The organism is Paenibacillus sp. NPDC058071, assembly GCF_042885235.1.
GTDB lineage: Bacteria > Bacillota > Bacilli > Paenibacillales > Paenibacillaceae > Pristimantibacillus.
In genome coordinates, this window is sequence record NZ_JBHVSK010000010.1 from 1 (window position 1) to 94,030 (window position 94,030).

Annotated in this window: 90 protein-coding genes, 1 rRNA gene and 4 pseudogenes; 76 read left to right on the forward strand and 19 right to left on the reverse strand. The window is 47.9% G+C overall.

What is annotated here, in order from left to right:
* Positions 1–146 precede the first annotated feature (146 nt).
* From rrf to ACFVTB_RS17045, 13 genes are all read left to right on the forward strand, one after another.
* A 5S ribosomal RNA gene (rrf, locus tag ACFVTB_RS16985) occupies positions 147–263 on the forward strand.
* Positions 264–1,112: 849 nt separating this feature from the next.
* The gene (locus ACFVTB_RS16990) at positions 1,113–1,760 is read left to right on the forward strand and encodes a GntR family transcriptional regulator (protein ID WP_387751457.1); all 648 of its coding nucleotides are present in this window, start codon (positions 1,113–1,115) and stop codon (positions 1,758–1,760) included.
* A 186-nt stretch (positions 1,761–1,946) separates the two neighbouring features.
* Complete coding sequence (locus ACFVTB_RS16995) at positions 1,947–2,972, forward strand: metallophosphoesterase family protein (RefSeq protein WP_387751460.1); 1,026 nt, start codon at positions 1,947–1,949, stop codon at positions 2,970–2,972.
* Positions 2,973–2,976: 4 nt separating this feature from the next.
* A complete protein-coding gene (locus ACFVTB_RS17000; protein ID WP_387751463.1) occupies positions 2,977–3,798 on the forward strand; it encodes a metallophosphoesterase family protein in 822 nt (273 codons plus the stop codon).
* Positions 3,799–3,879: 81 nt separating this feature from the next.
* Complete coding sequence (locus ACFVTB_RS17005; protein ID WP_387751466.1) at positions 3,880–5,211, forward strand: ABC transporter substrate-binding protein; 1,332 nt, start codon at positions 3,880–3,882, stop codon at positions 5,209–5,211.
* A 59-nt stretch (positions 5,212–5,270) separates the two neighbouring features.
* Entirely contained in the window at positions 5,271–6,236 is a 966-nt protein-coding gene (locus ACFVTB_RS17010; RefSeq protein ID WP_387751469.1) for a carbohydrate ABC transporter permease, read from the forward strand.
* Between the two features lie 17 nt (positions 6,237–6,253).
* Positions 6,254–7,087 carry a carbohydrate ABC transporter permease gene (locus ACFVTB_RS17015; RefSeq protein ID WP_387751472.1) on the forward strand — a complete coding sequence of 278 codons (834 nt, stop codon included), beginning with the start codon at positions 6,254–6,256 and terminating at the stop codon, positions 7,085–7,087.
* Entirely contained in the window at positions 7,087–7,824 is a 738-nt protein-coding gene (locus tag ACFVTB_RS17020) for a tyrosine-protein phosphatase (RefSeq protein ID WP_387751475.1), read from the forward strand. Before ACFVTB_RS17015 ends, ACFVTB_RS17020 begins: the two co-directional genes overlap by 1 nt.
* Before the next feature lie 202 nt (positions 7,825–8,026).
* Positions 8,027–9,604 carry an ArnT family glycosyltransferase gene (locus ACFVTB_RS17025; RefSeq protein ID WP_387751478.1) on the forward strand — a complete coding sequence of 526 codons (1,578 nt, stop codon included), beginning with the start codon at positions 8,027–8,029 and terminating at the stop codon, positions 9,602–9,604.
* Positions 9,605–9,818: 214 nt separating this feature from the next.
* Positions 9,819–11,060 carry an MFS transporter gene (locus ACFVTB_RS17030; protein ID WP_387751481.1) on the forward strand — a complete coding sequence of 414 codons (1,242 nt, stop codon included), beginning with the start codon at positions 9,819–9,821 and terminating at the stop codon, positions 11,058–11,060.
* A 190-nt stretch (positions 11,061–11,250) separates the two neighbouring features.
* The gene (locus ACFVTB_RS17035) at positions 11,251–11,910 is read left to right on the forward strand and encodes a cell wall hydrolase (protein WP_387751484.1); all 660 of its coding nucleotides are present in this window, start codon (positions 11,251–11,253) and stop codon (positions 11,908–11,910) included.
* Between the two features lie 201 nt (positions 11,911–12,111).
* Positions 12,112–13,386 (forward strand): MFS transporter, encoded by a 1,275-nt coding sequence (locus ACFVTB_RS17040; RefSeq protein ID WP_387752016.1) that lies wholly within the window; start codon positions 12,112–12,114, stop codon positions 13,384–13,386.
* A complete protein-coding gene (locus ACFVTB_RS17045; protein ID WP_387751487.1) occupies positions 13,383–14,168 on the forward strand; it encodes a uracil-DNA glycosylase family protein in 786 nt (261 codons plus the stop codon). Before ACFVTB_RS17040 ends, ACFVTB_RS17045 begins: the two co-directional genes overlap by 4 nt.
* Before the next feature lie 137 nt (positions 14,169–14,305).
* Here the strand turns inward: ACFVTB_RS17045 and ACFVTB_RS17050 are convergent, their stop codons facing one another.
* On the reverse strand, positions 14,306–14,497 hold the full coding sequence (locus ACFVTB_RS17050; RefSeq protein WP_387751489.1) for a hypothetical protein: 192 nt from the start codon (positions 14,495–14,497) through the stop codon (positions 14,306–14,308).
* Between the two features lie 199 nt (positions 14,498–14,696).
* Between ACFVTB_RS17050 and ACFVTB_RS17055 the strand changes: the two genes are divergently transcribed.
* Entirely contained in the window at positions 14,697–15,053 is a 357-nt protein-coding gene (locus ACFVTB_RS17055; protein ID WP_387751492.1) for a hypothetical protein, read from the forward strand.
* 82 nt (positions 15,054–15,135) lie between these two features.
* Entirely contained in the window at positions 15,136–16,260 is a 1,125-nt protein-coding gene (locus ACFVTB_RS17060; RefSeq protein ID WP_387751495.1) for a glycoside hydrolase family 88 protein, read from the forward strand.
* A 226-nt stretch (positions 16,261–16,486) separates the two neighbouring features.
* Here the strand turns inward: ACFVTB_RS17060 and ACFVTB_RS17065 are convergent, their stop codons facing one another.
* Both ACFVTB_RS17065 and ACFVTB_RS17070 read right to left on the reverse strand, forming a co-directional pair.
* Complete coding sequence (locus ACFVTB_RS17065; protein ID WP_387751498.1) at positions 16,487–16,873, reverse strand: ketopantoate reductase family protein; 387 nt, start codon at positions 16,871–16,873, stop codon at positions 16,487–16,489.
* Between the two features lie 118 nt (positions 16,874–16,991).
* Entirely contained in the window at positions 16,992–17,165 is a 174-nt protein-coding gene (locus ACFVTB_RS17070; protein WP_387751501.1) for a hypothetical protein, read from the reverse strand.
* Between the two features lie 252 nt (positions 17,166–17,417).
* Here ACFVTB_RS17070 and ACFVTB_RS17075 point away from each other — a divergent pair.
* The 4 genes and pseudogenes from ACFVTB_RS17075 to ACFVTB_RS17090 all read left to right on the forward strand — a co-directional run.
* A pseudogene (locus ACFVTB_RS17075) lies at positions 17,418–17,615 on the forward strand (RNA polymerase subunit sigma-70); the annotation flags it as partial.
* A 221-nt stretch (positions 17,616–17,836) separates the two neighbouring features.
* Positions 17,837–19,207 carry a hypothetical protein gene (locus tag ACFVTB_RS17080; protein WP_387751503.1) on the forward strand — a complete coding sequence of 457 codons (1,371 nt, stop codon included), beginning with the start codon at positions 17,837–17,839 and terminating at the stop codon, positions 19,205–19,207.
* A gap of 22 nt (positions 19,208–19,229) precedes the next feature.
* Complete coding sequence (locus ACFVTB_RS17085; protein WP_387751506.1) at positions 19,230–19,604, forward strand: hypothetical protein; 375 nt, start codon at positions 19,230–19,232, stop codon at positions 19,602–19,604.
* Positions 19,605–19,629: 25 nt separating this feature from the next.
* Positions 19,630–20,001, forward strand: coding sequence for a hypothetical protein (locus ACFVTB_RS17090; protein WP_387751509.1), 372 nt, complete (start codon positions 19,630–19,632; stop codon positions 19,999–20,001).
* Between the two features lie 1,529 nt (positions 20,002–21,530).
* Here the strand turns inward: ACFVTB_RS17090 and ACFVTB_RS17095 are convergent.
* Genes ACFVTB_RS17095 through ACFVTB_RS17105 form a run of 3 tightly spaced genes read right to left on the reverse strand, consistent with a single transcriptional unit; the run spans position 21,531 to position 22,638 of the window.
* Positions 21,531–21,785, reverse strand: coding sequence for a tyrosine-type recombinase/integrase (locus ACFVTB_RS17095; protein WP_387751511.1), 255 nt, complete (start codon positions 21,783–21,785; stop codon positions 21,531–21,533).
* A gap of 23 nt (positions 21,786–21,808) precedes the next feature.
* Positions 21,809–22,369, reverse strand: a complete 561-nt coding sequence (locus tag ACFVTB_RS17100) for a hypothetical protein (RefSeq protein ID WP_387751514.1) — start codon at positions 22,367–22,369, stop codon at positions 21,809–21,811.
* Complete coding sequence (locus ACFVTB_RS17105) at positions 22,366–22,638, reverse strand: tyrosine-type recombinase/integrase (RefSeq protein WP_387752019.1); 273 nt, start codon at positions 22,636–22,638, stop codon at positions 22,366–22,368. The genes ACFVTB_RS17100 and ACFVTB_RS17105 overlap by 4 nt, the downstream gene beginning before the upstream one ends.
* Before the next feature lie 182 nt (positions 22,639–22,820).
* Here ACFVTB_RS17105 and ACFVTB_RS17110 point away from each other — a divergent pair, with 182 nt between their 5' ends.
* The 8 genes and pseudogenes from ACFVTB_RS17110 (at position 22,821) to ACFVTB_RS17145 (ending at position 30,549) form a co-directional block, all read left to right on the forward strand.
* The gene (locus ACFVTB_RS17110) at positions 22,821–23,690 is read left to right on the forward strand and encodes a recombinase zinc ribbon domain-containing protein (protein WP_387751517.1); all 870 of its coding nucleotides are present in this window, start codon (positions 22,821–22,823) and stop codon (positions 23,688–23,690) included.
* A gap of 171 nt (positions 23,691–23,861) precedes the next feature.
* Positions 23,862–24,167 carry a hypothetical protein gene (locus tag ACFVTB_RS17115; RefSeq protein ID WP_387751520.1) on the forward strand — a complete coding sequence of 102 codons (306 nt, stop codon included), beginning with the start codon at positions 23,862–23,864 and terminating at the stop codon, positions 24,165–24,167.
* Between the two features lie 516 nt (positions 24,168–24,683).
* Positions 24,684–25,382 (forward strand): RNA polymerase sporulation sigma factor SigK, encoded by a 699-nt coding sequence (gene sigK, locus ACFVTB_RS17120; protein WP_387751523.1) that lies wholly within the window; start codon positions 24,684–24,686, stop codon positions 25,380–25,382.
* 1,117 nt (positions 25,383–26,499) lie between these two features.
* Positions 26,500–26,946 (forward strand): hypothetical protein, encoded by a 447-nt coding sequence (locus ACFVTB_RS17125; protein WP_387751525.1) that lies wholly within the window; start codon positions 26,500–26,502, stop codon positions 26,944–26,946.
* A gap of 86 nt (positions 26,947–27,032) precedes the next feature.
* Entirely contained in the window at positions 27,033–27,305 is a 273-nt protein-coding gene (locus tag ACFVTB_RS17130) for a DUF4259 domain-containing protein (RefSeq protein WP_387751528.1), read from the forward strand.
* A 427-nt stretch (positions 27,306–27,732) separates the two neighbouring features.
* Positions 27,733–27,852 (forward strand): annotated as a pseudogene (locus ACFVTB_RS17135) (sigma factor); the annotation flags it as partial.
* 119 nt (positions 27,853–27,971) lie between these two features.
* Entirely contained in the window at positions 27,972–28,895 is a 924-nt protein-coding gene (cysD, locus tag ACFVTB_RS17140; RefSeq protein WP_483875115.1) for a sulfate adenylyltransferase subunit CysD, read from the forward strand.
* A gap of 1 nt (position 28,896) precedes the next feature.
* Positions 28,897–30,549: a GTP-binding protein gene (locus ACFVTB_RS17145; protein ID WP_387751530.1), complete on the forward strand. Its 1,653-nt coding sequence runs from the start codon at positions 28,897–28,899 to the stop codon at positions 30,547–30,549.
* Positions 30,550–30,791: 242 nt separating this feature from the next.
* Here ACFVTB_RS17145 and ACFVTB_RS17150 read toward each other — a convergent pair whose 3' ends face one another.
* Positions 30,792–31,604, reverse strand: coding sequence for a class I SAM-dependent methyltransferase (locus tag ACFVTB_RS17150; RefSeq protein ID WP_387751533.1), 813 nt, complete (start codon positions 31,602–31,604; stop codon positions 30,792–30,794).
* Positions 31,605–32,644: 1,040 nt separating this feature from the next.
* Between ACFVTB_RS17150 and ACFVTB_RS17155 the strand changes: the two genes are divergently transcribed.
* The 3 genes and pseudogenes from ACFVTB_RS17155 to ACFVTB_RS17165 all read left to right on the forward strand — a co-directional run.
* Complete coding sequence (locus ACFVTB_RS17155) at positions 32,645–33,208, forward strand: hypothetical protein (RefSeq protein ID WP_387751535.1); 564 nt, start codon at positions 32,645–32,647, stop codon at positions 33,206–33,208.
* 39 nt (positions 33,209–33,247) lie between these two features.
* Entirely contained in the window at positions 33,248–34,081 is an 834-nt protein-coding gene (locus tag ACFVTB_RS17160) for a hypothetical protein (RefSeq protein ID WP_387751538.1), read from the forward strand.
* A gap of 30 nt (positions 34,082–34,111) precedes the next feature.
* Positions 34,112–34,297: pseudogene (locus ACFVTB_RS17165) on the forward strand (sigma factor-like helix-turn-helix DNA-binding protein); the annotation flags it as partial.
* A 111-nt stretch (positions 34,298–34,408) separates the two neighbouring features.
* Here the strand turns inward: ACFVTB_RS17165 and ACFVTB_RS17170 are convergent.
* Together ACFVTB_RS17170 and ACFVTB_RS17175 are read right to left on the reverse strand one after the other, a co-directional pair.
* Complete coding sequence (locus ACFVTB_RS17170; RefSeq protein ID WP_387751541.1) at positions 34,409–35,266, reverse strand: helix-turn-helix transcriptional regulator; 858 nt, start codon at positions 35,264–35,266, stop codon at positions 34,409–34,411.
* Between the two features lie 242 nt (positions 35,267–35,508).
* A complete protein-coding gene (locus ACFVTB_RS17175; protein ID WP_387751544.1) occupies positions 35,509–36,462 on the reverse strand; it encodes an aldo/keto reductase in 954 nt (317 codons plus the stop codon).
* Between the two features lie 285 nt (positions 36,463–36,747).
* Here ACFVTB_RS17175 and ACFVTB_RS17180 point away from each other — a divergent pair, with 285 nt between their 5' ends.
* The 20 genes and pseudogenes from ACFVTB_RS17180 (at position 36,748) to ACFVTB_RS17275 (ending at position 58,737) form a co-directional block, all read left to right on the forward strand.
* Complete coding sequence (locus ACFVTB_RS17180; protein WP_387752025.1) at positions 36,748–37,455, forward strand: SDR family oxidoreductase; 708 nt, start codon at positions 36,748–36,750, stop codon at positions 37,453–37,455.
* Positions 37,456–37,800: 345 nt separating this feature from the next.
* Positions 37,801–38,508, forward strand: a complete 708-nt coding sequence (locus ACFVTB_RS17185) for a response regulator transcription factor (RefSeq protein WP_387751547.1) — start codon at positions 37,801–37,803, stop codon at positions 38,506–38,508.
* On the forward strand, positions 38,509–39,900 hold the full coding sequence (locus tag ACFVTB_RS17190; RefSeq protein WP_387751550.1) for a sensor histidine kinase: 1,392 nt from the start codon (positions 38,509–38,511) through the stop codon (positions 39,898–39,900). It abuts the gene before it with no gap.
* 72 nt (positions 39,901–39,972) lie between these two features.
* Complete coding sequence (locus ACFVTB_RS17195; RefSeq protein ID WP_387751552.1) at positions 39,973–40,509, forward strand: FG-GAP repeat domain-containing protein; 537 nt, start codon at positions 39,973–39,975, stop codon at positions 40,507–40,509.
* 123 nt (positions 40,510–40,632) lie between these two features.
* On the forward strand, positions 40,633–41,778 hold the full coding sequence (locus ACFVTB_RS17200; protein ID WP_387751555.1) for an FtsW/RodA/SpoVE family cell cycle protein: 1,146 nt from the start codon (positions 40,633–40,635) through the stop codon (positions 41,776–41,778).
* Positions 41,775–42,794, forward strand: coding sequence for an LCP family protein (locus tag ACFVTB_RS17205; protein ID WP_387751558.1), 1,020 nt, complete (start codon positions 41,775–41,777; stop codon positions 42,792–42,794). The genes ACFVTB_RS17200 and ACFVTB_RS17205 overlap by 4 nt, the downstream gene beginning before the upstream one ends.
* Before the next feature lie 51 nt (positions 42,795–42,845).
* The gene (locus ACFVTB_RS17210; RefSeq protein WP_387752027.1) at positions 42,846–43,298 is read left to right on the forward strand and encodes an OsmC family protein; all 453 of its coding nucleotides are present in this window, start codon (positions 42,846–42,848) and stop codon (positions 43,296–43,298) included.
* A 128-nt stretch (positions 43,299–43,426) separates the two neighbouring features.
* A complete protein-coding gene (locus tag ACFVTB_RS17215; protein ID WP_387751560.1) occupies positions 43,427–45,052 on the forward strand; it encodes a helix-turn-helix domain-containing protein in 1,626 nt (541 codons plus the stop codon).
* Between the two features lie 125 nt (positions 45,053–45,177).
* Complete coding sequence (locus tag ACFVTB_RS17220; protein ID WP_387751563.1) at positions 45,178–46,155, forward strand: ABC transporter substrate-binding protein; 978 nt, start codon at positions 45,178–45,180, stop codon at positions 46,153–46,155.
* Positions 46,156–46,178: 23 nt separating this feature from the next.
* The gene (locus ACFVTB_RS17225) at positions 46,179–46,979 is read left to right on the forward strand and encodes a hypothetical protein (protein WP_387751565.1); all 801 of its coding nucleotides are present in this window, start codon (positions 46,179–46,181) and stop codon (positions 46,977–46,979) included.
* A gap of 134 nt (positions 46,980–47,113) precedes the next feature.
* Positions 47,114–47,554, forward strand: a complete 441-nt coding sequence (locus tag ACFVTB_RS17230; RefSeq protein ID WP_387751568.1) for a GNAT family N-acetyltransferase — start codon at positions 47,114–47,116, stop codon at positions 47,552–47,554.
* 76 nt (positions 47,555–47,630) lie between these two features.
* Positions 47,631–48,359: a response regulator transcription factor gene (locus ACFVTB_RS17235; protein ID WP_387752030.1), complete on the forward strand. Its 729-nt coding sequence runs from the start codon at positions 47,631–47,633 to the stop codon at positions 48,357–48,359.
* Positions 48,356–49,726, forward strand: coding sequence for a sensor histidine kinase (locus tag ACFVTB_RS17240; protein WP_387751571.1), 1,371 nt, complete (start codon positions 48,356–48,358; stop codon positions 49,724–49,726). The genes ACFVTB_RS17235 and ACFVTB_RS17240 overlap by 4 nt, the downstream gene beginning before the upstream one ends.
* A gap of 115 nt (positions 49,727–49,841) precedes the next feature.
* On the forward strand, positions 49,842–52,952 hold the full coding sequence (locus tag ACFVTB_RS17245; protein ID WP_387751574.1) for an efflux RND transporter permease subunit: 3,111 nt from the start codon (positions 49,842–49,844) through the stop codon (positions 52,950–52,952).
* A 19-nt stretch (positions 52,953–52,971) separates the two neighbouring features.
* Positions 52,972–54,183 (forward strand): efflux RND transporter periplasmic adaptor subunit, encoded by a 1,212-nt coding sequence (locus ACFVTB_RS17250; RefSeq protein WP_387751577.1) that lies wholly within the window; start codon positions 52,972–52,974, stop codon positions 54,181–54,183.
* Positions 54,184–54,302: 119 nt separating this feature from the next.
* Positions 54,303–54,932 (forward strand): RNA polymerase sigma factor, encoded by a 630-nt coding sequence (locus ACFVTB_RS17255; RefSeq protein ID WP_387751579.1) that lies wholly within the window; start codon positions 54,303–54,305, stop codon positions 54,930–54,932.
* A gap of 34 nt (positions 54,933–54,966) precedes the next feature.
* Positions 54,967–55,902 carry a serine hydrolase domain-containing protein gene (locus ACFVTB_RS17260; RefSeq protein ID WP_387752033.1) on the forward strand — a complete coding sequence of 312 codons (936 nt, stop codon included), beginning with the start codon at positions 54,967–54,969 and terminating at the stop codon, positions 55,900–55,902.
* A 597-nt stretch (positions 55,903–56,499) separates the two neighbouring features.
* A pseudogene (locus tag ACFVTB_RS17265) lies at positions 56,500–57,657 on the forward strand (family 8 glycosyl hydrolase); the annotation flags it as partial.
* Positions 57,634–58,359 carry a discoidin domain-containing protein gene (locus ACFVTB_RS17270; protein WP_387752036.1) on the forward strand — a complete coding sequence of 242 codons (726 nt, stop codon included), beginning with the start codon at positions 57,634–57,636 and terminating at the stop codon, positions 58,357–58,359. The pseudogene ACFVTB_RS17265 and the gene ACFVTB_RS17270, both read left to right, overlap by 24 nt.
* Before the next feature lie 180 nt (positions 58,360–58,539).
* Entirely contained in the window at positions 58,540–58,737 is a 198-nt protein-coding gene (locus ACFVTB_RS17275; protein WP_387751582.1) for a RidA family protein, read from the forward strand.
* 288 nt (positions 58,738–59,025) lie between these two features.
* Here ACFVTB_RS17275 and csaA read toward each other — a convergent pair whose 3' ends face one another.
* Positions 59,026–59,355, reverse strand: a complete 330-nt coding sequence (gene csaA / locus ACFVTB_RS17280; RefSeq protein ID WP_387751585.1) for a chaperone CsaA — start codon at positions 59,353–59,355, stop codon at positions 59,026–59,028.
* Positions 59,356–59,487: 132 nt separating this feature from the next.
* Positions 59,488–60,216, reverse strand: coding sequence for a helix-turn-helix domain-containing protein (locus ACFVTB_RS17285; RefSeq protein WP_387751587.1), 729 nt, complete (start codon positions 60,214–60,216; stop codon positions 59,488–59,490).
* Between the two features lie 488 nt (positions 60,217–60,704).
* Between ACFVTB_RS17285 and ACFVTB_RS17290 the strand changes: the two genes are divergently transcribed.
* Genes ACFVTB_RS17290 through thpR form a run of 3 tightly spaced genes read left to right on the forward strand, consistent with a single transcriptional unit; the run spans position 60,705 to position 62,575 of the window.
* The gene (locus ACFVTB_RS17290) at positions 60,705–61,319 is read left to right on the forward strand and encodes a DedA family protein (protein WP_387751590.1); all 615 of its coding nucleotides are present in this window, start codon (positions 60,705–60,707) and stop codon (positions 61,317–61,319) included.
* Positions 61,316–61,987, forward strand: a complete 672-nt coding sequence (locus ACFVTB_RS17295) for a phosphatase PAP2 family protein (RefSeq protein ID WP_387751592.1) — start codon at positions 61,316–61,318, stop codon at positions 61,985–61,987. Before ACFVTB_RS17290 ends, ACFVTB_RS17295 begins: the two co-directional genes overlap by 4 nt.
* 36 nt (positions 61,988–62,023) lie before the next feature.
* Positions 62,024–62,575, forward strand: a complete 552-nt coding sequence (thpR, locus tag ACFVTB_RS17300) for an RNA 2',3'-cyclic phosphodiesterase (protein WP_387752039.1) — start codon at positions 62,024–62,026, stop codon at positions 62,573–62,575.
* 109 nt (positions 62,576–62,684) lie between these two features.
* On the opposite strand, the gene ACFVTB_RS17305 is transcribed toward thpR, so the two are convergent.
* From ACFVTB_RS17305 to ACFVTB_RS17320, 4 genes are all read right to left on the reverse strand, one after another.
* Positions 62,685–63,764: a Gfo/Idh/MocA family protein gene (locus ACFVTB_RS17305; RefSeq protein ID WP_387751595.1), complete on the reverse strand. Its 1,080-nt coding sequence runs from the start codon at positions 63,762–63,764 to the stop codon at positions 62,685–62,687.
* Positions 63,748–64,698 (reverse strand): helix-turn-helix domain-containing protein, encoded by a 951-nt coding sequence (locus ACFVTB_RS17310; RefSeq protein ID WP_387751598.1) that lies wholly within the window; start codon positions 64,696–64,698, stop codon positions 63,748–63,750. The genes ACFVTB_RS17305 and ACFVTB_RS17310 overlap by 17 nt, the downstream gene beginning before the upstream one ends.
* Positions 64,699–64,735: 37 nt before the next feature.
* On the reverse strand, positions 64,736–65,731 hold the full coding sequence (locus tag ACFVTB_RS17315) for a Gfo/Idh/MocA family protein (protein WP_387751601.1): 996 nt from the start codon (positions 65,729–65,731) through the stop codon (positions 64,736–64,738).
* A gap of 285 nt (positions 65,732–66,016) precedes the next feature.
* The gene (locus tag ACFVTB_RS17320) at positions 66,017–66,361 is read right to left on the reverse strand and encodes a winged helix-turn-helix transcriptional regulator (protein ID WP_387751604.1); all 345 of its coding nucleotides are present in this window, start codon (positions 66,359–66,361) and stop codon (positions 66,017–66,019) included.
* Positions 66,362–66,853: 492 nt separating this feature from the next.
* On the opposite strand from ACFVTB_RS17320, the gene ACFVTB_RS17325 reads away from it, so the two are divergent.
* From ACFVTB_RS17325 to ACFVTB_RS17335, 3 genes are all read left to right on the forward strand, one after another.
* Positions 66,854–67,792 (forward strand): aldo/keto reductase family protein, encoded by a 939-nt coding sequence (locus ACFVTB_RS17325; RefSeq protein ID WP_387752041.1) that lies wholly within the window; start codon positions 66,854–66,856, stop codon positions 67,790–67,792.
* Positions 67,793–67,958: 166 nt separating this feature from the next.
* Positions 67,959–68,819, forward strand: coding sequence for an NAD-dependent epimerase/dehydratase family protein (locus tag ACFVTB_RS17330; RefSeq protein WP_387751607.1), 861 nt, complete (start codon positions 67,959–67,961; stop codon positions 68,817–68,819).
* A gap of 321 nt (positions 68,820–69,140) precedes the next feature.
* Positions 69,141–69,923: a polysaccharide deacetylase family protein gene (locus ACFVTB_RS17335; protein ID WP_387751610.1), complete on the forward strand. Its 783-nt coding sequence runs from the start codon at positions 69,141–69,143 to the stop codon at positions 69,921–69,923.
* A 352-nt stretch (positions 69,924–70,275) separates the two neighbouring features.
* On the opposite strand, the gene ACFVTB_RS17340 is transcribed toward ACFVTB_RS17335, so the two are convergent.
* Positions 70,276–72,102, reverse strand: a complete 1,827-nt coding sequence (locus ACFVTB_RS17340) for an adenine deaminase (protein ID WP_387751612.1) — start codon at positions 72,100–72,102, stop codon at positions 70,276–70,278.
* Between the two features lie 428 nt (positions 72,103–72,530).
* On the opposite strand from ACFVTB_RS17340, the gene spoVAC reads away from it, so the two are divergent.
* The 15 genes from spoVAC (at position 72,531) to ACFVTB_RS17415 (ending at position 85,464) form a co-directional block, all read left to right on the forward strand.
* On the forward strand, positions 72,531–73,028 hold the full coding sequence (spoVAC, locus tag ACFVTB_RS17345; protein WP_387751615.1) for a stage V sporulation protein AC: 498 nt from the start codon (positions 72,531–72,533) through the stop codon (positions 73,026–73,028).
* Position 73,029: 1 nt separating this feature from the next.
* Complete coding sequence (spoVAD, locus tag ACFVTB_RS17350; protein ID WP_387751618.1) at positions 73,030–74,040, forward strand: stage V sporulation protein AD; 1,011 nt, start codon at positions 73,030–73,032, stop codon at positions 74,038–74,040.
* A 7-nt stretch (positions 74,041–74,047) separates the two neighbouring features.
* A complete protein-coding gene (spoVAE, locus tag ACFVTB_RS17355) occupies positions 74,048–74,398 on the forward strand; it encodes a stage V sporulation protein AE (protein ID WP_387751621.1) in 351 nt (116 codons plus the stop codon).
* A gap of 189 nt (positions 74,399–74,587) precedes the next feature.
* Positions 74,588–75,544: an AAA family ATPase gene (locus ACFVTB_RS17360; RefSeq protein ID WP_387751623.1), complete on the forward strand. Its 957-nt coding sequence runs from the start codon at positions 74,588–74,590 to the stop codon at positions 75,542–75,544.
* A gap of 3 nt (positions 75,545–75,547) precedes the next feature.
* Complete coding sequence (locus tag ACFVTB_RS17365) at positions 75,548–76,795, forward strand: DUF58 domain-containing protein (protein ID WP_387751626.1); 1,248 nt, start codon at positions 75,548–75,550, stop codon at positions 76,793–76,795.
* Positions 76,792–79,044 (forward strand): DUF4129 domain-containing transglutaminase family protein, encoded by a 2,253-nt coding sequence (locus ACFVTB_RS17370; protein ID WP_387751629.1) that lies wholly within the window; start codon positions 76,792–76,794, stop codon positions 79,042–79,044. The genes ACFVTB_RS17365 and ACFVTB_RS17370 overlap by 4 nt, the downstream gene beginning before the upstream one ends.
* Before the next feature lie 178 nt (positions 79,045–79,222).
* Entirely contained in the window at positions 79,223–79,747 is a 525-nt protein-coding gene (locus ACFVTB_RS17375; RefSeq protein ID WP_387752044.1) for a YqeG family HAD IIIA-type phosphatase, read from the forward strand.
* A complete protein-coding gene (gene yqeH, locus ACFVTB_RS17380) occupies positions 79,748–80,872 on the forward strand; it encodes a ribosome biogenesis GTPase YqeH (protein WP_387751632.1) in 1,125 nt (374 codons plus the stop codon).
* An 85-nt stretch (positions 80,873–80,957) separates the two neighbouring features.
* A complete protein-coding gene (gene aroE / locus ACFVTB_RS17385) occupies positions 80,958–81,833 on the forward strand; it encodes a shikimate dehydrogenase (protein WP_387752046.1) in 876 nt (291 codons plus the stop codon).
* 35 nt (positions 81,834–81,868) lie between these two features.
* The gene (yhbY, locus tag ACFVTB_RS17390) at positions 81,869–82,165 is read left to right on the forward strand and encodes a ribosome assembly RNA-binding protein YhbY (protein ID WP_387751635.1); all 297 of its coding nucleotides are present in this window, start codon (positions 81,869–81,871) and stop codon (positions 82,163–82,165) included.
* 51 nt (positions 82,166–82,216) lie between these two features.
* A complete protein-coding gene (nadD, locus tag ACFVTB_RS17395) occupies positions 82,217–82,807 on the forward strand; it encodes a nicotinate-nucleotide adenylyltransferase (protein WP_387751638.1) in 591 nt (196 codons plus the stop codon).
* Complete coding sequence (gene yqeK / locus ACFVTB_RS17400; protein ID WP_387751641.1) at positions 82,797–83,369, forward strand: bis(5'-nucleosyl)-tetraphosphatase (symmetrical) YqeK; 573 nt, start codon at positions 82,797–82,799, stop codon at positions 83,367–83,369. The genes nadD and yqeK overlap by 11 nt, the downstream gene beginning before the upstream one ends.
* A complete protein-coding gene (gene rsfS, locus ACFVTB_RS17405) occupies positions 83,369–83,716 on the forward strand; it encodes a ribosome silencing factor (RefSeq protein WP_387751644.1) in 348 nt (115 codons plus the stop codon). Before yqeK ends, rsfS begins: the two co-directional genes overlap by 1 nt.
* The gene (locus tag ACFVTB_RS17410) at positions 83,713–84,675 is read left to right on the forward strand and encodes a CvfB family protein (RefSeq protein WP_387751647.1); all 963 of its coding nucleotides are present in this window, start codon (positions 83,713–83,715) and stop codon (positions 84,673–84,675) included. Before rsfS ends, ACFVTB_RS17410 begins: the two co-directional genes overlap by 4 nt.
* A gap of 6 nt (positions 84,676–84,681) precedes the next feature.
* Positions 84,682–85,464, forward strand: a complete 783-nt coding sequence (locus ACFVTB_RS17415; protein ID WP_387751649.1) for a class I SAM-dependent DNA methyltransferase — start codon at positions 84,682–84,684, stop codon at positions 85,462–85,464.
* Between the two features lie 244 nt (positions 85,465–85,708).
* On the opposite strand, the gene ACFVTB_RS17420 is transcribed toward ACFVTB_RS17415, so the two are convergent.
* Together ACFVTB_RS17420 and ACFVTB_RS17425 are read right to left on the reverse strand one after the other, a co-directional pair.
* Positions 85,709–86,317, reverse strand: coding sequence for a thymidine kinase (locus tag ACFVTB_RS17420; protein WP_387751652.1), 609 nt, complete (start codon positions 86,315–86,317; stop codon positions 85,709–85,711).
* 173 nt (positions 86,318–86,490) lie between these two features.
* Positions 86,491–86,712 (reverse strand): hypothetical protein, encoded by a 222-nt coding sequence (locus ACFVTB_RS17425; protein WP_387751655.1) that lies wholly within the window; start codon positions 86,710–86,712, stop codon positions 86,491–86,493.
* Between the two features lie 267 nt (positions 86,713–86,979).
* Here ACFVTB_RS17425 and nrdI point away from each other — a divergent pair, with 267 nt between their 5' ends.
* The 3 genes from nrdI (at position 86,980) to nrdF (ending at position 90,538) form a co-directional block, all read left to right on the forward strand.
* Positions 86,980–87,393, forward strand: a complete 414-nt coding sequence (gene nrdI, locus ACFVTB_RS17430) for a class Ib ribonucleoside-diphosphate reductase assembly flavoprotein NrdI (protein WP_387751657.1) — start codon at positions 86,980–86,982, stop codon at positions 87,391–87,393.
* Positions 87,326–89,410 (forward strand): class 1b ribonucleoside-diphosphate reductase subunit alpha, encoded by a 2,085-nt coding sequence (nrdE, locus tag ACFVTB_RS17435; protein WP_387751660.1) that lies wholly within the window; start codon positions 87,326–87,328, stop codon positions 89,408–89,410. Before nrdI ends, nrdE begins: the two co-directional genes overlap by 68 nt.
* Positions 89,411–89,581: 171 nt before the next feature.
* Positions 89,582–90,538 (forward strand): class 1b ribonucleoside-diphosphate reductase subunit beta, encoded by a 957-nt coding sequence (nrdF, locus tag ACFVTB_RS17440; RefSeq protein WP_387751663.1) that lies wholly within the window; start codon positions 89,582–89,584, stop codon positions 90,536–90,538.
* Positions 90,539–90,800: 262 nt separating this feature from the next.
* On the opposite strand, the gene ACFVTB_RS17445 is transcribed toward nrdF, so the two are convergent.
* On the reverse strand, positions 90,801–92,006 hold the full coding sequence (locus ACFVTB_RS17445) for an MFS transporter (RefSeq protein ID WP_387751666.1): 1,206 nt from the start codon (positions 92,004–92,006) through the stop codon (positions 90,801–90,803).
* A gap of 165 nt (positions 92,007–92,171) precedes the next feature.
* On the opposite strand from ACFVTB_RS17445, the gene ACFVTB_RS17450 reads away from it, so the two are divergent.
* Both ACFVTB_RS17450 and ACFVTB_RS17455 read left to right on the forward strand, forming a co-directional pair.
* Positions 92,172–92,426 (forward strand): DUF2164 domain-containing protein, encoded by a 255-nt coding sequence (locus ACFVTB_RS17450; RefSeq protein WP_387751668.1) that lies wholly within the window; start codon positions 92,172–92,174, stop codon positions 92,424–92,426.
* 96 nt (positions 92,427–92,522) lie between these two features.
* Positions 92,523–93,227 carry a YjjG family noncanonical pyrimidine nucleotidase gene (locus ACFVTB_RS17455; protein ID WP_387751670.1) on the forward strand — a complete coding sequence of 235 codons (705 nt, stop codon included), beginning with the start codon at positions 92,523–92,525 and terminating at the stop codon, positions 93,225–93,227.
* Positions 93,228–94,030 lie beyond the last annotated feature (803 nt).

The following is a 94,030-nucleotide window of genomic DNA, read 5'->3' on the forward strand; positions in this document are numbered from 1 at the left end:
GGCTGGGGGTGGAAGCACAGCAATGTGTGGAGCTGACCAGTACTAATCGGTCGAGGGCTTATCCAAATACTACCCGCTAACACGGGTGACGCTAAAAGAGATTCATAACTTTCGCATCCAGTTTTCAAGGCGCAACGCTTTGTCCGTTTGGTGGCGATGGCGGAGGTGAACCACGCGTTCCCATACCGAACACGACCGTTAAGCCCTCCAGCGCCGATGGTACTTGGACCGCAGGGTCCTGGGAGAGTAGGACGTCGCCAAGCACACGAAAGAACCTGTCGCAGTTAATGCGACAGGTTCTTTGTTTTGACTGAAAAAGTCGGACACATTTTAACGCAAACAATGTATTTTGATGATTGTTTGCAAAAAAATCGAACAAGTTGGATGCTCAACGGGACTAGCTGAATGCATTATATTCGAAAAATCATATATAATTTTGGGGAAAGTGGGATTTCAGTCGATTATATATGAAAATTCATACATATTGGGTGCTCTCTGCCCTAACTCAGCGAAATATATACTAAAAATCATACATAATCAACATTATTGCCCGAATCAGAAAAATTATATTCGAAATATCATATATAATGAACGCTCTCTTCCCACACAGCCCTAAAAAATCAGGCACGTTGGACGCAAATCCGCCCCTATTCAGCAAAACAAAATGTACCCTAACGATCATATGTTTGAAATACGGGAATCCCACTACACAAAGGCTGACTAATACTTTGCATACAGTCCGATTTTCCTGAAAATGAGTACAATAAGTTTTTGTTAAATCCGAAAGAAATGAGTGCTTCTTTATTTCAAATATAGGGTTGCCGTTCTTATTAATATTAGCTCCTGAGCTAAGGGAATTCTGGGTCAAAGCGAAATAAGCCGCAATCTGTATCGTATCATGCTATATCCATTCCGTAACAGCCTTTATATATCACAGGAAATCCACGCAGGAGGCAAGATCTCTGCGCATGATGCAATCCTATCGGTCAATCCCACTCTGCCAGCCGTTCGCGAATAACTCCCCACCTCTCCTTTACAATATCTTTACTTCCCAAACGGACGGTCCTTTGCTACGATGAGCCATAAATATAAATAGATAAAGGCAGGTTAGCATGCGAACGACTTCATTAGAATTAGAAGCCTACAATCAAATAAAGGAACGTATCGTACATGCGGAAGTTATGCCCGGCATGCTGCTTTCCGAGAACGAGCTGGCGACGCAGCTTGGCATGAGCCGAACGCCGGTCAGAGCGGCGATCTCCTTGCTTGAAAAGGAAGGGCTGGTCGAAAGCTTTAAAGGACGCGGCGTGCTCGTCAAAGAAATATCGTTCCGGCAGTTCAGCCAAATGCTCGAGGTGCTTGTATCGATGCAGCTATTTGTTCTCGATTCGGCCAAGCAGCGGAAGATTATCTTCGATCTCGATGCGCTGAAAAATTATTTGCAGCAGCAGGATGCGGCCCGTGAGAGCGGCGATTACCTCGGTTATTACAACAATTCGCTCATGTGTATTGAAACGATATTAAAAGCCAACGACAACGAATACATGCTGCAAGTGTTAGACAGCTATCGCGGTAAGTTTATTTGCCGTATGGTTACCTTCCGCAAGCAGTTTCCACAATTAAAGCCCCAGTGGGCGAATGTCATGAACGGCAAGATTTATCATGCGCTGCTGCGCAACGACTATGAGGGAGCTAAAGCAGCCATCGAGGAAAACTATAAGTATACAACTGGACAGTTAATGTTGAGCGGCGTTATTTAAACGCCCTTCGCAGCAATGTCAGCCAGGAGGTGTCGCGACAGCCGCGATGCCTTTTTTTTATTCACAAAACGAGGCAATCCTTTTACATATCATTTAGATCGCGATAACAATGCACTTACATACAACCTGCATACTGGTTTTGCAGAAGCGAAACATCCACTTGACGACTCGGGAGGAGAGAACATAATGACAATCGTTCAGACAAGCCGGAATGCAGCAGGTATATGGTATGACGAAGCCCTTTTTCAGACGGACAAGCGTCCTTGGATCGGTCAGCCGCGCCCGTCCGAGTGGGCTGCAGAGGATTTCTCGTTCGTTGTACTAGGCGACCGTTGCGGGATGGCGACCGCCGGCGTGTTCGAGAACGCGCTTGAGATTGTGAAGGACTTGAAGCCGGACTTTGTTTTGTCGGTAGGCGATTTGATCGAAGGCTACTGGCGTGAAGCACAAGACGCTATTGCGGAGTGGGAGTATATCGACGCGAAAATAGAAGCGGCTAATCTTCCTTTCTTCCATGTTGTCGGCAATCACGACTATGGCAACCAAATGATGAGAGACGTTTGGAGAGATAGAAAGGGCTTTGAATATTACGCGTTTAGAACGGGCGATATCCTGTTTCTCGTCTTGAATACGGAAGATCCGCCAAACGAGTTCTCCGATGATTTTATTGACATTATTAAAAAAGCGACGGCCAACGTTCAGAACGAACCGGAACGAATGAGCGAGCATATGCAGGCTTTCTATGATGATATTGTTAGCCGTATGTCGCCAGAGCAGTTGAAAGAAATGGGACGTATCGACCTAGCCTTCAGCGATGAGCAAATGGCTTTTGCAGAGCGCGTGCTTAAAGAGAACCGTGATGCGAAATGGACCTTCATCACTATGCACAAGCCGGGCTGGAAGAGTGAAGATGAACGATTCGAGCGGCTCATCCGCATGTTGGACGGACGTCCTCACACCGTTTTTGCCGGTCATCTGCACGCGATGGAATATTCGGTTGCCGGGAACGGTGAACGAATTCAGCTCGGAAGAACAGGCGGACATGCTCATGGCAATGGGCCGGAAAGCGACAACCTGATGCTGTGGGTCAATGTTCGAAACGGCCAGCCTTCGTACCGGGTTATACATTTGGACGGCGTAAGAGAAATTGGCGGCTACAAACCTCAATCCGAAACCGAACACGACAACCACCACCGTACCGAGGAGGCTTAAACCGATGGAACCGATCTTATTCGCTCATCTAACGGACACGCACATCAACGTAACGGGCAAAAACCCGCTTTTTCAAATGGATATGACAAAAAAGCTGCGTGAGCTGTTCGCCGAGCTTGGCAAGCTGAGCCGCAAGCCTGATTTTGTCGTTATTAGCGGAGATTTAACACAGGACGGCGACACGGAAGATTATCGTCATCTGCGCAGCGTACTGGACGAGGAGAAGTCGAAGCTTGGCGTGCCGGTATATGTAGCGCTCGGCAATCACGACACACGTTCGTATTTCCGCGAAGGTTACTTGCAGGAAGAACCAACCGAGGAATCTTATTATTACAGCGTAACAGAAAAAGGACTTCGACTCGTTGTCCTGAACACGCAAGTTCCTGGCCAACATGGCGGTCGGCTGGACGAAGAACAGCTGGAGTGGTTGCGAAAGGAACTGGCGACTCCTGCTACCGGCGGCACGATCATCGTGCATCATCATCCCGTCGTGCCTACGATAACGCCATTAATGGACAGTCACCTGCTGGACAACCCCCAAGATCTAGCGGCGGCTATTGAAGGTACGGACGTGATCGGTCTGCTTTCCGGTCATATCCATTGCAATAACATTAGCTTGTTTCACGGCGTGCCAAGCGCTGCGGCAACCGGGGTCGCATTCGGCATCGAGCCGACCAGCAACGATAGCATGAAGTTCGTCGACAATAGCGGCTACAATCTCGTTTTAGTAAAAGAAGGTCAAATGATCGTTCATCCGATGGCGATGGCAGGCAGCCAACAAGTTGTGTTCGAATGGAAAATGGATGCGGCGCAGGCGCATTCCTAGCTTCAAAGAAAGCCTAGCTTCAGAAAATACTTAACGTTTGAAGATAAAGAGCCCATAAGGGCAAGGGAGAGGGAGAAACGAATGGCTATTCGAAAGATCGGCGCAGCGGCTTTGCTGTCGTTGTCCATTGTAACGGCAGGCTGCGGCAGCGCGGCAAATACGGGAGCAAGCACAGGAACAAACGCGGGAGACGCGGGCAGCGGCGCTTCGAACGAGCAAGTTACGCTTAAGTTTTACAGCTACAATCTGGCGATTGCAAGTCAAGTCCCCGGTACGAAAAAGCTAATCAGCGAATTCGAAGCCGCTCATCCGAACATTAAAATCGACGCCATCCCGGTCGCCTCTACGGATATTAACGCCAAGGTTCAGGCGGATATCGTAGCCGGCTCGGCGCCGGATGTCGCGCAGCTGACGTTTGACGGCCTCGATTTTGCCGTAAACAATTTCAATGCTAAGCCGCTGGAGGATATAGTCCCAGCCGATGAGTTGAAGAGCAACTTCGAAGGATTCTCGCCGAATGGCATGAAGCTGGGTCAGTTGAATGGAAAAACGTACGGCCTGCCATTCACCTTTAGTACACCGGTGCTGTTCTACAACGCGAAGCTGTTTCAAGACGCCGGTCTCGATCCGACGCACCCTCCAGGCACATGGGCGGAGGTTAAGGAGCAAGCCTTGCAGATCGCGGAAAAGACAGGTTCGACTGGCATGCATGTCGGCGGGGCGGCTGGCGGAGACTGGATTATTCAAGCTTTGATCGGCAGTAACGGCGGTCAAGCGTTGTCCGAGGATCGCAAAACGATCAAATTCGGCGAGCCGGAAGCAGTCGGAGCGGTGCAAATGTGGCAGGACTTAATTAAGAGCGGAGCAAACGGCAAATTGAACGACGGCGAGGCGATCGAAGCGTTCAGCCAAGGGAAAATCGGCATGCTGCTGTTCACAAGTGCCTTGCAAAGCTCGTTCGTCGCGGCTTCGCAAGCGGGCGGATGGGAACTGAAAACGGCGAAAATGCCGGCATTCGGCGATAAACCGACCAAGCCGGTCAATTCCGGCAGCGCATTATTCATCTTAACCGACGATAAGGCGAAGCAAAAAGCGGCATGGGAGTTTTTGAAATTCGCGACCAGCGAGCGCGGCTATACAATCATTACATCCGAGATCGGCTACTTGCCTCTTCGCCCAGCCATCGTCGACGACCCGAACTACTTGAAGGACTGGGTGGAAGCCAATCCGCTTGTGAAGCCGAACCTGGAGCAGCTTGATTCACTGCAGCCTTGGGTATCGTATCCAGGCCCGAACTGGAAGCAGATCGAGACCATTCTGAATGACTCGGTATCGAAGGCGATCTTGAGCGGCGAAGACGCAGCGGCGATTATGCAGGATGCGCAAAAACGCGCGCAAGCGCTCGTTCAATAACGGCCTTTTCCCATCAGACATCATGAATTCAATAAACATACAAGGAAGGAATGTAAGCCATGAGCTATGAAGCGGTAGGATTGACCGGCCGCGCAACGGGAGCTAAGCCGCAAGCGAAGGAACGTAAAGCGTTCCTTCCGCGGCTTGGACGATTGAAGCCTTACTTATACCTGTTGCCTGCCTTAGCCTCCATTGGCTTCTGGGTATACAAACCGCTGCTACAAACGTTCCAGCTCAGCTTCTATCAGTGGAACCTGCTGCCGTCCTCGCCCAAGCAATTTGTAGGGTGGCAAAATTTCTCCAATCTCATTAGCTTGCCCGAAATGGGCATCGCGCTCTGGAACACGCTTATATATACGCTCGGCGTTATTCCATTCTCGCTTATTATTCCGCTTGCGATTGCAATCGCTACCGATAATATCAGCAGGAAGGCAAGCAACATCTATCGCGCGCTTATTTTCCTGCCGATGATTATGGCTCCTGTTGCTGTGTCGTCCGTTTGGCGATGGATCATGCACCCGACGAACGGCATATTAAACAAAACGCTGACCGATTGGTTTCATTTGTCCGAGCCGATCCGTTTTTTTACCGACGAGCATTGGGCGATCTGGTCCATTACGTTCATTACCGGATGGAAGCTTATCGGGTTCAGTACGCTTATCTTCTCAGCGGCAATGACCGGTATCAACAAGGAATATATCGAAGCGGCCCGCATCGATCGTGCCAACCGGCTTCAAATTATATGGCATATTATTTTGCCGCTGCTTTCACCAACGATTCTGTTTATGGCAATGATGAGTACGCTGTTTGCTTCGGAATGGAGCTTCTCGTATGTTAACGTGCTGACGCAGGGCGGACCGTTCAACTCCACGACAAACATCTACTATTTGCTCTGGACCTACGGCTTCCAATCGTTTAATATCGGCTCGAGCTCTGCTGCGGCAGTCGTCTTTTTCCTCGGGTTCGGCGTTCTCGCTTGGCTGTTTATGAAGTTGACTAAAAAACTATCGTTTTTCGATAACTAGAGGGAGATGACGTAATCATGGAGAAAGCAGGACGATCGTTCTTCTCCTTCGCAACCGTTACCGCGAAGCATGCGGCGCTTGTTGCGCTCGCGCTGCTGGCCGTATTTCCTCTCTATTGGATGATAGTGACCGCTATGAAGCCGGAGAGCGAGGTATTCACGTCGAGCCTGCTGCCGCTGCATGCGACGCTGGACAACTTTGTGCAGGCATGGAACGCCATTCCGATGGCACGTATGTTGGCTAATTCCGTAGTGGTCGCCGTCATACAGACAGTCATGCAGCTGGTGACGAGCATCCTGGCCGCCTATGCGTTCACGCGCTGGGAATTTCGCGGCAGCAATCTCATATACGGTTTAATTGCGCTCACATGGCTCGTTCCATTCCAAGTTATTATGATTCCGAACTATGTCGCCATTAGCGGCTTCGGATGGCGTGACCAGCTCGCCGGTCTAATCGTACCAAACATCGCATCGGCATTCGCTGTCCTTCAGCTGTATAATGCATTCAAATCGTATCCGAAGACGCTAATCGAAGCGGCCCGGCTTGACGGAGCATCGGATTTTGTATTGCTGTGGCGGACGATATTGCCGAATTTGAAAGCGTCGATCGCGTCGATTGGCATCCTATTGTTCATCACCTCGTGGAACGACTACTTCTGGCCTCTTCTCGTAACGACGAAGCTAGAAAACTCAACGGTGCAGAAAGGGCTGCAAATGTTTATTTCTTCCGATGGCAACATGTGGGGAGCGTTGATGGCGGCAACAACGATTGCCAGTCTTCCCGTTCTCCTGCTCTATTTATTGCTGCAAAGACAAATTATCGATTCTTTCGTAAAAGGCGGTTTGAAATAATGACAGTTAGGAATAAAAATGAAAGATTGCTGCAGCTGGAAGGCGCATTTAATGTGAGAGATATCGGCGGTTATCGTAATGCCGACGGCCTGACGGTGCAAAAAGGGAGATTTCTGCGTGCGGACGGCCTTCATGCACTGACGGATAGTGACCAGTCGATTATTCTTGGTACCGGGGTTCAGACGGTCATTGATCTTCGGCATGAGAAGGAGATTGAGGCTAAGCGCAATGTTTTTGCCGACTCCGGTCGTGTAGACTACTATAATATCAGCCTGATTAATCCGGCAAAACCATCGAATTTATCCATTCGCTGCTTGGGCGATATGTACGTCTATATGCTCAATGACAGCGGTTCGCTGTTGAAAGAAGTGTTCCAGCGGATGGCGTCGGCCGAAGACGACAGCGTATTGTTCCACTGTACGGCCGGAAAAGACCGAACCGGCGTCGTTGCGGCGCTTTTGCTCGATTTGGCCGGAGTGGAACGCTCGACAATCGTGGAAGATTATGCGGAGACGGCGGCGAATCTTGCGCCAATTATGGATGAGCTGAGAAAGGACCGCCCGGAGCAATTGCCTGCCGACATGTACGAGTTGTTCCTTGGCAGCGCTCCTTCCAATATGGAAATGATGCTTGATCATCTCTATGAAGCGTTCGGCGGAGCAGAGAGCTACATGACCTCAATTGGCATGGACGATTCGCAAATCGCCAGTCTGAAGCGTATGCTTCTTCAGCCTTAGTAGAATGAAAGATGACTCGATTCCGCATGGATGGATAATTTGATACATTAAAAAGCATTCTATTACTTAATATGTCTGAACCAAACCGTCTTCACCGGCGGTTTTTTTCATGTGCGCTTCACCGTTTCTATTTCTTTACTATTCTATTTTAATTATAATAGGATAGGTTGCTATCAATGGGAAGGAATGGGGTTTTCGAAGCGTGGGGTCGAAATTAAATAAATATATGAACGGGTTTTATCAGCGGGTACGCGAACAGCCGTTAGTCGCTGTTTTGTTTGTACTCGGCATATTGTTCCGCGTCGTCGCAATCGCTTCGCTGCCGCCGGGCTTGAACCAGGACGAGGCGTCCGTCGGCTATGACGCTTACTCTATTCTTCATTATGGAATCGATCGGAACGGCAGCTTCCTGCCGATTCATTTGATCGCCTGGGGAAGCGGACAGAACGCGCTGTATGCCTATCTTTCCATGCCTTTTATATTCATCTTCGGCTTGAATGAGTTTTCCGTCCGAATCGTCAGCGCGTTGGCTGGAGCAGTGACGATGTTCCTGTTCTACGCCATTGCCAAACGGTTTGTCAAAGACCCGAGAGCAGCGGCGTTAGCTGCCTTCGTGATCGTGATTTGCCCATGGCATCTGATGATGTCCAGGTGGGCGCTCGAATCGAATCTGTTTCCAACCGTCGTTCTGGCTGCCGTTTATTTCGCGATTAAGGCGCTGGACAATCCGAAACGACTTGCCGTCTTTACCGTTCTGATGGCCGTTTCACTTTACGCTTACGGGACGGCTTACTTCTTTGCTCCGTTATTTACCTTTGCAGTCTATACCGTATTTGCAGCCAAAAAAGCGGCAAGCGTCCGCCTTATCTTGCTGAACGGCGCAGGCTTTGCTATTCTGGCGCTGCCGATTTTGCTGTTTCTCATTATTAACCGTTATTCGCTCAACGCAATTGAAGCGATTGCTACCATTCCGAAGCTGACGGTGCCGAGGGTGGAGCAGGCGTCCAGTGTTTTTCAGTCCGGTTTTCTGTCCGGCGCATTCGATAATATGAAGCGGGTGCTGGACATTCTCGTCACGCAAAACGACGGTTTACCGTGGAATGCGCTCCCTGCCTTCGGTTATATGTATCCCATTGCCGTGCCGCTCATTTTGCTTGGTCTCATCACGACAATAGCTACTATGGCACGAAAAACAGACGGCGTCTCGCTCATTATTATGCTCTGGCTTGCCGTGGCGCTCGCTATGGGCTTTGCCGTGAGCGACGCCAATATCAACCGGATCAATATCGTTTTTTATCCGCTGCTATTGCTGGTTGTAGCCGGTCTTGCATGGCTATTCCGGAAAGAAAAATGGGCGGGAAGAGCGGCGATCGCCGTTCTGACTGTTTTCTTCGCGGCTTTCGCCAATACGTACGTGCGCACGTACCCCGAGCAGATCGGACCGCTGTTTTTCGAGTCGTTCGGCGAAGCAATCCGCTATGCCTCCGATGCAACGGATGGAAACGTCTATATTACCGACCGCGTCAATATGCCGTACATTTACGTACTGTTCTACGAGAAGGGCAATCCTCATCGCTTTATCCAGACGGTTCAATATCGCAATCCGGGAGGAGCCTTCCAAGTTGTCGACGCCTTCGACCGCTACCGATTTGGCTATCCCGAAATCCGCGAAGGCGAGAAGGCGGCTTACTTGTATGCGAACGAGGAGAGCATGCCTTCGGACGAATCGCGGTATACGTTCAAGCGATTCAAGCACTATACGGTCGTGTTGGAGAAATGAGAGTAGGCAATTGCCGGAATAGGCTGTAATCGAGACATATTCCCTTGTTTTATCCGAAAAACAAGGGCTGTGCAGGCTAAATGGTTCGATAATGAATCATTTGGCCTTTTTTCGCGCAACTAAGGGATGGGACCGCTTTCAGCCTGCCGCCTGCTTCATGTTAAAATGAACGGGACACAGTTATGTAACGGAACGGCTCGGGGGGAACAGACAGATGTTGGAGAGCGTGCGGTCTAAGCTTGTTTGGAAAGGGAGGGCGACGATACCTCCGGATAGGAAGCTGAGCAGAGACGCGATCGTCTCGATAGCCATACACGGCTTTTTTCAGTTCGGGGCTTCGATGTCTGGTTTGTTTCTCAATCTTTATTTATGGCGGCTGACGGAAAGCTTAGCGATTAACGGCTATTATAATTTGATCTTGTATGCGGTGACGCCAATGACGTTCGCCGTCGGAGGCTGGATTGCCAAGAAACGGGACAAAATGCTCACCTACCGAATAGGTATTGGCGCCATCGCAATCTTTTATTTGTTAGTCGTAATTGCCAAGGAGCAGGTCGCACACTACTACATCCCCTTTGCGATTATGAACGGCATAGCGTCTGGCCTCTATTGGACGGGCTATATTATATTGCAATACGACGTTTCTACCGACCGAAACCGCAGCCGGTACTTGGCGATCAATATGGTCGTGTTCAATACGGCCGGTCTGATCGGCCCGGCATTGGCCGGTTTTATTATCCAGCAGCGCGAGGGCTTGCAGGGGTATATTATTATTTTCATGCTGGCGTTCGTCATGTTTCTCATTGCGGCAATTATTAGCTTGCGGATTCCGTCGATGCGTTCTCATCATACAGCCTATTACTTGCATTACATGGGGCTGCTCATGAAGAAGAAGCCGTTATGGCTGAAAGCGCTGTTCGCCTTTCTCGTCCTGGGCTTGTTTCAGGGCATGATGCTCTTTTTGCCAAACATTATGCTCTATCAGACAGTGGGACGGGAAGATTGGGTCGGCTATCTCGGCGTATTCTTCTCAGCACTCACGGTAGCGACCGGGTACGTTATCTCGCGAAGCTCTGGCACTGAACGTGTACGCAGGCAGGTGCTGCTGTCCACGACAGGCGTTGCGATCGGAGCAGGATTGCTGCTGATCGAGGTGCATTTCTGGTCAGTGGCGTTGTTCATGATCGTGTTCTCGATCTGCAATCCGTTGATTCTCAATACGCTTAACTCCTATTACTATGGACTCATTGGCACGCTGCCGCTGAAAGGCCAGCTACGGGTGGAAGGGGTAGTGATGCGGGAGCTTTTTCTGAATATCGGCCGGGTCATCTCCATCGCGATGGTGATTTGGCTTGCCAAGGATACGGAATCGGCTTGGCTTGCCATCGTACTGTTTGCAGCTGCGTTGATGCAGTATGGACTGGTGTTATTCGTCAACAAACGAAACGAAGTATAAGAGTTTGCAGAACGGCTTTTACCTTTTCAGGTGAAAGCCTTTTTTCTATTTTAGACGATTATACAGAGTCTTGACTCTATTAGAATTTTCTATGAATCGAGTGTGCGGCATGCAAGTTATGGTAAGATCGAGAACGTTGCGGCAAACCGCTCCCATAGACAACCAGATCGACAGAATACGGAGGGAAACGATGAGCAAAAGCAAGTTCAAACAGAGGGCAGCGAGACGCCTTGCTACGCTGAGCCTGGCCATGACCATGCTGTTCACTGGCGCAGTCGGAGCCCAAGCGGCTTCGATGTCCGTCGGAAGCTCGGGCGAGCAGGTGAAGGATTTGCAAGAGAGACTTTATATGCTGGATTACTATAAGGGTCCTATTACGAGCCGGTTCTCGGCTTCGACGAAAACAGCGGTTTCCGCCTTTCAGCGCGGCGCCGGATTGGAACGTGACGGCATTGCCGGTCCGACGACCGTTAAAGCGCTCCATAAGGTGACGGTCAGCCGTTCCGATTTGTCTCGAGTGGCAAGAGTCGTCCATGGCGAAGCGCGCGGAGAAAGTTACAAAGGGAAGGTGGCAGTCGCCGCCGTCGTCATGAACCGCAGCCGTTCACCGCTGTTCCCGAACAGCATTCGCGACGTTATATTTGCTAAAAACGCATTCAGTGTCGTGAGTGACGGCCAGTTTTGGCTAACGCCCGACGCCGAGTCGCTGAAAGCGGCTAAGGACGCGGCTAAAAGGATTGATCCGACCAAAGGCGCTCTGTACTTTTACAATCCTGCGGCGTCGCAGTCGGAATGGTTTGAAAGCCGCAAGAAGACGGTTCAAATCGGCAGCCATCAATTTTTTAAATAGTTTCTTACATCCCGTCCGCATAATGCGCGGCGGGATTTTTTAATGCCGCTAGATCTATATATAGATTGCGTTGGCCTATAGGCAAGGGGCAGGCAGTAAGGAGTTGGTACCATCTTACATAGCGATTCAGGAAGAAAAGGAGTATGATTGTCTATTAAACGCATTTGCAGGTAATATGAAGGTGGTAGGCTAGTTTTGGGTATGAATTTGAAACAATCTTGGCAAAAATGGTTAGGCGGCTATCCGAAGGATGCGCTCGGCTTCATCGCGGCCAGCTTCGCGAACGCGATCGGAGGCTCGATTTTATGGCCGCTTACGACCTTATACGTGCATCAAGTGCTCGGAAGGTCTTATGGAGAAGCGGGTATGGTGCTGTTGTTCCAGGCGCTAGCCGGCGTTATTGGACAATTAGCGGGTGGGGCGCTGTATCATCGGCTTGGGCCCAAACGATTAATTGTTTCGTCCATGATCATTTCTGGCGGAATGATCGGACTTGTTGTTTTTACGCGCGAATATTGGATTTATGTCATTATGACCAGCCTGTATGGCTTGATGAATGGCGTCGCTGTCCCGGCTATTAATGCGTATATCGGCTTTCGATGGCCGGAGCATCGACGCAAGCTATACAATGCGATCTATGTCGGCAATAATGTCGGGCTGGCTATCGGCGCTTCGGTGGGCGGGCTGATCGCAGCCTTTTCGTTCTCGCTGACGTATGTGATAACCGCTGTATCGACACTCGCTTTCGGCCTTTTTCTGGTATTTTTCATGCAAGCCGAGAGGCGGCCGGCCATTCGGGCAGACGGCACGGGCAAGGTCAGCATAGCATCATCTGGGGAGGGCAGCGATACGTCCGGAGACGAACCGCTTTCGAAGAAGCTGCTGGCGTTCCGAATGTACTTGTTTTTGGGAATCGGCCAAATGCTGTTCTTCGTATCGATTATGATCTGGAACAGCGGTATTGCTCCCTACTTGACCGATGAGGGCTACTCTTTATCAATGTATAGCCTACTTTGGACGATAAACGGCATCGTTATTTTCGCTGGCCAGCCGATTACGAACGGGATCAAGCGGCTGCTTGGCGGTTCGCTGCGAATGGAAATTGTAGCGAGCTCCGTTCTATGTACGGTAGGTTATTTATTTATCGCCGTCTGGCATGATGTCTATTGGTGTCTTGTCATCGGCATGATCATATGCACGCTTGGCGAAATGCTGCTGCTGCCGGTTATTCCGACCTTCTTCTCGGAAAATGCGGGAAAAAGCGCTCCGTTCTACATGGGCATCGTAGGAGGCTTCGGCAGTGCAGGAAGAATGATTGCACCTACGATCTATGGCACCATGTACGATCATACAGGTATTGCTCCCGTGCTATACCTGGGAGCAGGAGCCTCGCTGTTGTCCTTTGGCATATTCGTTATCCATGCTTATTTGCATCGGCCCGCTATTTCGGCAGGCGGAAAGGAGAAGTGCGCGTGAACCGGGACGAAAGAATCGTCGATTCCGATTACAGTTTGAGAAATACGAACATCGAACGCTACAAGACTTACATCGGGACGCTGCCGGAAGGCAAGCTCACTAAGGAGCAACTGCTCGTTCTCGAGCTGCAGCTTGCGGAGCGAGACGGTTTGTCCGTATACTACATTCCATTCGAATACGTGAATGAACGCGCTAAAGTGATGGTCATCGGCATTACACCGGGCTTTACGCAAATGGAACTGGCGTACCGGGTCGCCCGTTCCGGTCTGCACGCTGGATTGACAGGCTGGGAAATTGCTCGGCAAGCCAAGGCGGCGGCCAGCTTCGCCGGAACGATGCGGCGTAATCTGTATGCCATGCTGGACGGTATCGGGCTGCCGGAATCGCTAGGCATCGACAGCGCGGAGGCGCTGTTCGAGGAGGAGCGGGAGCGGCTGCTGCATACGACATCGGCGATTCGTTTCCCGGTATTTCAGGCGGGGCGCAACTATACCGGCCATCAGCCGGAGCTGGCGCGTTCCACCTTTCTAATGTCTTTCGCTCGCTCTATCCTGCTGGATGAGCTGGCGTCGGTGCCAGGCGCGCTTCTTATTCCGCTCGGTAAATCGGTGGAGGACGTATTGCTTCAGTTTGCCGCAGAGGGGCTGCTCGATCCGTCCCGGTGCTTGTTCGATTTGCCGCATCCTTCGGGTGCGAACGGTCATCGGCATAAGCAATTCGAGGCACGCAAGGAACAGTTGGCGTTGAAGGTCAGTGCATGGTTTGCGGCATCCCCGCTGTAATAAGGAAGAAGCCCCGCCGCTACGGCGTCTACGGCCGTCGTTAAGACGGCCGTAGACGCCGGTTTTTTTTGTATTTAGGCCCGTCAGAATGAACCGACGGGCATTTTTTTGCTTTTTTCTATTGCAGCCGCTTGGATTTAGCGGCTTCCGGACTGAATGTTCTTTCCTTTTTTCCATGCGATTTGCCTGCCTTGGTTGGCATTGCTGCCGTTGCGATTGATTTGCCCGCCGCTTGTCGCTTTTTGAATGATATAGATGTTGTTATAAATCGTGATGTAGTTGATCGTAATGCTGGATTTTCTCTTTTTTGCTGCTCTGTCTATCCGCATATGAATTCACATCCTTTCTTTTTCTACTTAATCTATGAGAGCTTACTGCTGCTGGTATGAGCGGATGCTCTGGATTGAAATAATAGAGGCGAGTAAGAATGGAAGAGGAGCTCTTTCAAAATTGTACAAGCGCACACACGCAACTCTAGCAATTTACATACACTACTCTCGAATCTAGCAATAAGGAGATGATAGAGTAATGGCAAGCAGAGGAAACAGAAGCGGCGGAAGCAGAGGCAATCGTTCAGGCGGAAACCGCACGGGAGGTAACCGTACTGGCGGCAATCGTACAGGAGGCAACCGTACGGGAGGCAATCGTACAGGTGGCAACCGCACAGGAGGTAACCGTACAGGTGGTTCTGGAGGCAATCGTAACGTACAACGCATTTTGTCTCAAATCGGCGTAGGCACGCCGAATATCCGCATCCACTTTGACGGCACATTCCACACCGGTGTGTTTTTAGGCTTTAGCAACGGTTCGGTTGTTATTAATCAAGATGGTGTTCCGCGCTTTATTAAAGTAACTGCTGTTACAGCAGTCGATGTAGGCGTCTAAAAATACGACAACTAGCCCAAAGAAACTCCCTTGAAATAGGGAGTTTTTTTGCTGCATGCTAATGGGGACGGGAGGGATTCAGATGAATGGCAACATCGATACGATGCAGCAGCGAATGAAATTGCAGTGGACAAAAATCGAACGAAAAACGGAAAAAATTCTGGGGGAGATTGGCAGCCGGTCTCCTCATGTCGCTTCGTCCGGCCAATATGACGATATGCGGCTAGACTGGTGGACCTCGGGCTTTTGGCCGGGCTTGCTGTGGATATTGCATGACGTAACTGGGAAGGAAATATATCGGAGTGCCGCGTGGGATTGGGATTTCAAGCTGGAGCAGGCATTCGCGAGAAAAAACAATTTCCATCATGATGTCGGCTTTCAATTCTTACCAACGGCGGTTATGAAATATAAGCTGACCGGAGATGAAGAGGCGCGAAGAAGAGCATTATTTGCAGCTAACTTTTTGTCTGGACGATTTAATATGCAGGGGCGCTTCCTCCGAGCCTGGAATCAGGACAAGACCGGCTGGGCGATTATCGATTCCATGATGAACTTGCCGCTGCTCCTCTGGGCTGCCGAGGAAACGTCTGATCCCAGGTTCCGGCAAATCGCTTGCGCTCATGCCGACACGGTTCTTCGGCATTTTATCCGTGAGGACGGCTCCGTGTATCATATCGTCGCTTTCGATCCCGATACGGGAGAAGTTGATGAATATTTGGGTGGGCAGGGCTATGCACCCCAATCCTCGTGGAGCAGAGGGCAAGTATGGGCACTTTATGGAATGGCGGTTGCCTACCGGTTTACGGGAGACATTCGTTATTTAAGAGCGGCACAACGAGTCGCGCATTATTTTATTAGCTGCTTGCCTGCTGATCGCGTGCCGCATTGGGACTTCCGCACACCGAATCCAAGCAACGAACCGCGCGACACCTCCGCGGCAAGCTGCGCCGCATCGGGGTTATTAGAGCTTGCCGCGATGCTGCCAGCTGAGGAAGGCCGTATCTACCGAACGGTCGCTATCGACATCGCTTTTTCGCTCGGCGAGCGATATGCATTGCTAGACGACTTGGATCGTCATGGCTTGCTGCGCGAAGGGACGGGCAATAAGCCGGATGGACAGAATGTCAATGTCTCGTTGATCTACGGCGATTATTTTTATGTGGAGACGGTCGCGAAGCTGCTGGGATGGCAAGGAAAGGTGTTTTGAGGTGTTGTCGCAGCAGGTCGGTTAATAGAATGGTTTGATTTAGGCAAGAAACCAGCGGATAACCCGGTCACGTAGAGTTGATATTAATCCTGCAAATTTTTATTATATGGAATTTTCAATAGCTTTGGGTTGTTCATTGTTTTCAAATGCCACAGTAAGACGCGGTAAAGGTATACCTAACTTTTTTGCTTCTCTCACAACTTCAAGTACCGCAAAACCTGCTTTACTATATGTTGTATTCCATGAAAAGTCGTGGTAAGCTGCCCTTTGCAAAAATAACCTTGTTAAAAAGCGTGCCGAGAAGTGCTGGTGGAATCTTAGTTAACAGTAGAGAAATCGTATCAATCTTTGAACCTCTTGCTTTAAGTACAGGGATAATTTCCCTCATATTCTTACCAACATTTGCGAATGAGTCACTTTGATCCATGAGTGCTGGAAAACTTCCCAGTTTTAACACCTCGGTCTCTATAGCCGCATTCATGGCAAAGTGACCCCATAGCCAATTTTGCATATCCTTTATCCAACTAATTTTAAAATGGGCACTTTCAAATAGTTCTTTGACCTTGTTGTTAATATGTTCAGTGCCTACCCGTGGTTTTTCCAGAAATAGCATTTTCAAAAAGCCGCCTCTAAGCCTATTGTCCGCGATGCCGCCGCCTCCTCCTGGGAACCCAAAGACAACATTGTTCATAGACAACGGTGAGATCGATGATTTCAAATCTTGCCAAACGTTATTGAATATTATGTTTCCCTCTTCGTACGTCCCACATTTCAAGCTCTATGTTGCTTCCAAAGGTTTCTTTTCTCCCTTTTCTAAAGTAAAACTCAACTGTATGCCCTGCCTTTTCAAAAGTCCAAGCATATTGGGTCGATATTACACCTCTACCGAAGAATAAAACTCTCATATTGCCTCCTAAAAATATATATTAATCCTTTTGGCGGGTATCATTGGCGCATTCTTGACCCGCCCATGTGGAGTCGATTGTATTGATGGTTAGAAAATGAGGTTTTTCTGCAAGACGATCCCATTTTCCTCGTACATGCACTTCTAGGCTTCTGCCCTCATACAATGTAGAACCGACTTCATTGTGTGCTGGGGGAGACGCTGCGTATCAGCTTCGAGCCCCGGTAATCCGGCTCAGGGGGTGCTTTTGTAGATGGGATTGTTTGCCGCTATCGCCTTATTTATTAAGCAGCTGACGCTGCTCGTATCGTATGTGAAAAACAACGCTTTTCCGCAGCCGCTGCATGAGGATGACGAGATGAAGCATTTGCAGCTCATGGCAGAGGGCAATGCGCATTCGCGCAATTTGCTGATTGAGCATAACTTGAGGCTTGTCGCGCATATCGTCAAGATGTTGTAGTCAATATCCGATGTTAAATGTGCGTTATAAAGAGTGCAGCTATCAGAAAGCGTTGAGAAAGCGTAGGACAAGCTTATCATTCGAATGGCTTTTATGATTTTATTTTCACTGCGTATTATGCGCTCTACACCGAAATGGTTATTGTGACAAAGTGCGACTTATGGTACGATTTTCCTATTGGAAATGACGATATTAAAATAGGGTGAACCGACATGTTGATTAGACCGAGACTTAACGATTTTCATGACCTGCCATTTACGCAAGAAGAAGTTGATTTCGCAATTCCATTTCTTGATGAAGATATTCCGTTATATTTGGATCCGTTTTTATTGTGGAAATCACCGTCCATGCAAGACAATGCTCTACACGCCATCATTTCTAATTCATTTAATCATTTAGGTCATCTGATTAAGAAGAATAAAGAGAAAGAAGCGGCGGAGATTTTGATTCGAGCCTCGGAATGTACGGAAGTTGGATTAGGCACTTCGGCAAATAAAAATGGTATGAGAATCGGTGAGAAAACAGCAACTTCGATTTTATCACTCTTCGAGTCCGTTCCTCAGATTACAGAAGGCGGATTTACTCATTTTGAAGAAATTCAGCTTTATGTTGATCAGATTTCAAAAGATCGGGTGAGCGATATTTCTTGCAACTTTTTGAAGTCGTTTTTGATCGATTTCACAATCCAACAGTGCGACAAGCATAAAATACCGATGGAGAAGGCAAGAATCCAAGATTTGTACGATCATAAAAAAAATCAGCTTGTCGATGAGGATGCTTTCCTACCTGTCAATCCGGAAACTAAAAAGCCGGTACTGCTTGTTCCAAAACGATGGCTTCGCTTTATTCCGTGGATTAACTATGAAGATTACTTTGATGGTTATTTCGTAAAAGAGGTTTGGCAAGACAAAGATAAAGTACCTTCTAGAGTAGAAATATTGGAATATAACCGAAAAAACTATGATGTGGTTCAAAACTTTATCAAAATGAAAGAAAAATCATCTGAAGATTGCAAAAATGATCCTCTGTTTAAATCGATACCGATTACATCAGCTAAAAGAAAATTAAATGAAATTATTAAATTGCCATCCGGTAAAACGGATAATGCAGATAAAAAATATGAAGATCATGTTTGCCAGCTTATGGCGTCTGCGCTGTATCCTCACTTGGATTTTGCTCAAGCACAGAGCAGAACGGACTCCGGAGCTTTAATACGAGATTTGATTTTTTATAATAATCGTTCATTCGATTTCTTAAAAGATATATATGACGACTATAAAAGCAGACAAATCGTGATGGAATTAAAGAATGTCGCCAAGGTTGAAAGGGATCACGTCAACCAGCTCAATCGTTATCTTACGGATTCATTCGGCAGCTTTGGCATTCTAATCACAAGAAACCCTTTACCAAAGCCAATCTTTAAAAATACGATTGATCTCTGGTCTGGTCAACGAAAATGTATAATTGCATTGACCGACGAGGATTTAAAATTGATGGTTTCCGTGTACGAGAGTAAACAACGGCATCCGATAGAGGTTATCAAAAAGAAGTACTTAGAATTTAGACGAAGTTGTCCGTCTTAATAAATTAAAAGGAGGATAAATCATGAGCATTGATGTTAGCGCTTTTGAGAAAGTACAAGCTCAGCTTCAAGGACTGTTTGATGAAGTCGGCACCCTTTCGAAGAAGAAACCCGATGATGCCATTAATAAATTCAAATTGAAGATCATTAATCCAATACTGGCGGAAGCAAACAAACTGTTGACGGAAGAATATAAGCCATTTTCAGATTTTGAACAATTTGATGAGGACAGTCTTCCGACCAATAGTGATACTGTTATGGTTTTGTCTCAGTACCTTAACTGCTTAGAAAAGCTTAGAGCTGATAACATTATGTTATATGGTGCTGCCTGGTATTGGATGAAAAAAGGAATCAGATCTGATATTCGAACTGCGCCACCAAAGAAAATAACCTGGTAGCTTATGAAGGGAGTGTTAATTGACCGTGTCAAAAGCAAGAAATACAGACTTACCTACTGAAGCAATTGTTGCTAAATTTGAAATGCTGACTCCGATGTTAGATTCTGCACTATTAGAGATGCGTGAATTTTCGAAGAAGAAGCAAGATGGTGTTTTAAATCCATTAAAAGTAAAAGTGTTAAACCGATTATTATATGATCTCAAAGAAATTTTAAGTGCCGATCCAAGCACTGAATACTTAGATTTACTGGACGACGAGTCATTGCCACAGAACAGCGACGCTGTTCTTATTCTTGGACAATTTAGAGCAGCCATGGATCAATTTCGTATTAAATACTTCGGTTATTATAATGGAACACATCGATGGTTAACGGTAGAGAACCCTAAAACTTATTAATGTATGATTGTTCTGCATGAATGCAGTATTGCTTGGATTGATGAAATCATATGATAATTTTCAAGAAACGTGAGCACCGTTAACCTCCACCTTGTGTGGTAACGGTGCTTTTCTTCTTTTGAATGAAGAACGTACACTCGTATATAATCGCAATGAGAGCTGACTGGTAAGCTAGGGATGTGGAGTTAGAAAAAAGCTGCGTTTCTTAAACAACAATACAGTTGTACAGCCAGTGAATATTATTTGGAAAATCGATTATCCATTAATTCGGCTGCTTCCCACTTACCTTGCGCCGGTAAATTGGTTAGCTAATAACAAACACTGTCCGCACTTGTACTTACCTTGTTGTCCTTGGTAACGCCGTCTGGATAGTCCCTCTGTTATATGCGGTTACAGTTCTTGTACGTTTTTGCCTTCTATCCCGAGTTTGCCAAAAAAAAAGGTTTCCGAACGTCAACCTTGCCACTTACGGCTTTAATATACTCTGCATCTGGATCTTCTGCAGTTTGACCAACATATACAATCAGATTTCAATTGCTTTTACTATTACTTGAGTTAGCTTTCCATTTGTAAGTTTATATGGTAGCTGGGTACCTGGAACATCAATCCCCCCGATGCTACTTCCAATCACATCTAGAAACTGCCGACGATTCTAAAATGCGGCCGCGAAATGAACCACTTGATTGATGTCTAAGTATCTCGAATTCCTTCTACTGGATTATCAACCGTAACCCCAAAAAATGAATGTTATGTTTTTGAGAAAATTCAAAAGAACTTATAGCATAATTAATTTGATATTTGTATTTTAATTTGTATTGAGGTATGAAAAAATAAAAAACTCCAGACACATAGGGTTGTCTGGAGGAGAGGAAAAGGTTATGAAAAGCTCATTACTTAAGTAATTTCTTGATATCATTAGTAATTTGTTTTTCAAGTTTCCTAGCTGCCTTATTTATTTCGCTGTTAATCTTAGATTTAGACATGTTCGAGGTGAGTTTAATTTGAACTTTACCCATTCATTACACATCCTATCGCTTTGTTTTTGATTGAGCAAGAACAGAGCCAGCAAGAGACTTAGTTAGAGAGCTTGTACGACCATCATTTAATGCTTTAGAAGTTTTGGTTGACATTTTTGATGAAGAAGTTTTACGAGAACTTGGTTTTGGCATCTTAATCACCTCGATTCGTTTATGACATATCCCAATAATTTCATTGTAGAATAACACTACATATAGTGTCAAGTTAAATAAAAAAATCTACATCATGTGTTCGTATATGCGAACACATGATGTAGATTTCGAACAAAGAAGATAAGCTTATACACCGATTGCGTGCAGTATGTCTGAAGCGAAGAAAGTTGTACGAAGTGACGGTAGTTGATTTGTGGTTTCAGTGCAATTTTTTGTGCGAAATTGTTTCATATAAGCGAATAACTTGTCATACATAGGTATCTGTATTGTAGAGTTTCTGACATAATTATCTTCAATGTAGATCTTTGTGGAGTTGATTGTTAGATGATTGAGTAATTGTCATATAATATCGATGTCAGTCCCATTTTCATACATAACAGTTGCAAATGATCTCCTTGAATCATGAATTCTAGCTGGTGGAATCCCGGCTTTTTCGAGGTAAAAGCGCAGCATTTCATTTGCACGCTGTTGTGATATAGGCTTGAGCTTATTACGAATTATAGCAGTGAAAATATAATCATCTGAATTTATGTTGTTCCGTTGACAATAAACTTTAATTACGCGCGTTAAACCAATCTTTGTTACAACATACATGCTACGCTTATTTTTTGTTTTCTTTAAAAAAAGATATTATTCTCAGAATGAATATCTCTACGCTTTAAGCTAAGTACTTCATTAATTCTACAACCGGTAGAGAGTAAAGTAACGAATAAGAGGCAGTCCAATTCTACGTTGTCGCTATATTTAACAATACTCATTATTAGTTTTAAAATTTCCTGACGATTTAGAACACGCTTGATTTTAGGTTCTGGCTTGTGGTCCTCAAGTTTAAATTCAATCGCGGGTAACACATTCTCGAAGTTATTCGTTGTACTAAGATGTTTGAACAATGTACTAAGAGCTGACTTCATTGAAGCTAACCAAGAGTACCCTTTGAAAAGGTTTGCCTCAAAAAATTCATCTATGATTAAGGGATCAATCTGATCATAAATATTATTTTCATCATCATATGGCGTGTAGTAAACCATCGACAAATTAACGTTTTCAATGGGTTCATCAATTAATTTAGATAAGTATTCAGCGAATTCATATAATCGATTGCGATAATTTTGTTTGGTTCTTCTTGCGAGATTTGAAGAAAGGAGGAAGTTATCAATCTCAATTCCAAATGGACTCATGTTTCATCCATCCCAAATAGTTTGAATAACACTTTTTTAAGAGGAATCGGGTACTTCTGTACCTCTATTAAGAGATCTTCTTTAAGCATTTTAGTGTATATCATAGTTGTTTCAATATGCTTATGTCCTAGTAACCCCGCAATAAATTCGATTTTCATTCCTGCTTTAAGGCAGTTAACAGCAAATGTATGTCTAAAACAATGCGTGCTATATGCATGTGGGTGACCAATATCAATGAATAATTTTGTATCATTTTTTGAACTGATGATTTGGTTATTTGTTTTTCTTCTTTCTTATAAAGTGTTGTAAACAATGGTTGATCTGAGTTTTCTTGTACCTGGCGTAAATCAAGATAACTAAGCAATATCTTGCGCGGGAGAGGAAACAAAGTTACATACCGGGTTTTGTTAAGTATTATTATAACCGGCGGAGGTTTAAGAAGGTAAAGGGGATGAGAACGAAGGCTGGTAACTCGAAAAGAACATATGATTATCGAAAAGAGGATGAATGGCTCATGGTTCCCATCCCATCCATTGTTAAACCAGCTGTTTTTGAGTTGGCTAGAAAACAAAGAGAACTCAATCAAACCAGGCCCGGTAATAATCAATATAAGTGTCTCCTGACGGGGAAGATCAAATGTTCTATATGTGGCCGTAAGTGGAATGCGACAACGTATAGCGGCCGACAGGGCGTAAAGTATACGTGTTATCGATGCCCTAACCATGCCCCCAAACGTTATGGACCAGAGGTTAAACGTTGTCCTGCTAAAACGATTCGTGGAGATTTGTTGGACAATTACGTATGGAATCTGGTTATGGAGTTCTTATCTACACCAGAGGACTATATTGAGCAATTAAAGGAAACCTCTGAGCTGGTTTATGGTGAGTTAGGCAGTGCTTTAGCCGTTGTTGAAAAGGATATTAAGGATAAAGCTGCTGAGCTCGATCTAGTTAAAACGCTATGTAAGCACGGAGTAATTACTGAAGAGGAGATGCTTGCTGAATATCAAAAGTTAATGAAGATCATGAAGGGGCGTAATGAGAATCTAAAGAGCTACAACAATCAATTACAAGTCTCTAAGCAAGAACAGATCACAAGTCAAGCTATTACGGAGCTAACTGAAAAGGTACAAGAATTTATTGAGCAGAACGGGCAGCAGCTCGATTATAAAGAAAAGCGCTTCATTATCGACTCACTAATTGATGAGATCATGATTAGGTATGTTGAAGATGAAGTGCTTTTGACGGTAGTTGGCCACTTAGGAGCGCTCCAAAATAGTCTTGATCAGAAAGGTGTTATTCTTCAGAGGAGATTAAAATAATTGTCAGTGGTTATAGGAATACGAAAACAATTGTATCAATTGCTGATGAGACCGCCATATATCAAGCCGATAAGACCGACTGAGATTGTGATCAGTCGGTTTATTATTTATTTGGATGGGAATAATCATATAAATAAGAACATATGTTCCCAATGGGGTGACGAGCTAATAATGGCACTGCAAGTTAAGAAAGCATTGATTACTTCAGCCGGGATTGAGGTTGAAGGAGATACATACACATGCTCACTAGCAATAAAGGAACAGTGGTTTATGAAAGTAATGGATACTGGTTCTATAGAAGCTGATTTCTATATAGATCCAGGAAACCGAAATGAAGGTGTTTTATCGCTTAGTGTCGGGTATGAAGGCTGCTATCGTGTGGAGCATATTAAAGTTTCTGAAGATGAGCAGGCTAGATATTTTGAGCAGCTTGAAAAAATGAAAAGCTGGCTCTTTGATCGGAAAGGAAAAGGCTGAGCGGAGTGGAGGAGCTGATTAAAGAAATCGAAAACAATATAAGTGTAATAACTCTTAGAATAGAACAAATGCGGAGTGATGTAAAACTTAACTTTACTTCGGAAACTAGCCGATTTTTCAAACTAGCGGAACTATCTATGTCACTTGAACATTGGAATCAAGTACTTAGATCGCTGTTAAGGTATCAAAACGGTAGATGCAGGCCAATCGAAAAGAAAAGTGATGTTTTTATACGAATTATGGAGGTCGAGAGAAAAGGAATCCCCGGTTTTATCTCGGTGAAGACGAAGGAATCAATGATTGAATACATGAAGCAACTTGAGTGGAAAATCGATGAACTTAATGGGTCTTGGGGTTCGACATAACCAAGGCATTGGTTCCAACAGGATATGAAAATAAATAGCCGATACTGTACATGCACGCGTAGGCCTCTGCCCACATACAATTAAGAACTGACGTTAATTTCGTCGGGCTAATTTTGATCAATCTTTTCATTACAGCATGGGGGTGTACAGTATGGGGCTATTTACAGCTATAGCACTATTCATTAAGCAGTTAACACTGCTTGTATCTTATGTGAAAAACAATGCTTTTCCACAGCCACTGCATGAAGATGAAGAGATGAAACATCTGCAATTGATGGCAGAGGGGAATGCTCATTCGCGCAACTTACTTATTGAACATAACCTTCGCTTAGTAGCCCATATAGTAAAAAAATTCGATAATACAGGAGAAGATCTGGAGGATCTGATCTCGATCGGCACGATCGGATTGATTAAAGCGATCGAAAGCTTCCAGACGGGAAAAGGCACGAAGTTGGCGACGTTCGCAGCTAGATGTATTGAGAACGAAATACTTATGCATCTGCGTTCCTTGAAGAAAACGCGCAAGGACGTTTCGCTGCACGATCCAATCGGCACGGATAAAGAAGGCAATGAAATTACGCTCATTGACATTCTCGGCACTGAGGCAGACGATGTGGTGGAGCGGGTGCAGCTGAAGATCGAGAAAAGCAAAATATATCGAAATCTCGATATTTTAGATGACCGCGAGCAGGAAGTGATTCGGGGACGATTCGGTCTCGACCAAGGCGGAGAGGAACGCACGCAGCGAGAGATCGCGAAGGAGCTGGGGATTAGCAGAAGCTATGTGAGCCGGATCGAGAAGCGGGCGTTGATGAAGCTTTATCATGAGTTTTATAAGGCGAAGCGGTAGCGATAATTTTCTCTGGATAAAATAACATCAAATGTTTCGGGAGCTTACAATGTCGATAGCGACATTGTAAGCACTTTTTTAGTTTCCAAAAATTAGGGTGATGATATAATGAGAGTGTAATCTGGATGAATACATTAACACCCGTCCTATTGATACAGATACCTTGCCTGTGGACTCGATAGAGTAAATCCTGATCGGGGTAGTGGATACGGAAACGTTATCCGAGACCTCCGAAAGCAATAAATGCATGAATTGAGCAATACTAATACCACGAGAATATATAAAAATTGGTGAGGGAAATTAATGATCTTTAAAAAATTACGAATGACTATGTTCTGGTTACTAAGCTTTATTATTGCTCTGTACTCTTGCATCTCAAATTTAATAATGTTAGTAGATATTTATGATAGAATTCAATATCCCTTAAAATTAAAATTAATTGGAGGAGTTGGATTCAGTATATTAGGCTTTTTTTTTCACGTTGTAGTCTTTATTGTATTTTTAATTCTGATATTTATTTCAAAAAATTTTAAGCTAAGGTTCTGGATTTGGCTTCCCTCGAGAAGTAAGTGGTACATCCAAGGAGTTAGAGTTTTAGGATATTTCATGATGGCTCTAGTTATTTATAACTATATAGCTTTAATAGTTGAATATAAAATATTTTTGCTTTCGGGTGTGATACATAATTTCATTGCAATAACTACTATATTGATTTATATCATTTGGCTTTGTTCTTGGTTTTCAAGATATGAGAACATATAACAAGTCATTTACCAAAAGCATCGTATGAAGAACTTCAAGAAAATAGTATTATGAGATTCATCAAGGAGATACTAAACTTAGGAATCAAGCAATTTTTGTTAAGAAAGTTGATTGAAGCTTTAGCGCCTTAAACCAGTGAGGGTTTGTGAATACAAAGACGTTATGTGAAATCATTGCTTACATATTAATAACTGGAGTGATAAAAGTGCTAGATGCATTTACAAAAAAGAGAATAGAAAAAATACTTGATGCTTTTGGCTGAAGTAGCAGGTTCAGTGACAACTTGCTGCGTAAGTTCGTGAATGCATTATGCGAAACCTCTGTGAAGAAAACTTTTAAAGGCGGAAGTGACTCTATGAACACTATAGTTACTTGTAAGTGCATAGGAAATTACGTTCATGCAATCACAAAGGGGAAATCATATGAAGTCATCGAGAGCTCTGAAGACAAATTCAGAATCTCAGGTAATCACGGCAGAAGAGTTTGGATTTCTAAAGATTATTTTATTGAGGGAAACATTGAAATCCCTATATTAAATAATTGGAGGCTTGATGATGATATAAATGAATATAATTTAATTGAAGTGACCTTAATGTTTACTAACAAGAGTAGACGATGGTGTCTGATAACAACTCCAGACAAATTGAAGAACTATTTTAATGAAAGAGAACTAGAACCACCGGGAATCAATATTCAACATCTAATCATCGTAAAGACATTGACTGAAGATATTATAGAAAGAACATTATTATATTTGGATAACCAGGATGAATTATTTACAGCGAGTAAACCGTTAGAGTAAGTAGATCGAGGAAGAAGAAGGCGGTATTAGCGCTCTGAAGGAAGCGTTAGAGGCAGTGCCGGAGGAAGAAGAACCGGAGGCGGACATTGGGTTCCAACGCGCTTAGTGCTGCAGAGCTAGTGGCTGCGCTTCAGGGTCGTACAGGAGAAACGCTCCAGCAAGAGGTTGAAGGGGATGAAGAGCTGCAGGAATGGATTGCGAAACATAACGGCAAAGGGAAAAGATTAGTTCCCGCCGCGAGGAGAGCCGTAGCGAAAAGTAAAGCAAACTCCGAGCTTCAACAGCTGTGGGAAGAGTCGGAGTACTATGAGAAATGGCTTGAGGTTGTAGCTGAATTAGAGTCCAGCTTGGCGGAGTAGTTTGGAACCGAATAAGCAGTGCAGTGAGTGAGCCTTGAGGAGCATGTGATCCTCAAGGCTTTTTTCATGATGTACATCGCGAGATTAGCAGGAGCTATGTGTCAAGGAGAGAGAAACGGGCGCTCATGAAGCTTTATCAATACATCAATTCTAACAACAAGAGAAAGTAAAGACCCACCCGAAGGTTAGCGCCGAAGGTGGGTTCTTACTCCTATTCAACTTAGAGGGGATAAACCATCCAAGCCAGTTGTTAAGCCGAGTGTTAGCCGCACTCGGCTTCTTTAGAAATACGATAACACAATTGGAAAAAGAAGTGAATCATTTATTGCTCCACAGTTGAAGCCGCTTCATGGCTTAATGGTTGTAGTAAATTGTTTTCTTATTGTGAATTTAGAGTGGTTGATTATTGATCGAGAGTAACACATAAGACTTGGAGGACCTTATCTCCATCGGCACGATCGGACTGATTAAAGCGATTGAAAGCTTTCAGACCGGCAAAGGAACGAAGCTGGCGACGTTCGCCGCCAGTTGTATAGAGAACGAAATACCTCAAAAAATAATAGAAAATACTTTATTTCACTTTGCATTAAAGTAAAAATCTGATACGATAGATGATATAGAATATAGTCTATAGATTTAGTAAGGATTAAAGGGAGGCACTTTTTCATGGACAAATTGATGCTTGATTCCATAGATGCAGCAACACATCTGGATCAACTCGAGGCTGAAGCGATTTATATTATTCGAGAAGTAGCGGCGGAATGTGAAAATCCCGTGATGCTGTACTCGATCGGTAAGGATAGCTCCGTGATGCTGCATTTGGCGTTGAAAGCATTTTATCCGGAGAAGCCGCCGTTTCCTTTCCTTCATATTGATACGACGTGGAAGTTCAAAGAGATGATTGAATTCCGCGATCGCAAGGCGAAAGAATTCGGAATCAAAATGCTCGTTCACTCCAATCAGGAAGGGATTGAGCAAGGGATCAACCCATTCGATCATGGTTCCGCATATACAGATATTATGAAAACCCAAGCATTGAAGCAAGGGTTGGACAAATACGGATTTACAGCTGCTTTTGGCGGCGGAAGACGTGATGAGGAAAAGTCACGTGCGAAGGAACGGATTTTCTCATTCCGTAATAAGAATCATGCTTGGGATCCGAAAAATCAGCGGCCGGAAATGTGGAAGCTTTTCAACACCAGAATTAATAAGGGTGAAAGCATTCGCGTATTCCCGATTTCCAACTGGACGGAAAAAGATATCTGGCAATACATTCGCAGAGAGAACATTGATATTGTACCCCTCTACTTTGCGAAAGAAAGACCAGTCGTCAATCGCGATGGACAGATCATTATGGCGGATGATGAGCGTATGAGGCTCGAGCCAGGTGAGAAGATTGAAATGATGAAGATGCGGTTTCGCACATTAGGCTGCTATCCTCTGACTGGCGGCGCCCTGTCGGAGGCGGACACACTGGATGCTATCATCGAAGAAACACTTGGTGCGGTATCATCCGAACGAACAACAAGGGTTATCGACCAAGAAGAAGCGGGAAGCATGGAAAGACGTAAACGGGAGGGCTATTTCTAAGATGAAGAGTCTGCTTAAATTTATTACTTGTGGAAGTGTAGATGACGGCAAATCCACCTTGATTGGACATATGCTTTATGAGGCTAAGCTTCTGTTCGCCGATCAGGAGAGAGCGCTCGAGCTAGACAGCAGGTTGGGCAGCCGTGGCGGCAAAATTGACTACTCCTTGCTTCTTGACGGGCTGATTGCGGAACGTGAGCAGGGGATTACGATTGATGTGGCTTTTCGATATTTTACGACGGATCACCGTTCGTTCATTGTTGCGGACACCCCGGGGCACGAAGAATATACACGTAACATGGCCGTAGGCGCATCCTTTGCTGATCTTGCCGTTATTCTTGTGGACGCAACCAAAGGGATTATTACTCAAACGAAGCGCCATACCCGGATTTGCGCCCTCATGGGGATTAAGCATCTGGTTTTGGCGGTAAACAAAATGGATTTGGTGGATTTTGATACGGATAAATTTGCTGAAATCAAAGAAGAATTCTCTCGCATTACCACTGAATTCCGGTTTGAGAGCATTCAGGTGATCCCTGTCTCTGCAACAGAAGGGGATAACATTACGGCGAAATCGCCCAATACGCCTTGGTACAAGGGTCTTCCTTTGCTGCCGTATTTGGAGAGTGTTGATGTTCATACAAGTGACGACGTTAAGCCATTCATGATGCCTATTCAGCGGGTATGCCGACCGGATCACACATTCCGCGGATTCCAAGGACAGATTGAAGCCGGCAGAATCGCAGTTGGCGATGAACTGATAACTCTGCCTAGCCGTGAGAAGGCGAAGGTTAAAAGAATCTTAGTAACAGACCAAGATAGGAATTCGGCTCATGCCGGACAACCTGTGACTATTCAATTAGATCGGGAAGTCGACGTTTCACGAGGTTGTGTGTTTACGAAGAACAATCAGCTCAAAGAGGCTGACAGCTTTAGCGCTACGATTCTTTGGATGGATGATTCTGTCCTGACGCCGGGCAAAGATGTTTTGGTGAAGGTAGGTACGAAGGTTCTTCCAGGTACTGTGACAGCAATTAATTACAAAATCGATGTTAATACAGGCAATACGGTTACAGCTGATCATGTAGTTAAGAATGAATTGGCTAAATGTGAATTTTCATTAGCGGATGGTATTGTTTTTGACTCGTTTGAAAAAAATAAAAGCATCGGTGGATTTATTCTCATCGATCGCGTAACGAATATGACATCCGCTTGCGGCGTCATTGACGAAGCTCTTCAAAGCTCTGACAATGTCGTCCGGATCGATACGGAAGTCACCAGAGATGTTCGTGCCCAGCAAAAAGGACAGCAGCCATTAACGCTATGGCTTACGGGTTCCGTTCTGGACAATTTGGCTCTTGCTAAGGAAATCGAGAAACGGTTGGTAGCGAGAGGCTACCACACGATGCTGATCGATAATAGATCAGGAGAATCTGTGCAGCAAATCGCGGCCTATGCCACCTTGCTAAACGATGCAGGACTTATTGCATTGGTACCTGCCGGTTCTACGAACGACAATGACCAAGCCATTGCGCATGACATAATTGGTCAAGCCTTTTTGCCAATCGAAGTTGCTACTTCGATCGAGGAAGCAGCAAAAGATGTCGTGAAGCGTGTCGTGAAGGCTCTCATTCAAGATAGTTATTCCATTTAAAAATATTGAAGTCCTAAGGACTTAATAGACACTCTCAGAGCACTGTGTTAACGCAGTGCTCTTTTTTTATTTCTAAGATATACCCTTACTAACTCAGCAATCGCTTGTGTTCTATTCCGTTCTCCCAATTTCAGGAAAGTTACATCGGATCGTGTTCACAATGTCAAGAAATTCGACAACACCGGCGAAGACTTGGAGAACCTTATCTCCATCGGCACGATCGGACTGATTAAAGCGATTGATTACTTATGTCCAATCGAAAAATTGGGGTGATAGTACCAAAGAAAATCAAGCCAAGGTGGAGCAACATCAGTAAAATGTCCCCAACTCCCAGGTAGATCTCCTGGATAATTACTTTTAATCTCAGAGAAATACGCTAAAACAAACTTTTCGTTAATCAATCCATTCATTATTCTACTCAACGTTTGTGTATATTCTTTTATTATTGGAATTGCTTCAATTGATTTAGAACGATCATATACCCAATCTTGATCTGGATACGATGTCAGTGTCTCATCTTTATACGGATTTTTTATTACGTATCCCTCACCATTCCAGTCTTCGTGTGATAACCCTGCGAAGAACGGATTGGCACACATGAGATGATACATGCCGCCTGGTTTGATAGTTCGAGATACCTCACGAAATACAACTCGTGAATCTGGAACAAAAGTAAGTGAGTATGGATGCCAAACGATATCAAATGAATGATCTTCGAAACAAGATAAGTCGCGCATATCGCCATGAAAAGTATTAATTTCTACTTTGTAATGCTCAGCTGCCGCTTTATCTCGTTCTAATTGAGTTTGTGATATATCCAAAACCGAAACATTTGCTCCGAGTATAGCGAAAGCTGCTGATTGCTGCCCGCCTCCGCTCGCCAAACAAAGAACGTTCTTCCCTGTTATGTCAATCGTAATCCCCATACGATCCAGTCCTAAGTGTTCACGAGCGGATTCTTTATCAAAATCAAGATTTGGACGAGTGAAAACAGCATCTGCTTTCGTCAACGACTCCCATCTTGCTTGATTATATAAATACACTTCATCTTTCATTTTCTAACCCCCTATGTTTTTTCTATTATTGATTTAGGCATTCATTTTTAGTCAATGCTTCCGATAATGATTGAACCATATTCACCCAATATACATTCGGTAGAGATCGATTATACTCAACTTTTCTGCCCGTTAGCTTAATACGAAAGTCTAAATAAAATTATAATATAAACTTAATCCCAAACGCCTTTTGTCTTGTTATGCTTTCGCCATATTTTTCATTTGTGCCGTTAACTCTTCTACCGCCGATCGTAGCGATTCGACTTCGGAAACATTAGACGCGGGTTTGATACGTGTCAGGTGCTCGTCGTACTTCTCGCTGCGTTCTTGTGCGGTACGGGATTCCCGGATTTTATCGTAAGCATACAAGGATTTGCGTCGGGTACATTTCTACGCCCGAAAGAATATTGCGTTCAAGCGCTTCGGCTTTTTGTTGTCGCTATGCTTCTGCGGCTTCCAAATCTTTGTTACTTGTAGCGGCGAAACCATCACTAAACAATTTCAATAGTTCGCGCTGATTGTCGTCACGCGATTAGGGGAAAAACACAGGACAATGATTTCGAGCGGAAAACGCTCCGAGTTCGTCAAGGCAAGGGGCGAAATGATCGTTTTACCCTATTATCTGATGCAGCCATGGATATTGTTCAACCGTATTTACAACAGGAAAAGCCTGAGAAACGGATGTTCCCGAGCGAATCTCTTACGTTTCCCTATATCGGTATGACATTCCATTATGACATACGTTGCACCTGATGTAATTAGAACTCTGAAAGTAATTCGATAAATAATTAGGAAGACATTTCCTTATAAGGCGAAGCGGTAATGAATTACTATTGACCTACCTAAAAATGTTTTTGCAGAATACGGATAGTTAGCGCCGAAAGTATGAGGAGCTTGCAATGTCGATTGCGACAATGTGAGCTCTTTATGTTTTCCAAAATTAGGTTGATGTTATAATGAGAGAGTGGGTTTTTTTGAAAGAAAGGGAAGACATGAACACAACCAAGTTAGATGAATAAGGTGCAAAGAATGGAGGACTTATGAAGATAAAAATATCACTAATAATATTTCTTACATTATTGTTGCCTTACTTGGTAGGCGGTTTCCGCGTACTCGCTGACTGGTACGAACAAGGGAAGATGGAAAAAGAAATACGGGTAGCTTTAGAGAACTATTTAACTAGTAATTGTAACAGAAGCATTAGAGTTAATCAGGTGAGGATAGAGCATGTGCCAACAGGATTTATGACTATAGGTGAAGATGATCAAGAATGGGGAGCACAGTACATTGGAGAAGATGGGGAATTAATATCGTTGAGGGGAATTATTTTCAAACAAGTTGTATTTGATATGTCTCCTATTGAATGTAGTGAGATTAATGAAAGTAAAATGATATATAAGTTTGTAGAATTGGATCGGAATAAACACACTTTTGTAGAAGGATCAGGTACAAAAACAGGGTATATAGGAATACGAGAGATAGATATTATTTTAATAAAGGTTGTTGGAGTGGTTATTTTTACTGTGTTCTTAGTATCAGTCTCTATTGAATTATTAATTCGAATGATAATTTTATTAGTTAATAAATCCAAAAGGAAAATTTAATTCGTGAATACATAGATGTTAGATGAAAGGGATGCATATATGAGTGAAGTGACATTTCGAACAAGTGAATTTCTAAAGTTAATAGAAATTATAAAAAAGATATCAAAGAAAAATCAAACTATTGTCAGTTCTACAACTTCTTTAAGAACTTATTATGCGCAGTTGGTTTTTGAGAAATCTTTACTCAACGCTATTAGCATTTCGAAATTAATACCATCTAATAATGACGAGGATGGATATAAATATCTTGATGTAAGTTCAATTGCAAGTTTAACTAGAAACTTAATAGAGATTCATCACGTGCTTAATTATTTTTGTGAAAGGAATATTACAGATGAAGAATTCAACTTTCGAATGTATCTTGCTAGTTATCATAGTTCAATAACACAAGAAAGAATAATTGATCGACTTGGAATTCCTCCGAAAAATGGATTATTTGGTGCCGACTTTGCTCAGTCTATTATTGAATCTAATTTAGAAAATAACACTGTGTTTAGCAATCTTTCAGAGGTGCAGAAGAGAGAAATATTAAAAGGAAAACGTGCATTCCTATTTGAAAGAATTAGTAAAAGTATTACCCCAATAACTAAGAATCAAGAATCAGGTGTGTATAACCTATTGTCTAATTCTGTTCATTCGTATCCCTTCGGATTAAATAACTATTCTAACGTGTACGTAAGGGATCACTTTGATAATGTCGGATTAGCATTTGTTTCTATAGAAATTGGAATCTTGTTTCTATCTTCAATTGTAAAAGAATATCTTTTCTTAAGAAAGAAACTTGCAAGTGCATTAAGCAATGAAGAAAAAAGTGAAATCTTAGCAATAAGCGAAATGAATTTATTAGACAGTTGGATACAGAAAAAATTTTAATTTAATCAGAGTTGTTTCTTCGAAGGCATCCTCTTCATCTACGACGAACGCAAGCAGGAAGTGATCCGTGGACGATTCGCTCTCGACCAAGACGGAGAGGCACGCACGCAGCGGGAGATCGCGAAGGAACTGGGGATTAGCAGAAGCTATGTGAGCCTGATCGAGAAGCGGGCGCTGATGAAGCTGTATCATGAGTTTTATAAGTCGAAGAGATAAGAAGTCAATGTAAGAGCCGGCATGAGATGCCGGCTCTTTTACATACAGCAAATGTTTCAGACAGTAGTCGAATATGCACGTTGAATAAGATTTAACCCAGCCCCAAAGTGTTTACACGACAGCCGGCTCGCTTACCCTGCCCGCTTCCATCAGCTGCTTCAATTTCTCCTTTGTATCGGTACCGCTCATTGGAGTATTGATATACATCTTAAGGTTTGTATTATCCGATATCAGAAAGCTGGTAAGCTCAAAACTAAGTGGTCCAGCCTCGGGATGATGCAGCAAATTGTAACTATCTTGGTCTTTGGCGATCTGGTGCATCGGCCACCATTGATCAAAATCCTTGCTTATGGATCTAAGCTCATGCACAAATTCGGTAATCCACGGATCTTCGATGTATGGGCTGCAACCAGCTCGAAACTTGCCCAGCATCATCTGAGCATGAGTCTCCCAATCGGGAAACAGGCTGGCAAACTTTTTATCCGTAAACATGATTCTTATCATGTTGCGTTTGCTGCACTCCAACTGGCCGAAATCGTAGAATACGACGGCTGCCGTCCGATTCCAAGCAATAATGTTCCAAAAGTTGTCTACGATTATTGATGGAGAGTCTATAAGCGTATCCAATACATGTTGATGCATCGGATTAACTTCGTCATAGCTGGGGGAATAGGAAGGAGGAACATGCTGGGCAAGAGTGTACAAATGCACGATCTCCTGGCGATTCAGCATCAGCACCCGGGAGAGGCTCTCCAATATTTGCGTCGATACCTGAATCGGCCGCCCCTGTTCAAGCCAGGTGTACCAAGTTACGCCGATCCCCGCCAGTGTAGCGACCTCTTCCCGGCGCAATCCCGGCGTTCGGCGGCGCACTCCTGCGGGCAAACCCGCTTGCTCGGGGGAGATTTTGGCCCGGCGTGTTTTGAGAAAATCCCCAAGCTCATGATGCCGCTGCTTCGTATAATTCATTCAAATCTCACCAGCCTTTAGTACATAATAACTTTGGTGCCAGAACGCGTTCTTGAAACTGTTCTAGCTAAGATGGTAGTAGTATAAACGAATGTTTTTTCAAAAGCAAAAATAATAAATGGTGGGGTTTCCTCAGCCTAAGCAAGCTAGGGAAATGCTAAGCTTGTGAAAACAACAAAAAGGAGCTGTCTTATCGCATATCTAAATGCGATGAGACAGCTCCTTGAGTAATCCCCTAAACCTTAGTAGCGGGAACCGAAGACTGCGCCTTGCGGTGCGATCGCTTCGATCTGTGCGAGGTCATTTGGTGTCAATTCAACGTCCAGCGCACCGAGGTTCTCTTCAAGATAAATTGTGCGCTTCGTTCCTGGAATTGGAACAACATTCTCTCCTTGAGCGAGCAGCCAGGCCAAGGCTAGCTGGGACGGCTTACAGTTCTTCTCAGCCGCAAGCTCCTTGATTTTGGTCACGAGGTCGAGATTCTTCTGGAAGTTCTCTCCTTGGAATCTTGGAGAAGTACGGCGGTAATCGTCCTCAGCGAGATCCTCATAGCGCTGAATCTGTCCCGTCAGAAAACCGCGGCCGAGCGGGCTGTATGGTACGAAGCCGATGCCGAGTTCACGGCATGTCGGCAGAATGGAATCTTCAACATCGCGATCCCATAGCGAATATTCAGTCTGCAGTGCTGTGATCGGATAAACGGCATGTGCACGACGAATAAGGTCCGACGATGCTTCCGACAGCCCGATATAACGGATTTTTCCTTCCTTGACGAGGTCGGCCATCGCTCCTACCGTTTCTTCGATTGGCGTATCCGGATCGACGCGGTGCTGATAGTAGAGATCAATATGATCGACACCAAGACGTTTCAGACTGGCATCGAGTGCAGCTTTGACATATTCCGGACGGCCATTGATGCTGAAAGCGCCGTTCTCTCCGATTACTCCGCCGAACTTGGTTGCTAAGACAACCCCGTCTCGGCGGCCTTTCAATGCTCGCCCGAGCAGTTCTTCATTTTCGCCTAAACCATAAATATCTGCAGTATCGAGCAAAGTGACGCCAAGCTCCAATGCCCGGTGAATGGTATGGATGGATTGGGCTTCATCCCGCCCGGCGTAGAAGTCGGACATGCCCATACAACCAAGGCCTAGAGCGGATACCTCCAGTTTGCTGTTTCCAAGCGTTCTTTTTTTCAAAGCTTTCTCCACCTTTCTAAATGCGGGAACTCAATGGAGGCTCCCGTGCTGTTTGTGAAAATAATGAAGCTAAACACATCATACAGGGTACTGTGCGATGCTGACAGATGCTTGTTTATACGGGTATTAATACTACTAGGATATAGTGAGTGCGATTTTGAAAGTAGAGCAATCAGTAGTTACTATTCACATTTCTTCATGAATTACTCCGCCAGAGAAAAGTTTCATCTATAATAATAGATATGTTAGAATAGTACTGTTCTAAACATATCGGAATAGAAGGAGATCGCAAAAATGAATCTAACCAATCAGCGTGTTGTTATTATAGGAGGCAGTACTGGAATAGGGCTGGGCACAGCAAAGGAAGCCGTTAGCCAAGGGGCGCAGGTCGTGATTGCCGGTCGGTCGCTAGAAAAGCTAGAGCAGGCTCAATCCGCCATCAACAGTGATTTGTTGCAAATCTTACAGGTAGACAATAAAGATGAGGACTCACTTCAATCCTTTTTCCGTGAAGTTGGTCACTTTGATCATTTGTTTACTCCGGGAGCAGCCTATGTGCTTGGGCCGATTACTTCAGAGAAAGAGGTAGCGGAGAGCTGTTTTCAAAATAAATTTTGGCCCCAATACTATGCTGCAAAATACGCTGTCCCCTATATCTCCAAAGGCGGATCTATCGTTCTTATGTCCGGCGCAGCGAGTCAAAGACCTATAGTTGGCGCCGCCTCTTATGCTGCATGTAATGGAGCCATTGAAAGCTTGGGCAAAGCGCTTGCTGTCGAGTTGGCGCCATCGATTCGAGTCAATGTCGTGTCTCCTGGTACGATAAGAACGGAGAAGGACCGTAAAGAAGCCTACGAGGCGTATGAAGGTATGACGCTGTTAGAACGTGTTGGCGATGTGAGTGAAATTGCTCATTCGGTTATTTACCTAATGACCAACAGCTATACAACCGGCACGACTTTATTTACCGATGGCGGGTATGTACTGCAATAACATGTAGGTGTTTTAAACGATGGGATGTTCGCGTGAATCAATTATTCAAAGCTTCTACGGATGTAGGAGCTTTTTTATTTGGATAAAAGAGTACAAATTCAAAATCAGTGCTTGAAGTAAAAGGTGGAAAAGTGAGGAAAAGCGCAGGGGCAGAGGGATTCTGGAGAAACGATAGTGGTCGCAGGCGATCGGAAGAACCCTCTGACCCGCAGCGCTTCCCCTTACTTCAAGTCATGCACTGTTTTCCGTTCTGACTGCACTTTTGACAAGCACCTCTATTTAGATTAATATCCTCATGTAATTTCCCATTGATCTGATGGCAATTTGGATATAGAGGTGATATTCTTGGAGAATTCTAACCGTAATCATGTACTCATTGTAGAGGACGATGACAATATTAGACGGTTTATCACGATAAATTTAGAGAATAATGGTTTTTCAGTGAGTGAAGCTGCCGATGGAGAGCGAGCATTGCAAGCTTATGAGAGTAATCGTCCGGCTGTTATTGTTTTGGATATTATGTTGCCAAATGCCAGCGGCTTTGAGATTTGTCAGAAGATAAGAGAGAAAGATGCTAATGTCATCATCATTATGGTAACAGCAAGAGGTCAGGATTTAGATAAAATTAAAGGACTTGAGATTGGTGCGGATGACTATTTGGTCAAGCCTTTTAATCCGCTAGAGTTAGTAGCGCGTATTAAAGCCATTTTGCGCCGTACAGAAAAGGATATGCAGCCGCCTCAAACCGTTTTGCAATCGGGGGCCATTCGAATAGATTTAAATGCTAATCAGGTGTTCAAGGATCATCTTAGTGTCGAATTGACGCCAAAGGAATTTCAGCTCGTTAAAACGTTCCTTGAGCACCCTAATAAAGCACTTTCTAGAAATGAGTTGATGAATCTCGTATGGGGAGAAGACTATATTGGAGATCCTAAGACTGTTGATGTTCATGTTCGTAAGTTAAGAGAAAAGCTTGAGGATGATGATTCTAATCCGCGTTATATGGAGACAGTATGGGGGATCGGATATCGCTGGAGAAAGGAGGATGGGTAAATGGGAATTCAGAAGCGATTAGTAGGAAGTTATTTTGTCGTTATCGTTCTTACGGTTCTCATCCTTGAGGTTTTTCTTAATATTTCTGTTAGATATTATTATTATCATAATATAGAGCAAAATATGAAAAATCAGGCGGAGTTATCGGCTTCTTTTTTCCAACAATACTTTACGGAAGAGGATTTAGAGAAACAGGCAGCAGCATTGCTGAAAGGTTTCGCTAATCGATCAGAGGCACAGGTGCAGATTATTAGCGCAACAGGACAACTATTACAGGACTCAAGCGGACTGCAGCAACCTCCTATATCGATGTCTGATTATAAAGATGTGCAAGCTGCCATGAGGGGACAAATAGGTGTTTGGAGAGGAGAAAATCCGACAACAAAGGAACCGATCCTCGCTGTTGCTTCTCCATTAGAATCTAATCATAGCATGGTTGGACAAGTTCGATTTATTACCTCTCTAACCGAAACTATTCATACCATTAATCAAATTACATGGCTGCTTATTGGAGTAGGCCTCTTTGTCATTCTCATTGTTACGGTACTTGGGTTACTGCTTTCCTCAACGATAACAAAATCAATTAAAGATTTAAAACAGGCAGCAGATCAGATGACGTTGGGAGACTTCAATGTTCGCGTGAAAAAGCGTTATCGGGATGAGCTCGGCTCATTGGCTGATACTTTAAATATGATGGCAAGTCGAATTTCAACAAACGAGCAGCTTAAAAATGATTTTATCGCTTCTGTGTCGCATGAGCTTCGGACGCCTCTCACCTCCATAAAAGGCTGGGTGATCACTTTGAAAGCAAGTGGGGGAAATAATCAGCCTTTGCTGCATGACGGGCTTCAGATTATTGAATCAGAAGGCGATAGATTGACCAATATGGTGGATGAATTATTAGATTTCTCCAAGCTGGATAACGGACGAATTTCTTTGGAATTCGCAACAGTTAATCCAGCAGAGCTCTTGCAGCATGTTGGCAGGCAGCTAGCACCAAGAGCGACTAGACAAGGAATCCATCTTACATTAAAAATTGATGAGCCGCTGCCTCTTATTCAAGCTGACGAGAATCGTTTGAAGCAGGTTATGATTAATCTTATTGATAATGCGCTCAAGTTTACAAGTAAAGCTGGGCAAATTGCAATGACGGCCCACACCATTCCAGGAAAAATTGTCATTACAGTTGAAGATACTGGAGTAGGTATAGAAGAGCAAGAACTAGATTACGTACTGCAAAAATTTTATAAAGGGCAGAAACAGTCGTCCGGCAGCGGGCTAGGGTTGTCTATTTCGAATCAAATTGTTAATTTGCATCACGGGCAGTTGAAAATTACAAGTGAGGTAGGCAAAGGAACAAACGTTACAATTGAACTGCCCATTAAAATTTAACGATTTCATAACCCTTTCTAACGCTTTTACAGTTAAAATAACAAGTGGACAAGCAAGGAGCTGACCATGCACATGCGGAGCAACTTCATCAAAATAGGTATAACGCTGACAATAGTAGGGTTACTTGCAGGTTGCGGTGTGCCAGCTACGCCTTTAGATACAATAAAACCTCCTTTATCTGAACCGAATTTGCACAACGATACGGCCAGTCAAAAAATAATCGAATTACTTCCGCATAAAGTCCAACTAGTTGCCCCTATTATGGGAGAAGCAGAGGATGCTGTTTCCTTTGGGGATATGAATGGAGACGGCATTGATGAAGCGATCGTTGTCTTTGAGAATGATAAAAAAAGGGGTAATTCATTAAAAGCGATTTTGTTTCAAAAAGAAAATGAAGCGTGGAAAAAAATTACTGAAATCAACGGATTTGGTTATGGATTGAACTATACTGAATTTTCGGATATAGATAATGATGGTCACAATGAGCTGTTGCTTGGCTGGTCATTGGGTGAAGCGGGAAATGGATTAGATGTATATAAGCTAAAGGAAGATCAATTGCATTTGTTTTCTAAGAAGGTGTATTCAGAGCAATTTGATCTAGAAAAGTGATTTCTCAACATACAAACGATCTAATCCGTGGCCATAAGTCTTGTTTGTAACAAGGTGTATGACGCTTAACGGATTATTTGTGATGCCCATTTCTACATCAATAAACAAAATAGAGGTCATTAAATGATAGTCATCCGTCATTTTTCTAAAATAGATAAATCTATGATTTTTATCGTCCTATGTCTGGTTGCGATAGGCACTGTAGCTATCTATGAAGCAACAGCGGGTACAATATTAGACGGCATATACATGAATTATTTGAAGTTATTTGCTATATTTTGCATCCCAATGATAATCATCGCACTAATCGATTATCAGATTCTGTTAGGCGGCCTATCTTATATTTTATATGCATTGGGTATAGGTTTGTTGGTTTTAGTGAAGTTTTTTGGAGAAAATGTAAACGGCGCAGTTCGTTGGTTAAGTATAGGAAGTTTTCAACTTCAACCATCTGAGCTTGCTAAAATATGCACCGTCATACTTATCGCCCATATCCTTGGAAAACGCGAGGGCAGCGAACTTCGGTTTATACGGGATTTAGTTCCAGTCGGCATTATTTTCTTCATTCCCTTTTTCTTAATATTAGAACAACCAGATTTAGGATCTGCACTTGTATTTGTTGGTATTTTACTTAGCATGCTCTGGATGGGTAATATCCGTCTTCTATATATGCTTATTATTGTCGGAGGTGTAATTGTTTCGATAAGCGCTGTGCTTTGGTTGTATTATGCTAATTTCGAGCTGTTATCCAGTCTAATCAAGCCGCATCAATTATCACGAATAGAGGCATTTTTGGACCCAACCAGCGACCCGAATAAAACCTATCATGTCCAAAATGCAAAAATCGCAATAGGTTCAGGTGGATTAACAGGCGGTGAAGGGAATTTCATTAAAAATGGCTTTATTCCCTATGTATATTCTGATTCTATCTATGTAGTCATTGGAGAGAAGCATGGCTTTATCGGTTCTGCTGTGCTGCTGCTTCTATTTTTAACACTCGTATATCGTATGGTTAATATTGCTTATGACAGTAGAGATCGTGCGGGAGCATACATGGTAACGGGATTCATCGCCATGATTATTTTTCAAGTTTCCGTTAATATTGGGATGCACATCGGTCTGCTGCCTCTTACAGGCATCTCACTGCCTTTTATTAGCTATGGAGGAAGCTCATTACTAACGAATATGATTGCGATCGGAATCGTGCTTAGCATCAAAGTTCATAAAGATGAAGTTGTCGTTCATGAAACAGAGAGGAAGAGCTTATGAAAAAACGTAAAAAGACTAAAACCCGTAAAATCATGAATATCGCCTTGTTTGTCTTAGCTTCATTTACATTAGTTGTCGGTATTCATATCGGGTACTTATACAAGAAAGCGGAGAATGCATTGCATCAAATCTCCGTCAACTCCTCTGTTCAAGGTAATGAGTTTTTACAAGGAAATAAGGTGAACAACGTGGTGGATACCCCTATATTATTTCTTCTTGCAGGAGTAGACAGCAGAGAAGGCGGCGATGGGATGATGAATACGGATGTGCTTATGCTAGTCAGTTTCAATCCGAAGACAAAATCCGCTAGTTTTTTATCGATACCAAGGGATTTATTAATACAACCGGAATCGTTGCCTTCCCGCAAAGCCAATTATTATTACGCCCACCATTACATAAAAGACAAGGCAGAAGTGATTCCGAATACGAAGAAATTTTTTAGCGATGTATTTGGACTTCCCATTGATTACATGGTCGTGGTTAATTTTGAAATGTTAACCGAGTTAGTGGACCTGCTAGGCGGACTAGAAATTGATGTAGATATGGACATGAAATATAGGGATACATATGATGGGACTAATATTAATCTAAAACAAGGATTGCAAAGACTAGATGGCGGTCAAGTGCTTGATTTTGTAAGATACCGCAAATCCAATCAAGGAACAAAGGAGTCATCCGATTTCGAGCGCAACGATCGGCAGCAGCAAGTAATGAAGCAAATACTAGAGAAGTTAGGGGCTTATCAAGGTATTTCTCAATGGGGGAAAGTATTAGATATCATTGGGGAGAATGTAAAATCGGATATACCGGAAGATTATATTAAGCAATGGGTGTTTAACTTCCCTAAGATTAAACCCGAGCAAATGAACTCGTTAAAAGTGGAGTCTGTTTGGAAAAATCCATTTGTGTATTTTATGAAAGAGGAGTTAGAAGAAGCAATTAGCAGTATGCAAAGGGAGTTGGGGATTGCTTCTGGTCATTCGATTCGCGTGGATAGGGTTGGGGTTATAGAGTGAGTTTGAATTACTACAGACTTAAATCGGAGATTATTGAAAGGAATGATTAAGTTGAAACATCCTTTTCACCTGAAAGCAGTATGGAATGGTGGACGTAATAGTGAAGGGCATATCGATGCAGGCGGGTTAAAAACAAACATTTCGATTCCACAGGAGATGGGTGGTCCGGGAACTGGTACTAATCCTGACGAAATGCTTTTGGGGGCAGCGTCAACCTGTTATCTGATTACCTTAGCGGCAATGCTTGAACGAACAAATATTACACCACAGGAATTGACACTGGAGTCTGAAGCGATTGTAGATGTAACGAATAACGTATTTACATACGAACGGATCGTACACAAACCTCGGATTGTGCTCAAGAGTGATGCAACAGAGGCAGAATTGCGTAAAGCAGAGGTGCTAGTGTATAAGGCAGAAAAGTCCTGTATGATTTCAAGAGCTTTAGCAGGTAATGTCTCGGTAGAGACACAACCTGTTATTGAAACAATAAAAGCAATTTAAACCAACGGGGATAGTATTGAAACGAAATAGCATGAAGGGCTTATTCAAATAAAGAACCAATTCCAAATTGCGACGTCCTAGGTTCTACGCTACAATGCTTTTAGCTGGAAGAAGGACGGTGAGCTTGCTTGGATGATTCGTTGGAGAAGAAACAAAAGGATTATGCCGTGCTTGATGAACTGAGCTTTAAGCTTAAGGATATAGCGTACGTAAATAATCAACAAGATAAATGGAATCTACGATTGCAATTTCTCGAGTCCCATATTGTTCTTGTAGCTGCTAGCGGTCAAGGACAGCTAACGGTTGATGGAAGGTTTATCGAGCTTCGTCAAGGAAATGTGCACATCTGTACGCCTGGTCAGCTCGTTGAAGCAGCTGTACATGCATTGGACGAGCGGGGCTTTTATTATATGCGGTTTGATGTTATAGACAGTGAGAAGCCTGCAACGCATTCCTTAGGGAAAAGCAGATTTCCGGTAAAGGGAGAGGTTCCCGCGAAATCTCCGATCGCTATTATTTCTTTATGCCAACAGATACGCCAATGTCTTCAGAAGCAGGATCATTTAACTCGGTTTAGAGGTCAAATCTTGTTTCAGGAGCTATTATTTAATCTCATGCATGATGCTCTGTCTGCCCAAGACAATGATTCTGAATCAGCGCTTGAGCATGTAAAAAGCTATATTGAGCAGCACTATCAACAAGAGTTAACAATTGATCAGTTGGCTAAGGTGGCGGGGATTAGTACCCGTCATTTTATGCGATTATTTAAGAAAAAGTATGGCTGCAGTGCCATTGATTATTTGGCTGTCTTTCGAATTGAACAGGCTCAACGTCTAATGCGGTCAGGCGGGCCTAATCGGCTGAGGGATATTGCTCGTTATGTTGGTTATCAGGATGATCTTTATTTTCGGCGCAAATTCAAACAAATAGCGGGTGTACCGCCAGCGGAATTTATGAAAAATAGCAGAAGAAAAATTATTGCCTACGATTTTCCTAACATTGGACAGCTCATTGCGCTGCAAATCATCCCATATGCGGCTCCAGCCGATCACCCATGGACGAATTATTACAAGCGGAAGTATCAAATAGATGCTTTACTGCCCCTAAGCTCTAACCCTTTGATCAAAAGAGAAGAAATTCACTTAGCAGAGCCGGATTTTATTATCGGAATTGATTCGATGGTGCCGCTCGATGAGCAAAACAGACTCAATGAAATTGCCCCTTCCTTTTTCGTGCCGTGGTCGGATCATGATTGGCGCACACATCTACGCATGCTTGCGCAATTTCTAGACAAGACAGAGGCGGCTGAGACATGGCTTAAAAAGTACGCGCAAAAAGCTCTTTTTGTACGAGAACAGGTATGGCCTGCAATTAAGGATGATAGGTTTCTCCTTGTAAGAATAACGGCCGATCGTTTTTATGCTTTAGGCAATCGGAGCGTAGGTACGGTATTTTATGATGACTTGCAAATGCTGTCTGCACAAGACGTCACTCGGTTAAGCTTGGACGAGCAAATAACGGTCAATAAACTGGTGGATATGGATGCGGACCGTTTATTATTCATTGTAGATGAGGATTCACAAGTTCAATCAAGCTGGAGAACACTGCTCAAGGGCAAAGAGTGGGGTAGTCTTAAGGCTGTTCAAAACAATAAGGTGGATTTTCTTCCATCCTATCCTTGGATCGAGTATACAGCGTTTACTCATGACCTCATGTTGGATGAAGTTTTAAAGCTGTGGCTTGATCGTGCATAAAAAAATGTCGGTATTGTCAATATGTTAGGGATGCAAATTCATCTATACTCCTATTAACAGATAATGATAATCATTTTTAATTGAGGATTATCGCCTATCACTCACATTCAGGGGGATTATAGAATATGAAGCAGCACCGAAGTTTTTTTGCAGCGGTAATGATCGTACTAACCATGATAGTAAGCACAGCCTGTGGAGCATCAAATGCAGAAACGCCTAAAAATGATACAAGTGGGACAGACGAAAACTCCGTTCCAAAGCAACGTGTGCTGCAAACCTTGAAAGGTGACGTTAGCATCCCGGTAGATCCTAAAAGAGTCATAGGGTTATCGGTTGTTTATCCTGAATTTCTGTATGCGCTTGGTGTTACACCGGTTGCTGTCCAAAACTATCATGATGAGTTTCCTGCTTATTTGAAGGATGCCTTTAAAGATACATTAAAGATGGGGATTGCACAAACGCCTGATTTTGAGAGAATTCTGATTTCCGAGCCAGATCTCATTATTGCTCCTACTTGGTGGGCGGATAAGGATTATGATCAGCTTTCAAAAATCACATCAACGGTGTTATTGCCACAGCGTGACGATTGGAGAGATGAACTGAGGGATATAGCTGACGTGCTTGGCAAATCAGAGCAAGCTGAGAAAGTGATTGCAGAATTACAGGTGAAAGAAAAGGAAGCGAAAGAGAAGCTTCATTCCTTAGTTGGCGATGAGACGGTGTTGTACATGATGATCATGGCCAAAGAGATTGTCATTTATGGAGAAAATATTGATCGCGGCAGCTTTATTCATAAAACGTTAGGTCTTAAGCCAATCAAAGAATTCCCGCAGCATGAACGCAGTCTCTCGATTTCCTTGGAAAAGTTGCCAGCATACAATCCGGACCATATTATTTTGCAGCTCGATGATGATAGTGATGAAGTGAAAAACCGATACGAAGAAATGTTAAGCACTTCGCTTTGGAAAAACATGACCGCTGTTAAGAAAAATCAGGTTCATATGATGGGCGGAAAAGAATGGTTTAGCTTAGGGATGTCTCCACTAGCAGATTTGCATGCCATCGATGACGTTGTACGTGCTTTTGAACAAAATAAAAAATGAAAATAATGGGGGATACAGTGAGCATGGTGGATTTTCAACTGCTGGAAGAAAACTTTTATCTCACCTTGCATGCAAATGACAACACTGTGCTTACTATCCCCGCATTGGATTTATTAAAGCCTGATCGCATGGAAGAGCTGATCGATGCTTATGGTGCGCTTATTAAAGCAAGAGAGCGTTCAACAACGGCAGCTTTTTTTATGAGCTGGTATGCAGGTGTATGCGGTGCGATGCAGCACATGCTCTATCGTAACTATACTCAGCTTCTAGATTTGTCCTTGTCTAACCTAACCGTACAATTATGTACCGGTGAACACTACCCCTTTTTCTTATTTAAGATCGAAGAAGTGGCATTGATTAAGCCGTTGGACAAGGACCGTATGGAAGAGCGGAAGCAACTGCTAGACTGCTTTTATAGAGAACAGGTAACGCCAATCATCCAAACGTTATCTCAGGTAGCCAACATACATTTGATTCCATTATGGGGACAAATTATGAATGCTCTATATCCGCAATTGCAAGAGGAATTGTCTGAAGCGTCTGATGAAGCGGGTAGAACAAGGATTAACGAATGGTTTCAACTGCTTACATATGGTATGGAAGCTAGCGCATTTGGACTTCGTAAAAATCCATTTGCGATCAAGCGCACCTATATTGAGCATCTAATGATTCCAGAACAGAAGGTATTCATGAAAGCAGCGTGCTGCCTAGCGTACTGTTTGGATCATGAAATGGGCTATTGCTATGAGTGCCCTCGCTTAAAAGAAGAGGACCGGGCTGCAAGGAGAGAGAATGAGCGCAACCAACTGCAGAAAGAGACATAGGACAGCCACTAGGCTGTTTTTTGTTATCGTCAGAATCTTCCATTTGATAGTATAATAAAAGCCATGCTTCCAAAAAGGCTATTTAAACACGATGTGTTCGTATACTTAATACCATATTGAAAAGAGCTGAATTAATGAATATTAAAAGTTACTTGTTAGATGATTTCGAACGGTGCATTAGCTTGTTTATTGAGGTTTTTAATAGTGAGCCATGGAACGATAAGTGGTCCCGAGAAAAGGCTGAACGTTATTTGAATGATTATATTCATGCTCCAGGATTTAAAGGAATCGTTGCAGAGGAAGAAGGAACCATTAACGGATTTATATTTGGGATTAGTAAGCGGTGGTGGAGTGCAGATGAATTTTTTATTCATGAAATGTGTGTCAGATCGGCTACACAAAGGACAGGAATAGGAACAAGAATGTTTAACTACCTCGATCAGATGTTAAAGGAAGAAGCGATAGAAAATATTACGTTACTAACGGATCGGGGAGTTCCGGCAGAGGCGTTTTATATAAAGAATGGTTTTAAAGAAATAAAGAGAATTGTCTTTTTATCTAAGAGCATTAAATGAGAAGTAGATCAACTCGCCTCACAGCTATAATGAAAAAAGTAAATTGCGTCCCATTTGCATTCATCTTCGTATAGAGATGGGAAGTACAGGGAGTGCTCATGCGCTCAATAACCTAGGAGGAACACACGTGGTAAAAATACTAGTCGTAGACGATGACAAGGATATACGAGAATTAATCCATCTTTATCTGAAAGCGGAAGGCTACGCTGTAACGGAAGCCAATGACGGCTTGGAGGCCATGGAGATCATCTCGCAAACGCAGGCGGATCTGGTCATTCTCGACATCATGATGCCTCATATGAACGGCTGGCAGCTGTGCGAGCAGCTTCGTCAGCTTTATTCCGACCTGCCGATGCTAATGCTCTCCGCCAAAGGGGAGACGCAGGACAAGCTTCGCGCCTTCCGGCTCGGTACCGACGATTACATGGTCAAACCCTTCGATCCGCTGGAGTTGGTCGTGCGGGTGAAAGCGCTGCTCAAGCGCTATTTGATTCAGTCCTCGATGAAGGTGCAGCTTGGTCAAGTAGTGCTGGACAAACAGCGCTATTCGGTAGACTGGAACGGGAAAACAACCTCGCTTCCCCTCAAGGAGTTCGATTTGCTGTTCAAACTCGGGAGCGCTCCGGGTAAAATTTTTACCCGCAATCAGTTGATCGACCAGATTTGGGGGGCTGATTTTGACGGCAATGACCGAACGGTCGACGTACATATTAAACGGATTAGGGAACGGTTTCCCGATGAAGAAGCGCCTTTCGTGATCGTGACAAAGCGCGGGCTGGGCTACAAGCTGGAGATGAAGCCATGATCAAAACGCTTTACGTCAAGGTCATTCTGGCCTATTTGGCCGTAACCGCGTTGGCGCTTGTTACCTCCGCTTATGCGGTCGCGTTATCCTACCAGAAATATATTATTAACTCCGAGAATGAGAAGCTTATCCGCAACGGTCAGGATATTATCCGTATGTATAAGGAAAAAGGAGTGGAAGAAGTCAATTTCGTCATGCAAGGCATGCCCTACTTTCATACCCTTCTTTTGCATGTTTATGATCAAGCAGGCAATCACATTTACGAAGGGGGAAGGAAAGGCGGAGAGGAGCATGAGCTCGACAGCAGCGAATTTATAGATAGCATACTATCAGGGGGGATTTACCGCAGCAGCAAACAATTTCTGGTCGGGTTGCCTTTCGATATAGAAGACAGGTCTTTAGCCCTTGTTCTAGAATCACGCCCGGATGATGATCTCGGGTATTACGATCAGGTTTTGAACAGTATGATGTGGCTTGCACTTGTCATCGGTACGCTGTTGATGGGCATTGCAGCCCGCTACCTGGTCAAGCCATTGCTGCAAATGAAACGTGCGACGGAGTCCATTGCCAAAGGGAACTTTAATATATCCTTGAAGCTTGGCAACCGCAAGGATGAGCTTGGCGAGCTTGCCCAAAGCTTTCTCTATATGACGCAGGAAATCAAAACGTTGGAGAACATGCGTCAAGAATTTGTCTCCAACGTATCCCACGAGATCCAATCGCCGCTAACCTCCATTACCGGGTTTTCCAAGGCGCTTCAGCATCAGCAAATGTCGGAAGCGGACAGGAACCGCTTTTTGACGATTATTCAATCGGAGAGCGAACGTCTGTCCAGGTTATGCGATAACCTGCTGCGTTTGGCCTCGCTGGATAATAACAGCGCCCCGTTCAGTATGGAATTTTACGATCTGGATGAGCAAATTCGGGAAATTGTTTTATCGTTGGAGCCGCAGTGGTCGGAGAAGGAAATCGATATCGACATCAAGCTTCCTGCCATCCGCGTACAAGCCAACCGGGACCAGCTTATTCAAGTGTGGACGAATTTAATCGGCAACGCCATCAAGTTTACGCCCAAAGACGGAAAAATTACAATTACTTGTAAAAAGAGGATTGATCGGGTCGAGATCCGGATCATCGATACGGGAATCGGTATTGCCGAAGAGGATCTGGGCCGGATTTTTGACCGGTTTTTCAAGTCCGATCGTTCTCGCAGCAAGACCAAATCCGGCAGCGGGCTCGGCCTGGCCATTGTCCGCAAAATTATTCTTCTGCATAAAGGGTTTATTTTTGTCAAAAGCAAGCCCGGCGAAGGTACCATGTTTACCGTTATCATTCCCGATCATCCCAAAGAACGAAAAGATCATTAAGTATAATCGTCACAATTTATTCAAAAGTTTGGCAGAGCTATTCAGTCTTGGTTCACACTGTATTCACATTGGATAGCTATAATGAGCGCAAATAGATAGGAGGAGGGTTAACCGGTTGAATAGTTTAATAAGCTTCTCCATGAGAAGAGTAGCAGCCATGATCATCATGATTGCGCTTCTTTTTGGGATAGGGTTGTTCTCGGGATCTTCGTTGAAGATGGAGATGATGCCGAGTATCAAAGCTCCTTACGTATCGATTATGACTACATATGCTGCGTCGCCTCAGGACGTCATGAACGACATCACCAAGCCCATAGAAGAAAGAATCAATAATTTGCAGGGCGTGGAGTCGATTTCATCGGTTTCCAGCGATAATGTTTCCAGCATCATCGTGAAATTGAAGGATAGCGAGGATGAAGAGGAGAAGAAGCGCGAGATAGAAAGCTTGCTTTCCGACCTTCCTTTGCCTGACGGCGCGAGCAAGCCCAAAGCAGCAACCTTCGGATTTTCTTCAGTACCTTCTTATTACTTGGCATTGAATGCCAAAGACATGAGCCAGGTGGAGCTAGACAAGTTGTACAAGGATGTTGTCAAACCGGGCTTTGAGTCGATTAACGGAATAGACCATATCGGTTCCATTGGACAACGGGAGACCAAGCTGGATATCCGGCTGGATGTCGATGTGCTGAACGTTTACGGACTGTCCCCTATGGAAGTATCACAAGCGATTAGAGCCAATTTGGTCGACGGCGCAGTCGGTACGGTTGAATTTGACGGTAAAACCCAGATGGCGCGTATTACCGGCGATATGAAAAGTCTATACAACTTCAAAAACATGGAAATTATGAACGGCAGCGGCCAGATCGTTCGGTTAGGAGAAGTAGCCGAGATCAAGTCTATTACCGATTCGGAATATATTTCCCGTATGGACGGCCAGGCTGCGATCGGGATTCATCTATACAAGGTTAGCGACGCTAACGTTGTGGATTTCTCTGCACAAGCGAACAAGCTGATGGAACAATGGGAAAAGCAGTACCCGGGCATTTCATTCAAGAAAATTTACGATACAGCAGATGATGTCAAAAGCTCGCTCAGCGGCTTGCTTCGGGAAGGCGTCATCGGCATGATTCTCGCTGCGGCGATGATTTTGTTCTTCCTGCGCAATGTGCGGATGACCATAATCGTGCTTGTATCGATCCCGCTATCGATTCTGCTGACGCTCATTTTAATGCATGCCTTTAATATCACCCTGAACATTATGACGTTAGGGGGCATGTTCATAGCGGTTGGACGGATTGTCGACGATAGTATCGTTGTTATCGAGAACGTGTACAGCCAGTTGGAAAAGGCGCAGGAAAGGAATGAATCTGTCATTCTGCTGGCGACCAAGCAGGTTGCCATGGCGATTACGTCCTCCACGCTCGTAACCGCAGCGGTATTCCTGCCAATCGGTATGGTATCGGGCATCATCGGACAACTGTTCCGTCCATTTGCCATTACCGTCTCTTGTGCGCTGATGGCGTCGCTCTTAGTCGCATTGACCGTTATTCCGATGCTGAGCAAGCTTCTCGTATTGAGAAAAGTAGGCGCAAGCGGACATAGCGAGCATACGGACGGCAAAGTGAATGGTTTTTATAAAAAAATATTGCTGTGGAGTCTGACTCATCGCATCAAAACCATTGTGTTTGCCATTGTCTTCTTTTTGGTAAGTATTATCGGCACCGTGCCGTTTATTCCGCTTACTTTCATGCCTGACGGAGGAGAAACCAAGCAGATTAGTTTCAATATTAAACTGCCGTACGAAACCGCACTTGAAAGCACGGATCTGCAGGTTCAGCAGATTGAGAAGCTGCTGCAAGAGGCCAAGGATTCGAAGGGCGAGCCATTATTTGTATTCTATCAATCGTTGGTAGGCTATAACGATTCGAACAATCAGGTGCCATACGCAGCTCAGATTTTGGCTGAAGTCAATGAGCATTCGAGTGGCGAGGAAGTACGCAAGGAATATGTGAGAAAAATTAATGCGATGCTTCCGAAAGGCTCGGAGCTGAGCGAGGAATCGCTTGGCGGCGGGGACGGCTTCGGAACGACGGATTTCTCCTACGCCTTGCAAGGAGACGATCAGGAGCTGCTTGAGCACGGAGCTCAGCTGGTCATGGAAAAACTAAAGGATTTCCCTGAAATTACAGGTGTGAAATCGACGATGGGCGATGCCAAAAAAGAGGTTAATATCGCTGTGAGCCAAACGAAGGCACAGCAGTTCGGCCTAAGCGTTGCTCAAATTCAAAGCGCCGTGCGCGCATGGATCTGGGAAGAGGATCTTGGAAGCCTGCGATTTGACAACGTGTTGTATAAGACGTCTCTGCAATTGGCAGAGCATCATAAAAACTCGTTGGAGCAGATCGGAAAAATTCCAATTCAAGCGCCTACAGGACAGCTTGTCTACCTCAATGAAGTGGCGGACATCAAGGAAATACAAGCGCGGGTAGCTTTGAACCGTGAAGACCTGAAGCAGCATGTGAAAATTACGGCAAGCATTAAATCAGAAAACAAAGCGGCCGTTAGTATGCTGGTTAGCGCTGAACTCGCCAAATTGCAATTTCCAGAAGGCGTAGGCACGCAGGTGAGCGGCGTTACGGATGATATTATGAAGAGCTTTACCGAGATGTTCGTCGCAATGGCAGGCGCTATCGGCATTGTCTATCTGATCATGGTTCTGGCATTCGGCAATGCCCGTACGCCATTTGCCATCTTGTTCACCCTGCCGCTAGCGGTAATCGGGGGATTGATTGGATTGCTGATCACGGGTGAGACGCTTAACGTCACGACTCTGATCGGATTTATGATGCTGATCGGTATCGTTATTACGAATGCGATTGTACTGCTCGACCGGGCTCAGCAGCTTCTTCACGAAGGCATGACCGTTCGCAACGCCATTGTGGAAGCGGGAATGGTAAGGCTTCGCCCGATCATTATGACAGCCGGGGCAACGGTCGCCGCTATGCTTCCGCTCGCTATCGGCCTGTTCCACTCGGATAGCGGCGGTGCGTCGCTTGTATCGAAAGGGCTGGCGATTGTCGTTATTGGCGGTTTGATATCTTCGACCTTGCTGACTCTCGTCGTTGTACCTGTCATATACGAGACGCTGGAGCTGTGGAAGCAGAAGCTCTCGGACTGGAGAAATCGAGAGCCAAAGCCCGCCAAAAAAGTTAAGGCTGAAGTATAAGAAGGGGGAGCAACCGATCATGAAGCGAAAATCAACACACTTTCAATATAAATTAGTTTCATTGCTGGCAGCGGCTGCGATTTTTGCAGCCGGCTGCGGAAGCGTATCGACGAACGAGCCGCAAAAGGCGGCCGCGGAGCAAAATGCGGCAACCGAGGAGAACGGGCTCAAGCAGGTGAAAGTTGAACAGGTTGCCAGACACAGCATGGGCGATCCGCGCGAGCAGATCGGAGAAGTGGTGGCTGCTGTGAAGTTCGACTTGATTACGAAAGCCAATGGCGAAGTGATCGATCGAGTCAAACGAAATGGAGACCGTGTAAAAAAGGATGAGGTCATTGTACGGCTCAGCTCCGAGCGTGCCGACACGAAGCTTGACAGTGCAAAAACGCAGCTGAAGCTCTCTCAAGAAGCGCTCTCGGCAAACAAAAAAGCGCTGCAGCTTCAAAGGGAAGAACTGCTGGGCAGAATTAAAGACGCAGAGCAGAATTATAAGGCAATGCGTGTCAACCAGGATGACGAAGCGGCGGAAAAAGCGGCTGATGTGGTCAAACTGCTCAAACAACAGCTTCAAAACATGGATACGTCTAATAATAATACAGCACTAGAAGGACAGGTAGCCTCTGCGGAAGCCGGTCTCAAGGAGCTGCAGCTGGCGCTCAGCGACTATGTGATTAAAGCTCCTTCCGACGGTGTATTGACGAATATGTCTCTGCGCGAAGGGACCTATCTCCAAGGCGGTCAAGTTGTCGGGATTGTGCAGCGCACAGACCGTATCGTCATTCAAGTGAAGCTGAATGAACAGGCAGCGTCTCTCGTTCGCAGCAAGAAGGAGCTTGTATTCTACAGCCCGGACAGCAAGGACACGAAGCTGAAGGCGCAAATCAATTCGCTCGACTTGTTCGCCGATCCGAAGACTAGAATGTATGCCATGGAGCTTGAAACAGATAACCCGAACGGTGCCATTAAGCCGGGAGGACGGGTGCATGTACAGTTGACGACGGAAGATGAAGAGAATGTCGTTGCTGTGCCGTCGCTCAGCATCATCCGGGACGGCGATGAAACGTTCGTCTATGTCCTGAATGGAACGAAAGCAGAGAAGCGCAAGGTGGAGCTTGGCCGCTTAAACGGGGTCTATCAGGAGGTCTTATCCGGGCTTTCGGAAAATGAACAAATGGTCGTAAGCGGGCAGCACCAATTGAAGGATGCCGATCAGGTAGAAATTCTAAAATAAAGAGTCAGGGCAGGGTGCAACTCAGCGCGAGCTGTATCCTGCCCTGTCCTTATATTTGGACCCGATTCAGAACAGAGAGAGGCTGATTCGGCCAGGGAGGGACAAAAGGAGGAACCGGCTTGAATACGGATATGGATATGGAACGATTTGAACGGGCAATAGCTCCGTATTTGAATGATCTGTACGGCTACTGCTGCTATATGGCCACATCCCAATGGGATGCTGAGGATTTGTATCAGGAGACGCTGCTTAGGCTGCTGGGACATTTTAAGAAGACGGGGAAAGCCGCTCCATCCAAGAGCTGGATCATGACGGTCGCCCGAAATATATGGATTGATCAGCATCGGAAAAATAAAGGCCTGACAGCAACGGTGCCGATTGAAAATATGAAATTCGTCATGCAGTCGGCGGATTATGTGTCCATTCGTACGACATTGGAATGGATGACGGAATATTTGTCCGAACGGGAAATTCGCATGCTGATTCTGTATGTGGTGTACCGATACACCTATAAGGAAATTGCTGAAGCGAGCTCAAGCACGGTATCGGCGGTGAAGATGGTGTTGTACCATGCCAAGCAAAAGCTCAAGGGGACCGAAGAAAGCGTCATGCTGCAGGGCTATATGGCAGCGGCCGCGTCAGCAGGCGGCGCTTCCAGCCGCAACAGAAGCAGGAAGCCGCTCAAGCGAACCTATCAAATTGATTATTGGACGCAGAAGCTGGTCCGTTTTAATGCCGGCGTGATGTGAGCCGATTAGAACAAAGGATGAGTAAATGAATCGAATGAATTTGGAGCCATTTGAGAGAGCGATACGCAAGGTTAAACTAAACAGTTGCCTTATTATAAGAGACAATGAACTGCTTTTTGAATATTATCGAAACAATAAAATTAGGCACAATGCTCAAAAAATAAATTCTTGTACGAAGAGTGTGTTATCTGCTCTTATTGGAATTGCTATTGATCAAGGAGCGATTAGAAGCATCTCCGAACCCATTAGCCGCTACTTTCCAGAATGGATAAACGCACAACCGGATTCAAGAAAGCAATCGATCACCATTGAACATTTGCTCGCGATGTCTGCGGGCTTTGATTGGCCGGAGTTTGGGGAATGGAACTATTTTGCGCCAATGGTGTTTAGCCCGAACATCGTGAAGTATGTTTTGGACAGAGAACTGCTAGACGATCCTGGCGATAAAATGAACTATAACTCCGGCTGTTCACACGTATTAACAGCGATTTTACAACAGGCAACCGGCAGGAGCGCTATTGCGTTTGCCGAAGCCTATTTATTTAAACCGTTGGGCATTACCAATTTTGACTGGGTAGAAGATAATAGAGGGATCAATCGCGGAGCTGACGGTTTAAGATTAACGACGGAAGATATGGCGAAAATCGGGCTGCTCTTTTTGAACAAAGGCATGTACGGCAATAAGCGGGTTATTTCTTCGGAATGGGTTGAGAAGTCGACTGCTCCGTATTATTCGACCTATGAGCATATAGGGAAGTATGGATATCACTGGTGGATAAAGGCGCTTGATAACGAGGAAATTTTGACAAGCGACAATAAAATGATTTTTGCACTTGGCTACGGCGGACAGTACATTTGCATGATTCCTCATGATAAGATCGTAATAGCGATTACAAGCGAGATTTACGAGGATACGATGAAGCCTTTAAGCTTGTTAGAAGAGCATGTACTATCGTCACTTGCGCGCTAGGACAAACGAAGCGGCACCATCCCCACTCCATGGCGAGCGAGATTACGGTTTCGATTTGCTTTCGGGGCAACTGGGAAAGAGAGTTGTGATCTAGGATGAGCGACAAGAACGCAGCAGCTGTTTCTATGAAAGCAATCGCCTTGGTCGTTAGATCGAACTAAGGTCCCATATTTAGATCTTGTAAAATTGGTTCTAGACAGACGGGAAATGATTGTGATAAATTCATAGCGAAATCATTTCCAGCCTGGACCTTGCTGTTGGAGCGGCCATTATGGATTTGACTCGCTTTTTTTATTCCTCTAAAGTTAAAGCGCTTATACTTTATCTGCATGCGACGAAAAGAAGCCCGGGAAAATTCCTTATCACATGGCGCTTTTTTTTAGTCCGAAAGTTAAAGCGCTTTAATTTTATAAAACTTGTTATCGAAAGGAGGGCCGTTGCAAGGCGCGAGTTTGTTATCCAACCTAACTTAAGGAGGAAATAACATTGTACAATGCATCGTCAACCGAATCGAAATGGAAATCGATTGGCCTCATGCTTCTCTGCCTTGCCCTTCTTGCGACTCTCCTAAGCATGGCTGCTCCGCTGCAGCAGAAAGCTTACGCCGCAGGCGAACTGAAGCCTTTTCCGCAGCAGGTGAACTACTCGGGAATCATTAAGCCGAATCATGTAACCCAAGCCGCCATGAACAGCGCGGTGAGCAGCTACTACGATTATTGGAAAGGGAAATATTTAAAAAACAATTTGTCCTCCCTTCCGGGCGGTTACTACGTCAAAGGCGATATTACGGGCAGCGCCGAAGGATTCACGCCTCTAGGCACCTCGGAAGGCCAAGGCTACGGCATGGTTATTACCGTCCTGATGGCCGGCTACGACGCCAATGCCAGAACGATTTATGACGGTCTGTTCAAGACGGCCAGAGCCTTCAAAAGCTCGACCAACTCCAACCTGATGGGGTGGGTTGTAGCGGACAGCGCCAGCGCGCAAGGTCATTTCTCCTCGGCAACGGATGGCGACTTAGACATTGCCTACTCCTTAATTTTGGCCGATCGCCAGTGGGGCTCGTCGGGAGCGGTCAACTATTTGCAAGAAGCCACTAAAATGATCAATGCCATTAAATCCAGCAATGTGACGACGAATAATCGGCTCAATCTGGGCGATTGGGATTCGAAAAGTGCGCTCAACACTCGTCCTTCGGACTGGATGCTGTCGCATTTGAGAGCTTTTTATGAAGTGACGAACGACCAAACCTGGCTCAATGTCATTAACAATCTATACAGCGTGTACAATCAGTTCTCGTCTACTTACTCGTCTTCCACCGGTCTTATTTCCGATTTTGTCGTCAACAATCCGCCTGCACCGGCTCCTCAAAACTATTTGGACGAATTTCCGGAAACCGACCAATATTATTATAATGCGAGCCGTGTGCCGCTTCGCATCGTCATGGACTATGCGTTGTACGGCGATACCAGAGGACGGGATATTGCCAACAAAATGGCTGTCTGGATTAAAGGCGCAACAGGCGGCACGCCGGGCAGCATTAAGGACGGTTACAAGCTGAACGGTACGGCCACCGGTTCCTACGCGACGGCTGTTTTCGTCTCTCCGTTCATCTCGGCAGCGACGACGAACAGCTCCCATCAGGCATGGGTTAACGCCGGCTGGGACTGGATGAAGAACAAGAAAGAAAACTATTTCAGCGATTCCTATAACCTGCTGAATATGTTGTTTATTTCGGGCAACTGGTGGAAGCCGACCGCTGGCGGCGGAGGGACTCCGACCGATACACAGCCGCCGACGGCGCCAGCTAATCTAAGCGCAGCCGCTTCATCCAGCAGCCAAATTAATTTGAGCTGGAGCGCTTCGACGGACAACATTGGCGTAACCGGGTATCAAATTTTCCGCAGCGGCTCGCAAGTCGGCACTTCAACAGGAACGTCATACAGCGACACAGGATTGTCGGCTTCCACTGCTTACAGCTATACAGTAAAAGCGGTAGATGCGGCCGGCAACGTATCCGGCAATAGCAATACCGCCTCTGCGACGACGGCTTCAGGACCGGTCTCAAGCAATCTCGCGCTGAACAGACCGGCCGTCGCCAGCTCGATTGAAGGCACGGGCTTCGAAGCAGGAAAAGCGACGGACAGCAATTCTTCCACCCGATGGGCGAGCATTGAAGGCAGCAATAATGAATGGATATATGTCGACCTCGGCTCCAGCAAGAACGTCAACCGTGTGAAGCTGAACTGGGAGGCTGCTTACGGCAAAAGCTATAAAATCCAAGTATCGACGAACACCTCCTCTTGGACAGACGCCTATTCCACTACAACCGGCGACGGCGGAATCGATGACGTCAGCTTTGCCGCCAAAACCGGCAGATACGTTCGAATTCTTTGCTCCGCAAGAGGCACAAGCTACGGTTACTCGTTGTATGATTTTGAGGTCTACGGTTCTTGAAAACAAGCCTGATAGGATTTTCCGAACGGCTTCCGTTTGAGGCGTTGAGATACCGAGAATAATTTGACATGAAAAATGACGGTGCAAACCGACAATCGTTTGCACCGTCATTTTTATTGCAAATAGAGAACGTATGTTCTATTATGTGATTGAGGATTATAAAATAAAGGAGATGTGGCATTGGTAAAACGAATCTTAACGCCATTCAGTTATTCGTCAGCAGTTGTCGCAGGGGATTATGTATTTTTAGGCTTGCACAGAGGGTTTGGTGAAACATTTACGGAACAGATGCACGACACCTTTGAACATTTAAAACAAACGCTTCTCCAATGCGATGCATCTATCGATAATGTCGTGAAGGTCAATGTATTTCTATAAAACATAAAGGATCTGCCCGAAATGGAGAAGGTATTTTGTGATTACTTTGAAACCGACCGCTTCCCAGCTAGAATGACCTCAACGACTGAATTTATTGATTCGGATTGCCTTATAATGCTGGACGGAGTAGCCTATGCTCCTATCTCTCAATGATGAAGGAAAATAGCCGAAATGACAGTCTATTACGCTGTCTTTTCGGCTTTTTTAATGACTTAGCTTAATGTCTTAGCTTAATGTCTAACTAGTTTCCTCAAACGGAGCTCGTTAGTATTCTTCTTCTCAAATTCCTCAATGCACCGGCGTGCCGTTCGGCACCTTCTCGTCCGGACGCAGCAGCACGACATCGCCTTCGCCCGGGATGCCTCCCACAACAAGCACTTCAGATTTAAAGCCCGCGATCCGCCGAGGCGGGAAGTTCACGACGGCGACGACTTGTCTGCCGACAAGTTCGTCCGGTTGATAGCGGCGCGTAATTTGGGCCGACGAGACTTTCACGCCGAGATCGCCAAAGTCGATGCGCAGCTTGATCGCCGGTATGCGGGCCTCGGGAAACGGCTCCGCCGCAAGGATTGTTCCAATTCTTATATCCAGTTTTTCAAAGTCGTCTATCGAAATCAAAGACAGTATCCTCCTTCTATCGCTCAATAGCACGTTTGGCGCTTTTATCTATTTACTGCGCACTTACTCATTTTACAAGCTCACGCGCAGCCGCTTTTGTCCGCGTTCGGGGTCTTTTTAACCGCATGTCGCTTAGAGCTTGTAACGCGACGCGTCGCGGTATTGCCGAGGGGTCATGCCTTCGAATCGATGGAACAGACGCGTGAGTGAAGCTTGATGCTCCAAGCCGACATGCAGCGCAATCTGGAGAATGGGCCAGTCCGTTTCGCGCAGCAGCTCCTTTGCCTGTCGAACGCGCAGCTCCTGGATATAGACGGAAGGGGAGCGCCCGGTCGTTTTTCGAAACCAATCGGAATAGTGCGATCTGTTGTAATGCTCGATGTCGGCAAGCCGTTGAACGGTTAGCGGCTCGGCATAGTGCTCGTGAATGTAGCGTATGGAGGCAGGGAGGCGGCTTGTTCCGGCAAGCTGGCGTGAAATGTAAGGGAATAGCGAACGTATGCCATCCCCGCCGTCTGATTTCGTTAGCTCACTGTGCAATAAATAACGGATTCCGCGCCACTCGCCTGTCAACGGGTACGTGAAGCCGCCTTCTTTTTCACCGAAGCTTGCGGCAGGCAATAGACGGGACGGGATATCGAGCACGATGAAGGCGTTCGGACCATTCGCGAAAAATAGATGCTCGCAATGCGGCGGAACGAGAAAAAGCGTATCCGCTGTCAGCTTGAGCCGTTCAGAGGAAGTTTGCATCGACATTTCGCCTTCCAGCGGAATGATGAATTGTGCATAGTCATGAGTATGCGTGACCGATTCCACCTCATAAGTTCTTCGCTCCGCCCTCAGTAACTCTAATGTCTCCATGCCGGTATTCGCTCCTTCTGTCATTTCTTTCGTTATATTCAGTATAGTCGAAAGGGCCGACCGGAAGCTTCTCATAATCGTTCCAAGTTATTGAAATCGGTGCTTTTTACTCTCAAATATTGGACTCAACCTTAACATCAGTTCTTAACTGAAAAGGAGAGAGCAGCGGAGGGGCAGAGGGATTCTGGAGAAACGAAAGTGTTCGCTTTTAAAGCCAGATTCCTACCGCAACCATCTATAAATGAAAGGAATCAGGCTTTAATGGCGATCGGAAGAACCCTCTGACCCGCAGCGCTTCCCCTCACTTAAAGTCAAGCACTGACTCCGATTTTGAGTTCAATTATTTTACAAAATAAACCATTTAAAGGTGGAGGAAGGGTTTGAAAACCCTTCCAAATTGTAGGGAAAGAAGGTTGATTAGATCCAGTCATAAATCGCTTTGCTATTGCATAGCTGCTATATTAAAATGAAGGGACGAGGAGGTAGTTATGGAGCATCTTAGCTTGCTTATCATCCGCTACGGCTATATTGGCATTTTCTCTATTTTGGCCGTCGGTATTATTGGACTGCCTGTCCCGGACGAGGTACTATTGACCTATGTTGGTTACCTCATCTACCAAGGAAAGCTGATGTTTGTAATAGCACTGCTCAGCGCTTTTCTGGGCGCCGCTGTCGGCATTTCTGTGAGTTACGCGGTTGGTTTGAAACTGGGGCTGCCCTTCTTGAATAAATTTGGGCCGAAAGTACATATTACCCCAAAACGAATTGAATGGACGCAAAATTTGTTTAACAAGTACGGAGCGATTGTGCTGATTATCGGCTATTTCATTCCAGGAGTCCGTCACATCACCGCCTATATAGCCGGAATGTCCCGTATGAATTTACGAACGTTCATGCTATGCGCGTACAGCGGTGCGATCCTATGGGTCGGGGTGTTCATTTTCTTGGGACTAGAGCTCGGAAAGCGTTGGTATTTGGTCGACAAATATGTTCATAAATTCGGTTATCTAGGGATTGTCGTGGGCGCGCTGCTGCTGGTGGGCGCATACGTGTTTTATAGAGTTCGCTTTGGGGGAAGGACATCGAAGGAGACGGCTGGATGAAGAAGCGAGCTGTACCGATCGTAAAAGAAGCGCTGCTAGCTGCTTTGATTTTGCTTCTTTTTACGGTCGCATTCGGCCATTTGGCCGGCGAGCTGTCGGAGAATGAACTTATTTATTTTGACGAGAGCGTCATTCGGGTTGTACAAGGAACCATTACTCCGCAGCTGACTGCCGTTATGAAGGGGTTCACCTTCTTTGGCTCCACGTTTGCGTTATGCCTATTTCTTCTTATTGCCGCTGTCCTTATGATTTGGCGGAAAAAGCGGTGGGAAGCGTTGATGCTGGCTATTGCGGTAGGCGGAGGAGGGCTTTTTAATCTACTGTTGAAATGGATTTTTCAACGGGAGAGACCGAACGTGAACCGACTAATCGAGGAAGCCGGATACAGTTTCCCGAGCGGTCATTCGATGAGCTCTTTCATTTTTTACGGTATGCTGGGAGCTTTGTTCTTTATTTTTTTTGAGTCGAAATGGCCAAAATTGTTCATTGCGCTATTGTCAGTCATCGTCGTACTGACAGTTGGGATTAGCCGAATTTATTTAGGCGTGCACTACCCAAGCGACGTAATCGCCGGATATGCGGCAGGCGGAGTTTGGCTGGTCATTTCTTTTATGGCGCTGCGAACGATTTTGCATTATCGGCGGCGAGCGGTTCGATCGGCGGGATGAACAGACGACGGATATAATAGGGAGGAGGAAGAGGTGATGCGCTTGTTTGTCGCTTTGCCAATTCCAAGTGCGATTGCGGATGAGCTTCAGCAGTGGTTGGAGTATAGCCGTCCGACGGATGCCTTTCGCAAATGGACGCATCCGCGCGATTACCATTTGACGCTGCAATTTCTGGGCGATACGGAGCCCGGCCAACTCGAGCAGCTGCAGGCGGCGTTAAGCGGCGTTGATCATTCCCAAGCGGCTCCGATTCGGCTTACACTGAACGGAGGAGGGACGTTTGGTCGTTCTGAGGCGCCCCGTGTCTTGTTCGCTCGCGTGTCAGGAGAGCTTGAGCGGCTGCATCTCTTGCAGTCAGCGATCGTTCATGCGACCGGACCGCTCGGTTTTATTCCAGAAGAGCGTCCTTACAGTCCTCATGTTACGCTGGCCCGAAGATATAACGAGCCGAGCAGGGCAGCTGCCGGACCGCTTCTGGAAGCTATTCCTTCAGGGCTCGTCTGGGAAGCGGATCGGTTCGTGCTAATGGCTACTCATATGAATAGTGTACCGATGTATGAAACAGTTGGCGAGTACCCTATCGTTTAATGCAATTGCCATTACGACTAACCGAACTATACGACTCACTGAAAAAAAGCATGATCCGGCACAGCCTTTGACAGGACTGGCCGAATCATGCTTTTTTTACTTTCAAATCTTACAAATATACCGCTTTGCCCGTTTTCGAGGATTCGTAGATCGCTTCAAGAATTTGAGAGACGACAAACGCTTGCTCCGGCGTGACGACCGGATCTTTGTCCTCGTCGATTGCTTGAATCCACATTCTCATCTCGAGGTCGGGAGCGCTGTCCGTTTCGCCGTCATAGAACGCCACGCCGCCGGAATCGAGCTCGACTTCCTTCGTAAAGAGACGGCTATGCTGTTCGCCGTTAATGCGCAGCCCGCCCTTCATGTCAGCTCCGCCTTCGGTTCCGCAAAGCGTCGATTTCGCCTCGTCGACTTCAAGCGAATTGAGCGCCCAGCTCGATTCGAGCATAATGGTTGCGCCGTCCTCCATGACGATCATGCCGAAGGCGGAGTCCTCAACCGTAAATTTAGCTGGATCCCAAGGTCCCCACGCATTAGCTGCGTTCTCGCGCTGAGAAAGCTTGTGATAAGCGGTGCCAAGCACTACCTTCGGCTTGTAGTTGTTCATCAGCCAGAGCGTCAAGTCCAGCGCATGCGTGCCGATATCGATCAGCGGACCGCCGCCTTGTTTTTCTTCGTCAAGAAAAACGCCCCAAGTCGGCACCGCGCGGCGACGAATCGCGTGCGCTTTCGCCATATAAATTTCGCCCAGCTCGCCGGATTCGCAAATCGCTTTCAAATGCTGGCTGTCTGAGCGGAAACGGTTGTTGTAGCCGATGGTCAGCTTTTTGCCCGTCCGTTTGGCCGCTTCGGCCATTGCGCTCGCTTCCGCAGCTGTTTTCGCCATTGGCTTCTCGCACATCACATGCTTGCCGGACTCCAGGGCGTCGATGGCAATACGAGAATGCGAATCGTTTGGCGTGCACACATGGACGATGTCGATGGACATATCGTTCAGCATTTCCTTATAGTCGGTGTATACGCTAGCGTTCGGAGTACCGTACTCGCTCGCTGCTTGCTCGGCCCGATCCCGGACGATATCGCAAAAAGCGACCATCTCTACATTATTGAGTTTTTTCAGGCTGGGCATATGCTTGCCGTTGGCGATGCCGCCACAGCCGATGATGGCGATTTTATAGGTTTTGGACATGTGAAATTCCTCCAAGTAGGTTCGAGTTTCGGTAGTCGGATGGCGTCATGGCAAATCGTTTACGGAAAACGGCATGCAGATAGTTGCCGCTCGTAAAGCCTGTCCGGCTGGCGATCTGTTCAATGGACGCGCTGCCGATCTTCAACTCCCCGCATACGGCTTCCAGACGAATGTCTTCGAGAATGCGAGTGAACGTATGGCCGCTGTGAAGTTCCTTGAACAGCCGCTGCAGCTGCCTTGGGCTGATACGCAGCTTCTCGGCGACGCCTTCCAGCGAAAGCGTCTCCGCATAGTTGGCCCGCATAAATTCTAGCGCCAGCTGATAGCGAGAGCTCTTCATATCTTTGGTCGGCAGCTGTTCCGTCCGAGTATCCGGATCGTAGGCGCGGACAGAGCGCAGCAAAATTTGAATGACGTTCTGTTTAATTGTCGTATAGCTTCCTGGATAGTTCGCTATACAAGCCTCGTAAGCCGCAAGGAAGCAGCCCATAGCGTCGTATGCGTCGGAGGCCGGGATAAGAGGCAGAGAGGACAGCTTATTGACGCAATTCACTGCCTCTGTATACTCCCAATCGTCGAAAGGAGCGTCCGACGGCTCTCTCTCGCTTATATCGATATGAAGGCAAAGCTCATCCATTGCGTCGGGATGGTCGGCCTCCTGATAATGCATAACGCCGGGGCCGGTCAAATAAAACTGGCCGGGCTTCAAATCGAATGTTTCATCGACGAGAACAACTTTTCCTCGTCCTCGCGGGATAAAGTGGAACTCGTATTCGGCATGCTTGTGGAACGCGATGGTCCGGCCGAATGGAAAATGCGTCAGGTGAAAATTGAATACCCGTATATCGTACGGTCCCCAGCGAATCCGGAGATCCAGCCTTTCCAGCGCATCGGGACGCTCCCGCATCGGTTCGTATAAAAAAGCGGTCGACATCGCCTTCCTCCTCCTTCACGCGTTCCATTATTGTTGATTAACGTTCCAACTCGGCCAAGGATACCGCTCTTTTCTCATGATGCGAGCGATTCGACGCTTCCATCAGCATCGTCAACTCCTTGGCTAAGCTGATGTTCTGTTCCGCAACCGTATTCTGCTCAATATGGCGAATCCATTGATCGAAGGCGCTCTCCCGCTGCTCCGGCAGCTCAACCTGCTGCCATTCATCCTGCTTAAGAGCGGAGGAACGGACAAGCAGCTTTTCTTCCGGCGTGCCGTACAGCAGCGTTCCTTTCGTACCATGCACCTCGATCGTAAACGGCGAATGCGCATTGACGAACCCGGCTTCCACGATGCCGATTGCGCCATTTGCGCCGCGCAGCAGCGATACCGCGTTATCTTCAACGTCCTTGCCGGTCACGTATCCGTATTGGGTGGACACTTCAGTTGGCAAGCCGCCGAGGAACAACCGGGTCAAATACATCGGGTGACAGCCGAGATCGATCAGCGCGCCGCCGCCGCATTGCTCCAGATTGTAAAAATGCTCCGGCAGCCATTCCGCTGTCGCGCCGTTATGGGAGAGCCGAACCCGCACGAGCGTAATTTGGCCTAACGTTTCTTTCTCCAGCAGCTGCTCGATAGCGAGCGTGTAGCGATCGTTCAGGCGGGGCAGCGATACGGTCAGCTTGACGCCGGCCTGCTCAACCGCATCCAAAATTTGATTCGCTCCGCGAAGCGTAGTCGACACTACCTTTTCCGTAAAAATATGCTTTCCGGCTTGCGCCGCTTTCACCATAATTTCTTCATGCTGATTCGTTGGCGAAGTGACGATAATACCGTCCAGCGCCTCGTATTGAAGCATTTCGTCCAAATTGCTAAAAAAGGGAACGTTCAGCTTGTCGGCCGCTTCCTGGCCGCGGGCCGGATCTTCGTCCCAAACTGCGCTTACTTCGGCGCCTGCATGGGCCAGCGCCTGTTTGGTGTAGTCCCATGCATGCACATGCCAAAAGCTTACTATGCCGATTCTAATCATTTGCATCGCCTCGCAACTCTATAATTTATTATAAGTTATTATGACAACACCGTAAATTTATCATAGATGTAAGCGGATTATAAGTGTGAGATAGTGACGATTGGTATATGAAATTACGACATCTCTTCAAAAGAAGGAATAGCTTTCCAATGATTGGGTTGAAAAGAAAAAGCCGTCCTCAAGATCCGTATCGGACCGTAAGACGGCTTATTGCGAGAATATGATCCTTGTAAAAGGCATTTCTAAAGGGATAAGGCAATGAATGCTGATTAAGCCGCCAGCTTTTTACGTCCAGCGGGCCGCCCAAAGCTTCATTTCATGACAAATGACATGCAGGTCGTGGCCTTTAGGGGTCAGCGTATATTGGACGGTGACAGGTACGGTTGGGAATACCTCGCGCTCAAGCACGCCTTGCTCCTCCAAGTGGCGAAGCGTACTAGTCAAGGCACGCGGCGAGACATTTGGGATGCGGCGCTGCAGCTCGCCGAAACGGAGCGTTCCGTGGAACAGCTCGCGAATGACGAGAAAGGCCCATTTTCCTCCAAGCACGTCCAATGTTTTCTCAATATTGCACTCGATTTTTACCGGGTTTTTCGGAATGTAGCTGTCGGCGTTCTCCTTTGTTTTCATGGGATATGCCTCCTTAGGTTCGAAATGGCATGCTGCTATACTCTAGTTTAGCAGCTATCGCTATTATACTTTAGTGAACAAAATTTCACTTCTTTCAATCATATAGGAATTCTACTACTATGAAAAGGAGCCGTCTAAAGAAAGCGCTATCGTAAACGATCCATTCGAAGAGCGAGAGTACGAGTGAAGTTCGGATCAAACATAAAATCAGAATCAGTGCTTGACGGAAAAGGAGAAATAGTGGAGGGTCAGAGGGATTCTGGAGAAACGAAAGTGGTCGCTTTTAAAGCAAGATTCCTACCGTAAACCTCAATAAAATAAAGGAATCAGGCTTTAATGGCGATCGGAAGAACCCTCTGACCCGCAGCGCTTCCCCTCACTTATAGTCATGCACTGATTTCGGTTTTGAGCCGGAAGTTCTGACAATCATTACAGCGCGTAAGCTAAACGAGTGCTTGATTCACAACTAATTTCTTGGGGAGGGTATCCATGATGAAATACCGGAGACTAGGGAAAAGCGGCATTAAAGTTAGCGAGATCAGCTTGGGCAGCTGGCTTACATACGGCGGTTACGTTGAGCGAGAGAATGCGGTTCATTCGATAAAAACCGCCTACGATTTGGGCATCAACTTTTTCGATACAGCTAACGTTTACGAGAAGGGAGCCGCCGAAGAGCTGGTAGGCAAAGCGCTGAAGGCTTACCCTCGGGAGTCCTATGTGCTGGCGACAAAAGCGTTCTGGCCGATGGGCGAGGGACCGAACGACAGAGGGCTGTCGCGCAAACATATCATCGAGCAGGCGAATGCCAGCCTTAAGCGGCTGGACCATGATTACGTCGACATTTTTTATTGCCATCGCTACGATCCGGATACCCGGCTCGAAGAGACGCTGCGCGCTATCGACGATTTGGTGCGCCAAGGCAAAGTGCTGTATGTTGGAGTTAGCGAATGGCAAGCCTCGCAAATCGCAGAGGCAATTGGCGTCGCGGATCGTTACTTGCTAGATCGGATCGTCGTCAACCAACCGATTTATAATATGTTCGAGCGATATATTGAGAAGGAAATTATGCCGCTGAGCGAACGCTCGGGAGTTGGGCAAGTCGTTTTTTCGCCGCTTGCCCAAGGATTATTGACCGGGAAATATACATCAGAGCACGACATTCCGGCAGACAGCCGAGCGGCTCGGCTGGAATGGATGCGCAAAGGCGTTACCGAAGAAAAAATTGAAAGAGTAAAGCGGCTGGAAGGCGTAGCAGCTGAACTGAACATTTCAGTCGGCAACTTGGCCCTAGCCTGGATATTGCGCAATGAGAACGTCGCAAGCGCGTTGGTCGGAGCCAGCCGACCGGAACAGGTGACAGAGAACGCAAAAGCGTCGGGCATCGTGTTGAGCGAGGATACGCTTAGCGAGATCGAGGACATTTTAAAGTAAACGGTGTGAGTGCCTAGTGCCGGCAGCAGTTTTATGACGGAGGCACTGTGCACCACCGCCAAAGTGCTGCGTCCTGCGGCAAGGCGCATTCGGTGCCATTATGCGCACCAGGAAGGCGCGCGAAAAATTTTATAGCAATTACAGAAGAACAAGGAGGAAGCTGACTATGGCTAAAGTCGTTATTACCGGCGGGAGCGGAATGCTCGGACACTGGGTCGTCAAACATTTTGTTGAACAAGGCTACGAGGTGCTGAACGTCGATTCGCGTCGTCCTGAGCAGCCGCTGTGCCCGACTATTCAGGCCGATTTGGAAAACCTGGGGGAGACGTACGGAGTACTTGCAGGCGCTGACGCCGTCGTCCATTTGGCCGCTATTCCGGCTGCTCATATTCGAACGCCGGAGGTGACGTTCCGCAATAACGTCATGTCGACGTACAATATATTGGAGGCGGCGGCCGGTCTCGGCATCCGCAAAGCGGTTATCGCTTCAAGCGAGTCGTCCTACGGCATCGTCTTCGCGGTGCATCCGTTTGGACCGCAATATGTGCCGGTCGATGAGGCTCACCCGCAGCTTCCACAGGACAGCTACGGATTGAGCAAAGTAGTCAATGAGCAAACGGCCGAAATGTTCAACCGCCGCACCGGCATGCAGGTCGTTTCGCTGCGGCTCGGCAATGTCATTCCGCCGGAATGGTATGAACGCTTCCCGTCCTTTATCCATAAGCCGGAGGAGCGCGAGCGTATTTTGTGGAGCTATATCGATACGCGCGATGCTGCGGAGGTGTGCCGCCTAGCCGTTGAAGCCGATGGCCTCGGGGCTGTCGCCATCAACGTGGCCGCCGACGACTCCAGTATGGCGATCCGCAGCCGCGAGCTGCTGCAGGCTCGCTACCCGGACGTAACCGATATACGCTCTTCGCTGGACGGACACGAGACGCTGTTGAGCAACGAGAAAGCAAAGCGGCTGCTCGGCTGGCAGCCGAAATATCAATGGCGCGAGCAAGTAGAGCAGCAGAACAAAAGCTAAGCTTTTAAAAAAGAAAGCAGTACAAAGGCCTCCCCTTAAACCGTTCGCCAACGACGGATTATCGGGGAGGCCCTTTGCTTTTGTGGGCGGCAAGCGGCCGGGGCCGCATTAGCTGGTCGACACCTTGATTAAAATGGATTAATTTGGCAGACCTTCTACCTCTGACTAAATTCCATAAGCCAATAACGAGCCGATTTTGGTTGTGAGCTTGCTTAATCATTAGGTTGGCTTCCTTTTTTAGCCTGAATGCCGTTCGGCTCATATTTTATCCATTGCAGGGTATGTTATGGTCATGCGATTCCTACAGGTGGTTATAGAGAGATGAAACGTTGGCTGACAGGAGTGGCCGCATGCTCCCTTCTCATTGCTGGTTTATGCGGTTTTAGCGATGCCCCCGAAAAGCGGGACCGGTATTTTTATGAAAAGCGAGGGGAAATTGTGTGGGAGGTGCCGACCTCCAGCGACAAAAAAATCGCGCTAACGTTTGATGACGGGCCATACCCGGAGACGACCGAGCCGATTCTTGATTTATTGAAGGAATACGATGCGAAAGCGACGTTCTTCGTGCTTGGCAACCGCGTTCGGAAGTACCCCGAGCTGATTCGGAGGGAAGTAGAGGAAGGGCATGAGGTTGCCAATCATACGTTCAGTCATACGTATTTTAAAGGAAATACGAATCCCGGAACGATTGAGGACGAGATTGTCCGCACCGAGCAGCTGCTGATCGAGCTGACTGGAAAAAAACCGAGTCTGTTTCGGCCGCCCGGCGGCTTCTATAACGAACAGACGGTCAATATCGCCAAAAACCTTGGCTACAAGACGATTCTGTGGTCTTGGCATCAGGATACGAACGACTGGCGAAAGCCGGGCGTAAACAGCATTGTTCGAAAAGTGCTGAACAACGCGCGAAACGGCGATATTGTGCTGCTGCACGACTATACGCCAAGCTCGACGCAAACGGTCGCCGCCTTAAAAACGATTTTGCCGGAGCTTCAGAAGCAGGGATTCCAGATCGTAACGGTATCCGAGCTGATGAATAGCGACAGCGAGCATAGCGTTCCGCTACAACATCAACACGAACATGAAGAGGACAACAGAGAATAGAGCTCATACAGCATGCAGCATAAAAAAGCCGACTGATCATTACGATTACGATCAGTCGGCTTCAGTCGGCTTAGGTTGGAGAGAACCCCTCGTCGCTTTTAAGGACGAGGGGTTCTCTTATTTGTGTGGTAACCCTCATATTTCCTTATATGAGACTTTTAGAATCATACTTAAAATCAGTACTTGATTGAAAAGGAGAGAGTAGCGGAGGGTCAGAGGGATTCTGGAGAAACGACAGTGGTCTCTTTTAAAGCCCGTTCCTACCGCAAACTACCAATTAAAATAAAGGAATCAGGTTTTAATGGCGATCGGAAGAACCCTCTGACCCGCAGCGTTCCCCCTCACTTTAAATTTATACGAACAACGGAACCCGCTCGAAGCCGGTTTCGGACACGCGGATAAGGCCTGTATCCGAAATATGCAATGTCGGGATCACGACCAGCGCGATAAGCGACAGCGTCATGAATGCATAGTTCATCGTACAGCCGGCGTCAACGAGCGCTTGGCTAATGTCCTGCGATTGGCGCACGACTGTTTCGTACGGCTCGGTCGACATCAGTCCGGCCAGACGCAGCGGCAGCGTCGTCATATCGTCCGCCGTCGCAACGGCGATGCCGCCTTGCATGTCGATAACTGCATTTGCCGCTTTCGCCATTACCGCGTCGTCGTTGCCGATGACAAGCACGTTATGGCTGTCGTGTGCAACTGTCATCGCAATAGCCGCCGGACGATCAAAGCCGACGTTGCCTGCCACGCCGATTGCCGAACCGCCAGTGCGGCCGTGACGCTCGAAGACAGCCATTTTGCAATAGCCGCTTTCCGGCGTAATGACGAGATTGCCGTCTTTGACCGGCAGATCGACGAATACTTCCTTCGTTTCCACGTTATTCTCGATTACTTCCGCCACGCGCGTTTTCACAAACCCGTTGTCGATCGGCGCCTTCACCTCGAAACTCGCGGGTGTCAGCTTGCTTTCGATTTTAACCGAATTGACGGCATAGTCCGGATATTGGAAAGACTCCAGCTTCGTCGTCATTTGGCCGTTCTCAGCAACGACTTGTCCGCAGGCGATCGTCATCGAGACGTTGACGTCAGCCAGATGTCCGTCCAGCAAAATAATGTCGGCAATCGTGCCCGGCGTTACGGACCCGACATCGCGGGCAACGCCAAAGCGCTCGGCCGTGTTGAGCGTCGCCATTTGGAAGGCCGTTACCGGCTTAACGCCCTGCTGAATAGCGTGACGGACGATGAAGTTCATATGTCCTTCTTCCTTTAAAGAGCTGCAAATGCGGTCGTCGGAGACAAGCACCATCCGGCGGGAATCGAGACCCATTTCGGTGTGGGCTTTGATCGTCGCCTCGACGTCATGCCAGGCCGAACCGCGGCGGAGCTTGGCATACATGCCAAGTCTTACGCGGGCGGCGGCGTCTTCCTTCGTAATGCTCTCGTGACAGCCGGAAACGCCGGCAGCAGCGTAAGCGGAAAGTCTCGGATCATCCGAAGGCCATGTGTAGTGGCCATCTACGATTTTGCCAGCGCGAAGCGTCGCTTGAATTTCTCCGATCATTTTCGGATCGCCGAAGACGACGCCTGGAAAATTCATCACTTCTCCGAGCGCGATCATATCCGGGCCCCAGCTAAGCGCTTCTGCCACTTCCTCGGGACCGAACTCGGCGCCGGACGTTTCAAACTCGGAATTAGTAGCCGGAACGCATGAAGCGACCTGCAAATAGGCGGCCAGCGGCGTTTGGCGCGCCTCGTCCAGCATGAGCCGCAGTCCCGGAAGACCGAGCACGTTCGAAATTTCATGCGGATCGAAGAAGCCGCCTGTTGTGCCGAGCGGCAGCACGCCGTTGGCAAATTCGGTAACGGACAGCAGGCTGCTTTCAATATGGCAATGTCCGTCCAGCAGACCTGGCGCGATATATTTACCCGTTGCGTCGATGACCTTCGTCTCGTCGCCGACCATGTCCTGAACGAAAGGGCCGACATAAGCGATGCGCGTCCCGACGACGGCGACGGATGTATTTGGCAGCAATTCGCCCGAGGTTACGCTGACGAGCGTTCCTCCTTTAATAACGAGGGTCGCTTTCTGTTCGCCTCTAGCGAAAGCCGCCAGCTCTGGCAGGCAATCGGCCAAATGCGGCCGCGCAAACGAGTTGTTTGTGGTAGTTGTCATTAGCATTACATCCTTTCCATTGCCGCAGCTGGCCGGCTGCGGCGGATATGCTTGTATCTTAACCTTCCTGTGTGAATAACTCCAGTTTACTTCTGCCAATTGATTCAACATTTGCATGCGGCGGGAGACGAAACCTGAGTTAGGCGCATAAACTGATGATAAAAGCCTAATCGGGAGGAATGCCTTTGAGAAGCTACTCAGCGCGCCGAAGCTCTAGACCGCTGCTGCTGCTCGTGCTTTATGTGCTGCTCGTCCTTTTGCTTTTTTGCTGTTTCTCATAATTCGTTTCTTTTATCAAAGCCGTTTTTCTCGAACGCATTTTGCGAGTGGGATGAACGGCTTTTCAGCTCGGTTACATAAGCCGCATGGAACTTACAAATAATGAAGAGGAACCAGGCGTACCATTAAGGCTTAGGAGGGATCTTGACATGTCGTCGAACGCTGCGGGCAGCAACGGCAAATATAAGAAAATGTCGATGTCGCCGAAGGAATATCAAGCTTTCGCCAAGACGAAGGAGCCGTCGCGGTCGATATTTACCAATTGCTTAAAGGCTTTTTTGTTTGGTGGAATGGTGTGCATTATAGGTCAAGCCATCCAGACGATGTTTATCCATTTGATGGGCATGAGCAAGGAGGACGCCAGCAATCCGACTGTTGCGGTGCTCATTCTCATTTCGGTTATTTTAACAAGTCTCGGCGTATACGATAAAATTGCGCAATGGGCCGGAGCGGGATCGGCCGTACCGGTGACGGGCTTCGCCAACTCGATGTGCTCCGCGGCGCTCGAGCATCGCAGCGAAGGCTTGGTGCTCGGCGTCGGCGCCAACATGTTCAAGCTCGCCGGCTCGGTTATTGTATTCGGCACCGTGGCCGCCTTCTTTGTCGGCATCGCCCATCTTTTACTGGGCACGGGCGGGGGGCACTGATATGCTGCGGGGAAAACAAACCTGGTGGTTCGAGAATCGTCCCGTCATTATCGGAGCGGCGACTGTGGTAGGGCCTGATGAGGGCGACGGGCCGCTTGCGGCCGATTTCGATCTTGTCCATCCCGAATTGGACATGCAGCAGAAAAGCTGGGAGAAGGCGGAACGGCTGCTGCTCGAGCAAGCGACTGAATTTGCGCTGCAAAACGCGCGAATCGATAAGCAGCAGCTCGAATTTTACGTCGGCGGCGATTTGATGAACCAAATTATAAGCAATAGCTTCGCTGCTAGGGCGCTCGGCGTACCGTACATCGGTGTATTCGGCGCCTGCTCGACGTCGATGGAGACGCTGGCGCTCGCTTCGCTGATGGTCAACACCAAGTCGGCGAATTATGCCATTGCCGGTACGTGCAGTCATAACTGCACGGCGGAGAAGCAATTCCGTTATCCAACCGAGTACGGATCGCAGAAGCCGCCTACCGCGCAATTTACGGTAACGGGAGCGGGCGCTGCTGTTGTCGCGGCCGAGGGAGACGGCCCGGTTGTCGAATGCGCAACGATCGGACGAATCGTCGACCTGGGCATTAAAGACCCGTTCAATATGGGCGGCGCGATGGCCCCGGCGGCGGTCGACACGATTCAAAGCCATTTCAACGACACCGGCCGTTCCCCGAAAGATTACGATTTGATCGTGACGGGCGACTTGGCCAGCGTCGGCCATCCGATCGCCAAAGAGCTGCTGATGCGTGACGGCGTCCCGATGGACGAGACGGTGTTCAAAGACTGCGGACTGATGGTGTACGACGTCGGACGGCAAAAAGTGCAAGCGGGCGGCAGCGGCTGCGCTTGCTCGGCTGTCGTCACATACGGCCATTTGCTTAAAAAGATCGCCAAAGGCGAATTGCGGCGCATTCTCGTCTGCGCGACGGGCGCGCTGTTGTCCCCACTATCTTATCAGCAAGGCGAGAGCATCCCGTGTATCGCGCACGCGGTTGCGATCAGCGGAAAGGACTGACGGTTGCATGCAATTTTTATGGGCTTTTATAGTCGGAGGGGCGATTTGCGTCGTTGGGCAGCTCATGTTCGACCTGTTCAAGTTGACTCCGGCGCATACGATGGCCACGCTCGTCGTCGTCGGCGCGATCGTGGACGGGATTGGCTGGTACGAGCCGTTAGTCGCGTTTGCGGGAGCTGGGGCGACCGTTCCGATTACGAGCTTCGGCAACGCGCTTGTCCACGGGGCGCTGACGGAGCTGCAGAAATCGGGCTGGATCGGCGTCATATCCGGCATTTTTAAAGTGACGAGCGCCGGCATATCCGCCGCCATCATTTTTTCTTTTTTGGCGGCTCTTGTCGTCAGGCCGAAAGGATAAAGCGTCGATTATGCGCTGAAAAGGTGAAGTTGGAGAGTCCCGCTGTGGGATTCTCCAATTTTTTTTGTCAAAACGCCATTTGTGTAATAGGCAGGACGTACTGTAAAATAGTACTAAATCATCCGGGGATTCTAGATCAGATGCTCACGGATGCCTAAGCATACTTTTTCCGCGGGAGGAATGTTGCACATGGAAACTCGTTTGGCCGACATGCAATTATGCTCTTCTATTCTTAATAGTCTTAACAGCTGTATCCTGGGGAAACAAGAAGAAATCGAAAGATTGTTCATAGCCGTCATTGGCGGCGGTCACGTACTGCTGGAAGATGTGCCGGGCACCGGCAAAACGCAATTAGTGAAAGCGTTGTCTAAAACAATTGGCGGTCAATTCCGGCGGATTCAATGCAATCCCGATTTGCTGCCTACCGATATTACGGGCGTGTCGATCTATCATCCGAAGCAGGAGCAGTTTATTTTCCGTCCCGGCCCGGTTATGGCGAATGTTTTGCTGGCCGACGAAATCAATCGTGCGACGACCAAGACGCAATCGGCCTTGCTGGAAGCGATGGAGGAGGGGCGAGTGACGGTAGATGGAGAGACGTATCCATTGCCTGAGCCTTTTATATTGCTGGCGACCCAGAACCCAATTGAATTCGAGGGCACCTATACGCTGCCGGAGGCGCAGCTGGACCGATTCATGATGAAGCTGTCGCTCGGTTATCCGAACGAGGCCGACGAGCAGCGCATGGTATTGTCGAGCGAAGGAAACCATCCTTCCGACCGTGCGCCTCAAGTGTCGAATATTGAAGATATAAAGCGCATCCAGACACAGGTGCTCGGCGTGCACATTGACGAAGCGGTAGGCCAATATTTGGTGCAAATTATTCGGGCAACGCGGGAGCATGCAAGCGTTCAGCTTGGCGGAAGCCCTCGCGCGGCCATTGCGCTGGCCAGAGCGGCTCGGGCGAAAGCATTCCTCGAGCAGCGGGCTTTTGTCACGCCGGATGACGTGAAGGCGCTCGCGCCGTTTGTTCTGTCCCACCGCCTGCTGCTCCATATGGAGGCAAGAATGAACGGCCTGCATGCGGAGGACATTGTAGGTCAGGTGCTGGCGCAGATTAAGGTGCCGGTCCGACTGGAGCGGTAACTTATGACGGAGAAGAAGACGACTCGCAGGCGCTGGCTGCTGATTGGCTCCATTTATACGGTCGCCTTGTTCTATTTCCTGTTTCAGGGCGGCAGGACGGCATTTATGTTGTTTATGATTTTAAATGTACTGCTGCTTTATTTATGGCTGGGCAACTGGAGCGGCATCGCCGGCGTAAACGGCAGCCGCAGGCTGAAGCAGCAAGGAGCGCAAGCGCATTCCGAGCACGCCTTGACGGCTGGAAGCTCGCTTGACGTTCATTTGTCGGTGAAAATTCCCGGCTTTTATCCAATCCCGTATGTGCTGGTGCGGGACAGTTTGTCTCGGCACAATGGACAAAGACTGGAGTTCGAATCGTCGTTCGTTCCGAATTGGAAGCGCGCCGGCGAGGTGCATTACAGTACGCCGCCGCTGCAGCGCGGCGAATATCGGTTTACGGCGACGCAATGCTTATCGCATGACGTGTTCGGCTTGTTCGAGCATGCCGGACGCTTTGAATCGGAAGCGGTGTTCAACGTGCTGCCGCAAACGGTTCCGCTGCGAGGCTGGCATGGTATGCAGCGCGGCGTAAGAGGCCCGTTCTCTCATGCAATCGCTTCTCGTTCGGCGAAGGAGACGACGCAGATCAACGGCGTTCGCGAATATTTGTACGGCGACCGGCTGTCCCGCATTCACTGGAATGCGACGGCCAAGACCGGCGAATGGAAATCGAAGGCGTTCGAGAAAGAGTCGCTTCCGCGAACGGTCATCATTTTGGACCGATTTGCAGGCGACTATCCGGCTCCGACCGCCGATCGTTTCGAGCTTGCGGTATCGACAGCGGCGTCGCTGCTAGAGAACGGGCTTAAAGGAGATACAGCTATGGGTCTCTTGTCGGTCGGTAAAAAAATGACGATGCTCGCCCCGAAGGCCGGGCCGGATCAGCGGAATGCCGCGCTCAAGCATTTGACATATGTAGACGCGGACGCGCCTCATACGATCTACAAATCGCTGTTGATGGCTGACATGTATTTGGAGCCGGGCTCGTTTGCGGTACTGATCTCGCCTGTTGCGGGAGGAGAGGCGGTCCGCGCGATGGAGTGGTTGTCCCGCAAAGGACTGCTTCCTTGTCTGATTGAGATCAGCAAGCCGACCGGCTACATTCGGGATGATGGTTGGCGGCAGTTGCTGCGCTCCAGAGGTTGGCCTGTATTTACGGTACAGCAGCTGCAAGAGCTTCCCGTCTTGCTGGAAGGGGGCAGTACGGCATGATTACGTTATGGAAGGGACTGAAGTGGGCGGGACGGCTGATCGCACCCTCCTGGTATCCAAAGCTGACCCGCATGCTGGTCGGACTGATGCTTATTCAGACGATCGCGATATTCGAAAATTTCTGGTGGGACGAAACCTATACGATCGCCTACGCTACGCTGTCTTGGGCCATTGTAATCGATCTGGTTTTGCCGTTGAAGGTCAAGCTGTGGCGGCTTCTGCTGCAGGCGGCGGTTGCCGTTATCACCGTCTTCCGTTACGTAGAGATGGAGGGCTATTCAACCTTCGAGCCGGTGACATGGCAGACGCGAATCGATTGGATCGTTCACTATGCAGTTCAGATGCACCCGTTCATCTGGATCGCAGGGGGACTGCTTGTTCTCCATGTGCTGTTTGGCAGCTGGATTACGACGCGCCCGCGCTTGATCGGATTCGTCGCCGGCAATCTGGCCGCGCTGACGATCGCCGACTCCTTTACGCCGATCTGGCTGTGGGATGAGGTGGCCTGGATTGTGTTCCTCGGCTTGCTCTGGCTGGTGGCCGCTCACTTGCACCGACTAGAGCGCGATCATCCTCGAAGCTGGCAAGAAATGCTCGAGTATCCGCTGCAGCTTATAGTCCCCGTCTCCGTCGTCCTGACGGTACTCATGACGGCGGGCTTGCTGATGCCGACGGTTTCACCGATTCTGCAAGACCCGTATACGCTTTGGAAAGAGGCTAAAGGAGAGCGGGTTAATGTCTTCCTCGGTGACAAAGGGTTGAACGAGCCTACGCAGGTCAGCACCGGCGATACAAGCTCGGGCTATGGACGGAATGATACTGCGCTGGGCGGCGGTTTTAATTACGACTTTTCGCCGGTGATGACCGTACAGAGCTCTCATCGCAGCTATTGGCGAGGCGAGTCCAAGTCCATTTACACCGGGCAGGGCTGGGAGAGCGATACGAGGGAGGATCTGGTCAGCACCGTTGCTAAAAACAGGCCGTTCGGCGTTCAATTTGAGCGCGATCTTGCCGAGACAACGACGATTGAGCAAACGTTTACGATGCTTCGCGAGGAGAAGTATCCGGTGCTTTTCGCCGCATCGCCGCCGACCATGCTGGCCTGGGTGAACAATCCCGATTTATCATTATCCACGAACGTATACTGGCATAATCAAACGGGAGAGCTGCGCTGGGCGGCTGGCGGAGAGCGATACCCCAATGCTTACGGCGTCCAATCGGAAGTGACGGTTCTGGACGAAGAAGGACTGCGCAAGACGCACGCAGGATGGGGAACGGAATTCGATCCTCGCAAAACGAGCAGCTATTTGGAACTGCCAGATGAGCTGCCGGGGCGCGTCAAGCAGCTGGCCGCAGACCTTACGAAAGGCGCCGAAAATGACTACGATCGAGCAAAGCTGATTGAAGCCTATTTGAGCACCACCTTTCCGTACACGAACAAGCCTGATTTGACAAAGCTGACGGGCCAGTCCACTGATTTTGTCGATCAATTCCTGTTCGAGCTGAAAGAAGGCTACTGCGATTATTTCTCCACTGCAATGGCGGTTATGGCGAGGTCGGTCAATTTGCCAACCCGCTGGGTGAAGGGCTTTACGCCGGGTTACCTGCCGGCGACGAATTACGGTCCGGGATACAGCGATTTGTCGGAATTCGAGTTGAACCCGGACGGTAAAGGCACGTATACGGTTCGAAACGCCGACGCCCATTCCTGGGTCGAAATTTATTTCGACGGCTATGGCTGGATTCCGTTCGAGCCTACGTCCGGCTTCTCCTTCCCGTACCGTTTTCCGACGGAAGCCATACAGGCGCCTACGGACTACGATTTTGATCTGGGCGACGCGGGCGCTGCCGAGGCGGAAGGAACGAAAGACCGGATGTGGACGATCGGCTTCTGGAGCTCTATTTCGCTGCTTGTCGCGTCGGCAATCGCGTGGGCGATTGTTCGCCGTCGCTCGATTGCTGCCACGTGGAGCAAGATCCGGTTCCGCTCCTATACAGCTGACGAGCGAATTGTTTGGGAGACCGAGCGGTTGCTTCGTAAATGCAAGCGAAAAGGATTTGAGCGGGCCGAACACGAGACACTCAGGGAAGCAGTGGCCCGCTGGGCCCAGAGCCGCAAATTGCTGCAGCAGCCGCTTCGCGAGCTGTTGGATGGCTTCGAACGAGCCAAGTACAGCCCCGCGCAGGCGACGAACGATGATGCGGATGTGTTCCAGGCGAAAGCGAAGCAACTAATCAGGCTCTTATAGACGCGCCACTTGAAGCGTTGAATCATGCAGTTGCCTCCAATATAAATGCACTTTTATTTATTCATTTCGATATGCCGTCCGCCGGTTCAAACTGGCGGCGGTATTTTTTTGCAACAAATTCGTGTTCTATGGTATAGTTTCGTAAGATAGCAGGAGAATGCAAAGGGGTCAAGCGATGATGTTCGAGAGACTGTTGCCGCACATGCGTGTGGATACGGTTTATGATATTCAGTTGGATGAGCTTTACGCAAAAGGCGTTCGAGGCATCATTACCGATTTGGACAATACGCTTGTCGGTGCCAAGGTTGCGCTCGCAACGCCGGAACTCGCAGCATGGTTGAAGAAGGTCAGCGACCGGGGCTTTAAAGTCGTGATCTTATCGAATAACAACGAGTCCAGAGTATCGAAGTTTGCGGTACCGCTTAACGTGCCGTTTGTTCATGCGGCTCGCAAGCCGGCTAACAAAGCGTTTCGTAAGGCGCTTGCCGTTCTGGGCCTCCCGCCCGAGCAAACGGTTGTCATTGGCGATCAAATGATGACCGATGTGCTTGGCGGCAATCGGATGGGCTTGTTCACCATCCTCGTAACGCCGATTGCCCCTGCTGACGAAGGAATCATGACCCGGGTCAACCGCACGATGGAGCGCATCGCGCTTTCTCGCTTGCGGAAGAGAGGGTTATGGTATGAGGGGGATAAACAGTAAATGAAAGAGCTTGAACATGTAAAAGCCGTTCATTGCGCCGGTTGCGGAATTTTGCTGCAATCGGAACAGTCGGATGCGCCGGGCTATTTGCCCGAAACGGCTTTAAAGCGCGAACCGGTCATTTGCCAGCGCTGTTTCCGTATTCGCAATTATAATGAAGCATCGTCGGTGGCGGTCGATCAGGACGATTTCTTGAAGCTGCTCGGCGGCATCGCTGCGACGAACAGTTTAGTTGTTCATATTGTCGATCTGTACGACTTTGAAGGCAGTCTGATTTCCGGCTTGCAGCGGTTTGTCGGCCAAAATCCGGTGCTGCTCGTCGTCAATAAAGTCGACTTGCTGCCCAAGTCGATGAACTTAAACCGGCTGCGCAACTGGATTCAACAGCAGGCGAAGGCGGAAGGGTTGCGAACGGTCGATATCGTTCTGTGCAGCGCGAAGCGGAACATCGGCTTCGAGCATGTCATCGAAGCACTGGACCGTTACCGGGGCGATAGGGACGTTTACGTCGTTGGCGCGACCAACGTTGGCAAATCGACGCTTATTAACCGGTTGATCAATGATTACAGCGATTTGGAGCGCGAGCTGACAACGTCCCGTTACCCGGGCACGACGCTGGACGCGATTCATATTCCGCTTGACGACGGCAAATCGATCATCGATACGCCGGGAATCGTATACACTTCGCGGATGACGGAAATTGTGCCGCGCAGCTTCCTCGGTTCCTTGCTGCCGGATAAGCCGATCAAACCGCTTGTTTATCAGTTGAACGACGGCCAGACGCTGTTCATCAACAGCCTGGTTCGCTTTGATTTTGTCGAAGGAGAACGTCAATCGTTTACGTTGTACGTATCCAACGCCATGAATGTGCACCGGACGAAGCTGGAGCGGGCCGACAAGCTGTACGAGGAGCATCGAGGCGAGCTTCTGGGCGCTCCATCGAAGGAAGAACTCGACGAGATGCCGCCGTGGACCCGCCACTCGCTGCGGATTCCGCGCGGTGTGAAGAAGGATATATTCATCTCTGGTCTAGGCTGGATTCAAGCGAACGGCACGACGGGAGCGATTGTCGACCTATACGCGCCGAAGGGCATTAAGGTGATGTTGAGAGACTCGCTGATTTAACCGGGAGAAGCGAACAGGCGGCGGAGCGGCAGTGCCGGCTCCGCTAGCCGACCTTTGGGAGAGGGGCGAATCAGTCTTGACTGGAATGAACGAGCATTTGCCCGAGAGCGGCCGGATCGACAGTCATACCGTCTTGTACGGCGTCATTGGCGATCCGGTCCGCCATTCGAAATCACCGATTATGATGAATCGGGCATTTCAGGAGACGGGCATCAACGGCGTATACGCCGCTTTTCATATTACGCCGGACAAGCTGGCCGATTTCGTGGCGGGCGTGAAGGCGATGGGCATCCGGGGCGTCAATGTGACGATTCCTCATAAGCTGGATATTATGAAGCATATGGATCATATCGATCCCGGAGCCGAAGCGATCGGGGCGGTCAATACGATTGTGAACGACAACGGCACGTTGATCGGCTACAACACCGATGGCATTGGCTATGTTCGTTCCTTGAAGGAGGAAGCCGAGCCGTCGATCGAGGGGAAGAAGATCGTCGTCATCGGTGCAGGCGGCGCTTCGAGAGGGATCGTCTACGCACTCGCGGGCGAACGGCCGGCGCTTATTACGATCGCCAACCGAACGGAAGACAAGGCGCTGGAGCTGGCCCGAGCGCTCCGCGGCAAAGCGGAGGCAAGAGCAATCACAAGCGAACACTTGAAGGAAGCTTGCCGGCAAGCCGATATTGTTATCAATACGACGTCGGTCGGTATGTTTCCGAAGACGGACGAAAGTCCGGTCGACGCTTCCTGGCTGAAGGAAGGCGCCGTTGCAAGCGATTTGATTTACAATCCGATGAAGACGAAGTTTTTGCAGGATGCGGAAAGCGCGGGCTGCCGAAGCCACGGAGGCCTAGGCATGTTTATTTACCAAGGCGCTTACGCCTTCGAATATTGGACCGGCCGGACCGCTCCGGCAGCAGCCATGCGCGAGACGGTTTTGGCGGCGCTGCAAAGCGGGTAATGAACCCTATATAGATGAAAGAAGGTATTTCAGGCATGTTGACAGGCAAACAAAAACGCCATTTGCGCTCGCTGGCGCATCATTTACAGCCTATTTTCCAAGTAGGCAAAGGCGGTACGAACGAACAGCTCGTGCGGCATATCGAGGAAGCGATCGAGGTGCGGGAGCTAATCAAGCTGTCGGTACTGAATAATTGCCTCGACGATCCGCGCGAGATCGGCGCTGAGGTGGCCGAAGCATCGGGTGCGGAGCTCGTGCAGGTAATCGGCAAAACGATCGTGCTTTATAAGCGGTCCAGCGAAGAAAAATACCGTAAAATCGAGCTGCCATAACTTCTGGACGGAGCGGCAGCTACAGGAACAGAGTGAGAAGGGGCAAAGAGGATGGCAGCGATAGGCATTATGGGCGGCACGTTCGATCCGATTCATATCGGCCATTTGATTGCAGCAGAAACGGCGCTTGACCGGTCCGGATTGGAAGAGGTTTGGTTCATTCCGACGTATATGCCGCCCCTGAAAGACGGCAAGCCCGGCGCGGACGGCGAATTGCGCCTTCAAATGGTGGAGGAGGCGATTCGGCCCCATGCCGCCTTCCGGGCGGTCGACATCGAGCTTACCCGTGGAGGCACGAGTTATTCGGTCGACACGGCAACCGCTCTGACAAGCCTTTATCCACAGCATACATTTGCTTATATTATCGGTTCGGACCGGGTCAATGACTTGCCTAGCTGGCATCGCATCGAAGAGCTTGCTTCTCTCGTGACCTTTATCGGGCTGGAGAGAGAAGGGACGGAAGCCCGTCTCGGCGGCTTGCCCGGCTATTTGCAGGAGCAGCTTACGCTCGTTGCGATGCCGCCGATTGGCGTATCGTCGACCGATATTCGCGAACGGGTGCGTACCGGGCGTTCGATCCGCTACTTGGTGCCGGATGCGGTTAACGAGTTGATTCGAAGGAGAGGGCTTTATGAATCGTGAACAGATGATCGAATCCGTGAAGGCGCAAATGCCTGAGAAACGCTGGCAGCATACGGTCGGCGTCATGGAGACGGCGGTCGTGCTCGCCGAACGTTACGGGGAAGATCCGGCTCGCGCAGAGCTGGCCGCCATCCTGCATGACGTGGCGAAATACTGGCCGATAGCGAAGATGGAGCAAATCATTCGCGATCAGCGGCTCGACTTTAGCTTGCTAGCTCACGATAAGCAGTTATGGCACTCCGAGGTCGGCGCGTGGTCGGCCGAGCACGAATACGGCGTTACGGATCAGGGCGTTATCGACGCGATTCGCTACCACACGTCGGGAAGAGTCGGCATGACGAAGCTGGACAAGATCGTCTGTCTGGCCGACTACATGGAGCCGGGTCGCGATTTTCCGGGAGTGGACCGAGTTAGAGAACTGAGCGGGGAAAGCTTGGAGCGGGCGCTCGTTGCCGGCTTCGACTCGACGATTTCTTTTCTGTTGAGTAAAGAAAAAGCGATTTTTCCGGTTACGATAGAAGCAAGAAACGATTTAATTCAACAATTACGGGAGGCTGAGTAATGACGGTACATTCGGATGAACTGCTGCAAATTACAGTTACGGCGGCGGAAGATAAAAAAGCGATGAGGGTCGTCGCGCTGAACTTGAAAGAAATATCGCTGGTGGCTGATTATTTTGTAATTTGCCACGGCAACTCGGATACGCAAGTGCAGGCGATTACGACGGAAATTCGCAAGCAGGCGGAACTGAAGGGCGTTCGTGTGCGCGGCATCGAGGGCATGGATTCGGCTAGATGGGTACTGATCGACTTGGGCGACGTTATCGTCCACGTATTCCATCGCGACGAGCGCGACTACTACAATATTGAGAAGCTGTGGTCCGACGCGAAGGTTGTGGAATTCGCATGAGCTGGATCGCCGGCACAATACAAACACTGAGGGTGGCACGTGAAGTGTCGCCCTACGGTTATTTTTTGACCGATGGAGAGTCGGAGGTGCTCATGCACTACACCGAGCTGGTCGGCAAGAAGCCGAAGCTGGAGGACGAGGTTGAGGTGTTTCTGTATTTCGATACGGAGGACCGAATTGCGGCGACGATGAAAAAGCCGTATTTAACGCTTGGACAAATGGCTCGTCTGAAAGTGGCGGACGTCCATCCGCGCCTCGGCTGCTTCCTCGAAATCGGACTTGGCCGGCAATTGCTGCTGCCGCTGTCGGAACTGTCTGAGAAGGTTGAGTACCGTCCGTTGCCAGGCGACGAGGTGCATGTCGTGCTCGGCCATGACAAGGCGGGCCGGCTGCTCGCGACGTTGGCCGGCGAGGACGAGATTGGCCCGCTAGTCTTTGATGCGCCGGCAAGCTGGCGCAATCAGTGGGTTGAGGGCTGGGTGACGAAGTCGCTGCAAATGGGTTCCTTCGTACTCGTCGATGGGGGCGTCGTCGGATTCGGCGTATACGGCCTTATCCCAGCGCCGGAGCGGACAAGACCTCTTCGTCTCGGGGAACGGATCTCGGGACGCGTGACGTTTATTCGCGAGGACGGACGCGTCAATCTGTCGATGGCGAAGTTGAAGCAGGAGGGACGGGTCGAGGACGCTGACCGTATCCTGGCGTTTCTGAATGAACGTCCCGGCGGCGGCATGCCGTATTCCGACGAATCTCCGGCCGAGGCAATCAAGCAGAGATTCCAAATTAGCAAATCGGCGTTCAAGCGGGCGATCGGCAAGCTGATGCGCGAAGGGCTTGTGACGCAAAGAGGAAGCTGGACCTATTTGAGCGAGAAAGCGCCGGGAACCGGCGCAAGCTTGGACGACGCGGATTCTGTCTTGGATAGCGAGAAGCCGTCCGCGCCGCGATCGGAGGAGTAGAGGCAAATGGAAGAAGCCTACGAGTACGACGCTTACGGCGAGTTTGCGTCGGTCTACGACCGGCTGATGGAAGATATGCCGTACGAGGAATGGCTTCGCTTTGCGGAAGCGTGCTGGAGCCGCTACGGCAAGCCGTCTTCCGTCGCCGATCTCGGCTGCGGGACGGGCAGCGTCGCGATCCCGTTGGCGCTGTCGGGAATGAGCGTGTACGGCATCGATTTGTCGCCGGACATGCTAACCATTGCCAGCAGCAAATGGGAGGAAGCGGCTGCGGGCGCCCGCGTTAAAGGCGCTGTGACTTGGTTGGAGCAGGATATGCGCGACTGGGCGCTGCCGCAGGAAGTGGATGCGGTTGTCTCATTCTGCGACTGTATCAATTATTTGACAGAGGAAAGCGACGTGGAAGAGGCGTTCCGCGCGGCTTACGCAGGATTGCGCAGCGGAGGGTTGTTTCTATTCGATGTTCAGGCGCCTTCGACGTTCGTCCGCTACTCTGATGAGCAGCCCTTCGTTCTGGACGAGGATGACGTGGCCTATATTTGGACCTGCGAGCTCGACGAAGCACGCTGCGAGATCGAGCATCGCTTAACGATATTCGCAAGCGACGGAGGCGGCGATGAACGCTTCCGTCGCTTTGAGGAAATTCAGCGCCAGCGCGCCTACGATCCGGAATGGATGGAAGCGGCGCTGCTCCGCGCAGGCTTCTCGTCCGTCGACCGTTACGCCGACTTCGAGCTGAAGCCGGCGGGTAAGCAGGCGCAGCGGCTGTTTTTCGCAGCCGTGAAGTAAAGCTGCCTCCGTATATATTGTGCGTATTTTATAGCAAGCAAAAGAACAGGGATGTTCCGCCGCCGGCTTGACCGACGCGGAACATCCCTTGTTTTATGCCGTTATGCCGAGTGCCGGCACTTTCTGTACCAGAACGGCCTGCTTGTTTTCTCAGATGCTAGTGCGAGACGATGCGACGACTGATCTTCTCATCGTCTTGCCGCTCGCTTCTGGGGTCGTTCTCCAGACTTCATAATCGGCCTTCTCAGCCCTTCGACCGCTCGGCCTCCGCAAGGTCCGGCGGAACGAAGCAACGGCGGCAGCGAGGCTCGTAGCTCTCCGTATCGCCGATGAGAAAGAGGGGACCAAGCGTCGCCGGTTTGCCGTTCACGATTCGCTGCGTGAAGGCTGCGTCCGGACTGCCGCAGCAGGCGCAGAAGGAGGTTAGCTTAACGATTTCGTCGGCAATGGCGAGCAGCTCGCCGATTGAGCCGAACGGCTTGCCTCGATAATCCATGTTCAAGCCGTCGAGGATGACATGCTTTCCCCGGCGGGCAAGCTCTTCGGTGAGTTCAACGATCGGTTCCGAGAAAAATTGCGCTTCGTCGAAGGCAACTACGTCCGCATGAATCGTCTCCGTCAACACTTGGCTGACGACGGTTGGCGTCATTTCCTTTGGTATATGGCCAGCGGGCAAGCGATAGCCGATTCGGCTTGCGATGTCGTCCTCTCCGAACCGGTTGTCTTCGGTCGGCTTGTAGGCCCGCACCTTTTTGCGGCCGTATTGCATGAGCTTCTGACAGCGCCGGATCAACTCGCCCGATTTCTCCGAGAACATCGGGCCGATAATGACGGTAATGGTGCCTCTGTCCATAAAACGGCAGTTCTCCTCTATCGGTCGTATCGCCGCAGACATGTCGCTTCATGTGTGCGATTGTATTATTTTAGCAATAACAGTCATTCTTGTAACAGGGGCGTGCGACATCGTTCGAGCCTCTTTTTTTTGCGATCGGAGTTATTCGTTTGGAACGAAATACTCGTTTTGTGCTATTCCCGAAGAGCATCCTTCAGCCGGCTGTTCATGCTGTCTGCAGATGCCGGTACGCGAGCGGACAAGCGTCTCATTTTTTGATTTTCACGTTTCAGCCGTTCGTTCTCGCGGGTTAAAAATTGAAGGGTGGGCAGCAGCTCGGGCACCTCGTAGCCGGCGTCGCGGAATAGCTTTTCCACCGCTTCCCGCAGCTCGTTTATCTTTTTTTCTTCTTCCATGGGGGCCTCCATTTTATCTATAAACTGTCACTATCCCATCATATCCGTATCTGGTAGAATAGTCGAGTGACTCAAAAAAACGGTTAAAAATTTCTCCATAAATTGCATTGACGAGAACTATATATTGAGGTAGAATCAATTTCATCGACTAGATCTTGCGGTTGGGTCGATGAACCAACAAGATGTTGTCAACTAGCGCATTTGACGGATTCCGATAGTCAGAAGCGCTTTTATATTGCAGTAATATGGTGAAGGAGAGAGAGAAGCATGCTGGTTGTTTATGATTCCAGGACGGGCAATGTCAAGCGTTTTATTAACAAGCTGAACATGCGGGCGATGCCGATTACGGAGAACAGCACAGTAGATGAGCCCTTTGTCATGGTCACCTATACGACCGGCTTCGGACAGGTTCCGGAGCGGGTCATGTCGTTTCTGAAACAGAACGGGAAAAATCTTCGCGGGGTGTCAGCGAGCGGCAACCGAAACTGGGGGAACGGCTTCGCGAAGAGCGCGGATACGATCTCGGAAATATTTAGCGTGCCTGTTATTTTGAAGTTTGAATTATCCGGAACAAATCAAGATTTGGAATATTTTGTCGAAAGGGTGCGGAATATTGAAACATATCGAACTGAACAACGAATTGATGCAACGCGGAGCGGACGGCTTCTATCAATTGGATAAAGACAAGGAAGCGGTCGCCGCTTTTATGGAGGAAGTGGACCGGAAGAGCATGAAGTTCGGCTCCTTGCAGGACAAGCTGGACTACTTAATTAAGAACGATTATTACGATGATGTGTTCGAGAAATATACATATGAGCAAATCGAGGCTGTTTTCGACCTAGCCCATGGAAGCGGTTTCCAATTTGAATCTTATATGGCAGTTTCGAAGTTCTATAAAGACTACGCGATGAAATCGAATGACAAATCGCAATACCTCGAGCAATATCCGGATCGCGTCGCGATCGTTGCTCTTCACCTTGGCGAAGGAGACGGAGAGAGGGCGCTGCGCATCGCCGACGCGATGATCGAGCAGCGTCTGCAGCCGGCAACCCCAACCTTCCTGAACGCGGGCAAAAGCCGTCGCGGCGAAATGGTATCCTGCTTCCTGCTTGAAATGGATGATTCCTTGAACTCGATCAACTACGTGCTCGGCACTTGTATGCAGCTGTCCAAAATCGGCGGCGGCGTAGCTGTCAACCTGTCGAAGCTGCGCGGACGCGGCGAGTCGATCAAAGGGGTTGAAGGCGCGGCGAAAGGCGTTATGCCGGTATTGAAGCTGATGGAGGACGCATTCTCCTACGCCGATCAGATGGGTCAGCGTAAAGGCTCCGGCGCGGGCTACTACAACATTTTCGGCTGGGACATTATCGAATTCCTCGATTGCAAAAAGATTAACGCGGACGAGAAGTCCCGTATCAAGACGCTGTCGATCGGCCTGATTATTCCTAATAAATTTTACGAGCTGGCCGCACAAAACAAGCCGCTCAACGTATTTGGTCCTTATTCCGTTTATAAAGCGTACGGCCGTCACCTGGACGACATGGACATGGACGAAATGTACGAAGAATTGCTTGCAAATGATCAAGTAGTCAAAAAAGTGGTTATGAACGCACGCGACATGATGACGAAAATCGCTTCGATTCAGCTGGAATCCGGCTACCCTTACATTATGAACAAATCGAATGCGAACCGCGTCCATGCGCTTAAAGATATCGGCTCGATCAAAATGTCGAACCTTTGCACCGAAATTTTCCAAGTGCAGGAAACGTCCGAAATTAACGACTACGGCATCGACGATGTTATCCGCCGCGATATTAGCTGCAACCTGGCTTCCTTGAACATCGTGAACGTCATGGAACGCAAGAAAATTAAGGAGTCCGTGCAGGTCGGCATCGAAGCGTTGACGACGGTCAGCGACCTGTCCAACATCGACAATGCTCCGGGCGTCCGCAAGGCGAACGAAGATCTTCATTCCGTCGGTCTCGGCGCGATGAACCTGAACGGCTACCTGGCGAAAAACAAAATTTCGTACGAGAGCGAAGAAGCGAAGCAATTCGCGAGCGCGTTCTTTATGATGATGAACTATTACTCGATTGAACAAAGCATGCTGATCGCGAAAGAGCGCGGCACTACGTTCAAAGATTTCGATCGTTCCGAGTATGCGAAAGGCACGTACTTCACTCGTTACATCGAAACGGATTTCCGTCCGGTATCGGAGCGCGTGAAGGAATTGTTCGAAGGCATGGAAATTCCGTCGCCGCAAGACTGGGCGAAACTGAAGGAGCAAGTGCAGCAGCATGGCCTGTACCATGCTTATCGTTTGGCGATCGCGCCAACGCAAAGCATCTCCTACATCCAAAATGCAACGTCAAGCGTTATGCCGATCGTCGAGCACATCGAGACTCGCACGTATGCGAACTCGACGACGTACTACCCGATGCCGTTCCTGAACGCTGAAACGCAATGGTTCTACAAATCGGCGTACAACATCGACCAGTTCAAGCTGATCGATCTGATTTGGGAAATTCAGCAGCACGTCGATCAAGGCATTTCGACCGTTTTGCATGTTAATAGCTCCGTATCGACACGCGAACTCGCGCGCTTCTATATTTATGCTGCGCAAAAAGGGCTCAAATCGCTCTATTACACGAGAACGAAACGTCTTTCCGTTGAGGAATGCACGAGCTGCGCCGTCTAATAGCGAGTATCGTTTAAGTAAAAAGCTGCGCCTATGGACGCGGGTCCGGCGCAGCTTTTTGCCGCGTATAAACAAATAATCTTAACGATTTACTACTATAAAAGGAGCGCCGCTCGTCCTTGTAGAGAAGACCGAACGGGACGATGCGCCGGCAAAGGAGCAGAATAGGATATGAAAGCAGTAAACTGGAACCGTCCGGATGACGATTTTACTTTAACGTTCTGGCAGCAGAACGTCATGCAATTTTGGACGGACGAAGAGATTCCTTTGTCTGACGACAAGATGGACTGGATGGAGATGACCGACACCGAGCGCACCGTTTATAAAAACGTCCTCGGCGGTTTGACCTTGCTCGATACGCTGCAAGGCGGCGTCGGCATGCCGAAAATTTTGGAGCATGTGGACGGCTTGCAGCGCAAAGCGGTGCTGGCGTTTATGTCGATGATGGAGCAAATTCATGCGAAGTCGTACAGCAGCATTTTCACCACGCTCGCTTCGACCGAAGAAATCGACGCTATTTTCCAATGGGTTGAGAACAACGAGCAGCTGCAAAAGAAAGCGAAGCTGATCTCGTCCTGGTATACAGGTATTGAGACGAAGCAGCAATTGTACAAAGCAATGGCGGCTTCCGTATTCCTGGAAAGCTACCTGTTCTACAGCGGCTTCTTCTATCCGTTGTACCTAGCTGGACAAGGCAAAATGACGAGCAGCGGCGAAATTATCGACTTGATTCTTCGCGACGAGAGCATTCACGGCCTGTACGTTGGCGTGCTCGCGCAGGAGCTGTATCAAGAGTTCAGCGCGGAAGAGCAAGCAAGTCTGAAAGCCGAACTGTATGAGCTGCTGGAAACGTTGTATGAGAACGAAGTGGTCTATACGGACACATTGTACAGCCCGATCGGCCTGCAGGAAGAAGTAAAAACGTACGTGCGCTATAATGCCAACAAAGCGCTGATGAACCTTGGCTTCGAGCCGCATTTCCCGGAAGAGCCGGTCAATCCGATCGTCTTCAACGGCATCAGCACGCATACGAAGCAGCATGACTTCTTCTCGAAAAAAGGAAACGGCTACGTTCGTACCGTTCATGTCGAGCAATTGAGAGACGAGGACTTCCAATTTAATTTCTAATTTTCAATTTGAAATGGCAAGCAGCATTCATTGATAACTGTATGATAAGACCAGCCGTGCATTCGGCTGGTCTTTATTTATGTAATAACGTATAAAACGATTCGTCCAAGCGAAAGCGTTCGCATGATCATAACGATAACTATGCCGGACTGGCGGTCGCATAGCCTGTCTGTATGACAATGAAAAAAGCCCGTTCCTGCAAGGTGAGCAGGAATCGGGCTTTCCATAGCTAACTTCGGATATTGTCAGTACGAGGAAATGGTTACCTTGTTGCTTGCTGAACCTTTCTGGCGTTTACCTTGGCATCAAGCAGGCGGCTTAATACGACGCCGATCAACCCGATCGCCGCAAGCGAAGCGGCCAGCCAAGTGAGCGACTCCAAGCCGAACATGGTAATGGACACACCGCCGGCATAAGCGCCGAACGCATTGCCGATATTAAGCGCCGAATGATTGGCTGTCGCTGTCAGCATCGGTGCATCCCCGGCCAGCGTCATCGTGCGCAACTGGATGCCCGGCATAATGGCAAAAGCGGCGATTCCCCATATAAAGATAGTCACAACACCAAGAATGGGATTCGACAGCATGACGGTCAGCACGGCTAAAATAATAGCCAGCGCCGCGTAGTTAACAGTGAGATAAGGAAGCGGCTTCCAATCGGCGAGTCTTCCCCCGATGATGTTGCCGACCGTTACGCCAACGCCGAAAATAACGAGAATCCAAGTCACGCTGCTCTCCTTAAAGCCGCTGATCGTTTGCAGCACCGGCGAAATGTAAGTGAACAGCGAGAACAGGCTGGCGCAGCCGAACAAGCCGAACAGCAGCGTCAGCAGCACTTGCGGCTTCAGTACGCTGCGTACCTCTTGAGCCAGGCTGGCAGTCTTCTCCTGCGGGATAACCGGAATAAACCGGGCGATGCCAATCAACGACAATACGCCAAGCACCGTAATGACGCCGAACGAGGAACGCCATCCGAAGTGCTGGCCGATAAAGGTGCCGATCGGAACGCCGATGATATTGGCAATCGTCAATCCCGCCAGCACGATCGACACCGCGCTGCCTCTTCGTTCGGGAGCGACGAGGTAAGTGGCGATCAGCGATCCGACCCCAAGGAACGTGCCGTGCGCAAGCGCCGTCAGCACCCGGGCTCCTACGAGCAGCGGATACGTGGGAGCGATCATCGACAAGGCATTGCCGATAATAAAAATGCCCATTAATAGTACGAGCAGCCGTTTTTTCGGCTGAGAATGCGTCAGCATCGTCAGCACCGGCGCGCCGATCGCGACGCCAAGCGCGTAGCCGGTAATAATTTGTCCCGCCTGCGAGATCGTGACGTGCAGGTCGTCGGCCACGTTGGGCAGCAAGCCCATCACGAGAAATTCGGTCATTCCAATTGCGAATGCGCCGATGGTAAGGCAAATAAGCGAAAGCGGGAATGCTCTTTCCGCCTGTTTTACAGCCGTAGTCATTATTGCGATTCTCCTGTCTGTTATCGACTCTATCTGTATCTTCTATCGGTACAGATACATTGAATCATAATGCCAAACGAAGGAACGCACAATAACTAATCTTGCTTTTTTTTTCGCAAATGTTGTTTACTTAAGAGGATGTATTTCAAAGGAGGCGATTCGCCAATGATGAAGTTGAAGCTTCAGCGGGAACAAAAGGAAGCCTTGATCGAAAGTGTGCAGCATTATTTCGAGACGGAACGCTCGGAAACGATCGGCTCTATTGCGGCTGAGCAGCTGCTTGACTATATGATTCAGGAGCTCGGACCCCATATCTACAATCACGCCATTAAAGATGCACGGAAAACGGTGTCGGAGCGGCTGCAAAGCGTAGAAGACGATCTGTACGCGCTTGAGCAAAACATACCGGGCCGCCGATAAACACTTGGCAGCGGATGCAATATGCGATGGACGAATGGAAGATAAGATTTGAATGAAGGATCAGAGTTGAAAGATGGGAAAGAGGTAGAAGATCGAATGGGAAAATACGAAGTCATACTCATTGACGCAGACGACACGCTATTTGACTTCGGCAAAGCCGAAGCGCATGCGCTGCAAAGCGTGCTGCGGGAAATCGGCGTCGATTTGGAAGCGGATGGAGACGGTCCGGAAAGCTATACCGGCCGTTACCTCGCGATTAATGCGCAGTTGTGGAAAGACTTAGAGGCTGGACTAGTCACGACATCACAGCTGCGGCAGGAGCGTTTTCGCCGTTTGCTCGATGGTGATACGAAGATCGCGCTGCATCCCGATGCCGTCAGCAACCGGTACTTGGAGCTGCTTGGCGAAGGCGCGTTTTTGCTGGAAGGGGCGGCTGCATTGTGCAAGGAGCTTGCGGCTAAAGCGCGGGTTGCGGTCGTAACGAACGGAATCAAGGATGTGCAGATCAACCGCATCGCCCGTTCCGGTCTGGCTGACTGCTTCGAGCAGGTGATCGTATCGGAAGATACCGGTTTCCAGAAGCCGCAGACCGGCATTTTCGACCACACGTTCGGCAAGCTGGGCATCCGCGACAAACATAATGTGCTGATGGTCGGCGATTCGCTCACTTCTGATATAAAAGGCGGCAACAATTACGGCATCGATACGTGCTGGTACAATCCGTCGGGCAAACCGAACACGACCGACATCCGGCCAACCTACGAAATTCGCTCCTATACGGAGTTGCTCGCCCTGCTATAGGCTACTATAAGCAGCGGTGGATGAATCAAGAGAAGTAAGGCAGTTATTGCAAGCGTCAATCCATGGGTTATGCGCACAAACGCATCAAACGCGCTAAACGCGCCAAACGCATCAAACTAACCAAACGCATCGAACTCATCAAACTCATCAAACGCATCAAACGCATCAAACGCACCAAAGGCGCCAAACGCAACCAAACACAACCAAACACAATCAAACACAACCAAACACACCAAAGGCGCCGGGCTTCAGGACGCAGCACGATAGCGGCAGTCCCGCCGTTTGTTGGCAAACCCCGCCAATGTACGCGCCCCCGCCAAATAACTGCCAATTTGCATTTATTTCCTCAAATTGTGATGGGTAGGGGATGAATAACTGCGTTTTGGCAGTTATTCCAAGCGTCAACCCGATGCTTGTAGGCACAGCCCGCCAAATAACTGCCAATTTGCATTTATTTCCTCAAATTGTGATGGGTAGGGGATGAATAACTGCGTTTTGGCAGTTATTCCAAGCGTCAACCCGCTGATTGTAGGCACAGCCCGCCAAATAACTGCCAATTTGCAGTTATTTCCTTAAATTGTGGTGGATAGGGGAAGAATAACTGCGTTTTGGCAGTTATTTCAAGCGTCAACCCGCTGATTGTAGGCACTCCCCGTCAAATAACTGCCAATTCGCATTTATTTCCTCAAATTGTGATGGATAGGGGAAGAATAACTGCGTTTTGGCAGTTATTCCAAGCGTCAACCCGCTGATTGTAGGCACAGCCCGCCAAATAACTGCCAATTTGCAGTTATTTCCTTAAA

Coding starts and splice junctions, on each gene's coding strand:
- cysD (WP_483875115.1), top strand. CDS start 27,972: ATGGACAAATTGATGCTTGATTCCATAGATGCAGCAACACATCTGGAT.
- ACFVTB_RS17095 (WP_387751511.1), bottom strand. CDS start 21,785: ATGTATGTTGTAACAAAGATTGGTTTAACGCGCGTAATTAAAGTTTAT.
- ACFVTB_RS17330 (WP_387751607.1), top strand. CDS start 67,959: ATGGCTAAAGTCGTTATTACCGGCGGGAGCGGAATGCTCGGACACTGG.
- ACFVTB_RS17370 (WP_387751629.1), top strand. CDS start 76,792: ATGATTACGTTATGGAAGGGACTGAAGTGGGCGGGACGGCTGATCGCA.
- ACFVTB_RS17205 (WP_387751558.1), top strand. CDS start 41,775: ATGAAAAAACGTAAAAAGACTAAAACCCGTAAAATCATGAATATCGCC.
- ACFVTB_RS17325 (WP_387752041.1), top strand. CDS start 66,854: ATGAAATACCGGAGACTAGGGAAAAGCGGCATTAAAGTTAGCGAGATC.
- ACFVTB_RS17065 (WP_387751498.1), bottom strand. CDS start 16,873: ATGCTATTTCTGGAAAAACCACGGGTAGGCACTGAACATATTAACAAC.
- ACFVTB_RS17080 (WP_387751503.1), top strand. CDS start 17,837: ATGTTGATTAGACCGAGACTTAACGATTTTCATGACCTGCCATTTACG.
- yhbY (WP_387751635.1), top strand. CDS start 81,869: ATGTTGACAGGCAAACAAAAACGCCATTTGCGCTCGCTGGCGCATCAT.
- yqeK (WP_387751641.1), top strand. CDS start 82,797: ATGAATCGTGAACAGATGATCGAATCCGTGAAGGCGCAAATGCCTGAG.
- ACFVTB_RS17150 (WP_387751533.1), bottom strand. CDS start 31,604: ATGAAAGATGAAGTGTATTTATATAATCAAGCAAGATGGGAGTCGTTG.
- ACFVTB_RS17375 (WP_387752044.1), top strand. CDS start 79,223: ATGTTCGAGAGACTGTTGCCGCACATGCGTGTGGATACGGTTTATGAT.
- ACFVTB_RS17415 (WP_387751649.1), top strand. CDS start 84,682: ATGGAAGAAGCCTACGAGTACGACGCTTACGGCGAGTTTGCGTCGGTC.
- ACFVTB_RS16995 (WP_387751460.1), top strand. CDS start 1,947: ATGACAATCGTTCAGACAAGCCGGAATGCAGCAGGTATATGGTATGAC.
- ACFVTB_RS17000 (WP_387751463.1), top strand. CDS start 2,977: ATGGAACCGATCTTATTCGCTCATCTAACGGACACGCACATCAACGTA.
- ACFVTB_RS17445 (WP_387751666.1), bottom strand. CDS start 92,006: ATGACTACGGCTGTAAAACAGGCGGAAAGAGCATTCCCGCTTTCGCTT.
- rsfS (WP_387751644.1), top strand. CDS start 83,369: ATGACGGTACATTCGGATGAACTGCTGCAAATTACAGTTACGGCGGCG.
- ACFVTB_RS17050 (WP_387751489.1), bottom strand. CDS start 14,497: ATGCGGATAGACAGAGCAGCAAAAAAGAGAAAATCCAGCATTACGATC.
- ACFVTB_RS17145 (WP_387751530.1), top strand. CDS start 28,897: ATGAAGAGTCTGCTTAAATTTATTACTTGTGGAAGTGTAGATGACGGC.
- ACFVTB_RS17320 (WP_387751604.1), bottom strand. CDS start 66,361: ATGAAAACAAAGGAGAACGCCGACAGCTACATTCCGAAAAACCCGGTA.
- ACFVTB_RS17365 (WP_387751626.1), top strand. CDS start 75,548: ATGACGGAGAAGAAGACGACTCGCAGGCGCTGGCTGCTGATTGGCTCC.
- ACFVTB_RS17250 (WP_387751577.1), top strand. CDS start 52,972: ATGAAGCGAAAATCAACACACTTTCAATATAAATTAGTTTCATTGCTG.
- ACFVTB_RS17315 (WP_387751601.1), bottom strand. CDS start 65,731: ATGATTAGAATCGGCATAGTAAGCTTTTGGCATGTGCATGCATGGGAC.
- spoVAC (WP_387751615.1), top strand. CDS start 72,531: ATGTCGTCGAACGCTGCGGGCAGCAACGGCAAATATAAGAAAATGTCG.
- ACFVTB_RS17230 (WP_387751568.1), top strand. CDS start 47,114: ATGAATATTAAAAGTTACTTGTTAGATGATTTCGAACGGTGCATTAGC.
- sigK (WP_387751523.1), top strand. CDS start 24,684: ATGGGGCTATTTACAGCTATAGCACTATTCATTAAGCAGTTAACACTG.
- ACFVTB_RS17005 (WP_387751466.1), top strand. CDS start 3,880: ATGGCTATTCGAAAGATCGGCGCAGCGGCTTTGCTGTCGTTGTCCATT.
- ACFVTB_RS17040 (WP_387752016.1), top strand. CDS start 12,112: ATGAATTTGAAACAATCTTGGCAAAAATGGTTAGGCGGCTATCCGAAG.
- ACFVTB_RS17410 (WP_387751647.1), top strand. CDS start 83,713: ATGAGCTGGATCGCCGGCACAATACAAACACTGAGGGTGGCACGTGAA.
- nrdF (WP_387751663.1), top strand. CDS start 89,582: ATGAAAGCAGTAAACTGGAACCGTCCGGATGACGATTTTACTTTAACG.
- ACFVTB_RS17110 (WP_387751517.1), top strand. CDS start 22,821: ATGAGAACGAAGGCTGGTAACTCGAAAAGAACATATGATTATCGAAAA.
- ACFVTB_RS17125 (WP_387751525.1), top strand. CDS start 26,500: ATGAACACTATAGTTACTTGTAAGTGCATAGGAAATTACGTTCATGCA.
- ACFVTB_RS17310 (WP_387751598.1), bottom strand. CDS start 64,698: ATGTCGACCGCTTTTTTATACGAACCGATGCGGGAGCGTCCCGATGCG.
- ACFVTB_RS17285 (WP_387751587.1), bottom strand. CDS start 60,216: ATGGAGACATTAGAGTTACTGAGGGCGGAGCGAAGAACTTATGAGGTG.
- ACFVTB_RS17170 (WP_387751541.1), bottom strand. CDS start 35,266: ATGAATTATACGAAGCAGCGGCATCATGAGCTTGGGGATTTTCTCAAA.
- nrdI (WP_387751657.1), top strand. CDS start 86,980: ATGCTGGTTGTTTATGATTCCAGGACGGGCAATGTCAAGCGTTTTATT.
- ACFVTB_RS17020 (WP_387751475.1), top strand. CDS start 7,087: ATGACAGTTAGGAATAAAAATGAAAGATTGCTGCAGCTGGAAGGCGCA.
- ACFVTB_RS17060 (WP_387751495.1), top strand. CDS start 15,136: ATGAATGGCAACATCGATACGATGCAGCAGCGAATGAAATTGCAGTGG.
- ACFVTB_RS17200 (WP_387751555.1), top strand. CDS start 40,633: ATGATAGTCATCCGTCATTTTTCTAAAATAGATAAATCTATGATTTTT.
- ACFVTB_RS17030 (WP_387751481.1), top strand. CDS start 9,819: ATGTTGGAGAGCGTGCGGTCTAAGCTTGTTTGGAAAGGGAGGGCGACG.
- ACFVTB_RS17295 (WP_387751592.1), top strand. CDS start 61,316: ATGAAGAAGCGAGCTGTACCGATCGTAAAAGAAGCGCTGCTAGCTGCT.
- ACFVTB_RS17070 (WP_387751501.1), bottom strand. CDS start 17,165: ATGAGAGTTTTATTCTTCGGTAGAGGTGTAATATCGACCCAATATGCT.
- ACFVTB_RS17055 (WP_387751492.1), top strand. CDS start 14,697: ATGGCAAGCAGAGGAAACAGAAGCGGCGGAAGCAGAGGCAATCGTTCA.
- ACFVTB_RS17340 (WP_387751612.1), bottom strand. CDS start 72,102: ATGACAACTACCACAAACAACTCGTTTGCGCGGCCGCATTTGGCCGAT.
- ACFVTB_RS17220 (WP_387751563.1), top strand. CDS start 45,178: ATGAAGCAGCACCGAAGTTTTTTTGCAGCGGTAATGATCGTACTAACC.
- nadD (WP_387751638.1), top strand. CDS start 82,217: ATGGCAGCGATAGGCATTATGGGCGGCACGTTCGATCCGATTCATATC.
- ACFVTB_RS17290 (WP_387751590.1), top strand. CDS start 60,705: ATGGAGCATCTTAGCTTGCTTATCATCCGCTACGGCTATATTGGCATT.
- ACFVTB_RS17010 (WP_387751469.1), top strand. CDS start 5,271: ATGAGCTATGAAGCGGTAGGATTGACCGGCCGCGCAACGGGAGCTAAG.
- ACFVTB_RS17455 (WP_387751670.1), top strand. CDS start 92,523: ATGGGAAAATACGAAGTCATACTCATTGACGCAGACGACACGCTATTT.
- ACFVTB_RS17225 (WP_387751565.1), top strand. CDS start 46,179: ATGGTGGATTTTCAACTGCTGGAAGAAAACTTTTATCTCACCTTGCAT.
- ACFVTB_RS17235 (WP_387752030.1), top strand. CDS start 47,631: ATGGGAAGTACAGGGAGTGCTCATGCGCTCAATAACCTAGGAGGAACA.
- spoVAE (WP_387751621.1), top strand. CDS start 74,048: ATGCAATTTTTATGGGCTTTTATAGTCGGAGGGGCGATTTGCGTCGTT.
- ACFVTB_RS17035 (WP_387751484.1), top strand. CDS start 11,251: ATGAGCAAAAGCAAGTTCAAACAGAGGGCAGCGAGACGCCTTGCTACG.
- ACFVTB_RS17425 (WP_387751655.1), bottom strand. CDS start 86,712: ATGGAAGAAGAAAAAAAGATAAACGAGCTGCGGGAAGCGGTGGAAAAG.
- ACFVTB_RS17190 (WP_387751550.1), top strand. CDS start 38,509: ATGGGAATTCAGAAGCGATTAGTAGGAAGTTATTTTGTCGTTATCGTT.
- ACFVTB_RS17335 (WP_387751610.1), top strand. CDS start 69,141: ATGAAACGTTGGCTGACAGGAGTGGCCGCATGCTCCCTTCTCATTGCT.
- ACFVTB_RS17240 (WP_387751571.1), top strand. CDS start 48,356: ATGATCAAAACGCTTTACGTCAAGGTCATTCTGGCCTATTTGGCCGTA.
- ACFVTB_RS17015 (WP_387751472.1), top strand. CDS start 6,254: ATGGAGAAAGCAGGACGATCGTTCTTCTCCTTCGCAACCGTTACCGCG.
- ACFVTB_RS17160 (WP_387751538.1), top strand. CDS start 33,248: ATGAGTGAAGTGACATTTCGAACAAGTGAATTTCTAAAGTTAATAGAA.
- ACFVTB_RS17420 (WP_387751652.1), bottom strand. CDS start 86,317: ATGGACAGAGGCACCATTACCGTCATTATCGGCCCGATGTTCTCGGAG.
- thpR (WP_387752039.1), top strand. CDS start 62,024: ATGCGCTTGTTTGTCGCTTTGCCAATTCCAAGTGCGATTGCGGATGAG.
- ACFVTB_RS17450 (WP_387751668.1), top strand. CDS start 92,172: ATGATGAAGTTGAAGCTTCAGCGGGAACAAAAGGAAGCCTTGATCGAA.
- ACFVTB_RS17360 (WP_387751623.1), top strand. CDS start 74,588: ATGGAAACTCGTTTGGCCGACATGCAATTATGCTCTTCTATTCTTAAT.
- yqeH (WP_387751632.1), top strand. CDS start 79,748: ATGAAAGAGCTTGAACATGTAAAAGCCGTTCATTGCGCCGGTTGCGGA.
- aroE (WP_387752046.1), top strand. CDS start 80,958: ATGAACGAGCATTTGCCCGAGAGCGGCCGGATCGACAGTCATACCGTC.
- ACFVTB_RS16990 (WP_387751457.1), top strand. CDS start 1,113: ATGCGAACGACTTCATTAGAATTAGAAGCCTACAATCAAATAAAGGAA.
- ACFVTB_RS17115 (WP_387751520.1), top strand. CDS start 23,862: ATGGCACTGCAAGTTAAGAAAGCATTGATTACTTCAGCCGGGATTGAG.
- ACFVTB_RS17260 (WP_387752033.1), top strand. CDS start 54,967: ATGAATTTGGAGCCATTTGAGAGAGCGATACGCAAGGTTAAACTAAAC.
- ACFVTB_RS17100 (WP_387751514.1), bottom strand. CDS start 22,369: ATGAGTCCATTTGGAATTGAGATTGATAACTTCCTCCTTTCTTCAAAT.
- spoVAD (WP_387751618.1), top strand. CDS start 73,030: ATGCTGCGGGGAAAACAAACCTGGTGGTTCGAGAATCGTCCCGTCATT.
- ACFVTB_RS17195 (WP_387751552.1), top strand. CDS start 39,973: ATGCGGAGCAACTTCATCAAAATAGGTATAACGCTGACAATAGTAGGG.
- ACFVTB_RS17085 (WP_387751506.1), top strand. CDS start 19,230: ATGAGCATTGATGTTAGCGCTTTTGAGAAAGTACAAGCTCAGCTTCAA.
- ACFVTB_RS17155 (WP_387751535.1), top strand. CDS start 32,645: ATGAAGATAAAAATATCACTAATAATATTTCTTACATTATTGTTGCCT.
- ACFVTB_RS17305 (WP_387751595.1), bottom strand. CDS start 63,764: ATGTCCAAAACCTATAAAATCGCCATCATCGGCTGTGGCGGCATCGCC.